A 115343-nucleotide genomic window follows, 5' to 3' on the forward strand; every position below is an offset into this window, starting at 1 on the left:
GTAAAACAAGTTTTAGGCGGTACTGACAAAAAACGCGCGACAATAATCTGAGACGCTCAAATACAATATTCCTTTTGAGAAAGACCCCGGCCGGATCGTGGCTTCCAGTGCTTGTCTCTTCTGCATGAATCAAAACACGTGACGCACTGCCTGGATGGACTGTATCAATTGCTTGCAGCAAACGTAATCCTCGACCTGATTTGATATTACCTACTATTCGAATAAATTTGTCTTCTTCTGATAAGAGGCTCATATCTATTTTTTCGATGTCATCAAGTTCTTTGCCTAATTGTTCCATGGCTTGTTCGAACTCTGGATTTCCATCCAAAGTCCAATCTTCTACACTCTCCATAAAGGTAATGACTCTATAAATCATAGGATCAATATATTCAAACCAATATTGAGCAGACGCTTCATGACTAAGATCAGGCATATTTTTACTCTTTCTTTACTGTATTTTTAGCGGATGGACGAAATCATTACTTACTACTATAGTATATTATGAAAGAGAAAAGAAAGAAGTAAAAAATATGAAAAAGCAGTCAAGAATTGGTAATCTGCTCAGAAGAATAATTAATGTTCGTAGGTGGTTTGATTGGGATCGAATGAAGGCCTTTACCCTGTATTTGGTAAATGGTTTTAAACGTTTATTTGTCCCACAGAAAAAAGTTCAGGGTGAGTCCTTCGACGATGCAGTGAAACATTTGAATCTGACCGACGAAAGTATACTTAGCAAACAAAAGTCTCTATTCCGATTGAGTATTATTATGGTATTTGCCGCTCTTTTGATTATGGGATATGCCGTATTTCAGCTTTTTTATGGTTCGTTAAAAGCGTTTCTAGTAAGCATTGTTGTAACTTTAATTGCATTGGTTTTAGCCTTTCGTTATCACTTTTGGTACTATCAAATAAAGAATCGTAAGTTAGGATGTACCTTTAATGAATGGTATCGAAAGGGGTTGTTGGGGGGAAAGAAATGAATAAGTTGTTGATAACGTTACTTCTCCTGGTGTTTCCTGGTCTGGTTTTAGCCGATGGTTCTTTAAGTTTTGCCCCTCCTGCGAGTGATTATTCTGTTGTCTTTCTCGGTAATTTATTTGGTGTTGTTGACGGAGTTTTAAGCGGTACTGGTAGCCAAATCATGGGAAGCATGTTTGCAGTATTTAATGCTGCAGTTTTGGCATTAGGGGGTATTATTATTATGTATACCCTCATAGTTTCCACCATGAATACTGCTCACGAAGGGCAGATGTTGGGCCAAAAATGGTCTTCAATCTGGATTCCAATCCGTTCCACGCTCGGTTTGGCTTTATTAATACCCAAAACATCTGGCTATTGCTTAATGCAAATTTTTGTCATGTGGATTGTTGTACAAGGAGTTGGTGCAGCAGATAAAGTATGGGATGCTGCATTAAGTTATTTGAATCGGGGTGGTGTTATAATTCAAGCCCAGCAAATAAATCCTACCGCATCCTTGACGGAGAATTCCAGCACATCGGGAATGGCAGGCATTGCTACGGGTGCGGTAAACATGCTTGCAGGACAAGTATGTATGCTCGGCATACAAAGACAACTGGAAAATACCCGCCAAGATCTTCTTGATGCTCAATCCAAACAATCAGGAGCCTGTTACTCTGCTGAACAGGGTAGCTCAATGCAGAAATTTTGTTCTACTGTAGTTCCAGATTTTTTAAGTTCAGTTAATGCAGTAGCTGTTCAAAATGCTTCGCCAACAAATTCGTCTTGGAATGTAAGCATGCCGAATTTTGACTCCAGTTCACCTTATAGTTTTTTAAACGGAATTTGTGGCAGCATCGCCTGGAATAATATTAGTACCCTGAACTCCAATTTTGGTAGTCAACAGTTTCAAGCCAAACCTAGTGCAGGGAATAATGTGAAGGTTGGAAATAACACCTTAACCCCAGCAGAGATTGCAGCGACGCAAATGTCAAGAGGCATTGCAGTCCAGCAAATGTATATGGACTTAACCTCAGTATCTCGCTCTATGGTCAGTAATGATCCACAACTCTCGACAACTACAAATACGAATACTACCAATCCTTTTTCTCCAGTCGCAATGCAACAATTTGGTGTCCCTTATAAGGAAAATGGCACAGTTTGTACTAGTTATAACAGCGGCACCTCCTCAAAAGATAAATGTGTGATTTGGGGACCGGTACAAGGTTCAACAGTCGGGGGGGTTCTATTTAACGGGGCCGAAATTATCAATGCGATTAATGATTATAATGGTATTATGATGCCCACGGTTAATCTTGCCCGTCTTATTTCTCAATCATCAGATAAGAATAAATCCACAGAGTTTATCAACAAAGCTACCACCCAAGGATGGATAATGGCCGGTGCTTACTTCTTTAATCTGGTACAAATTCAGGGAGCTTCCTCTATAGAAAATGCCGGGCAAGTCGATTCAAAGACAGGGCTGGATTCAAGTTCATTTGATCCCACCGCGATGGCTAGTCCATTTGTTATAAGCTCTGATGGTAAGAGCGTCACCTGTGGTCCAGGAAATATGAAAGATAAGGACTTTACTGCCTTGTGTACCTGGTTAGGTGCAAGCAGTGATGGACTACAAAAAATACAAAATGTACAGGCTTTAATTACAAGTACTTCTCCACCCAAAAAACCTTCATTGTCTTCCAATATGACCGCCGTAGGAAGTGTTCCTTCATCTACGACCTATGGGTATATAAACAATGCATTAATGATGCAAACTCCTGGTCAACCTGGAGTTAAGCCACTTACTTTTGCTAATTCAATTAATTTCGCGATAAATACTGATTTGTATCGTTTACAACGGCAAAATTTTTCTTGTGGTGAAGTTAAACCGTTCTTTTCAATTTGCTTAGGGCAAATTCTTGGAAATATATTTTATAACATCATTTTAGTGACTATATATAATCTGTTTCTTGACATATTTGGCCAGATTATCAATCAGGTGGTTATGGCATTTTTAATGATCCCATTACAGGGAATGGCAAATATCTTTCAACAGGGGGTGAAGATTCTTGCTGAACCTGGAGTTAATCCAATTGTTGCCTTGGCAAATATGGGGAATTATTACATTAATTTTGCCGGTAATTTATGGATGATGTTATTAAATATGGCAATTTCCAGCGCTTTAATACCAGTCTTTGGTGTCTTTATTTTTGCGATGATGTCCTTGGCGATGCCGCTAGTAATTGCATGGGTTGGCGTAATGGTCAGTGTCGGTTTTACTACAGCTTATTACATTCCGTTGCTGCCTTATGTGATTTTTACTTTTGGTGCTTTAGGTTGGTTGATTTCCGTTATCGAGGCGATGGTTGCAGCACCGATCGTCGCGTTGGGAGTAACCCATCCTGAAGGACATGATGCCTTTGGTAAAGGTGAGGCAGCAATCATGATTCTAGTGAATGTTTTTTTAAGACCTTCCATGATGATCATTGGTTATATTACTGCTATTGCACTCTCTTATGTGGGTGTTTGGATTTTAAATGCAGGTTACGATCAGGCTGTGTCTTTCATGCAACAGGAGCATACCGATAATTCTGTTCTTGTCGAAGGACTTTTGGGCTCATCTCCATCTTCTTCAGGTAGTGGAATCGGAGGAGTAAGTTATACAGATTGGGCCGGAATTTATGCCTTCTTCTTCTCAATTTTAACCTATACCACCCTCTATTTAACGATTATACAAAAAGCATTTACCCTAATAACCTATCTACCCGATAAAGTCTTACGATGGATAGGAGGCACTCCTGAAAGCATAGGCCAAGAAGCTTCTCAATGGGGTGAAGAAGTAAAAGGTAAGACTCAAGAAGCAGGAAAAGAAACCCAAACTGCACAGGGTCAAATCGATAAGACTTTGGGTGGATATGGTGTGAAAGGTGTTGGGATGGCCAAAGGACTTCTGGGCAAAGGCGGTGGTGGTGGTAGTTTTCATCTGGGAAGGAGTGCTACTCAGGATAAGAATGATGACTCAAAAAAAAAGAATGACGTGGGGAACACCGGCTCTGATATGCCAATAACTAAGTAAAGGGCGTATACCGGTGAGTATTTTTTGCTGTACATTGGGCAGAAAAATATTTGCCCGTATGTTATAATTGTATATTAAATAAACACTTAAATTAATTTTATCATGGTTGAATTATCTGCTCCTCAAAGTACTATAACGAGTCATTCAGATTTGGCTCAAGATAAGCTTAATGTTTTGCAAAAAGCAAAAATGGATGAAGAGCGATTCATGCAAGAATTGTTTCTTTTTCTGCAAAATAGACGTGGAACAATCTTAGAAACGCAATTTGACCAGAAAACTCCATTAAAAGAAATTGCCACGAATAGTGGCTATCCTGATCTTCCTACCGCTTTAAATAATGCAAAAAATGCCCGGGGACAGACCCCCCTAGTGCAAGCGCTGCAAGAACAAGATTTCACAGTAGTAAGATTTTTGCTCGATTCGGGTGCCGAATATGATGCTCAAGCACTCGAAGAATACGATAACGCCATACGTAGTAAACGGGGACAAGAAGCCCTTCAGCAACAGATAATTGCTCCTCCTGAGGGTTATGCTCCATCCGCTTCGGATAAGTTACATTCAGTTAAAGAATTTGGTCTGGTATTAGGTATAGTAATGACCAGCCAAGATGGTGTTTCCTCCCAGCGAGCTCATATTGGACCTACATACCAATTAATAACGGATACGGTCAAGGAATATAGTCAGAGCTGTAGTAAAGAACCTGCAAAAGGGGACTTCAAACAAATTGCAGATGCCTTTGCTTTTGCAAATAAAACTGCTAATTTTCAATATAGTACTCCCGAAGGAAGTCCCGAAGCCGGCAATGCACTTTCTAAACGAATACAATCAGGTGAAGTAACCAGTGTTCCTATAAATTGCAAAGGGCACGCCATGGGATTATCTTTTGTGCCAGTCGAAGGAAATCCAGACAAAACCTATTTAGTGTTTACCAACCGTGGTGAGGGTGCAGCAGGAAAACATGGAACCCAAATTTATGAAGTAGATACGAAGAAAATCACTCCTGATTTTATAAATCAGGTAATGAGTGGTCATGATAATGGAAAATCCCATGCTCAAATCATGGAACATATTAACCAGGTGACTCAAGGTAAAGACCCAGTTAGTATCATCAATCAAAAACCCCAGAAATATGATAATTGTACCATTGCAAATACGCGCGCTAATATTCATGGAGTCCTTCTCTGTCAAGAAGCCAATCGCAAAGGTGGTTTTGACCATGTTACACAAGAGGTACGTGATGAAGTGAAACAAACCTATAAAGAGTTCACTAGTGATATGAGAGATAAAAAAATTCAGCAATTAGAAAAAGCCATAGAAAAGGATCCTGACAATCCAGATTTAAAAGCTCTCGCCAAAGGGTATTTGGACAAACCCAATAGTAAATCTTCTGCTGCCTTGATCGCGGCGGTTGCTGAAGACCCTCAAGAATCAATCAATATGACCAATCCTTAGCCTAAACACTTGTGTAATCTGGGTATAAAATATGAGTTATATCGATACGCAATTATTTAGGTGCGTTCACAATCGATAGATCAGAAATTCCGCGAATAAATTCCGACATTTCAACAGGCTCTTGACCTATTTTTAAAGAGCTTCGGACAAAATTTGCTGCTTCTAAGATCCTATCTAGATTATATTTTTTTAATTGGATTGAATGTAAATAAGCAACAAAAAATTCTGTTTTTAAATTACCAATTCCTTTACCCATACCTGCGAGGGATGCATCGATAAAGCGAACTCCGGAACTCATTGCTGCCAGGGCGTTTGCTTGCGCAAGACCAAGATTGTCATGAGCATGAAAACCAAATTGAAAAGGATATTTATGAATATATCTATCGTAAATTTCTTGGGTGCGAGTGGGGAGTAAACTGCCGTTTGAATCAGCAAAATAAATAATATCAGGGGCATATTCGCTTATTTTTTTGAGGGAATCATCCAGTTCGTTATCTTTGTAAAATGAAATACACATCAAATTAACTGAAACTTCCAGGTTTGCCTCTTTTGCCATTTTTATCTTAGACAACGCAGATGCAGGTTCGTTTTTAGCAAAGCAAATTCTTAATAAATCGACGCCACATTCTTTGAGCTCTATCAGATCGGTTTGAGAGAGATTGTTTGGAAAAACCATTACGGCCATTTTTGCTGTTTGAATCAAAGAACGACATAGAAGCAGGTAATCTTTGGCGCACCAGCCCGCTCGACCTACTTGGAGAGGTGTAAAAGTGCCATTGCGATAGCCTATTTCAATATATTCAATGCCTGAATTATCAAGAGGGCGAAGGATTTCTTCGAGTTGAATGTCATCAAAATTAAAATTAGTTCGATGGCCTCCGTCTCTCAATGAGGCGTCTAAGAGTACAACAGGATCAAGCATATAATTCCTAGTGTTGGTAAAAAAAAATACCCTCACTTAAATTATAGCTAAAATAACACCTGATGGATAAAGTCAGTCAACATAATCGTTTTTACTTAAAGATTCTTATTGTTGGTATTCCTTAGCACCAGCAATAATTAATTTGTAAACTCGTTCACTGATAATACCTTGTTCGAATTTTGCTTTCGCATCCCAAGTCATAAGTTGGCCTTTTTGCCGAACTAATTTACGGGTAGCCGAAGTTACATCATTGGGATCACTTTCAAGTAAAATGTCGCGGACTTCTTCGTCAAAGACGAGATACTCCCGTAATGCTACCCTTTTTTCATCTACGGTAGGGACAAGTTTTTGCCAAATGCACAGTCTAATGGTTTCTAGAATATCAATAGTTCTTCCTAATCGCTCTTCACCAGAAAATGAAGTCACCAAGCGACGCATGGTCTCGGCAACCCCCGAAGTATGTAAGGTAGTATAGACGGGGTGTCCAGTAAGTGCTGCTTCTAATGCGGCACTGATTGTTTCTGCATCACGACACTCACCAACCATGATTAAACGAGGTTTGCGCCGCAAAGCATTTCGTACTCCATCAGCAAAGCTGGGTAAATGCCGAGGAATTTCTGATTGGCTTACTACAGCTGAAATGGTTTCAATTTCATCATAGACAAATTCGATGGGTGATTCATAGGTGAGTACTTTACGGTTAGAATCTTCTGTTTCGATCAATTCACGGATAATAGAAGCCAATAATGTTGATTTCCCCGAACCGGTTGCTCCGGTAATAAATACGATTCCTTCTTGGGGTGCGATTGCCTCAAGTATATTATCGGGCAGATTCATGGTTTCAAGCCGCGGGGGAGTTGTGGGGATGGTTCTTAAAGTAATTTGGATTGCATCATGTCCTTCTACAAGACACGCGGTTCCATTTACCCGATAACGGTAACGAACGCCCCGATTAGGACGAAATTCATAGTGGGTATCGATATCCTTACCCGAAAGAAGCTGAGTTGTGGCGTTGGGCCCATATATCGCATTAATTAAATCACCCAGTTCGGTATTTGATAAACGACGATTAGTAATTCGTAATAATTTTCCATAAACCTCTGCATAAATAGGTTCGCCAGTTTGGATTGTTATGTCCGAAGCATTGAGACGCTCTGTGTGTTCCAACATTTTATCCATGAAAAGCGGAGTAAAACGCGTTGGTTCATCGGGCATTAAATAAACATTATTATTCATACGTCGTATCAGTGGATTCTATTGTTATCGTTAATTGGAGCTATTGTAGGCTGCCAAGACTTATCAGTTATTATAATTTTAGAACGATTTGCCAATTTTTCCATATTTTTGAATTGCTCTAAAGCATTTTCATCTTTAGAAACGGCTGCCCGCCATTGGTCACTGTTTACATTGAGAGCTGGTAAGGCAGTAATTCTCAATACGCGATCATCGATATGGATTTCAGAGGCATCACCTGTAATTCCCAAATCAGTATGAGAGACATAAGGAGGAGTTACCATATTCATTGCTAATAATTTTCTATAAAGGATCATTCCACCAAAATCTTCTTTAATTCGCGCAATATTTTCTTCGAGGATGGTATTTGCTTGATCAATACCATTTTTCCAACCTTTGGCCGTGTAGATACACCATATTTTTTTCTCTACTTTGGTTTTAGGCAATAAGGTGTAGTGTGGATATTCTGGTTTAACATAATCGAGCCATAAATATTGGCGCCAAGTTGGTGGAGTGGTAACAAAATGGGCCTGCTTTGCAACTCGATAAGTACGGTCCGAAATGCGAATGGTTTGCGAATCCGCAAGATTGAGAGTATTTCTACCTTCCAAGAGTACAGGGGGAAGGATATTGTGTTCCAGAATTAGGGAATTGAAATCATAAATCGCATCGAGTCTTCGCGATTGTCTGATCAAGTGCTCATCAATAACCTTTGCTCGCCAGGCTAAACCTGCTTGTGCGCCAAGGCTTAGAGCTGTTTCTTTTAAAGCCATTTGGCGAATTTTACCGTTCTGTTTTTTATTCCTTTGCTTCACATTTACATTTGCCATAGCTTGTATTCCTGCTAAAGAGCCAGTATCACCCATATATTTTGAGGAGTGGCATGCAAGCAACGAAGCAGTTAATACAACAACTATTAAGCTAGGAATAAATTTTGGCATAGCGTAATTCAACAACCTGACTGTTAGGATAAACATGAATATAAGCTTTTCTACCCGCTTGATAATCTATATCACGCAGGATTTCAGCTAAACTTTGATCTTTAATATTAAGACTAATTAAAACAGGAATTGAAGGTGCTTTTCCTAATACACGTAGTCGGAAATGGGCTGATTTAGCAATACGGGCAGTTAACTCTTCAATTGGACCTGACCAATCCACACTTGCTCTGGCTTGTAAGTTGTATGCATTAGGTATCGTGAGCGTGTTGTCTTTATGTGGTGGTAAAATTTCTTTTTCGACACGCGCCATTTCATGCATGGAATCACTTACAGATACCGCTGCTTCTGCTAATTTAATTGTAGCATCGTCGCTAGGATTGTTAACTGGTGGTTTTTTGAAAAGTACTCCACCATGTTTACAACCCACAAGCAGGATTGAGGCAATAAATAGCATGAGAAGCTTATTGTTCATTCAATCTTCTTAAATGTCTGGAAATATTCGTTTGATTGAAACAGGAGCTAAGCTCCTTGTCAAGCCTATAAATGAGGAATTGTATGAATTTAAACGGAAATAATTTTGCAAAATTTTAATCCTTTATCTCCTCTTAGCCTAGACACAGCGAAGCTAAATTCATCATTTGTGTCTCGGACGCGTTAGATTTTTATTCGTCGCACGCAGACCACAAATTAATTCAGTTTTTCAAATAAAGCATAAACTACTTGTCCTGCTTTTTTGAGTTTTATTTGACGCCACTGCGTTTCATCCAAGTCAATAACCGTAGGAGATTCCAAGTAAACAAGCCCTCCACGTTTAAGAACATTACTTCGCGTTATATAGGAAATACATTGAGGTAGGAGATTGTGAGCAAAAGGAGGATCCAGAAAAATAATATCAAACTCTTCTTGATGGCCCTGAAGATATTGAAGAGCATCTGTTCTCAATGATTTAAGTTTTGGGCTGTTAAACTCAGTGATTACTTTTTGTAAATTGGTATACGCTTTGGGCGATTGCTCAAGAAAAACTACTCGGGCTGCTCCTCTAGAAAATGCCTCAAAACCTAAGGCACCACTTCCTGCAAATGGATCCAGACAGCGAGCATCTCGGATGTCATGCATGAGCCAATTAAATAAAGTCTCGCGAACACGATCTGGAGTAGGGCGGAGTCCTTCCACATCTGGAACATGTAATTTTTTTCCTCGATATAATCCGCCGATAATACGAATGATTTGTTTCACGATTTACCCACGGTAAGTAATAGTAATTTATCTGGATTAACTTGTTGTTGAAATGCCTGTTTTATTTGCTCTTTAGTCACTGCATTAATACGGGCAGTGTATGTATCGAGAAAATCTTCGGGTAAATGATAAAAATTCATCCGTAATAGAATATTTGCAATGCTGCGATTACCCGATAAGGAAAGGGGAAAACTGCCTGTGAGATATTGTTTTGCAGCATTGAGTTCTTCATCCGTGGGACCTTTATTAATATAAGTTCGCAACACGTTTTGAATGATCTCTAAGGCATTTTGAGTTTGATTATTTTTTGTCGATAAACTGATGAGGAAAAGACCTTTTCCGGACATGGGAACAAATTGACTATCAATACCGTAGGTCAGGCCTCTTTTTTCTCTAACTTCAATAGCAAGTTGAGACACTAATGCACCACCACCTAAAATATAATTTCCTACGATAAGAGGAAAGTAATTGGGTGCATGATGATCAATCCCTATCTGGCCAAGGCGGATCACAGTTTGAGTAGAAGGAAATGGAATTTTTACTGTATCGGCGTGGGTTAATTGAGTGGCTGGGGGAATAGGGGGGGCAGAATGTCCTTCAGGAAGTTCTTGAGTCAGTTGATCGGCAAGTTGATGGGCTGTTTCACTATTAATTGCGCCTACCATTACTAAAATAGCGTTTTTTGCAACATAATAACGTTTATTAAATTCAATTACTTGACTCATGTTAATGGCATTAACTGTCTCTGCAGTACCATTGACAGGATGCGCATAGGGATGTTGCTGATATAAGGTTTGGAAAAAATGAAGATTAGCTATTTCTTCAGGGGATTCTTGGCGTTGTTCAATGGTCATCAATAATTGTTTTTTTTCTCTTGCAAACGCTTCATCTGGAAAATCTGGATGGTTAATAATTTGTGCAAAAGTGGTCGCTGCTTTGGGAAACGCTTCTGGATCAACGAGTGTTCTGAGACTAAATATCACCATATCTCGGTTGATCTCTGCTTTGTATTGAGCTCCCACATCGGCCAGGGACTCAGCAATTTGGTTTGCATCTTGACCCGCATTGCCCTGGTTCATTACGCGACTGGTTAAGGCACTTAAGCCAAATTGGTTTTCATCGTATGCTGAACCTGCCGCGAAAGCGAGGCTGATATCAAGCATGGGCACTTCCATAGCAGGATAAAACACGACCTGAACGCCGTTTTTGGTAAGCCATTTTTCCGTTTTGAACGTGCTTGCTGTCGTTGTGTGTGACAGTCCGATCATCAATGCCATAATACATGCGCTAAAAATTCTCATGATGCTGCCCTTTGTGGTTGAGGTTCTAATATTGCTGTCGTCATGTTTTTTTCTTGAAAGTAATGCTGGGCGGTTTCCTGGACTTGTTGTGGGGTAATTGCATTGATCGCTTTAGTATAATCGTTTGCCTTTTGCCACCCGATCCCAATGGTTTCTAAGAGACCCAATTCGGAGGCCTGGCCAAAAATCGAATCCTTTTCAAAAGTTTTCTGTGCAATGATTTGATGTTTGATGCGTTGCAATTCTACCTCGTTCACCGGATTTTTTTTCAAATCATCCAATTCCTTAAGAAGCCCATTTTGCAAATCCGTTAAAGTATGATTTTGACTGGGAGAACCATATACAATAAATTGGGTTTGATATCTCGTGTATGGGTTATAATAGGTATCCGCACCTGTGGCGATATGCGTTCCACGAATCAAATTTTTGGAAAAACGAGCGCTTTCACCGGCATCTAAAATTCCAGCAATGACTTCCAAAGCATAGGGCTCGTATTCTTTTTTAGCAGTTTTTACACTTGGAACAGAGTAACCCATCATGAGCAACGGTAATTTGGCTGCGCCTTGAATATGAACAATCTTTTGACCTAAGGCGGGTGGTTCATTTTGCAATTTTCGCTCAGGAATGGGATGTTTGGGTATAGCACCAAAATAATGTTCTGCCAAAGTCCGAACTTGCTCTGGGTTAACATCTCCTGCAACCACTAAGGTTGCATTATTAGGCGCATAATATTTTTTATACCATTCTCGCAAATCTTCAACGGACATATGCCGAAGATCACTCATCCAGCCAATAACCGGATGGTGGTAGGGAGCACTAAGATGCGCCGTTGCCAGAAAGCGCTCAAAAGCCAGTGCTTGTGGATTATCATCTGTTCGAAGACGTCGCTCTTCCTGGATTACTTTAATTTCTTTGCCGAATTCATTGGTATCTAGAAGCAAATGATTCATGCGATCGGCTTCCAGCTCAAAACTGGTAGCAAGTTTTGAAGCATCTATTTTTTCGAAAAAAGCTGTGTAGTCATTATTGGTAAAAGCATTTGCTTGGCCACCAATTGCCGCTATAATTTTGGAAAATACCCCTAAAGGAAATTTTGGGGTTCCTTTAAACATCATGTGTTCCATCGCATGCGAGACCCCTGTAATACCACCGGGTTCATCCGCCGATCCTACGTTATACCAAATCATGGAAACAGCGATCGGCGCTCGATGATCTTCTTTTACCAATATTTTTAATCCATTATTCAATGTAAACTCTTGAACTTGGCTAAAGGTCTGGCAAGATAGTACCATGAGTAAAGTAAATAGTATTTTGCGCACAACTTAACCTCAAAGTAAAAAAGATGATAGAATTTCATATTTTTCAGGATTTGTACACTATATGATTAAATGGTTCAAACGCAGTCATGATTCTACCTCCGCGGAGGCCGATCCACAAAAGCCTGCTGACTCGTTGTCTCCAGCTCCTGTAGAAGTAACAGAACAGGAACAAGAGCCTATAAAGGAAGGTATTTTTGCACGTTTCAGAAAAGGATTAAGTAAAACTCGTCACCAGCTTGGTGACGGGATTGGCCGCTTGTTGTTAGGTAAAAAGGAAATTAGCCAAGACTTATTAGATGAGCTAGAGACTCTTTTAGTTAGTGCTGATCTGGGAGTAGAGACAACTCAAACTGTATTAAAACAGTTGACCGATAGTTTAGCTCGTAAACAGTTATCTGATGGTAATGCTGTTTATGAAGCCCTTAAATCTCATTTGCAAGCGATATTAACCCAAAATAATCAGCCCTTAACTGTAGAAACTGCCGATCATTCTCCTTTTGTTCTCTTAATGGTAGGGGTAAACGGTGCAGGTAAAACCACTACCATAGGAAAACTGGCTAAGCAATTCCAGCAGCAAGGTAAAAAAGTTATGTTGGCAGCCGGTGATACTTTTAGAGCGGCTGCAGTGGAGCAATTGCATGTTTGGGGAGAGCGAAATGATATCCCGGTAATTGCTCAACATACTGGAGCGGATAGTGCTTCGGTAATTTTTGATGCTCTGCAAGCCGCAAAAGCACGTAAGATAGATGTCTTAATCGCCGATACTGCAGGCCGGTTGCACACTCAAAGTAATCTGATGGAGGAATTAAAAAAAGTAAAACGTGTATTGCAGAAATTATGTCCTGAGGCTCCTCATGAAACAATGTTGATATTGGATGCAAGTATAGGACAGAATGCTTTAGTGCAAGCACGACAATTTCATGAAGCAATTGGATTGAGCGGAATTACCATGACTAAATTAGATGGTACAGCTAAAGGCGGTATTTTGTTTGCTATTGCTAATGAACTTAGATTACCCTTTCGTTACATAGGGATTGGTGAAGGGATAGAGGATTTACGCCCCTTTGATGCAGAGCAATTTGTTGGTGCACTATTTAATGATCACATTTGACCAAGTGACTAAACGCTATCCTGGTGGTTTCGAAGCGTTAAGCCAGGTGAATTTTTCCTTGCAGAAAGGAGAGATGGCTTTCCTTACTGGGCATTCAGGGGCGGGGAAAAGTACCCTGCTTAAATTGATTGCTCTTTTGGAATGGCCCACTTCCGGTCAATTAACAGTAAATGGTTTGCGTTTGAACCAATTAAAAAAACGTGACGTTGCAGCACATCGCAGTCAATTGGGCATCACTTTTCAATCACCCTATTTACTAAATGATCGCACTGTATTTGATAATGTAGCTTTACCTTTACAAATTCAAGGCATGGCTTATCCCATGATTGCCAAAAGAGTCCATGCAGCTCTGGATATGGTTGGTCTATTAAGCAAGGAAAAAATGCTTCCTATCCATTTATCAGGTGGTGAACAGCAACGCGTAGGAATTGCACGCGCCGTGGTACATAAACCTGCCTTATTATTGGCTGATGAACCTACCGGAAATCTTGACCCCAAACTTTCAACCGAGATCATGGCTATTTTTGAGCAATTTAATCAAGTGGGTGTCAGCATCCTTATTGCCACCCATGATTTGCCATTAATTGCAGGAATGAAACACCGTATTGTTATGCTTAAAGGGGGACGAATGTGTTAGGACGAGCACAATCAATCCTGGCCTACCATCTGCAGGCAGCGATACAGAGTTTAAATTCATTATGTCGTAAACCCTTGGCCACCATGATGACCTCCATCGTGATTGCCATTGCCTTGGCCTTACCCGCTCTTTTTTGGGTGTTTTCGGATAACGTGTCTCAACTAACCGCAAGTTGGCAGCGTGGCGGGCACATCTCTCTTTATTTAAAGCCAGGATTATCCGATTCAGAACAACAAGTGGTCTTGGAAAAAGTACGTAAAACTGATGGTGTAGCTCAAGTTTCCTTAAAAACCTCCTCTGAGGGTTTGTCTGAATTAATTCAGCAAGAAGGGATGCAGGATATTATGCGTTATCTTCCGGAAAATCCTCTACCCGCAGTAGTGGATGTGGTTCCGGCTTTAATCATTGATTCACCAGCAAAATTAGATTTACTGGCACGTCAATTACAGACCATAACTCAAGTAGACAATGCCAAAGTGGATATGGAGTGGATAAGTCGCTTGCATGCTCTTTTAGGTTTTGCGGCCAAGTTTGCCAATGCATTATTGGCTTTATTGGCAATGGCAGTTATTATGATTGTAGGCACTACACTGCGCTTGGCCCTTCATAGTCGACAAGAAGAAATTCAGGTTTTGAAGTTAATTGGAGCAAAAGATCCTTTTATTCTCAGGCCCTTTTTATATTCAGGGATTTGGTACGGTGCTTTAGGTGCTATTTTTGCGGTCTTTATGGTTAATATTTTTATTTTCAGCTTGGGAGCTGCGGTGAACCAGTTGGCCGTTGCTTATCAAATGCACTATCCATTAACAGGGCTGTCAATTCGCCAGATCTTGCTACTTGTTTTATTTGCAATTATACTAGGATGGATGGGGGCACGTTTATCGGTAAAACGACAATTGGCTTCCATTGAACCACAATTATGAGTTGTTCTTTTATCGTGTTTTTACAGAGAAATTTTTAAAGGAAGAAGCATGAGTCAGTATTTGCAACTTGCCGAAATGAATTTACCTGTGGGCAGTCTTGATTCGTACATTCACAGGGTCAATCAAATTCCTATGTTATCCTTAGAGGAAGAAATCGCTTACGCTGAGCGTTTTCATACTGAAGGAGATCTTGAGGCTGCACGCCAATTGGTTCTTGCGCATTTACGTTATGTGGTCCGAGTTGCCCGTGGTTATTTAGGATATGGATTACCTCTAAACGATTTAATTCAGGAAGGTAATATTGGTTTGATGAAGGCGGTAAAACGCTTCGATCCAAAGATGGGCGTACGGCTTGTTTCTTTTGCAGTGCATTGGATAAAAGCAGAAATCCATGAGTTTGTTTTACGCAACTGGCGTATTGTTAAAATTGCAACAACCAAAGCGCAGCGTAAATTATTTTTTAATCTTCGCCAAATGAAAAATCGTTTAGGCTGGATGAGCAATGAAGAGGTGAATGCTGTCGCAAATGATCTGGGTGTAAGCCGCGAAGACGTGTTAGTTATGGAACAACGCCTGAACGCGATGGATACACCTTATGATGCTCCTGACGCCGATGAGCAGGATGAGTTTTATACAGCTCCAGAGCGTTACTTATTTAATGCGAATGACGACCCCTCTGTGTTATTGGAAAAGGAAAATGCTGGGGATCACGGGCGTGAACAACTCATGTTTGCCCTGGATCAGTTAGATGAGCGTAGCCAGGATATTTTACAGCAACGTTGGTTAGCTGAAGAAAAGCTAACATTACACGACTTAGCTAAGAAATACGGCGTATCCGCTGAGCGGGTCCGACAGCTTGAAAAAAATGCCATGAAAAAGCTGCGACAATATATAGAAAGCGCATAACTTCTCAATTCTTAGAGCACCCTCATTGCATGCAGAATCGTCCTATATATCCTGAATACATACCATATTTGTAGCCTGAGTTAAGCTCAGGTTTTATCATAGATTTCTTGATTTTCGCTACGATTTACCACATCTACGTTATCCAAAAAATCACACACCAATGGCCCCACTCGTTCATCCAATAAAACACTTACATGGTTCGCGTCAGGAAGTAAGCAAAGCCTAGAATTTGGATATTTTTTACAAAACTCGATAGATTCTTTTGTGCTAATTGTATTATCTAACTCTCCATGAATGCATAGGAATGAGATATCAGGAGATTGAGCTATGAAATGATGTAAACGTATTAATTTAATATCAAATTGGGCTTGTTGTTTCATAACCTGACGTAACTGTAGATAACCATGACCGCTTAGTTTAAATTTTTTTGCCATCCGGTTAACAGGGCTGCGCATCTGCGTGGGTGATGCAATTAAAATTGCGCGTTCTGGTTTATGCTTTAATTGCCATTCAGGAAGTTGACCTGCTACATTGAGCGTGTTGAGTAGCATTGAGCCACCAAAAGAATGTCCAATAACGGCATAAAAAGGCCCATGTTGATTAATGGTGTCTTTCAGAATAGCAACCGCATCTGTCCACGGTAGTTGTAACCCCTTTGCCTCTCCATGTGCGGGAAAATCAAGTGCATATACTTCATAACCTTGCTGATGGAGCGCCTGGATTATGCGTGCCATATAGGCGGCACGGGATATCCATCCGTGAGTAATCAGTATTTTTTTCCCTTTTGAGTTCTTTTGGGGTACAAAACGATGCAACACATGGTGCCGAGGAAACTCCTGGTGAATTACTTCAGTACGTCTTCCCTCGATAAACTCACAAGCCAGTTTGGCAAAATCTCGGTACTCCTTTTCCAAAGGAAAAAAAATAGGAGTAATAAAGGCTTGGTAACACAATTGGGCATGTAAAATATCTCGTACACGGATTAATGATGAAGTGATCATAATTATATCCCCTTAAGAGTTTACTTTAATTGTAGCACCAAAAATAAAACATTTTGTCAACAGAATAGTTTAGTTTTTTGCTTTTGGCGGGCTGCTGGCTGTGAACTTTTACATTAAGAAAGAAAGGAGGGAAAATGGTAAATGCTGTTATGGAGACGCAATAGAACTTAATGTATTTCATCACTTTATCTCTTTAGCTCAATTTTATAAACTAGAGCTTTTAAACGTTAATTCGGGTTTATTTCGGGAGCTTGAGATGCATACTTCAAATTATATTTATCATGATGATGGACAGGAGCTCCATGGATTTGTTGCTTATGACAATTCTTCGGAAGGCCCACGTCCTGCTGTGCTGGTTGTCCATGATTGGTCTGGTCGCAATGAATTTGCGTGCGACAAGGCAAAATTATTAGCCAAGATGGGTTATGTGGGTTTCGCTGTAGATATGTATGGGAAGGGAAAACTGGGTTCCACTACAGAAGAGAAACAGGCGTTAATGACCCCTTTAGTTTCTGATCAGGCTCTATTACGACGTCGTGTTCAAGCTGGATTGACTGCTGTTTGCTCTATGTCTGAGGTTGATAGTAAGAAAGTTGCAATTATTGGTTTTTGTTTTGGAGGAATGTGTGCTCTTGAGTTGGCTAGATCGGGAGCAGCTGTCAAAGGTGTAGTTAGTTTTCATGGTTTGCTGCACAAACCTGGAACTATAAAATCTGAACCGATCAAAGCTAAAATTCTAGCGTTGCATGGTTATGATGATCCTATGGTTAAACCCGATACAGTTCATGTATTTTGCAAAGAAATGACAGATGCGCATGTAGATTGGCAAATGCATATGTATGGACATGTGCAACATGCGTTTACTAACCCCTTGGCACATGATACCCAATTAGGAACGATTTACAACTCAGTTGCTGCGCAACGTTCATGGCAAGCAATGAGCAATTTCTTGCAAGAGGTTTTGGGAAAATAATTTACTCTAAACGAAATAGAGGAGCCGGGGAAGCAATATAAACCCCGGAGTGCCACTTAAATTATTTTGCTTCACTTATTTCGAATGTTTTAGAGAGTTATGGAATAAATCATTAAAACTCGTAGCGAGGGGCTCGATTATTGAACAATAAAGAATTATAATGCCAAAAAAATAATCTTGCTTCTGTTTTCTGTGTTTTTTCCATAAGTCTTTTACTCTAGAGTTAAATATAATATATTGAGTGATGTAAGTTCTTACTCGCTTTTTTATTAAAAGTAGACGACAAAACAAATCAAGTTGTGGAAAATTTACCAATTATTAGGAGCCTATCCCAATTTGAGTTTCTCATCCGGTCATAACACTATGAAATTGCATCACTTCTTTGAGCAATCTGTTGATAATTGTTCAGACAATATTGCTTTGATTTGCGATAATTCATTTATTTCCTATCAGGAGTTAGAACATCGCGCTAATCAATTGGCCCATTATCTCCACGAAAATACAATCTCCAAGGGTAGCATTGTAGGCATTCTATTCGAGCGATCGATAGAATGCTATATTGCTATATTGGCGACATTAAAAACGGGTGCAGCTTATGTACCTATTGAAGTAGATTATCCCAACGAACGAATTAACTATATTTTTTCCGATCTACCCTTTGATGCAGTTTTAACTTCCTCGTTACAATTAGCCCAGAAAAATTTGGAATGGCCAACTTATTATGCAATAGATCAATTGGCCGAAGAAATTTCTCGATACCCAACAAAGCGATTAATTCTTCAAGAAGATTTAACGGCTAATGACTTGTGTTACATCATTTATACTTCAGGTTCAACTGGAAAACCTAAAGGAGTTGAAATTACTCAGCGTAGTATTTGTCACTATGTTGAAGTTGCGAGCAAACTATATGATATAAAGAGTAATGATAAGGTATATCAAGGTTTTTCTTTGGCATTTGATGCTTCTTTGGAAGAATTTTGGATGGCTTTTGCCAATGGTGCCACCCTGGTTGCTTGTACTGCTAAAGAAGTTCGCTCAGGCTTAGGTCTCGTTTCCTTCTTACAACAACATCGAGTTAGTGTTTTTTCAACCGTCCCTACGTTATTGTCTACTCTAGAAGGACAATTACCTGATCTCCGCATACTTATTTTAGGCGGAGAGTCTTGCCCCTCCAGTTTGGTGAAGCGTTGGAGTAGAGAAGGGCTACGGATAATTAATACTTACGGTCCCACGGAAGCAACCATTATTGCTACTTATGCAGAATGTAACCCTAAGGAAGAGGTTACCATTGGTAAACCCTTGCCCGGTTATGAAGTTCTCATTGTTGATGAACAATTACGAGAAGTAGCTGAAGGAGAAGAAGGCGAGTTGTGTATTGCTGGAGTTGCTTTGGCTCGTGGTTATGTCAATCGCCCCGAAGATACTGCAAAGAAATTTGTTTTTAATCCGTTAAATCACAAACAGCGCTTATATCGAACAGGGGATTTAGTTTCAAGAGCTCCTAATGGTGATCTTCTCTTCGCTGGACGAATAGACGATCAAATCAAGTTGCGTGGATTTCGTATTGAATTAAACGAAATTGAAACAGTAATCATGCAATATACTGGCATAAAACAAGCCGTGGTTTCTTTGCAAACCCTTGAGCAACCGACACTTGTAGCTTATTTAATCCTTGATATTAAAAATGCCTTTGATGTAAATGAATTTAAATCATTTTTGAGGTCGCGCTTACCTGATTATATGCTTCCATCGCTAATTGAAATTTTGGAAACGTTTCCAGTTTTAGCCAGCGGTAAAGTGAATCGCAAAGAGCTTCCTAAACCCGTGCAAAAATCAGAGAGAGTTTATATAGCACCTGAGTCTGAGCTTGCAAAAGAAATCGCTCGCGCCTGGGAAAAGGTATTTGATTGTAAAAATATTTCAATAAGTGCAGACTTTTTCTATGATTTGGGTGGACATTCCTTACATGCAGCAAAGGTCATATCTAATTTACGCAAAATACCGGTGTTAAAAAATATTTCCATTCTGGATTTATATAAAAATCCAACAATTCAACTATTAGAACAGAAGTTTAATGATCCTTGCCTTAATCCACAAACCGATGAGCAACAAGCACCCAAGAAAAAATACAAAGTGCCACAATGGAAATATTATTTATGCGGTGTAGGTCAATTTTTTGGGTGTTTATTGCAATATGCAGTGGGAACCTTACAACTATTGGCTGTTATTTTATGTTACAGCTGGGTTAGCTCTGAATATTCAATTATATCTAGAGAATTACAGCTTGCTTTCCTAGGCTTGTTTTTGTCCATGCCAATCATTTCGTTATTTATTACGATTGGTTTGAAGTGGATTTTACTGGGACGCATTAAACCTGGCGAATATCCACTTTGGGGATGGTTCTATTATCGTTGGTGGTTAGTGCAAAGGCTGCAAAAGAATTTATTTTTAGCTAAGTTTTTAGTGGGTTCGCCCTTAGCTGGTATTTATTATCGCTTACTAGGAGCTAAAATAGGTAAAAACTGTTATCTAGGGTCGATGCAGATCTCTGCTCATGATTTGTTAACCATAGGGGATAACACTTCGATTGGTGCGGACAGTAGACTTAATGGATATATCATTGAGGATGGTTGGTTAAAAATAGGTTCCATCAGTATAGGCAATAATTGTTATATTGGTTCACGTGCAGTAGTAGGGTTAAATGCACAAATTGAAGATTATGCTGTTTTGGATGAAATGTCCATGCTGCCTGATCAAGGCTTAATTCCGCAAGGATCTTATTTTGCAGGCTCCCCAGCAGTGCCAGGTACTATTCCCGCAGATCACATTACTCGGAAGAAAGTTGCGATTGAAGAATCTACCCTGTTGGAAAATACTCTTTTTGGTATTTTGCATTACTTAGGCGTTGTTTTTGTCATGGGGGTTTATTATTTATGCTTAATTCCCTCAATCTCATTGATTAGCTATTACTACGATCAGAGTCATTATTTCACCACAATGTTTTTTGCCATACCTTTAGGGGCAATCTTATTTTTAGGGCTATATTATTTATGCATTGTACTCAGTAAAAAAATTATTTTGGATAAGATAAAACCCGGCAATTATCCTTTAAAGAGCTTTTATTACTTCCGTCATTGGTTGATAGTGAAATTATTGGATGGGGATGAAATCTCGATTATGGCAGATACCTTGTTTATGCCTGCTTTTTTAAGATTACTCGGAGCAAAATTAGGTAAGGGCGTAGAAATGGGGGAAACCCCTCATATTATTCCTGATCTAGTCACTATAGATGAAGGTGGTTTTACAGCCAGTTCTGTCGCTCTAGCTTGGCCAGGTGTTTATAATGGTTTTATTTCTTTTGCCCCGGTTTCTATTGGACGTAGAGGCTTTGTAGGAAATGTTAGTTTATTATCTGCGGGCAAATCCATTGGCGAGGGTGCTCTTATAGGATGTTTGTCGGTGACCCCCTCTGACGGCAGGGCATCAGAACCTCATTCTGCTTGGCTTGGTTCACCTGCTGTGTTTTTACCGAAGCGCGAGCTCTTTGTGGGCTTTTCTGATAAAGAGACCTTTTATCCCTCCAAAAAACTCTATTTCATGCGCCTATTTATTGAGTTGATACGTGTTATTTTACCCTCGACATTTTCATTAATAGCATTATTTAATATGTTGTATGTCTTGGATTACATGTTAAGTGAATACTCCTGGCTTGTGACCGCATTGGTTCTCCCACCCGTAGAAATGTTTATTACGGTTTGTCTTGTTGGAGTATTGGTTGGCTTAAAATGGATAATGTTAGGTAAATTAAAACCTTTAACCAAGCCTATATGGGATCCTTTTATTTGGAAGAATGATGTGATCGAATATTCGTACAACTATTATACGAATCCGCATTGGACCAATAAAGTTTTAGGCACTCCTTTTGCACTTTGGGTGCATCGTTGTTTAGGAACTAAAGCGGGGAAGAGGGTTTTCACAGACAGTGCTGAATTTTCTGAATTTGATCTGATTACTATTGGTGATGATGTATGTATTAATGCAGAGACAATAATTCAAACTCATCTCTACGAGGATAGAATATTTAAAGTTTCAAATGTTACTATTGGCTCTGGGTGTAATGTGGGTGTTGGTTCAATTGTTCTCTATAACACCTTGATGGAAAATAATTCTTCTTTGGGTAGTCTCTCTTTATTAATGAAGGGTGAACGTTTACCTGAAAATACCCATTGGGCTGGTATTCCTGCCCAATCCACTGCACTTGGTAGGTCATACCCACAAGTGGCTCAGCAGCGTGCTCCTGAAGAAAGCCCAGAAGTGCTTCCGGAATTATTATAATAATTAGCCTGGGTTTCGCTTCGCTTTACCCAGGCGTTTATGATAGGGCTTACCTTAATAAATAATTATCAATCAAGCGTATGTTGTCGATTCGTACGGCAGCAAAACGTCGATCGTGATGTTCTTCCACATACTCTACCATAATCCCTTTTTGAGTTAGCTTTTCGATGATTTGCTCACATGTGAGCTCTTTGTACTGAAATATTTTGGCAAACTCTTCAGCTAGAGCTTTTTGATCTTGATTGAGACGGTTATTTCGTGAACTGTAAGCCAATCCACTCGGTTCACGGATCGTCGGACATGCTTTAATTTCAATATCCATAAAAAAAGCATGAACCATACCTTGAATCAATAAGTATTGTTGGTAATCTTTTTCACCGAAATAGGCCCGATGAGGTTTAGTCAAGTTCAAAAGTTTCATAACTACCGTTAATACCCCATTAAAATGTCCCGGTCTATGGGTCCCTTCCATGAGTTGACAAAGTTGGTGTTCACTCACTTGATAGTTGTATTCATCCGCATACACTGAATGTTCATCGGGAAGAATGCAAAAATCGACACCCGTATCTTCCATAATTTTAAGATCCGCTTCTAATGTTCGAGGGTAATTTTTAAAGTCGTCGGTTTGATTAAATTGGGTAGGATTTACAAATAAACTGGAAACAGTGTAGTGATTCTCTCTTTGACTGGCTAAAAACAAAGATGCATGACCTGCATGCAAATTACCCATTGTTGGGGCAAAGCCTAAAGTGGATTGAGTGGATAAAGTCCTACGAAAACTTATCCATTCTTTTAGATCGTGAAAAATTTTCATGAGTTACTCCTGAATAGGGTTACCATCTAAATAGGACCTGAATGAAGTGACGAATAAGGGTTTGCCATAGCTTTATCCAGATCCTATTCCTACAGTTTCATAGATGAGTCAGAACAATTCTTATTGATAAAAATTTTTAGGAAGAATTATTCTGCTCAATTTCAAATTAAAATGAATGTTCCGCTGTTGGAAAACTAACTTGTTGAACCTGTTGGGCGTAATCATTTAATGCAGTCAATAGAATTTCTTTACCCTGAAGGTATCGTTTGACAAACTTAGGGTTGAATTCTGTTTGTAAACCAAGCATATCATGCCAGACAAGCACTTGGCCGTCAGTATGAGAACCTGCTCCAATTCCAATAGTAGGTATAGTTATTGAATTAGTTATTGTCAGCGCGAGTTGTTGGGGAACACATTCGATGACTAGGGCAAAGCATCCAGCCGTCTCTAACTGACGAGCTTGCTCAATAAGTTGTTCTGCTTGCTCTTTATTTTTTCCCTGCACTTTATAACCCCCTAATTGATGGATGGATTGAGGGGTTAAACCGATATGTCCTATAACGGGCACACCCGCCTTCACAAGATAAGAAATCGTTTGACAGGTATCTGCATCCGCTCCTTCAATTTTCACGGCCTGCGCACCTGCCTGTAACAAGCTTCTTACATTGTTTACAGTGTGACTCAGAGAACCTTTATGGCATAAAAAGGGCAAATCACTAATCAAAAATTGTTGTTTCAGCCCCCGTGCTACAGCTTGGGTATGAAGTATCATCATCTCCATGGTCGCAGTAACGGTTGTTTCATGGCCATGAACTGCCATAGCTACAGAATCTCCGACGAGTACACAATCGATATTTGATTCAGCTACAATGCAGGCAGAAGGATAATCATAACAAGTGATCACTGAAATTTTTTGGTGTTCTTCTTTTTTACGTTTGAAATCATGAATTTTCATGCTTTTCTCCTCAATAAAAAAGAGTAAGCATTATAGTGGAACGCGAAACACATTATAGGTACCTGTCGCATGGATCAAGTCCTCCAAAAAAATTGAATAGGAAGTCGCTGCCAAGAGGTCAGCGCATTATGAGTCTGTAGATCTGCTCATAAGGTTATCATATTTGAAATTCGGATAGTTGAGAAGTGGGGATAGGCACATTATCATTTGGGTGTATCAAGTGGACTTCATCTTGAATTTTGTTACGCTGCATTCAAACTTACAATGGTTATTTTTATACGGGTAGTACTTCATTTTGTATTTGATGCATTTTATTCATCTATAATTCTGGGTTATCATTGATGTTTCGCGCCACGGACTAGTTTCATTGGAGATATTTAATACGTGGTGTGAAAAAGAGGTTTTTTATAATACGAGTTTTTTATGCAAATCACTGAAAAATTATCCCTCCCAGGCGAGCATCCTTTATTTTTGCAAGGAGCGATTGGGAAACTGGAGGCAGTTATAACTGTCCCAGAGCAGAACCATACCGACTATATTGCTTTTTTAGGCCATCCTCACTCCCTTCAGGGTGGCACTATGAATAATAAAGTAGTGACCACTTTAGCACGTGTCTTTAGAGAATTAGACATCCCTTCTGTACGTTTTAATTTTCGTGGAGTGGGTCAATCTGAAGGGTCTTATGATGCGGGAGTAGGTGAAAGCGAGGATATCCTGGTGTGGGTTCGTGAGTTGCAAGAAGAGCACCCCGAGAAGAAACTAATTTTTGCGGGCTTTTCTTTTGGTTCTTATGTGACTTATCGTGCTGCGGCCCAATCTGATTCCAAATTATTAATTTCCGTAGCTCCGGCAGTTAATCATTATAATTACCATGAATTTAATCCTATGCCATCTCCTTGGCTTATTGTTCAGGGCGATGAAGATGAAGTTGTTCCACCCGCTTTAGTTTTTGATTTTGCTGCCAAAGCCGCAATCCCGTTGATTCAGTTTGCAAACACCGGACATTTTTTTCATGGTAAATTAATTGAACTCAAAGCAAAGCTCCTGGAATATATTCGCTCTCAGGTTGTTTTATAATGAATTTGATTACTCAATATGAAGCCGCAATTCAGTGCGGTGACATTGATGATGACCCTCTGCAACGCGACATCTTGACGCATTTGGAGAGTCTTGCCTATCAGGTGAAAAAATCAAATTCGTCCTGGCTTTATCCCTTAATTAAACCTCGAATTAAAGGGGTATATCTTTATGGGCCTGTTGGTGTAGGAAAAACGTATTTAATTGATTTATTTTATGATTGCCTCGAAGAGAAAAAGAAGGCTCGCTTTCATTTCCATCATTTCATGCAACAGGTGGATGCTCAGTTAAGACGCTTACAAGGACAAAAAAATCCTCTTCGCCAAATTGCTAAGGAGTTGGCCAAAACGACTCGGGTACTGTGTTTTGATGAGTTTATGGTCCATGATGTCGCCTATGCCATGATTTTAGCGGAGTTATTGCAATCTTTAATTGCTTATGGGGTGATTTTGGTTATTTCTTCGAATATACCCCCCGATGAATTATATCGCAATGGAGTTCATCGGAAACGTTTTTTACCCGCGATTACCGCAATTAAAGAACATTGTGAGGTGCTCCATTTAAATGAGCAAAGAGATTATCGAGTGGGGAGAGCTCCACTGCTAGATGCTTATTTATTTCCTTTAAATGAGCATACAACCCAAGTGATGGAGCAACAATTCAAGCTTTTGGTGAGTGAATTTAAAGAAAATGGCACCATTACGATACAGAATCGCGAGATTCCTTATCTCAAACTTGCAGAACAATCGATTTGGTTTGACTTTGATATTCTTTGTAATTTGCCGCGTAGTCAATTGGATTATCTAGAGATTGCAGATAAATTTGATACCATTTTCTTAAGTGAAGTTCCTGCATTAACCGTCAATCATACCTTACAAACGATTATGTTCATTCATTTTATCGATGTGATGTATGATCGCGGGATTAATATTATCATTTCTGCAGAGGTAGCAGTTGAGGAGTTATATGTCGAAGGAGAAATGCAGGAGACTTTCAAGCGGACATTAAGCCGTTTGCTGGAAATGCAGTCGGTAGATTATCTGGCACGCCATCCCAAAAGAGAGCTTAAGGAGTTGATTTCAAAATAGTTCGGCGGGAATGGTTGTAAAAGTGAGCCTACCGGTTCTGTTTGCTTCCCTACATTTAAGAAATAATTAAGGATCTTCTCTTCTGCGGATTGGACTCCCGATCTAGTAATCAAACACATTACTCCATCTCGCGGACAAACCGAAGGACGTAGGATAAGCTAAGGGCTATTATTTAATAACTGTAATGCTGCCGTACTTAGGCAAAGGGTTTATCTGGAATTAGAATAATGTATAATTTTTCCCTAAATTGAGAATGATTCTCGATTTCATTTATGTTAATATGATTAAGTTATTTGACGAGTTGCTGTTAGGACATGATAAATATTACAGAATTAATACAAGGTGATAGAGTACGGTTAACCAGTTTTGGTGCTACTGGGGTGCAATACAGACGCAGACTTTTATCTTTGGGAGTTACTTGCGGCACTGAATTTTTAGTTGTGCGAATGGCCCCTTTAGGATGTCCTATCCAAATTGAAGTCAGAGGAACTTCCTTAACATTGCGCAAGGAAGAAGCGAGCCAACTGATTTTGGAGCGTATATGACTCATGTGTTATTGGTCGGCAATCCTAATTGTGGCAAGACCACTTTGTTTAATGCATTAACGGGTGATAATCAGCGCATAGGAAACTGGCCTGGCGTAACCGTCGAAAAGAAAACAGGGTCGTTTTTGGTCGCGCAACAACGGATTGAAGTAACTGATTTGCCAGGAATTTATTCTCTTATAGCTCATGCAGATGGCATCAGTCAGGATGAAGAAATTGCGGCTCAATCTGTTGTTACTATCGAAGCGGATTGCATCATTAATGTGATCGATGCGTGTCATCTTGAGCGGCATTTATATTTGACCACCCAGATTTTGGAATTAGGAAAACCCGTGCTGCTTGCGTTAAATATGATGGATATTGCTCAGCAAAGAGGAATCTCCATCGATCCAAAGGCTTTGTCACAACAATTAGGTTGTCCTGTTATTCCAATCCAAGCACATAAAAAAATAGGCATTGCACAATTGATGCAGGAAGTGACACGATTGCCTCAAGCAGCGACTCCCCTGCTATTTCCCCTAGCCACACCCATACAACAGACATTAATGACCTTGGAAAATACCTTAATTCATCAAGGTTATAGTAAATCGCGTGCTTATTATTATGCCCGTAGACTCGCAGAGGGAGATAAACTCTTATCTGATAAGACAATTGCTCAAGATTTAACTTTATTGAATGAAGTGGATCCTAATCTGGATGTATTATTGGCTGATGCGCGATATCAAAAAATACATGAAATAGTTACAGTCGTGCAAAAAAAGGGTAGTGATGCCAGCGAACATTTCACTGCAAAACTCGATAAGATAATGTTGCATCGTTTTTTTGCTCTCCCTATATTTTTTGCCATGATGTACTTAATGTTTTTATTTGCAATTAATGTAGGTGGTGCTTTTCAGGATTTTTTTGATATCAGTACCGATACAATATTTGTTCAAGGAACCTCCTGGTTATTGCATCAAATCGATGCACCGAATTGGGTCATCGCTTTATTGGCAAATGGTGTGGGCAAAGGAATTAATACCACATTAACGTTCATCCCCGTTATTGCAGCCATGTTTTTCTTCTTATCCTTGTTAGAAACATCAGGTTATATGGCAAGAGCTGCTTTTGTAGTGGATAAGGCGATGCGAAAGATGGGTTTACCAGGTAAGTCATTTGTACCGATGATTGTTGGTTTTGGATGCAACGTTCCTGCAATTATGGCCGCGCGTACTTTAGATTCAGAACGCGATCGCTTATTAACAGTAATGATGAGTCCTTTTATGTCGTGTAGTGCTCGTTTGGCTATTTATGCGGTATTTGTTGCTGCATTTTTTCCATCGGGTGGACAGAATATAGTATTTTCTTTGTACCTTATAGGAATCTTGATGGCAGTATTAACGGGATTCCTCTTGCGTAAAACTACTTTAAAGGGGCATGCATCCCCGTTAATTTTGGAATTACCGGCATATCATAAGCCCGCACTCAAACGTTTACTTAAAGAAACGCTTCTGCGTTTACGTTTTTTTGTAGTGCGTGCAGGGAAATTAATTGTACCAATCTGTGTTATTTTAGGTGGCTTAAATGCCATTACTATAGATGGTGGAATTAACTCTGGTGAAGCCAGTACTCAATCATTGCTCTCTTTAATGGGGCAATCAATAACTCCTTTATTTGCCCCCATGGGAATTCATCAAGATAATTGGCCTGCAACAGTAGGGTTACTGACGGGTATGTTGGCCAAAGAAGTGGTCGTGGGTACATTAAATTCACTTTACGCGCAAATGGGTCATGTGACTGAAATTGCTGCGGCACACTTTGATTTTTGGGATGGAATTAAAACAGCTTTTTGGACAATCCCACAAAATTTAGCACAATTGGGTTCTGCCTTGGTAAATCCTATATTGGCTAGTGCTGCAGATAATCCGGTATCACAGTCAGTATATGGAATAATGGCAGAGCGGTTTGATGGTAAAATAGGGGCTTATGCATATCTGCTGTTTGTCCTTCTTTATATCCCTTGTGTCTCTACGATGGCAGTAATACGTCAAGAAGCAAATAAGAAATATATGTGGATCTCTGTGATTTGGTCTTTTGTTGTTGCGTATGGTACAGCGGTTTCATTTTATCAAATTGCTAAATGGATGCAAAATTCAGAACAAAAGACGTTCGTAATTCTTGCATTAATTCTCATTTTTTTTATAGGAATGCGTCAATACACTAAACGCAGCACTAGGAGGCATAATGCTGTTGCAAATACGTGAGTACATTTGCCGTGAAGGTATCGTGAGCACCCAACAATTGACTCGAGAGTTTCGTTTGGATCTTCCAGCATTACAACCTATGCTTGATTTATGGATTGGGAAGGGCGTCATCCGTAAATGCCAGGAAAAGGCAAATTGTCAAAGTACATGCTTTAAATGTCGTTCGAGTGCCCCTGAATACTATCAATATCTTTTATAGTTTATCGTTTGCCTAGATTGCTATTTTTACAGGTATTTTACTTAAGCTGTTTTAACTTTCGTGCTCATTCATTAAATTTGGGCTAATATACTCATATAGGTTTGATTTACATGTGGTAAGCAAATGGCTGATGAACCAGATATTCCAACTGCTGACGAAAACTCAGAATTTATTGATAACATCGATAACAGCATGGACTTGCGCAAGTTGCAAATGGAAGAGGATTTAAATGATCCTGTGACTTTGGTAGAGCGGGTTTATCAAATCTGGTGGCATTGGGCTGATTTCCAATTGTATATTGTATCTCCCTCTATCGATCTTCTTGTACCTCCAGTACTGATCAAGGCGGAACTAATTCCCGGTACAAATGAGCTTGAATTTGTCTATCCTATTCTTGATTCGGGATCCAAATTATCTACTTCTAAAAGCGAAGAGCTAGTTTCTGCTGGAATGTCAATGTATAAGCTTTATATGACCATAGAAAAAATGATTTATATTTTGGTCGAGCGATTAAAAGAAGGCGGCATTGATAAGGAGACAGAGGTTCAGGTAGCTTTCGGTGGGCATTTGCTTCCTCAAAGAAAAGCGTTTGAGTCGATTATTAACTTACCCTATAACGTTGTAGTTACTAACTTCGATCCAGGCGCATGGGGTGAACGATACTTACAAATTGTGAAACAAAATGCAGAAAAGTTCGGATACCCTTCAGAATCGCCCAGAGAAACATTTAGACAACCACATAAAGCCTCTGGCTCTGGTCCAAAAAGATAAGAATATTCAGGCTACTCATCGTTAATGCTTTTACTGCCTATTTAATTATTTTTAGTTGAATTTTATTACTTCACTTTATATTCTTATTATTTTTTACATCTTTACAAAAGTTTCCTTAGCAATACAATAACTTGATCTTTTATTTTGCACATCGGATATAAGCACAACAAAAGATCGAAATGCACCAAAATCTAATTATTTGCATCAGAGAATGACAATTTGTAAAAATATTCTTTTTGATTTAAGTCAGCTATCGAAGTTCTGTCTAATAGTATTTACAAATTTATTTTGAATTAGATGGAGACAAATTAAAATTTGCTCGGAATACGCAGGAGCTTATCTTGCACGATAAAAACAGAGTGCTATACTTCGCATTTGTGCTATTTAATTAACTTTTTAATTAAGGAAGAAATTCACAGTGAACAAAAAAAGACCCGTTAATCTGGATTTGGGCAGTTTAAAATATCCCCCTATGGCTATAGCGTCCATCTTACATAGGATTTCAGGGGTAGTTTTATTTTTACTGTTACCCATTATGCTGTACATCTTTGGTCAGTCCGTGCAATCAGAAGAAACATTTGCGCAGGTGAAAAATTTGCTATCTCATCCCGCTTATAAAATGGTTATGTGGGCGTTTGGTGCCTCGATGATTTACCATTTACTTGCAGGGATTAGGCATCTTTTGATGGATATAGGGGTTGGTGAGCATCTTGATGCTGGTAGACGTTCTGCTGTGTTAGTCATTTTTCTTGCCATTATTTTGTCAATTTTTCTAGGAATCTGGATATGGTAAATAATGTCACCAGCTTAACAGGTAATGGGTTAAAGGATTGGTTGATTCAACGCGTTACAGCAGTTTATTTTGCTGCATATTCCTTTTTTATAATTGGTTTTTTGTTGTTGCACCCTGAACTGGGTTTTGCACAATGGCACGCTCTTTTTTCCAATATATTAGTTCGAATTGCATCACTTATCGCATTGTTTGCGCTTTCATTGCACGCATGGATAGGTATTTGGACTGTAACTACCGACTATATGAAGTGTACTGCTCTTCGTTTATCAGTACAAATGTTCGTACTTTTATGGCTCCTGATTCAATTCATCTGGGCCTTAATGATCCTTTGGGGGCAGTAGCATGGCAATTGCACGTAACACATTTGATGCAGTAATAATTGGAGCTGGTGGAGCTGGAATGCGTGCCGCATTGCAGATGGCAAATTCTGGCTTAAAGGTCGCACTTTTATCTAAAGTATTTCCAACTCGTTCACATACAGTATCTGCCCAAGGAGGTATTACTTGTGCATTGGGTAATGCGCACGATGATGATTGGCGTTGGCATATGTATGATACCGTGAAAGGGGCGGACTATATTGGCGATCAAGATTCAATTGAATACCTGTGTAAAACAGGTCCCGAAGCCGTATATGAACTTGAGCATATGGGATTGCCTTTTTCACGCATGGATAATGGCAGAATTTATCAACGCCAGTTTGGTGGTCAATCCAAGAATTTTGGTGGTGATCAAGCAGCACGTACTTGTGCTGCAGCGGATAGAACTGGACATGCTTTATTACATACCCTCTATCAACAAAATTTAAAAGCTAAAACACACGTATTTAGTGAATGGTATGCTCTTGATCTTGTTAAAGATTCGCATGGACATATATCTGGTGTTACTGCAATGTGTATCGAAACCGGTGAAGTCGTATTTTTCCAATCGCGAGTATGTATTTTGGCTACCGGTGGCGCAGGTCGTATTTATCAATCGACAACCAATGCCTTTATTAATACCGGGGATGGTTTTGGTATGGCATTAAGGGCAGGTATCCCCTTACAAGATATGGAAATGTGGCAATTCCATCCTACCGGAATTGCTGGAGCCGGTGTTTTGGTAACTGAAGGGTGTCGAGGTGAAGGCGGTTATCTGATTAACAAAGACGGTGAACGTTTTATGGAGCGTTATGCACCGAGAGTTAAAGATTTAGCTTCCCGGGATGTAGTTGCTCGCTCTATGGCTCTCGAGATCCGTGCAGGTAAAGGTTTTGATCCCAAAGGAGTGGATCACGTTAAATTAAAATTGGATCACTTAGGTTCCGATCTGATTAAGTCACGCTTACCTGGTATTCGTGAGTTATCTATGAAATTCGCCGGAGTTGATCCAATTGTTGAACCAATTCCAGTGGTTCCTACCTGCCACTACAGCATGGGTGGTATCCCTACAAATATGCATGGGCAAGTACTTACCAAAACCAACGGTGTAGAACATATCGTAGAAGGTTTATATGCCGTAGGTGAGTGCGCGTGCGTTTCGGTACATGGTGCAAACCGTTTAGGTGGTAATTCATTACTGGACTTAGTCGTTTTTGGTCGAGCAGCAGGATTGCATGTTGAAGAGTTATGGCAATCAAATCATTTACCTGAGATGACTTATATTAGTGAGGATGATATTGCTCCGTCTTTACAGCGATATAATCGATGGAACAATTCAACTGAGGGTGAAAGCCCAGCAGTGATTCATGATGAAATGCAACGTGTAATGCAAGAGGACTTTGGCGTCTTCAGAACCGGTGAAGTAATGGCTTCTGGCTTAAAACGTCTTCAGGCTCTGCGGGAACGTTTAGCACATGCAAAATTAGAAGACAAAAGCAAGATATTTAATACGGAGCGAGTCACTGCATTAGAGTTAGATAATTTAATGGCAACTGCATATGCTACAGCGCAGTCTGCAATTGTTCGTACGGAAAGTCGAGGTGCTCATAGTCGTGAAGATTATCCGAAACGTGATGATGCCAACTGGATTAAACATACGCTATATTTTGAGGAAGGTGAGAAGATTGACTTTCGTCCCGTGAATACATCACCCAAGCACGTCGAGCCTTTTGCGCCAAAAGAACGCGTTTACTAAAGAGGATACATTACATGGCAGCAGATAGTAGAACATTGACCCTATCAATATATCGCTATAATCCTGAGGTGGATGCTAAGCCTTATATGAAAGATTATGAATTGGAGGTTCCAGTTAAAAGTGATCCTATGTTACTTACGTTACTTGAACGTTTGAAAGCAGAGCAGGATCCCTCAATTACGTACAGACGTTCTTGTCGCGAAGGAGTATGCGGTTCAGATGGCATGAATATTAATGGGACAAATGGCTTGGCATGTATTACCCATGTGTCCCAGTTGAATACTGATAAAATTGTTATTCGTCCTTTACCGGGATTTCCAGTTATTCGTGATTTAGCAGTGGATATGACGCAGTTTTATCAGCAATACGAGCGTATCGAGCCTTATTTGCAAAATAATGAGATTCCACCAGCCCAAGAACGGTTGCAATCACCAGAGGAACGCGCTCAACTTGATGGATTATATGAATGTATTTTGTGCGCATGTTGTACCAGTTCGTGTCCTTCATTCTGGTGGAATCCTGAAAAATTTGTTGGTCCTGCTGGTTTATTACAGGCAAGACGATTTTTAGCAGACAGCCGTGATACCGCAACAGCTCATCGTTTGGATAAATTACAAGATCCATTCAGTGTGTTTCGGTGTCGAAGTATTATGAATTGTACTAATGTCTGCCCGAAAGGACTCAATCCGACGAAAGCAATTTCCGAGATTCGCCTACAAATGTTGACACAAGAAACCTAATAGTACTTTTCTTGTTTATTGGTACTGGTAAAAGCCATATATAGAAAAATATAATTCCTGTAAGACGGGGAACCTCTTAAATGTGCTCGAAACCAGTATAAGGATGATCCCCGCACTTGCGGGGATAGCTGTTTTATCCACGGGGATGAGTGGAATACCCAATTTACTGGTGGTAGTGATTAATACCCCTTTGGAGAAAAGAAAATGAGCAGTTCCGATCTGCAAAAAAAATGGGCTTCTTCCTATTTATCTGGCGGAAGTATGGCTTATGTTGATAGTCTGTATGAAGATTATCTTGCTGACCCCAGCTCGGTTTCATCCGATTGGCGAGCAGTATTTAGTGCTTTGCCTAAGGTGAATACCGAAAAGGAATTCTCACATAGAGATATTCGTGATTATTTTTTGCAGAATGCAGATAAAAAAACCATACCTGTAGCCCAAGCCTCAGACAGTCAGCAATTTAGGATTGCCGACTTGATCAACGCATATCGCTCATTGGGTCATCATGCGGCTAAACTTGATCCATTGGAAATGACGGAACGCACACCGGTCCCTGCACTGGAACTGGAGTATCACCACTTATCTAATGTAGATAGAAATCGTAAGTTTTTTGCAGGCACTACATTTGATGGTCCAGAAATGACTCTGGACGAAATATATCAAGCGCTGCGCGAAACGTATTGCAGCAGTATTGGTATTGAATACATGCATATTTCTAATACTGAAGAAATAGAATGGCTACAAGCACGAATGGAGTCGGTACGCGGTCGACTTAAATTAGATGCGGCAAAAAAAATGCAAATTTTAAAAGACTTAATTGCTGCAGACGGTTTAGAACGTTATTTAGGGACACGTTATGTAGGGCAAAAGCGATTCTCTCTTGAAGGGGGCGATTCATTAATTCCCATGATGAAAGAAATCATTGAGTGTGCCGGTAAAGGTAATGTTAAAGAGTTAGTTATCGGTATGGCACATCGAGGTCGTTTAAATGTGTTGGTGAATGTATTGGGTAAAGAACCCAATCAATTGTTCCAAGAGTTTGAAGGAAAAATAAAATATGAACGTACTGGGGATGTGAAATATCATTTAGGCTTTTCTTCAGATATAAGAACCAATTCAGGTTCAGTAGTACATTTGGCTTTGGCTTTTAACCCCTCACATTTAGAAATTATTGGACCTGTAGTAGAGGGGTCGGTACGTTCTCGTTTAGGTCGTCGTAGCGATCTGGGCAAAAAGGAAAAAGTTGTTCCTATTCTTATCCATGGGGATGCTGCATTTGCCGGTCAGGGCGTGGTGATGGAAACCTTTAATTTTTCTCAGGCACGTGGTTATAGCACGGGTGGTACAGTCCACATTGTTATTAATAACCAAATAGGCTTTACTACCAGTAATCCTTTGGATGCACGCTCTACTTTATATTGTACTGATGTGGCCAAAATGGTTCAGGCACCTGTTTTACATGTGAATGGTGATGATCCCGAAGCGGTCGTATTCGCAACGAAGCTTGCATTTGATTTCAGAATGAAATTTAAACGAGATGTCGTAGTGGATCTCGTATGTTATCGACGCCACGGGCACAATGAGGCAGATGAACCTGCGGTAACTCAACCTGCGATGTACCGTAAAATTAAATCCATGCGTCCTCTGCGTGAAATCTATGCCGAGCAATTGACCCAAGAAGGTTTACTAACCAGTAAAGATGCTGAACAATTAGTAGAAGCATATCGTGATACTCTGGATCAGGGTAAAGCGGTTGTCGATCTGGTTCATGGTGATTATGAAGGAAAGTATGCAGTAGATTGGACTCCCTATCTGAATGCAAAATGGACGGATAAAGTAGATACCACTATTAAAAAAGAAAACTTACAAAAATTAGCTAAAATCTTAAGCGAGTTACCGAAAGGCTTTACATTACATCCGGTGGTTCAACGCTTATTAAATGAGCGCGATAAAATGACGGCCGGTGATTTACCAATGAACTGGGGGTATGCTGAGATAATGGCATACGCTAGTTTAGTTCAAGAAGGTTATGGGGTTCGTTTATCTGGCCAGGATTCTGGAAGAGGAACTTTTGCTCATCGTCATGCTGTATTGCATGATGCTGAAACTGGAGAAACCTTTACACCTTTAGAACAAATAACTAATGAACTAGACCGCCCTTTTTCAGTAATCGATTCAGTGCTTTCTGAAGAAGCCGTATTGGCTTTCGAATATGGGTTCGCCGCCTCTGCACCTAATTTCTTGGTACTTTGGGAAGCTCAGTTCGGTGATTTCGCCAATGGGGCGCAAGTGGTTATCGATCAATTCATTAGTTCTGGTGAGCAAAAATGGGGTCGTCTATGTGGTTTAGTTATGCTCTTGCCTCATGGATATGAAGGACAAGGCCCTGAGCACTCTTCTGCCCGTCTAGAGCGTTACATGCAACTTTGCGCTCAGCACAATATGCAAGTTTGTACGCCAACTACCCCTGCTCAGATCTTCCATTTATTAAGAAGACAGGTTATCCGTAATTTCCGTAAGCCATTAATTGTTATGACTCCCAAGAGTCTGCTACGTCATAAACTAGCAGTTTCTCCTTTGGAGGATTTATTCAAAGGTAAGTTTCACACTATTATTCCGGAAATTGATGCGATAGATGCACAAAAAGTTACAAAAGTGGTACTGTGCTGTGGAAAAGTTTATTATGATTTGCTGCAAATGCGTCGTGATAAAGAATTAAACCATATTGCATTGGTGCGAATTGAGCAATTATATCCGTTCCCTAAAAAAGCACTTACTACGGAGCTCAATAAATATCCTCAAGCCAAGAAGATTATTTGGTGTCAGGAAGAGCCGCAGAATCAAGGGGTATGGTTCTCTTCTCAACATAATATAATAGATTGTTTGCGTCCTGAACAAACCTTGCATTATGCCGGAAGAGAATTTGCTGCGGCACCTGCAGCAGGAAGCCCTGCTCTGCATGCAAAAGAACAACAAGCTTTAGTAGAGCAAGCTTTATTGGACTGATTGTAAGTTTATCGTAGTCTGGATTACTGCTTTGCTTTTTACCCAGGTTACAATGTGTTAACGAATTTAATAAAATAAGAAGGTATAACCATGTCTATTGAAGTCAAAGTACCTGTTTTGCCTGAATCGGTGGCTGATGCAACTGTAGCTGCATGGCATAAAAAAGTAGGTGATAAAGTTACTCGTGATGAGAATTTACTCGATTTGGAAACGGACAAAGTCGTCTTGGAAGTCCCGGCTCCTGCTGATGGAATACTGGCTGAAATAATGTTTCAAACAGGCGACACAGTTCGTTCTGGCCAATTACTTGCAAAAATAAAAGCTGGCGCTGGATCTGAGGCTCAAGCCGAGAAGAAAGAAGATAAAGCTGAATCACTGAAGGAAAATGAACAGGCTGAACGTGAGGAAGTAAGTGCAAAAGAAGATAAGTCAACCAGTCCTGTAGTTCGACGCATAATGGCAGAACATGACCTTCAACCTGGGCAAATAAAAGGCAGTGGCAAAGAAGGTCGGATTACGAAAGAAGATGTTCTCGCTTACATAGAGTCGAGTAGAGAAAAAACATCCGGTAAAGAAAGTGGGAAAGAGCAACCCCCCAAAGCATCTATGGGTCTACGTGAAGAACGTCGAGTTCCAATGACACGGTTAAGGGCTAAAATTGCGGAGCGCTTATTAGAAGCACAACACAATGCAGCGATGTTGACGACTTTTAATGAAATAAATTTGAAAGCCGTTATGGATTTGCGTGCTCAATATAAAGACAGTTTTGAGAAAAAACATGGCGTAAAACTTGGATTTATGTCTTTTTTCACCAAAGCAGTCGTTGAGTCATTAAAGCGTTTTCCCGCAGTGAATGCTTCTATAGATGGTCAGGATGTGGTCTATCATGGCTTTTATGATATAGGTATTGCGGTATCTACAGAAAGAGGGCTGGTCGTACCGGTGATTCGTGATGCGGATCAGATGAGTATGGCTGATATTGAATTAGCAATCAACGATGCTGCAAAAAAGGCTAGAGAGGGTAAATTAGCCATGGAAGATATGCAAGGAGGTACCTTTACTATTACTAATGGTGGGGTATTTGGTTCTTTATTGGCAACTCCGATCATTAATCCACCCCAAACAGGAATTTTGGGAATGCACAAAATTGAAGATAGACCTGTAGTGGAAAAAGGACAAATAGTGATTCGTCCTATGATGTATGTGGCTTTATCTTATGATCATCGATTGATTGACGGTAAAGATTCAGTACAGTTTTTGGTAAGTGTGAAAGAGTTATTGGAAGATCCTGCTCGTCTTTTGCTTAATGTTTAATGAAATGTAACAGTGAAATTCGCATTGACGCATAAATGTATCTGGGGGAAGGCGTAGCTGGAACCCAGAGGTTTTAAGTTTATCTTAGTATATCCTGCAATTGATCTTATTATTCGTTCCAGGATATATGCATAAATGAACACTTATGCTAGTGACGGATTTTGCTTTTTAGAAAGGTAATCGCAATGAATTTACATGAATACCAGGCCAAACAATTATTTGCTAGTTATAATTTACCCGTACCAAACGGTGAAGTTGCTTACAGCGTTGATGATGCAATGCAAGTTGCCGGACAGTTATCTACTCCCCGTTGGGTTGTTAAAGCACAGGTCCACGCTGGGGGTAGGGGAAAAGCCGGTGGTGTGAAATTAGTAGCAAATAAAGATGAGTTAGCTGCAGCAGTTAAAGCATTATTAGGTACTCGTTTAGTTACTTATCAAACGGATGCTCATGGACAACCGGTTAATGCTGTTTTAATTGAAGAAACATGTGATATCGGCAGAGAATTATATCTTGGAGCGGTTGTTGATCGTGCTACACGTCGTGTCGTATTCATGGCTTCTACGGAAGGTGGTGTAGAAATAGAAAAAGTGGCTGAAGAAACGCCCGAAAAAATTTTTAAAGTAATTGTGGATCCATTAGTTGGTGTCATGCCATTTCAATGTCGCGAGGTGGCATTCAAATTAGGTCTTAAAGACGATCAAATAAAGCAATTTACACAGTTGATGATGGGCTTGGGTAAAATGTTTGTTGATTGTGATCTGAGCTTATTAGAAATCAATCCACTGGTAGTAACAAAACAAGAACAATTAATTTGTTTGGATGGAAAAATTAATATAGATGGCAACGCGTTATACCGTCAACCTAAATTAAAAAGCATGCGCGATACCAGTCAAGAAGATGAGCGAGAAAATCGTGCCAGCGATTGGGAGTTAAACTATATTCCTCTGGATGGAACGATTGGCTGCATGGTGAACGGTGCAGGTTTGGCGATGGCGACCATGGATGTGATTAAGCTTCACGGTGGTGAACCCGCTAACTTCCTTGATGTGGGTGGTGGCGCGACTAAAGAACGAGTAAGTGAGGCACTGAAAATTATTGTTTCTGATGATAAAGTCAAAGGCATTTTAGTCAATATTTTTGGCGGCATCGTTCGTTGTGACCTCATTGCCGATGGTATTTTAGCCGCAGTGAAAGAAGTCGATGTGAAAATTCCTGTGGTGGTACGTCTTGAGGGTAATAATGCACAACTAGGTGCTGATATTTTAAATAAAAGTGATTTGAATGTGATTGCTGCAACCAGTTTAACTGATGCTGCGAAAAAGATTGTGGCAGCTGTTGCTTAATTACTAAATTTCGAGGTTAACAATGAGTGTATTGGTTAATAAAAATACTAAGGTATTGTGTCAGGGGTTTACTGGAAAGCAAGGAACTTATCATTCAGAACAAGCGATTGCTTATGGCACACGTATGGTTGGTGGTGTGACCCCAGGCAAAGGCGGGCAGAAGCATTTAGATTTACCGGTATTTAATACCATGCGCGAAGCCGTGGAAGAAACCAAAGCGGAAGCGAGCGTGATCTACGTTCCGGCGCCCTTTTGTAAAGATTCTATTTTAGAAGCGGCTGATGCGGGCATTCAATTAATTGTTTGTATCACTGAGGGTGTTCCCGTACTGGATATGTTACAAGTTAAAGTGTATTTGGAAAATAATACTCAAGCTCGTTTGATTGGACCCAATTGTCCTGGAATTATTACCCCCGGCGAGTGCAAAATTGGAATTATGCCCGGTTCTATTCATTTACCTGGAAAAGTAGGTATTGTTTCACGTTCAGGAACATTAACGTATGAAGCAGTAAAACAAACTACAGATAAAGGTTTTGGACAAAGTACGTGTATCGGTATAGGCGGCGATCCCATTCCAGGAACCAGTTTTATTGATGCTTTAGCTTTATTTGAGCAGGATCCTAAAACTGAAGCCATTATTATGGTAGGGGAGATCGGTGGATCTGCAGAAGAAGAAGCTGCTGAATACATTAAATCGCATGTCAGCAAACCAGTAGTATCCTATATTGCAGGGGTAACAGCACCTGCTGGGAAACGTATGGGGCATGCTGGTGCAATCATTTCGGGTGGCAAAGGGACTGCAGCAGAAAAATATGCCGCTTTAGAAGCAGCAGGCGTGAGAACTGTACGTTCGCCTGCAGATCTAGGTGATGCAATTGCCGAAGTTACAGGCTGGTAATTTATCTGGATGTTGCCTGGGTTAAGATAAATTCCTAACCCAGGTGTACTCACTTCCTACCAGTAAGAATGCTGATATTTCATTAACCCTATTTTTATGGTACTTCATGACAAATTTTCGAAGCATTGCGGATATAAGACGAGAGTATGGAGAGCTCAATTTAGATGAGCAATCACTTCCAGAAGATCCAATTGTTCAATTTAAGCTTTGGTTTGAAGATGTTTTAAAAAATGAAAAAAATGATCCTACAGCTATGGTGCTCTCCACAGTAGATGATCAAGGTTTACCCGATTCTCGAGTCGTGTTATTAAAAGGTTTGGAAGGTGGGAGTTTTGTTTTTTATACAAATTATCAAAGTAAAAAAGCAAAACAGATTAAAAATAAGCCATACGTAGCACTTAATTTTTACTGGCCACAAATGGCTAGACAAGTACGTATTCGTGGACAAATCAAACCAATTGATAAAGAACAATCAGATCTTTATTTTTCAACAAGACCCATAAAAAGCCAATTCAGTGCTCTTGTTTCCCCACAAAGTCATGAGGTTGCGGGAAGAGAAGTTTTGGAGAACGCTCTAAATGAGTTAATTCAAAAGCATGGGCAAGAACCTGTGTTACGACCCACATTTTGGGGAGGTTACAAGGTTATTCCTGATGAAATCGAATTTTGGCAAGGACGAGATAATCGTTTGCACGATAGAATTCATTATTCTCTAAAAAATGGACACTGGACGTTTCATCGTTTAGCACCATAGTAATAACATGTACTAGCGGCAAAATTTGCCGGCAAAAAGGTAAGTTCTGCCACAAATTTACATTTTATCCTTCTTTTTGTACTTACTCTATTTTTTCTGTTTTTTAAAGATACAAAAAAAACTTGGCCTGATTATTGCTTAATATAATATAGCATTATAAAACTCAAATTGATTCTGAAGTTATTTTTTTCATGCTAAAAGAAAATTTGTCAAGAATTAGTAAATGTTTTTATTTGGTAAATAAGCGTTAATAGAAAGTCGTAAAATTGTCTTAAGTGTAGAAATTATTAACAGTATTATAGGAAATACTGTGCGAATAAATAGAGGGTATAACCATGAACGACATAACAGCCTTACTACCACATATTAAATTACGTTTTAATGTTGAACATCCAAGCTATGAAGACAGTTACGCATTTGGATACGAATGTGCGCTGGCAGATGTAGCTGAAGAGGATAATCCATTTCGTGAAGGAACCCAACAAGCAGAACACTGGTTAGAAGGATGGTGGGATGCAATGGAGGGCGAAGAACCTTTATTTGAGTTGAATGCCTTAGAAAATGAAGAGCTGACCGTAAACGAAGAAGTAGCTGCGAATGATAAAGAGTATGGTCATAAGCATGGCTTTTTATCATTAGTGATTGAAATTAGCGGTGCAATAGCGGCTTCTGCAATCGTTGGATATCAATTGTTTGAGTTGGTTGCATAAATTATATATATATATATGAGGGATCTTCTCTGACTGCCGAGCAAGACAGAAGATCTCTCGTCGTTACCACCTTTGGATGAAGTGGTTGTCCAAGTTAGATCTAATTTTTGAAAAGTTTGAGAACCATTGATCGCATTCGTGCGATTTCAGATGGATTAAATTCCTTATAAAATTCAGTACCTATGTTCAGACATAGGGTCACCTGATCACCAAGCCCCTTAAGCAAGTCGACGCCAGATAATTTTAGCAAATGGATTTCATGTGCAATATCTACTGCCCACGCATCAAGATAGCTCATATCCGTGAACACAGGAAGGAAGATATGGCCTTGCTCTTGTAGAAATAAAACCCTGGGCTGCTCGTCATTTAAACTTTGTTCTACAGGGATGATGAAGTTAGCCTTGATAAATTCAAGATAAGCTTTATTTGCTTCTTTAGTAGTTCCAGCTGCATCAAGAGCTTCTTTAATTGCAAGGTTAAGAGCGTTCATTTTTAGCCTTAGTAGTGAATGTTGAGCGATATGATAGCATTTTGGTTTAAAAATAACCCAAAGTAATGTACATATAGCAATATCAGGTATATTTTATACCTTAAAATTAAACAACCTAATTATAACCATTTTCTGTACCTATGAAAATGAAATCAAACTATGTGTTGAAATAAATGACAACAGCAGTATAATGTAGGTTTTGTTTTACAGATTTATTGCTCATTTTTTGGATAAATATTTTTAGTTTTTTTCATTTTTATACTCCTAGCAATATAAAATTGAGTCGATCAATGAAATGCTGACAATCTTTATCCTGGGATTGTTTTTTGATGTGTGCGTTGTAACCCTTCAAAGCCAATTAGGATCTTATTAGCGTAGAGAGTTTATGAACAAAATACATGAGTCAAGAGTAGAAATTTATACCGGTAAAAATTATTTAGGATTTGCCTGGTTAGTATGGGGATTAGCTGCTGCATTCTATTTTTCTGATTATATGGCTCGTGTTGCCCCTGGAGTAATGCATCGCTACTTACAAATTGATTTCGGAATCAATGAAGCAGGATTTGGTATTTTAACTGCCTCATTTTATATTCCTTACATCCTCATGCAGATTCCAGTAGGACTTACTGTAGATCGTTTAAGTATACGTTGGCTACTCACTGTGATGTCATTGGTTACCGCTTTTGGATGTTGTGTGTTTGGTCTTGCGGATAGCCTATTCATGGGCTCAATAGGTAGGATGCTTATAGGGTTTAGTGCCGCTTTTGCTTTTGTTTGTTCTCTCAGATTGGCAACATCTTGGTTTCCTCCCACAATGCTGGGGTTGCTTGCAGGTTTAACCCAGGCTTTAGGAATGCTGGGTGCAGCAGCTGGAGAGGCTCCAGTTTCATTTTTAGTCACTAATGTGGGATGGCGCCACAGTATGTTGATTATTGCTTTTCTGTTCATTGCTCTAGCAGCTTTATTGTATCAATTTGTACAAGATAAACCGGGTGAACATCGAAGTGAGGTTCGCTCTATAAATCAGCTTAGTATTCTTCAAAGTTTAAAAATTATATTGTCATGCAGACAAACTTGGCTGAATGCGTTATATGCTGGATTTTTATTTGGCCCAACTGCTGTTATTGGCGAGGCAATCGGTCCTGCCTATCTACAATTTGGTAGGGGATTAGGTGCACATGCCGCTGCTTTTGCTACAGGATTAATTTTTATCGGATGGGGTATTAGTGGTCCTTTATCAGGTTGGCTTTCCGATAAGATGGGACGTCGTAAACCATTAATGATCCTCTCTGCATTATTCGGTGTTATTTTTACTTCCTTATATGTATTCAGCCCAACTTTAAGTCAAAACTCAGCTTATTTACTCTTCTTTCTTTTCGGATTGACCAATACAGGTGTCGCTATTGCCTACGCCGTTTCCACCGAAATCCATGATAGAAACGTGATAGGAACTTCTATTGCATTTACTAACATGATATCCATTTTTGTTGGGGCGTCATTACAGCCTTTAGTGGGCCGATTGGTCGATATGGTATCTGGTGCTCGTTCTTATAATGTCGAAACGCTATTACTTTCTGATTTCCAAGCAGGTTTGAAGTTGCTACCGCTTTGCTCCATAATCGCACTCGTGTTGGCATTTACCGTGAAGGAAACGTATTGTAAGCCAACAAGTCATTCCTAAGTGCCTGAAATTTTTATTGATTAAGCAGAAAATAGTTAACACTGTTTTTTTATAAGCTTATCGCACTCTGATGTTATTTGCTGTTATACTTTCAGCTGCAGTTTTTGCATGCGAATTAATAACATGGAGAAGAGAATGAAAAAATTTACAGGATTAGTCATTATCCTGGCCGTTCTAATTCTAGGCGGGTATTATGGTATGGGCGTTCTTACTGAACGAACAATCAGAAAGAATATACAAGTAATTGACCAATCTAATGGATTATATGCTGAAATCCAACAGTACAATAAAGGATTATTTAGCTCTGAAGCCCAAATTAAATGGCGTCTGCATATTCCCGAGCGTGTAGTTCAAGATGAAAATGGACAATCTAAAACTCTTCCTGCTCAAGACTATAATATGGAGATGCCATTAACCATCCACCATGGCCCATTTATTTTTTCCAATAAACGCTTACGTTTTGGATTAGGTTATGGTGAGGCAATTTTTCCATTTCCTGCAGAATACAATAAACAATTCGAAGCTCAATTTACTCCAAACTCTGTAAAACCACAGTTAGATTTAAGTATTTTTGTTAATTACCTTAATGAAAGTACTGTGGAATTCAATGTTCCTAATTTTAAATTAATTGCAAAAGATGGTTCAGGTACTCTTGAATGGTTAGGAATGGATTCAAAAACCACCATGTCTTCAGGAATGAGTAAAGTTGCGGGTAAAATTGTCTTAGAGGGTTTAAATGCAATTAAAGACGATACCCGAATTAGTTTAAATCAAGTATCCAGTGATTATGATTTACATGAAACACCTGCCGGCTTGTATTTGGGGGATGCAAATTTCTCTCTTCCTTCATTTAATGTTTTTGTAAAAGATCAAAAAATGTTTGCTTTGAACGATCTTATCATCAAGTCAGATAGCGATATTGAACAACATCTGTTTAATACTCATTTTAACTTGGCTATAAAATCAGTATTAGCAAACGGACAAAATTATGGTCCCGGAGAATTGGATGTTGCTTTAAGAAATCTTGACGCAGATGTGTTGGCTAAAATTAACCAACAAACTACCGCTATGCAAAATGGTAATGATATTCAACGCCAACAAGCCATGCTTGCTCTTCTTCCCGAGCTGCCCAAATTATTTAACAAGGGTGCCGAGTTTGAAATTTCTAAGCTTAGCCTTAAGATTCCTCAAGGACAGATTGAAGGCAATCTTTATGTAACTTTGCCTAAAGGTGAAAATGCTAATCCATTTGAAATGATGCAAAAGATTCAAGGTAAAGCGAAGTTGCAAATCCCTTCAGAGGCTGTAAAAGCAGTTATGAAGCAATCGGTAATGCAACAAATTTCCAAAAAACCTGATCTACAACAAACCTTAACCCAGCAACTCCAAGCAAATCAAGCTGGAGGCCAAACAGCTCAGCCCGCTCTAACCCCTGAGCAATTAGCTGAAATGCAAACGAATAAACAACTAACCGCATTGCAGCAAACTGGGCTCATTACAGTTCAAGGTACTGATTATGTAATTGAAGTGAGTTTGGACCAAGGTAAATTCACAATAAATGGCAAACCTTACGATCCTTCGATGATGAAATTCTAGGATTCGACTGAAGTAATTTTGTAAGGAGTAGATCGTATAAAACAACCTACTCCTTATAAGAACTTTTTGAGTTTAAATTGAACATTATACATTGATTTTTAATACAGTTTTTTCTGTTCTGCCCTTGTCTCCATGGGCTTGTTTCGGTAATATACTGTTTTTAAAAGGAGGAGCTAATAATAATGACAACAATCAGTAATGAAGTAGTGGATAACACCGCTTCTCTAGCCGAAAGCGTAACTCTTTCAGTGCAAAAATATTTTTCAGAGCTTAAGGGAACTGATCCTGTTGACTTATACCAATTTGTACTTGAAGAGATTGAAACACCATTGTTCCGTGCCGTAATGGAACATTGTAAATACAATCAGTCTCGAGCAGCAATTATGCTGGGGATTAGTCGTGGAACTTTGAGAACTAAACTACGTCGATATTTCGATGATAAATATGTTGGTACGCGCGACTAACTCAAATATGTAGTAAAAGGGGAGCTGGGAGCTCCTTTTTTATAATCTAAATGTTAACAAGTTATTCTAATTAGCGACAGTGCAAGTATGTTCCATTTGGACGTTGCGAAGAGTCGTTAATGTCGTTCCTGACTGCTAGCAGTTGAATTTCGTAAGTGTTAAGCCCTTAGACTGAGCGTTATTCTGGCGTATCTTGAATGAAAAGCAGTTCGGAGCTTGGGTGCTGATGTAGGGCTACGTTGCTCAAAAAACCCTCTCAGGTTCAAACGTTCATCAGTCTTCTAAGAGCGCTGAAACGAATCCAGCCCTCCTTGCAGCAGGGTTCTAAAAGATAATCAATCCTCCTATTTCCGCGGCTTGTCCGCGGGATCAATAATTTCTATCCTAAAATGAATTTCGCGGGAAATCGGTGAAGAAATGCCAAAAGGAACCACAATCTGCAGCTAAGATTGATGCGGAGTTGAGAGAACCTGTTTGCAAGCAAACAGGTTAGACCGGTATAGGCCTTAGGAATATTTTATGTTTATTCAGCGAACATGGAACTTACGGACTCTTCGATGTTGACTCGTTTAATTGCCTGAGCCAGCATATCAGATAAACTTACAACCCGAATTTTTTTACATTGACGTGCTTCGTCAGACAAAGGAATAGTATCCGTTACTACAATTTCATCAAGTCCGGAATTTTTAATATTATTGACTGCAGGGCCAGATAAAACAGGGTGAGTAATATAGGCTCTTACGCTATGGGCGCCATTTTTCTTAAGTTCATGTGCTGCGGAGCAAAGAGTTCCTGCGGTATCTACAATGTCATCAACAATAATGCAGTTTTTATTTTTTGGCTCGCCAATGATGTGCATTACCTCGGATTTATTGGGACCACTACGACGTTTATCGATGATACATAAGTCCGCATGGTCAAGTCGTTTTGCAACCGCACGGGCTCTAACAACACCCCCAACATCAGGAGAGACAACCATCATATTTTCTAGATTCTGGTCTTGTATATCTTCGAGAAGTATCGGAGTCGCATAAACGTTGTCGACTGGCATATAGAAAAAGCCCTGTATTTGATCTGCGTGGAGATCTACAGTAAGAACTCTACAGATACCTACTGATGCCATCATATCAGCAACAACTTTAGCTGTAATCGGCACGCGTGCAGAGCGAACCCTGCGATCTTGACGTGCGTAACCGAAATAAGGAACTACTGCCGTGATACGGGACGCAGAAGATCTTCTTAGCGCATCAGCCATTGTAAGGAGTTCCATCAGATTATTATTTGCTGGAGCACAGGTTGATTGGATTATAAAAACGTCTCTTCCTCGGACATTTTCTAGAATCTCGATCATGGTTTCCCCATCGCTAAACGTACCGACAGTCGCTTTGCCAATAGGTATTTTCAAATGAGAAGAAATTTGTTGAGCTAATTCCGGATTTGCATTTCCGGCAAAAATCATCATTGTGGACATGTGTAAAAAGCCTTAGATTTAGGTTAATCACTTAACTTAAACACATAGCAGAAGACAGCCAAAAAGATATTATTATTATTTGAGCATTACAAGACGCATCCTTCCAGGTTATCTTCTGCTGTCTGTTTACTTGAATCAACAAGAATGTGGCAGGGGTGCTAGGATTCGAACCTAGGTATGCAGGGATCAAAACCCTGTGCCTTACCGCTTGGCGACACCCCTAAAATTTGCAGATTCTTACAATCATCCGTTATAAAATTGCGCTCATCCCTGCAAATGTGTTGCGTATTTTGCAGTGGTTTTGGGAACATGTCAACTTTGAAAGCAATAATTTTTTCTATTTTTAAGTGAGTGTAAGAGTTGACATTGCTGCTAGATTGTCATATGTACTTGAACAAGTAAAGCGAAATTTAGGAAGAAAATCCCTAAACTTCGCTCGGCAAAAATTCAAACATGCAGACTGGATTTATACGGTCCAGTTCTGAATCACTACTTTGATCATTACTCCGTTGCCTTCAAGGCGAATCATGCTTGGCAGATCAACTCCTTTAACCGAAGTGTATTTGGTGAAATTAATCGTATAGCCATTTTGTTTTAATTCGACCAGGTGATTGTAGTCATCACGATGCTCCGCCTGGACTGGGCCTGGAGCTGGAAGCCCTCTTACCCAATAATAAAGATTATTTACCGGAAGCCTAATTCCAGTTTGTTCAACTAATAGTTCATCGGCATTGTGTGACGTTATTTTTTTAGGTCCATCTTGGAATGTGACGGTATCACCTTTTTTATCAATAAGAACCGTTCCCCCACCTAAAGGACCCATGAGACGAATTTGGTAAGCACTAGGGCCGCTTTGTTTCCAATTCATAGTAGCGGACCAACCTTTGCTTTTACTCTTTGCAGCCATAGCACCACGAATTTCCCAGGAGGAGACCGTTTCTGTTTTAGCTTTACGTTGTTCTACAGGCATCGTTTTGTTTTCAGGCAATTCTGCAGCAGGTCTGGGAGGAGCACAGGCAGTTAGCAAGAAGAAGGGTATTATTATAAATAGTTTCACATTGTTCATTTTTCACCTCAAGTCCATTTTTGTAGTTTTTCAATTAACAATACGCTAGACTTATCGCATATGCAATCAGTCTTAATTAATATGAAATTAAAAGCAATTTATCCTGGTACGTTTGATCCAGTTACCAATGGGCATGTGGATATTATTCGTAGAGCTACTAAGATTTTCCCTGACACGATTGTTGCTGTGGCAAGCAATAAAGCAAAACGGCCTTTTTTACCATTGGAAACGAGGATACAGCTCGTAGAAGAAGCGGTTGCAGATTTACCCGGAGTTCATGTAGTTGGATTTGATAATCTTTTAATTGATTTTGTATTAGAACAGAAGGCTGGAATTATTTTACGCGGTTTACGGGCAGTTTCTGATTTTGAATATGAGTTCCAATTGGCCGGCATGAATCGAAAATTATCCAAGCAAATAGAAACAATCTTTTTAACACCCTCAGAAAATTTTATGTATATTTCTTCTACTCTGGTTCGTGAAATTGCGATTTTAAATGGAGATATCTCTCAGTTCGTTCCTTCTTGTGTCGTAAGGGAACTCCAAAAGAGACAGGATGAGCATGGAACGTCAGCTAGTATTTAAAATATTTTCCCTAATTACAATTAGCATTAATTTATTGATTTTTTTTTCAAATACTTTTGCCAAACCAAATAATATTCTTCCACCAGGATATGCAATCGCCAGTGCAAATCCATTGGCAACTAATGCAGGACTTGAGATTTTAGCCAGTGGTGGAAATGCTTTTGATGCAGCTGTTGCCGTTTCTGCGGTATTAGCCGTCGTTGAACCCTATCATTCTGGTCTTGGGGGAGGGGGCTTTTGGCTTCTACATCAAGAAGATCAGCATAAAAACATCTTTATTGATGGACGAGAAACTGCACCACTGGCTGCGAAAAAAGACATGTATTTAGCACCGGATGGTAGTGTAATCCCGGGATTATCCTTAAATGGAGGTTTAGCAGCCGCAATTCCAGGAGAACCAGCTGCATTGATCTATATTGCAAAAAAATATGGGCGATTACCCTTAGCAAAATCATTGGCGCCGGCCATTAGAATAGCACAAGAAGGTTTTTTGGTTGATAAACAATTAAGTTCGTTTTTAAGCAATGAAGATCGATTAGCACAAATCAAAAAATATCCATCCACTGCTAAGATTTTCTTGAATAAGGGGCGTCCCTATCGCATTGGAGAACGGTTAATTCAAACCGATTTGGCGAATACCTTAAAACTCATTGCAGAAAAAGGAGAGCAAGGATTTTATGCTGGAGAAGTCGCAGATCGATTGGTGAGGGGGGTGAATGCTGCGGGAGGTATCTGGACGCTCGAGGATTTGTCTAAATATCGTATTAAGGTCAGAGAGCCTTTGATAGGAGCCTATCATAATATGCTCATTGTTACTGCCCCCCCACCTTCAGCAGGAGGAGTAGCACTATTGACTATGTTGAATATATTGTCTCACTATTCCCTCGCATCATTTTCAAAAGTTCAATGGGTTCATTACCTAGTAGAGTCTATGCGTCTTGCCTATTGGCAACGTGAACGGTTTCTAGGGGATCCTGACTTTGTCACTATTCCTGTCGAAAAGTTACTTTCTGCAGAAAACGCCAAGCAGTTGAGTACATTAATTCCACCTAATAAGGCAATACCTAGTTCTATTTTGCAAGGACAAACCAAAAATCATCAAGGAGAACAAAAAAGTCTTACACACACAACTCATTTCTCCATTATTGATACTGAAGGCAATCGTGTTGCAGCGACTCTGTCCATAAATTTTATTTTTGGTTCCAGTGTTGTCGCTGAGGGCACGGGGGTTTTATTGAATGACGAGATGGATGATTTCTCAAGCAAAGTGGGCCAAGAAAATGTTTTTGGTATTGTTGGAGCAGATCAAAATGCGATCGCACCTGGAAAAAGGCCCTTATCCAGTATGACGCCCACTTTTCTTGAACTACCCGATCGTGTGGCAATTTTAGGAACTCCGGGCGGTAGTCGTATTCCTACCATGGTGTTAATCGCATCATTGGTATTTTATGACACGTACGGGGCAATTAGTATGGTATCAGCAATGCGTTTTCATCATCAGTATTTGCCCGATGTGGTACAGATTGAACCCGATGCTTTGCCTCCATCAATTCAACAAGCTTTAAAAGCTATGGGGTATAATCTGATGCAGTTAGGCCGAAATTATGGTGATATGCAAGCAATTACTTGGGATAAACAAACCAATATCTTAACTGCGGCATCGGATCCGAGGGCAATAGGATTGGCAGCATCCATAGTCAATACACCGAGTGGATATGGAGTAAGGTTCTAGTTTGTGTGGCAATTAAGGAGACGTATTTTCTCCCACCAGTTCTTTGATGACTTCAAAAGTCTGATGAATTAGTTTTTCTTTGTTCTCAAGTGTAAATTGTGATGCATCAATTGCCTTGCCTATATGGATTTCTGCTTTTTGTTTTAGATGAAAATTAAACGTACGTGCGGGTAAAATATTATTAGCACCCCGTATCCCTATAGGAATAATGGTTGCCTTGGACTGAATTGCGGTGATAAATCCTCCCTTTTTAAATGAACCGAGTGTTCCATCTTTGGAGCGAGTTCCTTCCGGAGCTATCCACATAACAATTCCACTTTCCATTAATTGCTTAGCAAATGCTAAGTCCTTTATGGCTTGATATCTATTTTTTCGATCAATAAAGGGAAACTCTGCCGCTTTCATTGCTTGTCCCATTAAAGGAATTTTTGCGAGTTCTTTTTTGGATAGCATGCGAATGGAGTTATTTGGAAAAGCTTTAAATGCGAGAGGAATATCATAAGCACTGGAATGATTGCACATAATAATGGTCGCCTTTCCTGCTTGGGGATGAGTATTAAAAGGGTTAATCACTTTATACTCTACTTGTACTGCATTCAGCAGTTGATCAATCCAATGGTGTAATGCTTTATCCGTCCACTTTCGGTTGAGAGTGCTAAAAAAATATTTAGAAAGACAGCGTGTGCTGGTTACTGCTGTGTAAAATATGATCTTACAAAGAATCCAAGCAGTTCGGAATTGATTTATTTTCATTAGCGTTAGGGTTAAGTAAATTCGCGGTAATATAGCGCAAGTTGGTACAATTGCCCAGAGAGTTTTTGGTAAGAATATAATCTCGGCATGTATCCCTGGTCGCGATCTAATTTAGAAAAATCCTATTGCCCTTCCTAAAGAGTTGAAAAAGGATTCGTTTGGGGGAACCATATGTATGTCAAAACCAGAGGACATGATTTTGTCCTCACCCCAACGTTCGAGCATGTAATTACGGTAATGCACTTCATGTAAATGACCAATAGCTCCTATTTTTTCTCTTGCTTCATGCTTTCGTTCGTCTTCAATGATCTCAAGGTAACGGAGGTTATAATAGAGATTTTCAGGCATAAATTCCTTCGCTTTCTTAAAGTAAGGAATCGCCTCTTGTTTCTTTTCCTCGAAATAAACAAGGACATCAGCCAATAAATAATACATTTTTGCCAGAGTTTGGCGCATCTCTTTTGATTTGGACTCATTAAAAGCAATGAAAGCTCGAAGCTCCTTTTTCAATTCTTCTACTTCGTCGATGTGTTCTTTAAGGAATAGGGTTCGAGTGCTTAAATGATCGTTATAATCAATGGGAACTGCAAGTCGTGCAATCAAACAATCAATCTTACGCAGTAATAATTTATTATAAAGTTGAGTTAACGCACTATTGCTATTAAGGAATAAGTATTCATTAAGTTGATATTGTGCTTTATTCAATTGAGCTCGATCGGCGTCTTTAGCCGAGTGTATGAGTTCATCAATTATCAAAATAGTCGATGCATAAGTCATGCTTGCCTCCATGAGAAGAAAATCATGAGGTTTGATACGTACTATCTTTGACGCGAGGATGATTTGCTCTGCAGCAATTTGTGCTGCTTCAGTTTTTTGACTGAGCAAGAGTTCTTTTACTCGAGATTCATTGGCATTAAATTGAGTGCAATAATGTTCTCGTAAGCGCTCAAGCCCGTGTTTATTAAATTTGAAATTAGGATGACTTGTATACAAAGTATCTGCGTCTTGAAACCGTTTGTTTTCAATGGCAGAGTCAAATTGATGTAAAATCCATTCTTCTTTTATTGTGATATCCTGCATTGAATCCTCTTGATCAAGAATCTGGGGTTCAAGTCGGACGGCTTGGGCTAAACACTCGAGAGTTTGATTACCAATAAGTAGTTTGGTTATCCCCCATTTACTTTTTTCCCTTTTAGCATCGTTTATATAAGATTTAGCGACTTGGATGCGTAATTGGGGATAGGGTATCAAATAAACTGCTTGTTCTTCGTTGTCAAAATTAGCTTTGATGTAATCAACAGCTTGTTCCTGATCGCTCATATTGAGTGATAAAAATAATGCAGCGATAAGCTCAACTGCAAGTTTTAAGGCTTGGGGATCAAATTGCTCCTGAGTTAAATAATAATCGATAAAAGGTTTTTTAAACTTATGTTTGACTTCGGGAGACCATGCTAATGCTTCGTGGTATTGTTGTTGGGCAGCCAAATGTTGGGCATAGGCTTCAGCAAAGAGACTGGATTGAAAACAATTTGCTTTGTTGACGGATTGTCCGTAGTAATGAATTTGGCTGATTGCATCTTTTATTATTTGGTAGTCTTGAGGATCGATGGAGGGAACTAAATAAGCCAAATATTCTTGTATTAAGGTTTGTCCAAAAGGGTACCCTACACGAATGGATGCATTGAATTCTGGAAAACTATGGGAGTGAGTGAGAAAATGACTCATTAATATTCGTTGCAGTTCTTTAGAGGTGTGATTGGTTCTGGGTGAGTGGGTTAATTTTATGAAACGTTTAGAGATTGGGAATCCATCGCTGCTTTTATTCAACTCCTTAGCTTTAAAACCTTTTATATAGCCAGTATAGGCGATTTTGGCTAAAGTCATTTCTATTCGATTAGGATGGCAATGATTTTCAAAGCCTAACCAACCTTTAAATGATTCAAAAATTGTACGAAACCAACTAACACGAAAAATATCGATTCCATCGGTGTATAATCTTTGCCGCGGATACAATGTAACTTCTCGCCAAAACGTCTGGTATTCATCTTCATCGAAATCGTAGATAACGAAGTCAGGAAGGTGAATTCTCCCGTTTTCTTGGTATTTTCGGACGATATGTCTTGCTAATTTTAAACGCAACATACAAAACCTTAATAAAATTAAGCAATTGTATGTTAATTTAAAATCAAGTATTGAGCAATTGAGTTATAAGATGAGCAGGGTAAAGACGTATTTTAGATGCATTGTTGTCTTTGTTGCTGCGTAACTGCTGAAATTAATTTTGGCAATTGGGGCAAAAAAAAGAATTACGGCCAGCAATCAAGAGGGACTTGATAGGGTGTTGACAAAGCAAGCAAGGTTGATTTTTTCGACCATACACTTTGAGGGACATACTGAAGTAACCTGGTTTGCCATCAAAAGCATAAAAGTCACGCAGCGTAGTTCCACCGCATAATATTGCCTGTTTGAGTACTTCTTTAATCTGTTTTGTAAGTACCTGACATCTTAATTCAGAGAGCATTTTCGCTGGAGTAGCTGGATGAATATTAGCTAAAAATAGACTTTCAGTAGCATAAATATTTCCGACACCTACTACAATTTCATTATCCATAATCAATGATTTGATGGGTTTATTTTTATTTTTTGCCCTTTGAACTAAGTAATGCCCATTAAATTCATTAGAAAGAGGTTCAGGGCCTAAATGAGCAAATAGTGGATGTTGGTACGGATTTTCATCAATATAAAGAAACAAACCAAAACGCCTAGGATCACAGAAGCGAAGCATACAGCCATTGGTCAACGTTAACAGGATGTGATCGTGTTTTTCTGGTTCACTCTTAGCCTCGACTATGCGTAAATGTCCTGACATTCCGAGATGGATTAATAGATATCCTTTTGAGAGCTGGATCAGAATGTATTTTGCCCTACGAAAAACTGCGACTATTTTTTTGCCAGCACACAATTGATCCAAATTAGGAGGAACAGGGATGCGAAGTTTAGAATTACGCACCGTAACCTCTTGGATTGTTTGTCCTTCGAGATGGGATTTTATTCCTTCTTTTGTAGTTTCAACCTCAGGTAACTCAGGCATTATTTTTGATCGTCATGGTCAATGACTCGGCCCTGATTTTTTGTAGTTATTTCTGTTTTAGCCGGGTTGTTTGGAAATAGATACTGTTTTATGGTTGCGATTATCCAGAGAATGCCCCCAATAAGAAGACCCCAAATCAAAACATAGGAAAACATAAACAGCAGTCCAAAGAATAGTGCAATAGCAACCCCTGCAATTAAGAAGGGCACTATATTCTCAAAAATTTTTCCTAAGGAAAATTTATCATTCATAACATAATTCCTATATTATTATCTATTAATTATCGGCTACATAATGAAATGTTGCAACGTAAAGAGTAAAATTGTGTTATCCTTAATATGATATAAGGATTTTCTGGAATTCTTATTTGGGTACCCAAACTAAAGGATGAGTTTTTTCTTAATTTGCATTTTGCATTTTGCATTTAAAGTGGAGCTATTATGGTTTTTGGTTATTTAAACCTGTCTTTTTGGGGATATGTGATTGCAACGTTGGTTATGACGCAAATTACTATCGCAGCAGTAACGCTATATCTTCATCGAAATCAAACGCATCGGGCGATGACATTGCATCCTATTGTCAGTCATTTTTTCCGTTTATGGTTGTGGTTAACAACTGGAATGGTTACCGCAGATTGGGTTGCTATTCATCGTAAACATCACGCCTCATCAGATGTTGAGGGAGATCCTCATAGCCCTGTAGTTTTTGGCATTAAAAAAGTATTTTGGCAAGGAGCTGAACTTTATAAAACAGCTCGTAAAGATAAAGAAATGGTAGCTAAGTACTCTCATGGTACTCCCACAGATTGGCTTGAGCGAAAAGTTTATTCTCCTCATTCTGCCAAGGGAATTTTGCTCATGTTACTCATCGATCTCTTCTTATTTGGTGTGCCTGGCATTACGGTCTGGGCAATTCAAATGATGTGGATACCTGTTCACGCCGCTGGGGTCATTAATGGAATTGGTCACCATTGGGGATATAGAAATTTTGAATGTCCAGATGCTGCAAGAAATATTTTCCCCTGGGGTTTTTGGATAGGTGGAGAAGAATTACATAATAACCATCATACTTTTGCTTCTTCTGCAAAGTTCTCGGTTAAATGGTGGGAATTTGATATTGGCTGGATGTACATTCGTATTCTTTCCTTTTTAGGCCTTGCCAAAGTTAAAAAATTACCACCAAAACTGGCTATGGAAAAAGGTAAGCTGCAAGTCGATTTAGATACGGTTAAAGCCGTGATCTCGAATCGTTTTCAAGTGATGTCTAATTATTATAAAATTGTGATTAGACCCATACTGAAACAAGAAAAATATAACAACCTAGAGAGCAAAGAAGAAAAGAAACTTTTTGCGCGTGCTGGAAGTCTATTACGACGTGAAAATTGTCTTTTAAGTAATAAAGCAAAAATCCGTTTGTCTCATTTGTTAGAAGCTCGTGAACAATTGCGTATTGTTTATGCTTACAAGCAATCATTGCAAGGTATTTGGTTGAAGACGGCCTCTACCCAAAAAGAACTTATTGAGGCACTACAGCAATGGTGTCGTCAAGCTGAAGAATCAGGTCTTGATGTATTGAGACAATTTGCGCAACAGATCAAAGGATATGTTCCTGTATATAGATAATTTTTATATATTTCTCCCCTGTCTTTTCATGAAAGTGAAAGGACAGGGTGAGAAATGGTAATTCTATTTGTTTTTTCATTTTGATTGTCTATAGTAGTATTTTAATCTCGTAATAACAGGGAGTGGTTATGATGAAAGGTGTAGCATTAGTTACTGGTGGTACGGGTGGTATAGGGACAGCCATTTGTCAACGTTTAGCTGCCGATTTTCAGGTTGTTGCGTGTTATTTCAAACATGGAAAGCATGAAGAAGCGAAACAATGGCAAGAGGAACAAAAAAAGCTCGGTTATGATATAGATATCGTTTACGGTGATATCGCACAATTTGCAGATTGTGAAAAAATATTGGCTTTAGTCATGGAGCGTTATGGCCGAGTTGACGTTCTAGTTAATAATGCCGGGGTTACTCAAGATTGTAGTTTACGAAAAATGACTCCCGAGCAATGGCAATGTGTGATTGATGCCAATCTAACCAGCGTATTTAATATGACTCGCAATACAATCCCTGTAATGCTCGATAAAGGTTATGGTCGGATTATTAGCATTTCTTCAATTAATGGACGAAAAGGTCAATTTGGCCAATGTAATTATGCTTCGACCAAGTCTGCGCTCTATGGGTTTACTAAAAGTCTTGCCTTGGAAGTAGCGAATAAAGGCATCACTGTGAATACGGTTTCTCCTGGTTATATCGAAACTCCTATGCTTGCTTCTGTGAAAGAAGAAGTACTTAAATCAATTATCTCAAATATTCCTGTTGGCCGTTTAGGGTATCCAAAAGAGATCGCTGATGCGGTGGCTTTTTTAGCATCTTCGGAAAGTGGATTTATTACTGGTGCGAACTTAGATATTAATGGCGGACAGTATATGTAAAGTTTAGCCCAGGAGGGTGACTCTTGGGCAGTAAAGTCATTTTTTCATTAATTCTCACAACTTTCTAACTCATAGAGAACCATATGCAACATAATAATATTGTATTGATTACTGGTGGTACTGGCGATATCGGCACTGCAATCGCGAAAGAATTGAACTCCTCTTACAAACATATTTTTGCTCTTGATTTAATTTCTGAGGATGAAGGAAAAGCATGGAAAAAAGAACGAGTAGATGAAGGTCATAAGAATATCTATTTTCGTCATATGGACGTAACCGATTATGAGCAATGCGGAAAGGTTATTTCTTCCATTATTGAAGAGTACGGTAATATTGATGCGTTAATTAATAATGCAGGAATTACTCGGGATGCTGTATTTACAAAAATGACCAAGCAGCAATGGGATGAAGTATTAACTGTGAACCTCGATGGTATGTTTAATGTAACTCGCCATGTAGTGGAAAACATGAAAGAGCATGAGTCCGGTCGGATCGTGAATGTTTCTTCGGTGAATGCTCAAAAAGGACAATTTTCGCAAGTAAACTATGCCGCATCCAAAGCAGGAGTTTATGGTTTTACTAAGAGTTTGGCGCAAGAGCTAATGAGTAAAAACATCACTGTGAACAGTCTTTCTCCAGGTTATGTAGATACTCGATTAATGAAAGGTATTCGTCCAGATATTTTAGAAGGAATCATTGCGCAAATTCCTGCTAAACGTTTAGCACAAACTCAAGAAATTGCTTGGGCTGTAGAATTTCTAATTAGTGAAAAGAGTCGATATATTACCGGAGCTAATCTGAGCGTCAACGGTGGTCTCCACATGTATTAAATGCTATCTTCCTTATAATAAAGACTTCTTCCTGTTTCAGGAGAAGTAATAGGTTCATCTCTATTCAGTTAAGGAATTATTGTTGTTTGTATCCAACGGTCTATCCGCAGGAACCCTCAGGCTGAACCTTAAACTTAAATGGCGATGAAGAATAGGGTGATATTTTTACCCTCACCTAATATAAAGAGAAAACTATGACTCGATTAATAAAAAAATACAAAAATCGTCGGCTTTATGATACTGAAACAAGTCAGTATATAACCCTAGAAGAGTTACAGCGCTATGTTGTAGAGGGAAAGCAATTTAAAGTGGAAGATTCCTTAACCGGAAATGACATCACCAACTCTATTTTATTACAAATTATTGTTGAGATGGAGGCAGGTTCAACCCAATTTTTATCTTCAGAGATATTACGGCAAATCATTGCTCTCGCAAATCATCCAATGCATGCTTCTTTAAAACAGATGATAGAGCAAATGTTCCAAGCGATGGAAAAACCTTTACAAAATAATCCCTACCGCCAGGCTACTGAAACATGGAATCAACAAATGCAAACCATGATGCAACAATGGCAAAATTTATTTAAAGGTTAAGCGGGAAAGTGTTCTTTAAATAGAAAGGGAAACCCACGTATTCATTTTTATGCTGCATTGCAAAAAATATTTGCCTAACCCATTGACATATGTGGACTCTATGGACTAATATTAAATTGTGCAATGCAACATAGAGGAGAATATCATGACTCAACAAAATTTTGAAAGATGGACTGAAATGGCAAAAAAACTTCAAGAGCCTTTTCAAGCCATGGCTGAATTAAATGTAAAAACCTTACAAGGTATGAATTATCTCAAACCTGAAGAGATCGCGGGTATTAAAAAACCTGAAGAACTATTGGAAAAGCAAATTAATGTAGCTGTTGAAAATGGCCACAAAGCTTTAGATTATATGCAAAAATCTTTTCAAATTGTTGAAAAGGCTATGTTAGGTTTCGTACAAGAAGCTAAAAAAGCATCTGAAGCTAAACATTAGTTATATCTTTTAAAAGCAGCGCTAACATTCAGTTTGTGCTGCTTTTAAGTTTCCTAATCATCTAATCCTTTAATCTTCCATCCATGCAATTAATCTTGATGCTGTTTCTTATAAATCCATTCTCACTCATCTATTTGGATACTTTCAACTCTCATTATTTCACAGTAGATGAATTTCAATTAATCCTTATGTCTTAATACACCCACTAACAGTTGATTAAACTTTAACAAAACTAGTCAAATAATAGATTGTTTCTGGGTGGGGGTAGAAAAGTGCTTTTTTAGTTCTCCACAAGAGGATACAATGTTCAAGATGAGAATGATTCTATGAATAAGACTACTAAAATGGGGGCATTGATTGAGTGATCATTTTTCGTTATTTAGCTAAAGAAGTGTTTCTCACTTTGATCGCGCTAACCTCCATACTGGTATTAATTTTTCTGAGCAACCAATTCATACAATATCTAAATCGGGCAGCCTCCGGAAATATTCCTGGTGTCATTATTATGAAGTTAATGGTACTTGAATTGCCTACTTTACTCAGCTTGTTGATACCATTGGGTTTTTATATTGCCATGTTACTCGCTTACGGGCGTTTATATGCGGAAAGTGAGATGACTGTATTACGTGCCTGTGGATATGGGCCCAATCAATTACTAAAACATAGTTTTATCATGGCTACAGTAGTGGCAATTATTGTGGCAATAGTAATGATTTGGGTGAGTCCTTTGATTTATATTGAACGTTCTAAGCTGTTACGCACCACAGGGATTCAAACCTTGGTACAAACAATCATGCCCGGACGCTTTCATGCGATTAATGGAGGCCGGGAAGTATTTTATGTCCAGTCTATGAGCAGGGATCATGCTAAAGCGGAACAGGTATTTCTGGCAAAACGGAGTGTTATCGATAAACAAATACGATGGGATGTATTATGGGCAGACCAAGCCTTTGCCGAAACAGATGCAAAAACAGGTGAGGACTATATCATTCTGCAAAATGGTAAAGAATATCAGGGAATTCCAGGCCATGCTGATTATCAAGTTGTGGAATTTGGTGAATATAAAGCGCGATTACCCCATCCTGTAATGAAGGCATCTGAAGATCTCCGTACAATGAGTACCGCAAGCTTATTACCTTATAATAATGAAAGTCCTGCTAAAGCAGCTGAGTTACAATGGCGTATATCTGTACCCGTCATGGTCTTTACTTTAACTTTGATTGCAGTTCCTTTGAGCCGAATAAATCCACGTTCTGGTAAATACGCCAAGTTACTACCCGCAATCATTGTTTACATTCTCTATGCTAATTTTTTGTTTATCGGACGTGATGCAATGATTTCCGGAAAAACACCTCAGTGGATGGGTTTATGGTGGGTGCATCTTATTATTGGTCTCTTTGGGCTATTCCTAATCTGGCGTGATCGGGTGAAGCTAGCATGAGTATGAAAATACTAGATCGCTATATTGCGAAAACTGTTCTTAGCTCCATTGCTTTAGTCACGCTGATGTTAGTAGGTTTAGAGATTTTTATTTTATTCGTAGGCGAAATTAGTGACTTGGGCCGAGTTGACTACGGTATCGTACAAGCAACGTTTTTTATCTTGTTACAAATGCCTTATCAAGTGTATTTATTTTTCCCCATGGCAAGCCTTTTAGGCTCTTTGATTGGCCTGGGTATTTTGGCCAATAATAGCGAGTTAGTAGTGATGCGGGCCTCAGGTATGTCAATAGGACAAATAACCTGGGCCGTTTTAAAAGCATCTTTATTACTTATTGTGATAGTTACTGCACTTGGCGAAACCGTAGTACCTTACTTAGCCCATTATGGCAATGACTATAAATCTGCGGCAGTCAGTGGAGGTCAAACATTAAGAACCTCAAAAGGTTTCTGGTTGCGTCATGGCAATGATTTTATTTCTGTGGGTTTGATACGCTCTAATAATACCCTAAACAACATTTATCAGTTTCATTTTGATGCCCATCATCATTTAAGAATGTCGCGTTTTATTCGCGAAGCGAAATATACCCCAACAGGCTGGGTGGCCTATAATGTGCAACAATCCGATTTTGGTGCGGATAAAATCACAGCTCGAACGATTCCTTCTCTTCCTTGGGAGATATCTGTAAAGCCCAAAATCTTGATGATTAGCAGTAGCGATCCAGATGAGATGACTCTGAAAGAACTAAATCGTTATATACGTGAGCAAAAGCGAAATCATCAAAATGTGCATAACTATCAATTCGCTTTTTTACAACGAATTATTCAACCCTTTACGACCATGGTAATGATGATTCTCTCTATTCCCTTTATCTTTGGGCCACTGCGCTCAAGCACGATGGGATCAAAATTGTTAGTGGGGGCTGCGGTCGGTTTTAGCTTTCATATTGTAAGCCGTTTTTTTGGTCCTCTAAGCACAGTTTTTCAATTGCCATCTGAATTAGCAGCTTTAGGTCCCACTTTTATTTTTGCTCTTTTGGGTTTGTATTTGATGCGAAGAGTTAGGTAAATGACCTGAACAGGCGTTGATGACCTATTTGAGCTTCTACTCATATTCTTATTGTGGTAAAATATTGTACACCCCGTGTGAAATCCTAAAAATATGAAAATTCAGTGCAAGTTTTGTCGACAGCGCATGGAACCCACTGTTTGTTGCGAAAAAAGATTAGTTACTACGGATCAAGCAGTATATTATTGCAGTTTATGCAAAAAACAATTATTTGTTTTAGGTGGTTTTTTGGATAAACCATTTTGGCAGAGACCCATATATTTATGGTTTTGTGGTTCATACATCATCGATTTGATTGATTATTGGGAAAAGGCAAAAAATCTTTTAAGTGAGATGCATCTTGGTAAATTAGCTTACCTTGTTTTATCCATAATTTTGACACTAATTGCTTATTTCTTTTTGAAGTAAAGAGCCTGTGACGATGCGAGATTTTTGTAGCTTGATTCCGCTTTGCTGCATCAAGGATTATACCACTTGTCCAGCGGCCCATCCCGATGACCAAGCCCATTGAAAATTATATCCTCCTAACCAACCAGTAACGTCTAAGGCTTCGCCAATGAAATAAAGGCCAGGGGTATCTTGAGCTTCCATTGTTTTAGAAGAAATGGCATGGCAATCTACACCGCCAAGAGTTACTTCAGCAGTACGATATCCTTCAGTCCCATTTGGTTTTACAATCCAGGAGTTGAGTTGTTTTGCTATAGATTCGAAATCACGATTTGATAAATCTGCAAGTTTCTTATCAGCAAGTTCTGGAGAAATAAATAATTCAATAACTCGTTTGGGCAAATGAGTGGACAAGATTGAGTTTAATTGTTTTTGTGGTTTTTCTAGACGGACTTTTTTTAAGTACTCCAATACCTTGATTTCAGGTAATAAATTAATACAAATGCATTCTCCAGGATGCCAGTAGGAAGACAATTGCAAAATGGCAGGGCCACTCAAACCGCGGTGGGTGAATAATGTATTTTCACGAAATTCTATGCGGGCATTGCTAACTAAGCTATCAATACCAATCCCAGAAAGCAGAGCGGCTCGTTCTTTTTCCAATACATCCAAAGTAAGAGGAACCAGCCCGGCACGAGTGGGCCATACTTTTATCCCAAATTGTTCTGCAACTTTATAGGCAAATGGACTTGCTCCCATTGTAGGGATGGATAAACCACCACTGGCAATGATCAAAGACTCACAGCTCAATATCCCCTTGGTGGTTTGTAGTTTAAATTGGTATGATTTTTCAATCTGTTCTATGCGGGTATTAAGTTGAATAGCTACACCTACAGCAGCACATTCTTTAAGCAGCATATCAACAATATCTTTCGATTTATTATCACAAAATAATTGACCTAAAGTTTTTTCATGGAAAGGAATTTTATGTTTTTTAACGAGTTCGATAAAGTTCCATTGCGTGTAGCGTGTTAAGGCAGATTTTAAAAAATGGGGATTATTTGAGGTGTATTTTTCAGGTTCAATATAATAGTTAGTAAAATTACACCGGCCCCCGCCTGACATTAAAATTTTTTTTCCAACTTTATTCGCATGATCTAATACTAGAACTTTACGATGGCGTTTTCCTGCTTCAATCGCACACATTAAACCTGCGGCGCCTGCACCAATAATAATGACATCAACTGCTTCCATCTCGGTTCGACTTGTTTTAAAACTTAAACATGCAAGATTAACACGCGTTAAGCGGGATTCAAAGATTTCTTATTGCCCTACGTGAGATTCTTTTATACAATCACTTAACCTACTAATTTTTAATACATTTTATGTATATTCTTAAGCACCTATTAGCTATCTTATTGGGTATAACCATCTTACCTTTGCGCATATTTGCATACAATACGTTATTTGCAATCTTTGCGTCGCTTATTGGGGTGGGAGCTGTAGTACACCTTCCTCTAGCCTTTGCCTATATGTTTAAAAATAAGGGTATGTCGCCCACAATGAATTTTCTGCTTACTATGTTGGTTGTAGTGCCAATGACAGTAGCAACTATTTCAATCGTTTTTGCAATGACTGCGACTTATTTAATATACGATACGGTACTTAGAATGCTCGAATCGTTTTGGCTGGGTTTTAGAAGTGGTTTGCTTTATGAAATGGAGGGTTTTGGAAATGCATATCGTACCCAAACTTTGAATTCAGATTTATTTGTACAGCTAAGAGCTTTTATTGATTGGGTCAATGAAGAAGAATCAATTGATGAGGTCGATTTTGATGGATTTCAACGTATTAGAGGAGAATTACAAGACGTTGTCGTAGTGCATGAAGATTTAGAGGTTCCGAATCTCGAACAGAAAACCCCTAAGAAACTTTCCAAATTATTAGATAAAACCCAGTTACAACAAATTGAAAAACTTATAAATGTTTTGGCCCAGCCCCAAAAACCTTTATCACATCAAGAAAAACAACAGTTAGAATCTTTAAAAAAGTTGTATATGCAATATAACGATTTGTCGAAGAAACTGGAGGAGGTACGTGTTGCTTTAGAACAAAATGATAAAACTCAAATTAAGGATGAAATAATTGTTTATAATGAAGTGGAAACCCCCATTTTATTGGTAAAACAATATAAAAATGACCAGGATGACAAATGGTATAATGTCCCTGCGAACAGTTATGTAACAGATAAAGAAAGTTTATTACAGTGGTTAAAACTGAAGCCGCGCCATCCTCTCAATAAAGATTTGTTGAAAAAACCAGACTTTTATAACGGCATGACTACCCGGTATATTTGGTATGTTCTTACCTTAGAAGATTGCACTTCGCAAGAGCTAGATGAGGCGGCTGCACAAATGTCTGTTCTAGTTGAGGTTTTGCAGCCTTTAGTATCGGATACGCAAAAAATAGAATTGGGGCTGGGTTCCTCTTCACAATCATTTTTTAGTTCCGGAAAGAGTCATTCTGATCTTCAAATACCTCCATCCGATCCTGGCCCTGCACTTAAACCCTTTAAAATTGGCGAAGTATAAGGCAAGTTTCTTTTGCAAAGAATTATTTTCTTTTTTTTCTGGATTATAATCACAATATTAATTTAAGCTTATACTGTAAGTATTCAGCGATCTATTTAAGGACAATCATCATGAATGAACTTGATATTTTACAATTATTTTATGATGAGATGAAAAATCGTAGTGCCACTCGAGATCAAGTCTTTTTGAACATGGAAGAGGATGCTGCGGCAATACTTTCCCAAAAGTTAGGACAGTCGGTATCCGTTGCAAATCTACAAAAATTAACGGATATATGTATTGCTAATGAATGGCTGGAGCGAACGACTGCAGATCCTAATTATAAATATTTATCGTTAACGGAAGCAGGATTACAAACTATTTTAGCTAATCAGTACAGTTAATTGTGCATTAAGGGTATAAACTTTAAGCAAAAGTAGGTAAAATACGTCAATTTTATTCTTTTTTGTTGTTAACATGCCAAAACGAACCGATATTAAATCCATTCTCATCCTGGGAGCAGGCCCTATTGTAATAGGACAAGCTTGTGAATTTGACTACTCAGGTACCCAAGCGGTGCGTGCCCTCCGGGAGGAAGGGTATCGGGTGATCTTGGTGAACTCCAATCCTGCCACCATTATGACCGATCCAGAACTTGCAGATGCCACCTATGTGGAACCAGTGTCCTGGAAAGAGGTCGCTCGTATCATTGAAATTGAACGTCCAGATGCGCTGTTACCTACAATGGGGGGGCAAACAGCTCTAAACTGTGCTTTGGATTTAGTACGCGAAGGAATCTTAGCAAAATATAATGTTGAAATGATTGGCGCAACCCGAGAAGCGATTGATCGGGCTGAAGATAGAGAAAAATTCCGTCAATTAATGATCAAAATTGGTTTGGATATGCCTCGCTCAGCGATTGCTCATAGTCTGGAGGAAGCTATTCAGGTACAAGCGCAGCTCGGTTATCCAGCAATTATTCGCCCATCATTTACCATGGGGGGTAGTGGGGGTGGTATTGCCTACAATCGTGAAGAATTTGAAGAAATTTGTACGCGAGGGTTGGAGTTGTCACCTACCCATGAGTTATTGATTGATGAGTCAGTGCTTGGGTGGAAAGAGTTCGAAATGGAAGTAGTCCGCGACAAAAATGATAATTGTATTATTGTCTGTACCATTGAAAATTTTGATCCTATGGGTGTCCATACTGGAGATTCGATTACAGTAGCTCCGGCGCAAACGCTCACTGACAAAGAATATCAGCGAATGCGGGATGCGGCTATTAAAGTATTAAGAGCAGTAGGAGTGGATACCGGCGGTTCGAATGTACAATTTGCCGTTAATCCTGAAGATGGAAGAATGCTGGTGGTTGAAATGAACCCCAGGGTTTCTCGAAGTTCTGCGTTAGCATCTAAGGCAACTGGATTTCCTATTGCGAAGGTCGCAGCCAAACTGGCTGTAGGTTATACTCTCGATGAGTTAAAAAATGAAATTACCGGTGGGAAAACTCCTGCATCATTTGAACCCAGTATTGATTATGTAGTGACTAAGGTCCCTCGCTTTAATTTCGATAAATTTCCCCAGACTTCAACCACATTGACCACCCAGATGAAATCTGTGGGCGAGGTTATGGCCATTGGATCCAATTTTCAGGAATCATTACAAAAGGCAATTCGTGGTTTAGAAATAGGGCGCTGTGGTCTGCATTCTTTATTTCCAAAAGGTGATTTAGCCCGTTTACGAGGACATTTGCGAGAACCAACCCCTGATAGACTTTGGTATATCGCTGATGCATTTAGAAATAATATGTCTCTTGAAGAAGTTCATCAGGAAAGCCGGGTTGATCCCTGGTTTTTAGCGCAAGTCGAGGAACTGATTGCTTTAGAACGTTCTGTAACAGGCAAGGCTTTGGCAGATATCGATACTTTTACGTTACGCTTGTTGAAGCGAAAGGGTTTTGCCGATGCGTACCTAGCCCAAATATGGGCCTGCCCTGAAGAGCAGGTTCGCACACGACGCAAAGAGCTAGGCATTGTTCCTGTTTATAAGCGCATTGATTCATGTGCTGGTGAATTCCCAAGTGATACGGCCTATATGTATTCCTGTTATGAAACTCGTTGTGAGTCTCGGCCTGATACAGACAAGAAAAAGATCATGATTCTTGGTGGGGGTCCTAACCGTATTGGTCAGGGAATAGAATTTGATTATTGTTGTGTGCATGCAGCGATGGCGCTTAGAGAAGCCGGGTGCCAGACGATTATGGTCAATTGCAATCCCGAAACAGTTTCTACAGATTTTGATACCTCGGATCGGTTGTATTTTGAACCAGTAACCCTAGAAGATGTTTTAGGAATTGTCGATGTAGAAAAACCAGACGGAGTGATTGTTCATTACGGTGGGCAAACCCCTTTAAAATTAGCACGCGCTTTAGAAGCTAACGGTGTTAAAATTATTGGAACCTCCCCGGACGCTATTGATAGAGCGGAAGATAGAGACCGGTTTCAAAAATTAGTTACTGAATTAAAATTACATCAACCTGATAATGGCACGGTGCGGAGTGAGGCAGAAGCCATAGCTTTAGCAAATAAAATTGGTTATCCGTTGGTTGTTAGACCTTCCTATGTTCTCGGTGGTCGAGCTATGGAAGTTGTCTATCAAGAAGATGATTTACGACATTATCTATCGCATGCAGTTGCGGTATCTAATGACTCTCCCGTTTTATTGGATAAATTTTTAAATGATGCAATTGAAGTAGATATTGATGCGGTTTGTGATGGTAAAGAAGTATTGATTGGTGCTGTAATGGAGCATATAGAACAAGCGGGTATTCATTCAGGAGATTCTGCTTGTACGTTACCTCCATTTAGCTTAAGTGTTGTGGTGCAACAAGACCTAATGGAACAAATGCGGCAAATGGCTTTGAATTTAGGTGTTGTCGGTTTGATTAATGCACAATTTGCAATTCAAGCGGATGACATTTATGTCTTGGAAGTCAATCCAAGGGCCTCAAGAACAGTTCCTTTTGTTTCCAAAGCGACAGGATTGCCTTTGGCTAAAATCGCTGCTCTTTGTAAATTGGGTGTTAGTTTGAAAGAACAAGGATTAAGCAGCCAAAATCACCATATGCCATCGTTTTATTCCATTAAACTTCCGGTATTTCCTTTCATCAAATTCTCTGGAGTAGATTCTATTCTGGGGCCAGAAATGAAATCTACGGGTGAAGTGATGGGTATTGCCAGACGTTTCGGACAAGCTTATGCTAAAGCACAATTGGGTGCTGGTTGCAACATAGCTAAACGACGTCGCGCTTTTGTCTCTGTTCGAGATGCAGATAAAACACGAGTGGGTGAAATTGCTAAACGGTTAATTGAATTAGGTTTTGAAATAATTGCAACGCGCGGTACTGCATTGGCCTTGCAAGCAGCAGGTGTCGATTGCCGTAGAGTATTTAAAGTGAACGAAGGGCGTCCCCACGTTTTAGATTTTATAAAAAATAATGAAATTGATTTTATTGTAAATACAACTGAGGGTAAGCAAGCTATTGCCGATTCATTTGCAATCAGGCGCAATGCATTGCAACACAAGGTTAGCTATACTACAACTTTGTCAGGAGCTGAGGCAGCTTGCTTGGCTATGAAATATGAAGATAGAGAAACTGTGACCCGATTGCAGGATTTACATTAAAAAATCGTAGGGGTAAAGCACAGCGTAATCGGGTTGCTTTTTACAAGTAACCCGTTATGGCTGATGTCCTCATCCCTGCTACGATCTAACAATGGTTTAACTTAATGTGAAAAGCTCTTTTTCTTGTTGTTTTGGAGAAAAAGTAGAATTACCAGGGAATTATTATTTTGAGGTAGATATGAGTAAACACCCCATGACATTACAAGGTGCCCAAGCACTGAAAGAAGAATTACATCGTTTAAAATTTATTGATAGACCTCGTATAGTTGAGGCGATAGCGACAGCACGAGCTCACGGTGATTTGAAAGAAAATGCCGAATATCATGCGGCTCGAGAACAGCAAAGCTTTAATGAGGGCCGTATTCAGGAGCTGGAAGCTAAATTATCTCATGCACAAATTATTGATATCAGCAAGCTCCCCAATAATGGTAAGGTGGTTTTTGGCGCTACAGTGACTGTGTGTCATGTCTCATCAGATGCTACCCTCACCTACAAAATTGTGGGTGAAGATGAGGCGGATATTAAACAAAATAAAATTTCTTATAGTTCTCCAATCGGTCGTGCTCTAATTGGTAAGGAATTGGACGATGCAGTAACAGTAAATACACCCGGCGGAATGGTGGATTATGAAATTATTGATGTACAATACGTCTAATGACGCCTAAAAATTAGATCTCCCAAAATGGAACCTGGGCATCCCTCAAAGCCCAGGTTTTGAATCGTTATGTTCACTAAATCGATAACCAAGTTTTATACAATAGATTTCACATTCTTCCTTAGTGATTTGTTCTGCATTTTTCTTCCATTTTTGCTTACTTGCTCCCAAAATATAAAAAGAATCTTCTTAATCCAACAAAAGGTCTATAATTAAATATAGCTTTTTGAACCGATGCTAAAAACAAATATAATCTGGATGTTTACTATTACAGGAAGTAATAATGAGCGTATTATCTGAATGGTTTCAAACAACACCAATTCCAGCTAATGTCATTACTGGTTATTATGATTTTAAACTCGTAACCTTATCCTATGTAATTGCGGTTCTTGCATCGTATGTTGCCTTAACTTTTGTGGGAAGGCTTCGCGCTACAAAAAATACGTATCGCCGAATTTATTGGCTCGCAGGTGGTGCTTTTGCAATGGGAGCAGGAATTTGGTCTATGCATTTTGTGGGAATGCTCGCCTTTATTATGCCTATGCCCATGGAGTATGACATAAATTGGACTGCTGCTTCGTTAATCATTGCCATACTTGCTTCCGCTTTAGCCTTATTTATTTTACAGAGAAAAGATTATTCGATTGTTCATCTGGCTCTGGGTGGTTTAATCGTGGGTCTTGCGATATCCACCATGCACTATATGGGCATGGAAGGGATGAAAGTGCATGTAAATATTCATTATTTACCCGGGTTATTTTTTCTTTCTATTGGTATAGGGATTGCTGCGGCAGAAACTGCGCTCTGGCTAGCGTTGGAGAGTAACTATGGTTCGAGTAAAAGACAATTTAATCTGAAAATTATTAGTTCTTTATTAATGGGGTTTGCCATATGCGGGATGCATTACACAGGAATGTCAGCCGCTGTATTTACAACCAGTCTAACCCACGTTATGACCGACGAGAATGTGGCAATTCAACAAAATTATTTAGCCTATTTTGTGGCTGGAATCAGCGGCTTAATTTTTATTATTGCCCTCACTGCATCGGGTTATTACAAGAAAATGCTCACCGCGATAGATAATGAGAAAGAATTTCTTAATGCGATGCTTGATAATTTAGAGGATGGCATTATAGCCTGCAATGCAGAAGGGCGAATTACCGTATTAAACCATACAATTCAAAAATACATTAATTCAGATAAGACAGATAAGAACATTGATAATATATTGGATTATTTTAGTCTTCACACCATGCAAAATACGCCCCTCGCCCCAGATGATTTTCCACTTAAACGGGCCTTAAATGGTGAGCGTTTGCGCGACATTGAGCTCTTTATGCATGTTAAAAAAAATGGAGTTCGCAATGTGGTGATTGATGGACAAAAGATCATTAACTCTGAAGGAAAGAACTTAGGTGCGGTTATCGTCATCCATGATATAACTGATTTAAAACAAACTGAGAAATTAAAAAATGAATTTGTTTCTATAGTGAGTCATGAATTACGTACCCCACTTACTTCAATACGAGGTTCTTTGGGGCTATTGGTCAGCGGTGTTTTAGGGAAATTTCCTGAAAAGGTAATGAAATTGCTTGAGATCGCGAACAATAATTGCGAACGCTTACTTTTATTAATCAATGACATTTTGGATATTGAAAAAATTGAAGCAGGGAAAATGGATTTTGAGTTAAAAGTAACGAACTTAAATAAACTAGTAAGCGAGTCTATAGATGTTAACAAAATGTATGCGGACAAATTTAAAGTTAAAATTAAATTACTCCCACCTGAACATGAGTATTTAGTGACGGTTGATCCTGACCGGTTAATGCAAGTTTTAGCAAATTTGGTTTCTAATGCATGTAAATTTTCTTATGAAAATGAGACGGTCACGATACAAATTAAACAATTGAACTCAGTAGTCCGCGTATCGGTTGTAAATAAAGGGAAGGGAATTTCTCCTGAATTTCAGTCACGTATTTTTCAAAAATTTTCTCAAGGAGATTCATCAACTACCCGTGGGAAAGGGGGAACTGGTTTAGGATTAAATATTAGCAAAATGATTATTGAAAAATTGGGTGGTACGTTACATTTTGAGAGTAAGCCTGATGAGCTCACCACATTTTATTTTGAATTGCCATTAGCACAAAAATCCCTTCTCGTGACAGCAGAAAAAAATCAAATAATTATTCCGGAAACCAAAAAGCGCTTACTTATTTGTGACGATGATGAGGATCAATCTAATTATATTAAGTTACTTTTAGAGTCAGCCGGTTTTATTGCTGAGATTGCTTCTTCCGCGGCTGAAGCGCGACGCTTATTACAACATCAGCAATACCATGCACTTTTATTGGATCTAATATTACCTGACCAGGATGGGATCTCATTCATTAGAGAATTACGTATGGATAAAAAAACTATGAATTTGCCCATTATTGTACTTTCTGTAATTGCTCAAACAGGAAAAGAGTTATCCAATGGTGATGCTGTTTCAATTATAGACTGGCTGGATAAGCCCATTGATTTTAAAAAACTACTTCAGTCAATTAATAAAGTACAAAAAAGTGATTTTCAAAAAAAACCTCATATATTGCATATCGAAGACAATAAGGATACGCAAGAAATTGTAGAAACGCTTCTTGAAAAACATGCAAATATCTCAACAGCAAATAACCTACAGGAAGCAAAACAAATGCTTGAAAAAGACAAGTATAGTTTGGTTATTTTAGATTTATTGTTACCCGATGGGAATGGAGCAGAAATTTTACCTTTGATCTCAAAATATCATGCACCGGTGGTTGTATTTTCTGATACCAAGTTAAATGAAGATTTCTCAAAGTTTGTTAGCCAGGCTTTACTTAAATCGAATTCTTCAAATGAAATTTTGTTAAATACTATTAAAAACCTTCTTTAAGTCCTATTAAAGGAGAACACTATGGCGAATAAAGAGCTTAAAAGAATTTTATATGCTGAGGATGAAGAGGATATAAGAGCTATTGCCCAAATTGCTTTAGAAGATATTGGCGGGTTTTCGGTAATGTATTGCTCTAATGGGAAAAAAATTCTTGAGGCAGCGAAAGAATACACACCTGATTTGCTTTTATTGGATGTAATGATGCCTGAAATGGATGGGCCCACTACCCTACGCGAATTACGTAAGAATCCAGATTTTATAAAAATACCCGCTATATTTATGACTGCTAAAATACAAAATAATGAGATAGCAGATTATAAGTCAATCGGAGCAATTGATGTAATTAAAAAACCTTTTGATCCGTTGACTCTCGCAACATCAATAAAAAATGCATGGTTGAAATATAATGGATGAAAATACACAAAAAAAATTGCATAATCTTTTCGTTCTCTATAGTAAGAGTCTTCCGGAGAAAATTCACAATATAGAGATGCAGTGGCATGCCCAACTTAAAGAATGGAATTTAACAGGCTTTCAGAATTTTCATCGTGATGTCCACAGTTTGTGTGGCTCAGCGGGCACCTACGGTTATACAGAATTAAGTAAGACCGCGCGTAAGATGGAAATATTATTAAAGGATATTCTCACTAAGGGTAAATTAACTCAGGATGATCAAGAGAAAATCACTCCCTTTTTTAACCAGTTGAAAAGTGTATTGGCTCAAGAAATTCCTAAGAAGCCGATTTTCGCAGAGGAGACTCAACCTACCGATAATAAGTTAGTGTATATATTGGAGCAGGAAAAGGAATTAGTTAATGAACTTATTGAAAATTTAAAGCAAGCAGGCTATTGCGCGCAATCAATAAAAAATATGCCTTCATTATTGAGTTCAATACAAGAAAACCAACCTATTGCAATTATTATCAATACGGATTATCTGAAAAAATCGGCCCTAGAACAGCTGATCGACATACAAAAACAACAAAAAACGCCCAGCCAATTGTTTTGTATTATCCCTAATGCTGATTTATTACCTCGACTTACTGCCATCCGGGCGGGTTGTGTGGCGTATTTTCAAAAGCCTCTTGATGTGTCTTATTTGGTGCAGGAATTAAATATAAATTGCAGTTCGTCTGTTAATGAAGCTTATAGAATCTTAATTTTGGATGACTCGAAATCTTTGACGGAATATTACTCTCTGATTTTGAAACAAGCAGATATGATTACTCGTGCCATTACTAATCCATTGAACTTATTAAAAGAGCTGGAAGCATTTCATCCTGATTTACTTTTAATGGATGTTTATATGCCTGGATGTTCTGGTTTAGAACTTGCCGCTTTACTGCGTAAGGACAGAAGATATACAAAAATCCCAATTATTTTTCTGTCTACAGAAGATGATAAAAATAAAAAATTAGCTGCAATCAGTTTAGGTGGAGATGATTTTCTTACTAAGCCTATTTCACCCCATGATTTAGTTTCAGCAGTACGATCACGATCAAACCGCGCCAGTATTTTAAATTATTACATGACCACCGACAGCCTAACGGGGTTATTAAACCACTCAAGTATTTTGAATCGTTTAAACATTGAAATTGCGCGAGCAAAACAACAAAACAGCTCTCTTTCATTTGTAATGATTGATATTGATCATTTTAAATCGATAAATGACTCTTACGGTCATCCATTTGGGGATCTGGTAATTAAAAAGTTATCTTCTTTACTTATGGTGAGTTTACGAAATCGAGACATCATTGGACGGTATGGAGGTGAGGAGTTTGCAATCATCTTGCCCGGTGCAAGTCTTGAATGCAGCCAAAAAATCTGCAATGACTTGCGACTGCAATTTTCTCAAAATTATTTCACAGTGAATGGACAAAAGGTTCATGTAACCATTAGTGTGGGCATTTCTTATTTTGATGGGAATTATGATATTAATAACTTAGTAAATCAAGCAGATAAAGCATTATATAAAGCTAAAGAAAATGGAAGAAACCAAGTAGTTATTTTTGACGAAACCTTGGTTTTAAATTAGTTGCCAAACATGTAATTTAAGTGAAAATCAAATATTACCTGGGTTTCAAAGAATGAGTACCCAGGTTTTAGCCTTAGAATTAAGGTTGGAATACTTCCTGCTGAATACCGCCGACAACCCATTGAGAACTATTAGAAAATTGACGGAAATGCCAAATTTCACACAGTGGACTTATGGGTTCATTATCCTCTTTTATTGAACCGGTAAAGCGGACACTCGCGATGAGTGAATTTGACTGTTTAGAAACATCCAATAACTCAGCATCTAAAGTAATTACCTCTGTTTCATTCGCTGCACTTCCCCGCTCATCTAATTGCATCTTGATTTCTGCAAATACCTCTGGTGCGGTGAACTCACTTAAATCTTGGAGATTTTTTTGGTCATAAGCAGCTTGTAAGCGGTTAAATGTCACTTTGGCTTCCCGTAAAAAGGTTTCAGGTACAAAACCTATGGGATATTCAGAATAATTACTCCCAGCGCTACTTCCTGAGCTGTTATTAAAGGGTTGGGTAAAATTATTAAAAGGACTTTGGCTAGAACGGGTTTGTCCTTGATTAGTTTGAAAACCAGGTTGCATTCTTTTACGGAAAAAGCCAACAATAAAAAAGAGAACTGCACCCATAATTAACCAGGACAAGATTCCATTAGCAAAACCATGTCCCATAAACAAACTGGTGAGCAAACCGCCAATCAGTAGACCACTGAGCATTCCTCCCCATCGGCTGGTATTTTTGGTGCTTTGACCAAAAGCACTGGACTTTTGCACCTTATTAGGTGAAAACAAAGCACTGTGTGAACGTTGAATGCCAAAACTTCTGCCAGCACCAAAACGTTTTGCTGAGGCTTCGTTGACTAATAGTCCAAAGCTTAATAATGCAATAAGTAAATACGAAACAAGCGTACGCATAGTATCAGACCTTTCTTTTTTAAATGAAGACCTAAGTATAAAGTAATTCGAATGAAACTGCATCTTTGTGGTTGAATTTTGCACTATAATTAAAAACTGTAGGAATTTTCAAAATTCAGTAATGGATAGAAATCAAATAAAATATGACTAGGTATGCGTTAAATACATAAGGAGTATGTTATGTCTGAATATCAAAAAGGAGATTTGGGGACTGAGCGTAGTCATTTTTTTCCAAAAGCCATGCATCACTCGGCGGAGTCGGAAACAGTATTGATACGATTACAGGCTCTATTAAGTCGTATTGAAGAAGGGATTGCTTATTGTAAGCAACAAACGGATCTGTATCCGAGGATGCAACAATATGCTGACAAAATATCGGTTTTAAATGCCATCAAAAACTATATTTGTGGCAATATAGGTCTTGATCTTTTAGAAGAATATATGATGATGTATCCCAAATGGGATAAAAATCCTGATGGTATAGATATTAATAAGTTGCTTCAGGAAGCTCTCACTTTTAAAGGTGAGCCTCAATAAACGTCATTTGTGACTAAGAAAGTTCATCTCTTAAACAACTATACTATAGACTCCTTTAATGTAAATCCGTTCAATATTCCTGGAGTGAAAGGGTTTACTTGATTGTTTGTTTTTAATAGGTAACGTCCTGAGTTACTATTGATTTCAAAGAGAATTTGCAAGCTAGAACTGTCTTGTTCATCAATTAGCACATTCACTTTCTCGAGTAGCTTAAATAAGGCCCAAGTTCCTTGCTCTGCCAATTCATAATGATTGCCTTCAATTGAATCGAGGGCGAGTTTTGCATGAGATTGAGGCCAGCTAAAACGAATAACGGATTCAGTGCTTTGATTATCGATTAATTTGGTTCTGCCAATTTCAAGCTCTAGATGCGCAACAACAGGATCTAAGCTAATTTTTTGTAAACTAAAATCAATTTTACTCTCTTCCCCATGATCAGGGAAAAACATATTAGTTATAATATTTGCACGTATCAGCGCATCTAATGTCTCTGAGGCAATAGGTAATACGGAATCATTTACTGCTTTAGGCTTCCATTCTGCACTAGAAATATCCAGAAATGGCTTAACATAGTTTTCAGTAAACGTGTTTAAAGCGCCCCGAGTAGAAAAGAAATGGTTAAAGTCTGTAATTGTGATTTCTTCTTGTTGGGACGCGTCGAACGGATAACGTCTGGCAATAGTCGTTTGAAATTCCCTGTAAACGGTTTGTTGCCATTGTTGGTTAATATACTGGCGACTGTCTTTGATCAAAATACCCCATGCGTCACTCGCTAATTGTTTGGTCCATGTACTTAAAGGTTCAGGTAATTGTCGTGCTTGATTATAAAGCAGACTTACTGGATCAGAAGCACTTTCACTGGAAAAGCGAGTTTTAGTAATGTTAAATGCGGTTCTACCCCCATCATTTATCATGGATAATGTTGAAATAAAGCGTTCTAAATCCACGATTTTTTGACTAAGTTCTTTTGTACTGGAATGACTCATTAAATTTAGATCAGTAAATTGATTGGCAATTGCCTGATTAAAAGGGGACGAAGTGTTGGTCAAGTCCGCTTTGGTTTCTTGTTGAATCAGGGAAATTATCTTTCGTAATGAATGAGATTGCTCTAAATTTTTAACAATTTGTCGTCCTGTTTGATAATCTTGATAATGCAATGGTTGCGACTTACGCATAAACGTTTGCCACCAGGTCACATAGTCAAAACAATAAGCCTGGGTGATCATTTCTGGCAATTGATTTAAGTCATTGCGTGCAAGTACCCAGTTTTCTTTCTGCAGGCTGTAGCTAATGTCAGGAATTTTTTGCATGATTTCGTTAAAGCCTGCACGAGTAAAGTAACTTGGCAATTCATTAGTTGCCAATACAAACCCTTCAATGGCGATTTTTTGTTTCGTACCAGGAAAAAATTCTTTGGCAATGGAATAATAAAGGTAGCTGGTGGGTAATGCATTTAAATAATTTCTCGCATCACTAATTACCTGCGGTTTTACAATTATATTGCGGGGTGGTTTACTTAATAAAAGTTTTAATAGTGCCAGTTGTTTATTTAAAGCACTTTCTGGTTGACTTTTCCATTGACTCGCAAACCAATCTTGTACTTGCATCGCAGAAAAATGTTCCGGCTGGCTTAACATGAGGTAAATTTTCAATGCATTATAACGAACAATAGGAGTATTCCCTGGATTATTGATTACATCTTCCAATTCACTGGTTAAGGAGGGTAAGAATTCACCGTGGAGACGATTTTGAGCATTATGGTGTAAATTATATTTTAATTGATGTACTGTTGGTAGCGATAAGGAGTTACTGGGAATGTGGCTCATTGTTTTGGCTGCATTAGATAAATGATAAAGAGCCTGCTTTTCTTTATTTTTTTGACTATTGAGCACATCATAGGCCAATAATTCTTTACTTGTTTCATCGAGTAAATGGGCGGTTTTGTAATGGTTATAACTTAAAATCAATAAACTCATACCAGCAATACTTGCGGTTATCGCAATAATAGGTTTTTGTGAGAATTTTCTAACTTGTGGAATTTGGCTACAATGTTCCTGAATAGTGCTTAATGCACCCTCAACAAAATAAGCTCTGAAATTGGTCGCTTGCGGAAAAGTATCTTGTACTACCAAAGCATATTCATGCTGAATTTTCTTGTTCAAGCGATCAATGCTCACCCCGCCTTGTTCCGCACTACAAAAATAAATGGAATGTAAATTAAAGAGTCTGGGCGAAATTCCTTGAATTAATGCTTGAATAGGGGAGCGAAGGCTTGCGACCTGTAGTGGAAACTCCCGAATTAAACTGCGACGCATTGTGGAGCGAGCAGGATGCATTTTGTGAATGACTTGTTGGCCAATTTGTTCGGTGAGTTGATTGAATTGTAATGAATAGGCTTCTACTTTTTTCTTTAATTCATTTCTACAATCGAGCGAAAATCCTAAAGGTTTTAATAATTCAGTTGCATGTTCTGATTGATAAAATTCGGTGAACCCTGCGAGGGTATCCATCTTGGTGAACATCAGCGCCAGATTGACAGGGTAGCCTAGATTTGTTCCAAATCGTTCTAATAATTGTAAATGTGCTTTTTTTTGTTCAGCAAACTGTCCTGGATCGGCTATGAGCAAGTCGTTTACATCAATACATAAAACCAAGCCGGTTATTTTAAGATAGGTGTTGCATCGATTTAATTGCTTTAACGTCGTTAGCAACAAGGTTTTACTGTTAGTAAGCCAATTTTCACCAAGCTCAATAATGATCCCTTTCTGATTATAGTAAATTTTTGCATGTTGCTCGCTGAAAACGGGTATTTCTTCCATATTGCTTTGTTTTAATACGGCCGATTTTCCTTGAGCATTTCTGCCCGTAATCACTATAAATGATAGCTGATTGCTTTGAGGCTTTAGTTGTGAAAGTATTTTTTTTATGGCATCACATAATGCCCGTAAAGAATTGTCCATTAGCTATCCAGAAGAGCAAGTTGGGTGTGTCCAAATAAAACGGTTTTTGCTTTATTTTCCAATAAATATTGGCTGGTTAAAAAAGCAAGTGTTACCACAGTAACTGCAGTAACCAAGGTTATGATAACCGCTTTGTAATTCTTTTTAACAATTTTAGGTATAGGATTTTCATTGAATAAGCGGCGCGGCTGATTGAACCGATTTTGCTGAATTATTTGATAAAGATCTTCAATGTAATTATCCAATACCTGCCGTCCATCTGCTTTGAGATGGTAATGGCCCTCAAAACCAATAATCAGAAAAAAATAGACTAACTCAATGAGATCAAGATATTGATTTGGGCGTTCTTTAATGTAATTTAGGATTTCAAAAAAACGTTCTTGTGGTTGAGCATTATCATTAGTGAGCGGAGTGAATGCCTTAAATTCAGCGGTAATTTGGTATACGCGCATGTAATTTTTACCAATGATTTCATCTATAGTTGCGGCCATTAAATAATAAGCGATTGCTGCAAAATCTCCTGGGTATTTAGAAGCATCCATTTTACTTTGAAAAGCGAGTAATTCATGCTCGATATTGTCTCTGATATTCTCAATAGGGGGTAATGAAGGGCTAAGACAGAGTCGCTCTAGTAGTGATAAAAGAGGGCCTGCGGCTGCAACTAAAGCATTAGTAGAAAAGGGAGCAATGAATAATTTAGAGCGATAGTAACCTTGCGGGACGATCATAGTTCCCGAATTAACAAGGTGGCTGCTGACCAGTGAGGCTGGATAATGCGCAACTGTCATGGTCTTGCTCCTAATAGGTCTTGATTCAAGCATGAAATCGTATTGCAAACACTCTAAAGTAAAAAAGAGATGATACGTTATATAACGCGCATTGTTCAAGTGAGTCAAGCTTTATGATTTGGTATTACGGTAGAATGCGGCTGGGGGCTGGGTGTTTACTTCGTTGTTTATACTTTTATGCTTGTTGTAACGATTGCCATCCTATCTAAGGGGGCAAATACCCCCAGATTTCTCGTTAAACATTTTTATATGCAATCAATAACCCGTTCTCCATTTTTTGACACCTTCGTTCCTTGTATTTACCTATTAACCTCTGCATAAAAATTTGAATTGTAGGTCTATGAATTGACACTCAAATTAGTTTTGATTTCAAGGTGTTCATCCTGATTAAAGTCGCGAATCAACCCTATAATTTCAGTATGGCGGCTTAATTGTTCTTTATCTGTTTGCCAGTAACAGGCCACCTCTGTTGGTAAACATCCTTCCTTATCCAGTGCGTATTTATTAGCATTATGATTTAACAACATTAATACAGTCGTTTTATTATTAACATAAGCTGCTTGATGCAAAGCGGTCCATCCAGTTTTTGTTGCCTTTATATTAACATCAGCACCGGCCTCAATAAGTGCCTGCAAACATTCCCCATCCTTATCATAATTTGCGAGTTCAATAATAGGATAGCTTCCACCACATTTCGTAATGCATTCTTTCGCGATCAACTCCGGATTTTTATCCACGAGAGCCTTAATAACCTCTTTACCACATTTCGTATACATAGACGCATAATGTAAAGCAGTGCCATAGTCTCCTTCAACTGTAAGATCTGAATACTGAATATAAAGTTCAATAATTTTTTTTAATCGAGGAGTATTGTGAAATGCAGTTTTCATGAGAGCAAGTTGCAGCGGCGTCATTTTTTGCTCATCAAAAAACCTATAATTAGAAAATTTTGTTGAATTAATTTCACGTTGACTAGGGCTCTTTTTTTGATCTTCTATCAAAAGTTGTTCTAATTCATCTAATGATTTTTCTGAGATATTTGTTTTCGAAGATTCTACATAATCATGAAATTTATTAAGCATCTTATATCCTTTACAGTTAATTTGGGGCAATAGTAATCTCTTAGTCCTATTTTTTTATCAGTAATAATGGGACGGCCAGATGGTACCGGATAGGCGACATATGCACAATGTGGTTTTTTTTTAAAAATTACCTGTAATATCATTATGCTTATGGTGCTCATCAACCAAGATTAACTTTGAATATATTTCTGGAGCATATTGCATCGTTCCTTAACAATAAGGTACTATTCTTGTTTGCCAAATATAGAACTATTTTGGTACTATATTTATAATAGGGATAGAAGATAAAATAAGTGAGTTTTTGTTTCTAATTAAGACTTATTTAGTACTAGATTATTCGAGTTTGAGGTGTTATGCTTCGCATCAGCAAGTTGGCCGATTATGGAACAGTAGTGATGGTTTATCTCGCAAGGCACGCGAAAGGATTGTGTAATGCGCGCGATATCGCGTTACATACTCATCTGACTGTACCTACGGTAAGTAAAATTTTAAAACGTTTAACCAGTGCGGGTTTGTTAACTTCAGTGCGTGGAGTGACTGGGGGATACCGATTGCGACGACCTGCAACTGAGATTTCTGTGTCGCAAATAATTTTTGCATTGGAAGAACATCGTGGTTTCACAGAATGCAGTTTGCAACCAAATGATTGTTCATTACAAGGTGTTTGTACTATTCAGGGCAATTGGCGCTTAATTAGCCAAGCAATTGAAACCGCCCTAGATAGTGTGAGTTTGGCTACTTTGGCGAAACCCACTTTGCAAGCATACGATGTGGACCGAGTTCGACAATTGGCAAGTGGAGTTAATCGTGGCTAAAAGCAGTGAGCAAATTAATTCTCTGCTCGATAGAGAATACCAACATGGGTTTACCACCGACATTGAAGTAGATACTTTCGAACCTGGCTTGGATGAGGATGTTATTCGACGTTTATCAGCAGTTAAAGGCGAGCCTGAATTTTTGCTGGAATGGCGTTTAAAGGCTTACAGGTATTGGTTAACCATGACCCCTCCTCAATGGTCCAGTGTGCACTACCCGCCCGTGGATTACCAGGCTCTTTCTTATTACTCAGCGCCTAAACAGAAAAAAGATGCTCCTAAAAGCCTGGATGAAGTTGATCCCGAATTGCTAAGAACCTATGAGAAATTAGGTATACCCTTAAGGGAACAAGAGATGTTGGCTGGTGTTGCTGTCGATGCGGTATTTGATAGCGTTTCGGTAGCAACTACATTTAAAGAAAAATTAGCTGAAAAAGGGGTAATTTTTTGTCCTATCTCTGAAGCGGTACACAAATATCCCGAATTACTCATGCAATATTTGGGTTCCGTAGTGCCTTATCGCGATAATTTCTATGCCGCACTGAATTCGGCAGTTTTTAGTGATGGCTCTTTTGTTTATGTCCCTAAAGGGGTACGTTGTCCCATGGAATTATCCACTTATTTCAGGATTAATGCGGCATCTACCGGACAATTTGAACGTACCTTAATTATTGCCGATGCCGACAGTTATGTTTCATATCTAGAAGGTTGTACAGCGCCTATGCGTGATGAGAATCAATTACACGCCGCTGTGGTTGAGCTAGTTGCTATGGATGGAGCACAAATTAAATATTCCACCGTCCAAAACTGGTATCCAGGGGATAAGGAAGGAAAAGGTGGAATTTATAACTTTGTGACCAAGCGAGGAGCATGCAGAGGCAAGCGCTCTAAAATTTCTTGGACCCAAATTGAAACCGGTTCAGCAATTACCTGGAAATATCCCAGCGTAATTTTGCAAGGGGATGATTCCGTCGGAGAATTTTATTCAGTTGCCTTAACCAATAATTATCAACAAGCCGATACAGGCACTAAAATGATTCATATTGGTAAGAACACGCGCTCAACCATTATTTCCAAAGGAATTAGTGCGGGGCGTGCACATAATGCGTATCGTGGTTTGGTTCGTATTGCACCAACAGCAACTAATGCACGTAATTATACTCAGTGTGACTCCATGTTGATGGGGTCTGAATGCTCTGCGCATACTTTTCCTTATATTGAAGTCAAAAACCCTACGGCACAGGTAGAACATGAAGCAACCACTTCAAAGATTAGTGAAGAGCAACTGTTTTATTGTCAACAACGAGGAATTGATACCGAGGATGCTGTTTCGATGATTGTAAATGGTTTTTGTAAGCAGGTATTAAAAGAATTACCTATGGAATTTGCGGTGGAAGCGACTAAATTGCTAGGTCTAAGTTTAGAAGGGGCAGTGGGCTAATATGTTAAAAATCAAAGACTTAAATGTTGAGGTAAATGGGCAATCCATTTTGAAGGGCATTGATCTTGAGGTCAATGCGGGTGAAATTCATGCCATCATGGGACCTAATGGTTCAGGTAAAAGCACCCTGTCTAAAGTATTAGCTGGCCATCCTTCGTATCAAGTGACTGGCGGAGAAATAAATTATCTAGGGCAGGATTTGACCCCTTTATCTCCCGAAGAAAGAGCACGTGCTGGTATTTTTTTATCATTTCAATACCCAGTGGAGATACCTGGGGTCACCAATGTTAATTTTCTCAAAGCCTCGGTTAATGCAGTGCGTAAAGGTCAGGGAAAAAATACTCTTGATGCAATTGAGTTTCTCTCATTCATTCGCGAAAAATGTAAGTTACTCGAAATGGACGAAAGCTTTTTATATCGCAGCATTAATGAGGGATTTTCCGGAGGTGAGAAAAAACGGAATGAAATTTTACAAATGGCCGCTCTAGAGCCTAAACTGTCTATTCTCGACGAAACAGATTCGGGCTTGGATATTGATGCATTGCGTATTATTTCGCATGGTGTTAACGCCATGCGGTCGCCTGAGCGTGCGATTATTTTAGTAACGCATTATCAGCGCTTATTGGATTATATTGAGCCAGATTTCATCCATGTGCTGGTAAATGGTCGTATTATTATGTCAGGTGATAAATCATTAGCGCTTGAATTAGAGAAAAAAGGATACAGCTGGCTCGAGGAAACGGTGTAATGATATGAGTGAAATTTTGGATTTTTACCATCAACGAGCAAAAGCCAGTTTATCTACTTTGCCTTGGCTTGCCCAATTGCAAACTAAAGCATTGAGAGATTTGAATCGAAATGGCTTTCCAACACGTCATGATGAGGACTGGAAATATACCAGTGTTGATGCTCTATTGAGCCAGCCATTTATGCTTTCTGATAATGAAAGAACCCCTCAAGAGTCTGCGGTCACAGCACACGATGGAAAAATAAATTCTGATTTACCAGTAAATCAGAACATATCGATCCAAAATGGACTCATTTTGGGGATGGAACAAGTTATCAAAATGGTTCCTAAAGGAGTATTAGTCCTTCCTTTAGCGGATGCATTAACGAAACATCCGGAACTACTTAAACCGTATCTAGGAACTATTCTAAAGCAAGAGCATGGTTTTCATTATTTAAATACGGCTATGATTCATTGCGGCCTATTGATTTACATTCCAGCCGGTGTGGTGATTGAAGAACCTATCACTCTAACCCACATACAGACCCAAATGAATCAGGCAGTTTATTTGCGACATCTCATTATTGCTGAGGCAAACACGCAGGCTACAATCATTGAAGATTATCAAGGTTTGGCTAATTGTTATTATCTGACGAATACAGTAACTGAAGTTGTAGTTGGTGCTAACGCCAAATTAACGCATTATACAATTCAAAGAGAGAGTAAATCTGCTTTTCATCTAGGTCATTTATCGGTAAGACAATTGGCAGGTAGTGAATTTGCCAACCACTCCTTAAGCCTAGGCGGACAATGGGTGCGGTCCGATATCAGTTTGTATTTGCAAGAAGAAAAAGCTCATTCTTTGATGAATGGAATTTATGCTCCTGCTGAAGGCCAGCATGTGGATCATCATACCACAGTGCACCACTTGGTTCCTAACTGCAGTAGTGAGCAGGATTATAAGGGAATTCTCACTGGACGTTCGCGTGCGGTATTTAATGGAAAGGTAGTGGTTGCTAAAAATGCCCAGCACACCGACGCCAAACAACAAAATAAAAATTTATTACTTTCCGCAAACGCAGAAGTTGATACGAAACCACAATTAGAAATTTTTGCTGATGATGTTTTGTGCTCTCATGGCGCAACAGTGGGACAATTGGATGAGGAGGCCTTATTTTATTTGGCGACTCGTGGAATTGACCGACTTGAAGCATCGCACTACTTAATTCATGCTTTTGCCAGTGATAATTTGCGCCTTATTCCCCATCGTCAATTGGCGGATTATATGGGACATTTATTAACACAACAGTTGGGGTAAGCTAATGGACGCTTTGGATATTCAGGCAATTCGGAGAGATTTCCCTACACTTCATCAAAAAGTAAATGATTCTGATTTAATTTATTTTGATAACGCCGCAACATCACAAAAGCCTAAAGCGGTGATTGAGGCTATTTCTCGTTATTATGAGCATGACAATTCGAATGTGCATCGCGGTGTACACACTTTAAGTGTTAGAGCCACTGAGTGCTATGAAGCAGCACGTTCCAAAGTGAAACGATTTATAAATGCAAACTCGCCCCGAGAATGTATTTACGTACGCGGAACAACTGAAGCAATTAATTTAGTAGCCCAAAGTTTAGTTGCTCCACGTATTTTACCTGATGAAGAAATATTAATCACCCACATGGAACATCATTCCAATATTGTTCCATGGCAAATGGTATGCAAAAAAACGGGTGCCAAGCTGCAAGTTGCACCTATTTCTCTAGATGGCGAGATTTTGTTGGAAGAGTTTGCTAAAAAATTAAATAAAAATACCAAATTTGTTGCTATCTCTCATGCTTCTAATGCTTTAGGTACTATTAATCCGGTTAAAGAAATGATTAAGATGGCCCATGATTTTGGTGCCGAAGTATTATTAGATGGAGCCCAAGCAGCCCCTCATTTTCCAGTAGACGTACAAGATTTAGGGTGTGATTTTTATGCGTTCTCCGGACATAAGCTCTATGGTCCTACGGGTATTGGTATTCTATGGGCCAAAGAAGAACTTTTAGAGGCGATGTCACCCTATCAAGGGGGGGGCGAAATGATTAATTACGTTACCTTTGACGCCACAGAATATGCCGCACCACCTTATAAATTTGAGGCAGGTACTCCTAATATTGCTGGAGCAATTGGCTTAGGTGCTGCAATCGATTATTTAGAGTCGCTAGATAAAGAAGCACTCTTTGCATATGAACAAGAACTACTCGAATATGCAACTGCTGGGGTTCGCTCTGTAAGTGGATTTAACCTCATTGGAACTGCCAAACAAAAAGTTCCTGTGGTCGCTTTTGTACATGGAACCATTCACGCGCATGATATTGGCACTATTTTAGACAGTGAAGGAATTGCAATACGCAGTGGGCATCATTGTGCTATGCCCTTGATGGATTTTTATAATGTGGCTGCTACTTCACGTATTTCCTTGGCATTTTATAATACTAAAGAGGAAATTGATGTATGTATACAAGCATTACATCGAGTTAAAGAGGTATTTGCATGAGCGCTGAATTACGAGAACTTTATCAAGAAATCATTATCGATCACAACCGCAACCCGCGTCATCACTATGAAATGAAGGATGCGACAGTGCAGGCGAATGGTTTTAACCCTTTGTGCGGGGATAAGTTAACCGTTTATGTCAAAATCGAAGCGAATTTGATTACCGAATTGAGTTTTTTAGGATGTGGTTGTGCTATATCACAAGCCTCGGCTTCTTTGATGACTGACTCCATAAAAGGCAAAACCATAGAAGAAGCCCATGAGATGTTTCATCGTTTTCACCATATGCTGACGCAAAATGAGGAAAGTCAGTTACGGTATATGGATAAGTTGACAGTTCTTGCAGGAGTGAAAGCTTATCCTGCACGGGTAAAATGTGCTACTTTGGCTTGGCATACTCTTGAAGCAGCATTGAATAAAGACAATAACGTGGTGAAAACCGAGTAATGGTTTATTAAAAGCCGCAACCTAGGGTGCAGTTACCAAAAAAACGCAGGTACTTTATGTTTGGTTTTAAGAAAAAACAGGATCCGGAATTATTGAAAGAGGCTATTATTAATGCGCTTAGGGAGATCTATGATCCTGAAATTCCCGTCAATATTTATGATTTGGGTTTAATTTACGATATTTTGATCGATGATGAAGCCCATGTCGTTATACACATGACTTTAACTACCCCAGGTTGTCCTGTTGCCCAAACTTTTCCAGGAACAGTAGAACAAGCCGTCAATAAAGTTGAAGGGGTTCGCGATTGTTCGGTAGAGTTAGTTTGGGAGCCGCCTTGGTCTCAAGACAGAATGACTGAAGCAGCTCGACTGGAATTGGGAATATTTTACTAATGTGGCAACCTTCCGCACCGATCGAGCATTTGCGTCAACGGGCGAAATTATTAGTAAAGATCCGCTCTTTTTTTACTGAGCGCGACTATTTGGAAGTTGAAACTCCAATTATGGCGCGTTATGGCACAACCGATGTGTACCTTAGCAACATAAAGGCCACTTTTCGTGGCAAATCCTACTGTTTACAAACCTCTCCTGAATATCATATGAAGCGATTGCTTGCTGCTGGTAGCGGCTCTATTTTCCAAATCGCCCGTGTCTTTCGTGATGATGAGCTGGGGCGATGGCATAATCCAGAGTTTACTTTGTTAGAGTGGTACCGACTGGGCATAGATCATCATGCCCTCATGGATGAGATGGATGATTTCCTGCAAATAGTGATGCAATCTAAACCTCTAATCAGAAAAACCTATCAACAGGCTTTTATTGAAGCATGTGATGTGGATCCATTCTCTGCTCCAATTACACAATTTAAGCAAATATTGAGACGTTATGAGTTGGATAATGTATTAGCTCCTCAAGAAGAAGATAGAGATCAATATTTATTTCTGCTGATGAGTCATGTTGTAGAACCTTTTTTGAGTAAAGAAACTGCTCCCGTTGCGGTCTATAATTTTCCGGAATCACAAGCAGCTTTAGCAAAAATTAATCAGGGAGTAGCCGAACGTTTTGAAGTCTATTACCAAGGTGTGGAGTTAGCGAATGGCTTTCATGAGTTGACGGATGCTACCGCCCAGGAAAATCGTTTCACTCAAGACCAAAAGCTAAGAAGGGAAAAGGGTTTTCCCTCTGTGGAGGCGGATCAATACCTATTGCAAGCTTTAAAACATGGCTTGCCTTCTTGCAGCGGAGTGGCCTTAGGTATTGACCGTTTATTGGCTTTAGCCTTAGCACAATTTGAGATTTCACAAATTATTTCTTTCGATTTTAACAGAGCATAAATTTCCATTTTCTTCCCTCAAAATCATTCATAATCAATCTACAATGAATCCAAAGATGGTCTAATATTAATCATATAGGGCTTTTTTGTAGTTTCTAATTATGATACGGGCTGAAGAGGTTTTTAAACCTGATTTTAAAGGCAAACCAGATTTTAAAGGTCCAATAGTATTACACATGATCGATCAAAATGGTTATGGTGATGTATCTTTAGGAATTAAAATTGCTAAGTTTCTCTCCAAAAAATATCCAGATGCTCCAGTTTACGTTTTGGCAAGATCAGATTCAATAAAAAAAATAATCGAGATTGAGCCTGACTTTTTAGAGCAAGTCACTCATCCTAAAATTAAAACGGTTAACACACAAATGACGAGTCATTATTCACTCCGTGAGTTATGTGAGAGTGCGCAACTTGCCGTAGAAACAGCTATTTATGATGACTCATTGAACAAATATTATAAAAAAAATACCTGTCCCAAAATCTTTATTGGGGAATATGGACTTTATGAGAAAAAAGACTATCAGGATCCCATAATTAATTTAAGTGGTAATGTGGGTGTGGGAGAAGATTATCCTGGAATTTTAATTGAACCTAATTTAAAAGAATTTTCACATTTGAATCCGGCCGCAAAATTAGAAGCTCGAGCAAAAATCCTTAACGGATTGGATCCGATGTTAAAAAAACAAGTGTTAGGTAGTGAAAGTGATGACGCTTCAGTATTTCTTAAAAAGAACAGTTTTGCTTTTTCCTATTATAACTTCCCCTATTCTTATAAAAGAGCAGCCACTGTATTTGCGGCAAGTAATGAGGAAGGAAAACACGCAAACTATTTTGTAAGTGCTTCGGATAAAAACGACAAGGATCAAGTGGTATTAGAGGCTTTAGAAGACAAAGATTTTCAAGATAAGTTAAAACAACTGGGATATAGCAAGCTTGTTTTTTATACTGAAGACTCAGATAAGCCACATAAAGAGATTATTTTAGATAAAACAAATGCGGAGGGTAGGGAGTTTAGAGTATTCCAAAGAAATCGCTTTACTCACGATACCACACTTGATTTGATGCGTTTGTCTGATGTCTGCGGAGTTGCAGGCGACCAATCACTTACAGAAGCATTTTCCCTTGGTGCTTATCCTGTTCCAGAGGAATGGCATTGTCAAATAAAAATAATAAATCAAATTGCAAATACCTATTACGCTAATAATGGGGTCATGTCACATATACATGGGAATACATGGGAAAGTAAAAGCTCAGTTAACGAATGGGCCTATGCTGGTGAAATATTGCGTAAATTCCGTCCTACCGTAGATAATGTTCTTACCAAATTCCAAAATGAGGCAAATCTTTACAATGCACTAGACTATCGGCTTAATATGGAACTTGAAAAGCCAAAACAAGAAGAAATAGACAAATATAATAAAGCCTTTATTGAGGCACTTGAGGTGAATCAAAGGAGTCTAAAAACAGACAAGGATAAAGCTTTTCATATAGCTACAGAGATAGCGCGTTATTATGCTAAGTACGAACCCAGTGAACCCCTGACACTTGGTAAAATACTCGATACAATGAGTACGCATGTCGGTCAATCAATTTCCCATATTGATAAAATTGCTAATGTTGTTGTTCAACAAAAAGATTGTGACTTTATAAAAAGTGAGCGCAGTACTAGTTTTATAAAAAGGAACATTACCCACACCTCCTCACGAAATACAGAATTATTTTCCAAACTCCAATCGTTGCAACGACACCATTTTCCCTCCTCAATGGAAGGAAATACCCAAGATAAAAGCAATTCGTTTAAAGATAAATTTTCTGAAATGCGTCAATCGGAAGTTACAGAAGGCGATCTCGATTTGGCAGTAAAGTATTTAGCGGGATTAAGTATACAAACACTCAGTGAGGAGATAGGTTTTGGTCATACCCACAATTTTGGCAAATCCTTGCATGACGGATATCACTTGGTTGAAAAAATAACCCCTTACGAACCGGATAAGCCGGTAAATGAAAATAAAAAATTTACGTTTATTATTGAGACTAATTACCATTCGGATGAAAAATATCAAATTACGATTTCTAAAGAGCAATTGCGAGAATTTTCAGAGCGACAACAGATGAAAGAGGCGCAATCTGCATACAATTGCTGAGCATACCTTGGGATTCTGTAGGCGTGAGATCAGATGGTAGCTGCCTTCTCTACGTTCTCTTGAGCGTTGCTTCTGGGGCTTAGCTCTTTTCCTTCATAAATTCTCTGCTTTCCTTGTTTCATCCCAAGCTTTGCATCACCCCACCAGGGGTTTAATTACAGCATATTGATTTGCTTTCGGCGAAGATAGAGTACACTTCATTGTCACCAATGATTAAATGATCAAGTAAGCGAGCATCAACTAATTCAAGAGCCTCTTTGATACGTTCGGTGACGACAATATCTTGATGACTTGCATCAGATAGACCTGATGGATGGTTGTGAGCAAGGATGATGGCGGCAGCATTATGTTGTAAGACACGTTCTATGATGGGTCTTGGATGAATCGTTGCGGTATTGATTGTGCCAGAAAAAAGTTCTTCATAAGCTATGATGCGATGTTGATTATCCAGAAAAAGAGCTGCAAAAGTTTCATTTTTATAATCGCGCATCCGCTTTTTTAAATAAGCATAGGTTTGTTTGCTGTTGGTGATTTGGGTGTCTTTTTGCAATTGAATGTAATCACTGCGACGGCACATTTCTTTGACTGCTTGTAATTGGGCATAGCGTACGTCTCCCAAACCATGTATCTGCTTGAAACTCTGTTTATCTGCATTAAGAATGGCGCGTAAATCCCCCAAATGCTTGAGGAGATCAAATGCTAATTGAACACAGGATTTTTTATTACTACCCGAACTGATAAAAATTGCGAGTAACTCTGGGTCTGAAAGACTTTGTGCACCATGGGTAAGCAATTTTTCACGCAGATCTAACTGCCGTGTTGATTGGACGATCGTCATTTTTCTATTCCTTTATTGCGAAGTTTATGCTTTGATCGAGGCTATTCTTATCAAAAATGTTGAACCATGCAAGATTTTATTGGGAAAAAAGTACTTCTTGGGATTTGTGGTGGGGTCGCCGCATATAAATCAGCTTACCTGATTCGAGAGTTAACTCGAGCCGGTGCCGAGGTTAAAGTGGTGATGACCCAATCGGCCCAGGAATTTGTTAGTCCCTTACTCATGCAAGCTTTATCAGGAAATGAGGTACGTACGAATTTATTTGATGCCCAGGCAGAGCGGGCTATGGGACATATTGAATTGGCGCGTTGGGCCGATTATTTGGTAATTGCACCCGCTTCTGCCAATTGTCTTGCCAAAATAGCACAAGGTATCGCTGATGATTTGCTCTCTACTTTATATCTTGTAGCCGAAGTTCCCGTACTGGTTTGTCCCGCTATGAATCGCAGTATGTGGGCTCATCCCGCGACCCAAGCCAATTGTAAGCTGTTACAGACACGCGGTGTTATTTTTGTGGGGCCTGAAGAAGGTTCTCAAGCGTGTGGTGAACAAGGTTTTGGGCGGGTAAGTGAAGTGGAACAAATCATGAGTGCTTTACGTTTACATGAGGTCCATCAGTTGTTAGTAGGAAAAAAAGTACTGGTAACTGCTGGACCCACCCGTGAATCCATAGATCCAGTGCGCTATATCAGCAATTACAGCTCTGGAAAAATGGGCTATGCGCTAGCAGAAGCTGCTGCAATGGCTGGAGCACAAGTTACTTTGATTAGTGGGCCAAGTTCTTTACAGGCATCGGCGAGCATAAAGCGGATTCAAGTGGAGTCTGCACAGGAAATGCTGGATGCTGTAATGCGGGAAATGCCAGCAGATGGTATATATATAGGAACAGCTGCTGTTGCCGATTATCGGGTTGAGTCACCAGCTTCTGAGAAAATAAAGAAAAAAAATCAAGATGAAATGACACTAAAATTGATAAAGAATCCTGATATTTTAAGTGGTGTTGTGGATTCAGCTAAGGCCTCTTATGTAGTTGGATTTGCTGCAGAAACAACGGATGTTTTACATTATGCCACCGAAAAATTACAGCATAAAAAACTGGATATGATCGTGGCTAACGCAGTAGGCAAAGGACTAGGATTTGAAAGTGAGGTGAATCAAGTTTCCTTGATTACAAAAAGCAAGCAAATCGAGCTGCCCTTAACCCATAAAACGCGATTGGCAGGACAAATCATTGCAATCATTGCTGCAACTCTGCAAAATGATGCGCATTAATGTTAATAGGAAAGATTATGACGCAAGCGATTCAATTAAAAATTCTTGATGCTCGAATAGGAGACACAATTCCCTTGCCTGCTTATGCGACCGATGGTTCAGCCGGGCTCGATTTGCGTGTTTGTATTAATGAGCCGATTCAAATTGCACCACAAGAGACGGTGCTGTTGCCAACCGGTCTGTCCATTTATATTGCTGATCCCAAATTAGCGGCTGTCATTTTACCCCGTTCGGGTTTAGGACATAAAAATGGTATCGTTTTGGGTAATTTAGTTGGACTGATTGATTCTGATTACCAAGGGGAACTTAAGATTTCGTGTTGGAACAGAGGAATGGAGCATTTCACTGTGAACCCTGGAGAGCGTATTGCGCAATTGGTTTTTATTCCAGTTGTACAAGCAGCTTTTGAATTAGTTGCTGAATTTACTGAAACCTCTAGAGGGGATGGTGGGTTTGGTAGTTCGGGGAGGCATTAAAATGAACTATCAGCAAAAGCAAGTTTCTCGCTCTGTATTTAGGGCTTATGATATTAGAGGCATAATTGGCCAGGAATTGGATGAAAATGCGTTCTACAGTATTGGATTGGCGTTAGCCTGTTATTTACGTGAGTTACAACGTCAGCAAATTTTTTTGGCACGAGATGGTCGCCTTACCAGTTTGGCTATGTCTTCAGCTTTAAAACAAGGATTACTCGATAGCGGAATTGAAGTACTTGATTTAGGGGCCGTTCCTACCCCGGTGATGTATTTTGCGGTTCATACTCAAAGTATCGATTGTGGATTGATGGTAACCGGAAGTCACAATCCGGCGAATTACAATGGCATCAAAATGGTGTTGTTGGGTAAGACTTTAATGCAAGAAGATATTGATGTCTTGTATCGGATGGTTCATGAAGGAAAACGCATCACTGGCCAAGGTAAAGATGTCGCATTCGATATATTGCCTACTTACAAAGAACGGATTATAAGTGATATAAAAATTAAACGCCCTTTAAAAGTCGTAGTTGATTGCGGGAACGGTATCGCTGGTCCTGTTGTACCTCAAGTGCTTCGTGAATTAGGTTGTGAGGTGGTTGAGCTTTATTGCGATGTGGATGGGCACTTTCCTAATCATCATCCTGATCCCACTGTCGAGGCTAATTTAGCTGATCTGAAAGCTGCGGTAGCAATACATAAAGCAGATTTGGGTTTAGCTTTTGATGGTGATGCCGATCGAGTCGGGTTGGTCACGAACAAAGGGGAAATGATTTGGCCTGATCGTTTGATGATGCTTTATGCTCGGGAATTATTAACACGCCGTCCCGGAGCTACTATAGTGTTTGATGTGAAATGCTCCAGTCATTTAGAATCGGTAATCAAAGAGGCGGGCGGTGTAGCAAAAATGTGTCCTACTGGTCATTCCATTGTGAAGCACATCATGAAACAAGAAGGAGCCGCCTTGGCTGGGGAAATGAGTGGCCATTTGTTTTTTAAAGATCGTTGGTATGGATTTGATGATGCACTCTACAGTGCTTGTCGGTTGCTCGAAATTTTTAGTGCTTCGAATAAGACCGTAAGTGAACAATTTGAAGTAATTCCTAATAGTGTTAATACTCCGGAATTAAAAATTGCCATTGCGGATGATGAAAAATTCCAGTTTATGAAACGATTTAATGAAATGGCAGAATTTCCGCCTCAAGCACGTGTTATTGCCATTGATGGGTTACGTGTGGAATTTGATAAGGGTTGGGGGCTATTGCGTGCCTCGAATACCACCCCTTGTCTCGTTGCTCGTTTTGAAGCGGAAGATGAACATAATTTGGAACAAATTCAGGAGTTGTTCAAAAAACAGATGCATTTATTGGATGCCAAACTTGAGTTGCCATTCTAGTTATGAGGCTGACCTAGGTGAAGAGATATATCCCACCTAGGTTTCTTAAAGCCTCGTTCAAAATAAAGTATTAAGTTTTTATTGAAAAGTATTCCAAAAAAGAACACACTAAGTTCAATTCATGATGAATTTTATGAGAAATGGAGTTAAGCTTGGAACATTTAAAGTTACTTGATCCTTCCAACATATCTACAGCGAACACGAGTGAAAAAGAACTATCTCTTGTCACGATTGGCCAGGGTTGTCGCTTGACCATTGCTTCTTCGCAAGCAGTGTCACATTATTCATCTGCGGTTGCTTTACCACCCCAGGCTACTGAGGTCATCGAAGCTTCATATCAATTTTTGAAAATTCATGTTGATTCGAGAATTCCCATTTATGGTGTTAATACAAATTTTGGGGATCAGGTTCGCTATATCGACGCCGCTATAAAAGATACTGAAGAACTGGATTACTATGAATCAATTAATGAGCGACAAGAAAACATTATTCGCTCCCTTTCTTGCGGCTTGGGAGCAATTGTCGCACCTCATATCGTTCGTGTGACGATGATGCTGCGCGCCCATTGTCTGGCGCAAGGCTATTCAGGGGTGCATCCCGCCCTGATTAACTCGTTGTTAGATTTTCTAAATGCGGGTATTACTCCTGTGGTTCGGTGTTATGGTTCTATTGGCGCCAGTGGTGATCTGATTCCTCTTTCCATGATTGCTGCAGCGCTTATTGGAGAACCCGTTGCGGTAATTTATCAAAATAAAGTAATGCGGGCACCGGAGGCAATTCAATTAGCTGGACTTAAGGCTTATAAACCTGTCATGCGCGATGGTCTTGCTCTCATTAATGGTACATCCTTTATGACTGCAATCGCGAGTTTGGCAGTTTATGACTTACATCGGTTATTCAAACAAATGTTAGCGGCAATTGCGATGACCTTAGAGTCTTTACTGGTAATAAGTAGTGCTTATCATCCAATGGTGCATCAACTGAAAAATCAAAAAGGCGAAACGGCCATTAATCAATTTTTTATTGATTTCTGGGAAGGAAGTCAGTTATTGACCGATTTAGATGAATTGCGCACAACCGATTATACCTATAAACCAGTGCAAGATTATTATTCTATTCGTTCGGTTCCTCAAGGATTTGGCCCATTTCAAGAAAACTTAGAACGTGCGATTCGATGGATAGAAAATGAAATGAACTCTGTTAATGATAATCCTGTCATTGATGTTGCTGCGAATAATATTCATCATAGTGCAAATTTTATGGGCTATTATATCACTGATGCGTGTGATATTTTAAAAATGAATATTGCCCAGGCTTCTACATGGATGCATGCACTACTTGCAAACTTAGTTCATCCCCGCAAGAATCATAATTTACCAGTGAATTTAGTACCCAATCCAGAAACGCATAATGGCTTTCGTTCCATGCAGTTGTTGTCAGCAGCACTTGCAGTACAAAATCGTAAATTTGCCCAATCACATCAGTCCTTTACTTTACCTACTGAGGGTGATAATCAGGATGTGAATAGTTTAGGAACTCATGCTGCTTTTGATTTTCAAGAATCAGTTGCTAATTTGGAACGTCTCACCGCAATTTTGTTTCTCGCTGCAACCCAGGCCCTTGAGTTACGGGGTATTGAAAAAGCAAGTAAAAAAGCTCAATCTATCTATCACACGGTTCGTCAGTATTCTCCAAGAATAGAACACTGTAGGCCGATGACAGAAGAAATAGAGCTAATTATCAATTTACTAAGGGATAGTAAAATTTAAAGGAGTAAAACGTGCGTCGGTCTCATTTATACCTAACGCTTTCTTCATTCTTCATGGCTTCACCAGTATTAGCGACGTCCGATTTTAATCTGCCTTTTGTTAACACGGCAGGATTAGGGGTGGCTTATGCCGATTGGGCTACTGCAGCCAGTGATGCGAGTACGGCGTATACAAATCCGGCGGGGCTAGTTAAACTGACTCATCAACAAATAGTCGGTAATGCATTGGGTATAATAGGCACGGCTCGATTCACAGGAACTGCAACGACCCCAACATTTCCCTTTCCATTCCCTGTCGTTCAATCTGGTGAAGCAAAGAGCCAAATTAAGGCTTTTCTGCCATCATTTTATTATTCTGCCCCTTTAAACCAGCGCCTATCTTTTGGTTTTAATTTAACGACTCCATTTGGATTGGGTACGAATTATGGTTCTACACGTTCCGCTATAGCGCGTTATGCTACTACGCGTGCTCAAGTTGTGGGAATTGATGCAGGTCCAAGCTTAGGGGTAAAAATAACCGATCGTTTTTCTCTTGGAGCGGGATTCGATGCGCTGCATCTATCATTCACCCTAAATAATATGTATGGCCCTCCTGTTTCTTTTCCTTTTGATTCAAGACTAGAAAATCATTTAAGTGGCTGGGGGTATGGCTGGCATGGGGGGGCTTTATTTGATTTTTCACCCGAAACCCGGATTGGTTTAAGCTATTATTCTAGAATCTCACTTACTACAACGGGACATAGTACGGTTCATGCACCTGCAGTCGGACCCGAAGTTGTCGTTTTCAGTACCAATCAACAAAAAACAAAAGCGGCTTTACCCGCCCGAGGCGAATTGAGTTTGCAACATGATTTCACAAAACGTTGGACAGGAATGGCCACTGTCTTTTACACCCATTGGAGTACCTTTAAACAAATAACCATGGAAAATACGCAAACGCCGATGGGAATAACACTTCCAGTTACAATTCCTTTTAATTATCACAATTGTTTTGATTATGCAGTTGGGGCTACATATAAGGCAACTGAAAAAATATTATTCCGTGGCGGGCTTCAATTTATGAGCACTCCCTCAAATGATAGAGACAGGGGTATTGCTGATCCTGTGGGGAGCGCTACCATTTTGGCTGTAGGGGCTCATTATCAACAAGATGAGCACTTAGGATATGATGTTGGGGTGGGACATTCGTTCTTTAACCCGATGTCAGTGAACCTTATCACTCCGTTGACTGCTCTTAAAGGACATACCCATACCCAAACAACTGCAATAGGTGGACAAATTACCTGGGCATTTGCATAGTTTTTATCATCTTAGGAGAAGCAAAGTAGAGGTCCTAATAATTGGATTGAAACTTTGGATCGAAAGATTTCAGATAAATTCTGAATTTAGCTTAAAAAGTGTGGAAAATGGAATTATTTTGAACTAATTTTAATGGATAGGATACCACAAATAAGTTGTCCAACCCCTAAGTAATGCGATTAATCATGGAGGATTATCAGCATGAAAAAAATAACCAATTATGATCAATTCAAGAATATTCTTCCTTATTCGAGTGAAATGTTTGGAGTATATCAACCATTAATTGGCTGGAAATCAAAAAGAATATTGAAGCGTATAGAGAAATTTGCCCAGTTACAAAATGAATTTTTGCTGGATCAGCTGACGAAACATTTTGTAAGTGAAACATCCATAGCAGACGTTGATTTACGGAGTTGCCTGTTAGAAAATCCTCATTTTGATTTGGGGGAGTTCTCACCTTCGGGTAAATTGTTTAATCAACGCTCCATTTTATTACAAGAGCTGCGTAGAAGATTACAAAAAAAAATAGTTAAAAATGTTGATGAATGGCGTCAGTTTATTGCGGATAATGATTTAAAACGTATCCTTCATGAACATGTTTTCAACCATTATAAGGAAGAATTCCATGACAAATGTGAGCGGGTTGGTACTTTAAGATCGAATCCCGGCGAGACGAATGACGGACAATTTCAACGGGTTATGCAACGTAAGGAAGATCTTTATCAGCAACTTGTTACTCAATTGAAAATTGAATCGATTATTGCAAGAGTTATTATGGAATTGGTTAATAATCAATCTGTTGCTCCATTGAATAAAATATTTTATTCCAATGCCAAATACAACAGCAAGGAAGCATTTTGGGCCATTGTAAAGAACTATTCTGAGGATTACAAAGACCCCTACCTGACGTTTGATCCTAAAAAAGATATCGATAATGTCTCTTTATCACCGTTAGGTATCGTACACTTATTTCGACAGTATTTTTTTGAATTTGATACGTTTCTTGGCTCACCGACAGGTCATGTTTGGTTAGCCCCAGGATCCACAGTAGAGCTCATTGAAATCAGTACACGGAAAACAATTACTGAAAAAACATATGAAACTGAATATGAATCGATTACAAAGACGGAAAAAAGCACCACTGATCAAGATGAAATCAGCGAAGCTGTAAAACAGGAGAATAAAAACGATTTAAAATTAGGTTTTTCAACTACTGTTAACCAATCATGGGGAACAGGCAGTGCTTCTGCTACGGGTAGTTTAAATATGGATAGAACGCAACAGACAGCACGAGAAACAACGCATATAAAAATGCGTGAACAAACGCAAAAACTTTCTTCAGAAATTCGGGAAAATTTCAAATCTACCTTTAAAACCATCACTGAAGAAATGAATACTTCTAGCAAACGTTATGTTCTATCCAATAATACCCCTGATTTGATTAATTATGAATTACGTAGAAAAATGCGTCAGGTGGGGGTTCAGGTTCAGGATATTGGTAGTTTTTTATGTTGGGAAACTTTTGTTGATGAACCCGGGGAGGATTTAGGATTGTCTACATTAGTGCATATTGCCAAGCCTGCTGATTTAATTCCTAAACCAGTCATAACAGAAACTGTACCTCCTCCGGATACATCAACTAATTTTACTGCGCAAGCTGTTTGGGATTTTGGTGATAACAGAAAGAATAATAAAGATTTTCCTGAATTAGGATTTGTTCCCTTGACTACTTTTCCAGTTCCACCTCCTCCTGATGGTTTTGAACTGCAAAAATCAAATTATCCTGATCGTTATATTAATATTAAATATGTCTCACATAGTGGTGAAGATTCTGAAAATGCGATTTGGGCTTTTAATGGCAAATTTACTCCAGATTTTTCACAAATTGAAATAGGGGTTATCACTGCACCAGACGGATTGGAATGGGATGAGCGAATTGATTTTGTTGTAGGAGGGACACTGCATTACACTACCTCAGCAGCAAAACTTGCTGAAATTGCTGCAAGTAATGCGTCCAAAAAGGCTGCAGCCGTTGATATTGATATTGCTAATGCTGAGAAAACGCGACAAGCTTTTCTGGCCGCTGCTAAAGAACGAATCGAGATGGCCAGCAATATTACCAAACGTAAATATGAAGATTTACGAGAAGAAGAACGTATTATTGTTTATCGTCGTTTGATTAAATCCTTGATGACCGATATTCATTATCAGGTAAAAACAGAACCTAAAACCTTACATGTATTATCCGAATTAATTAATTCTATTTTTGATGTCAATAAAATGCTTTATTTTGTTGCTCCTGAATGGTGGAAACCACGTAAAAAATTCAGTCAATATTTGGGAGTAGGTGATTTTCAAAGTTTGACGGCGGACTCGGTAAATTGGTCAGATAATGTGGCAAGAGAAGATAATTATTTAATTACTGATAAGTCACAACCCGCGCCAATGGGAAGTTCTCTTGGATGGTTATTGCAATTGGATGGAGATAATTTGCGAAATGCATTTCTCAATGCGCCTTGGGTCAAGGCAGTTATCCCGATTCGTCCCGGCAAAGAACGTGCAGCGATAAATTGGTTAAAAAATGTCAATGTGGAAGGGGCTGATGGTTTGGATGCTGCATATGCCGCACCACAATCTGAATTGGACGAAATCAAAGCTAAATTATTGGCCATTGATCCGGCGGATGAAGTAGGATCCCATACCCAAGTAACTATTAATGATGCCATTCGCTTTTTGTGTACTCAAGTTGCACAAAAACATGAAGAATCCAATAAAACGGATCATTATCCTAAAGGGGCAGAAATTCATGATGATGATAAAGTTTCAGCAACCCCGATTGATAAAGTCTATGAATATGGCTTTTATCCTCTGCAAGGAAGCTTTCGTTATGATCCCGGGAATCCTGATCCCAATAATCCTGATAGAAATTTTCAGGTGTTTGATCAATGGATAGAAATACTGCCTACGGATCAGGTAGTACCCGTTAAGGTCACTTATAATCCTCTTACGGGAAGACAGGAACCTCCGGTATAAACAAGTTATTTATTTTTTGAAAGTTTTATAGAGCACAATTGAGTCGTGATTTAAGTTGATTTAAAAGAGGGGAATTCGATTATGGTCGGCCCAGTAGCACCTGCTGTTCGTCAAATGGATAATTATGGCGAGGAAGTCAGCAATGCTTTTGATGATGCTGAAAATGAGTTTTTTTCCTCGGGGAAGCATTTTATGAAAGATGATGTAATTAATCTGATTTCAAAATCAGGATATTTTAGAGTGGATTCCTATGAAAATACGTCAGCAATTGATCGCCACTATGTTGTTTTTTTCTTTAATAAGAAAAATTATGATATGACCAAAAATCCGGAAGTATTTGAAGTTCATGGTACTCTTGCTCAACGGTATATCGAACTTCATAGAAATCAGCCTAATATCACGGACTTTCCAATTGATAACGATCGTCCATTAAAAGTAGATAGCAATTATGTTATTTCAGTAGAAAGTGAATCAGCACTGGTATGGAGTAATGCCACCAATAAGGTAACGCAAAGAAAATATTCTGAATATAAACCGGCTAATGAAAATACATTGGTTGCTTTTACTGAAGAATATCCCATTACTGATACGAATATTAATTTTAAAAATTGGAAAAATTCTAACTTACAAAGCTTATCTACCAGAGGAGCCGGCAGACCTACGCAAATTCTTTTACACGAAACAGCCGGTATGAACATGGATGCTTCAGCTGCTTTCAATGTGCCCGCACACTTTTTGATTGGGAATATTAAGGATAACAAAGGTACTATCTTTCAAATGGTTGATATCGCGGCCAATGTTCCTCATGGGGAAATTACTAATAGCAGAGCCATTGGCATTGAATTTGTTAATGCGCCATTTGATATTTGGGAACAAGTTCAAGATCCGAATAATCCTCAAAGATCCATTGATAAAATACCCCGTGTTAAGTCCAATTTCGGTTTAACCAGCAGTACCCAGGGTATTTATCTTCATGTGGAGAAGATTAATATTAAAGATGTGACCATTAACAAACCGGTTCAATTTATTCCATTAGAGTTTTCTGATGTCGAGGAAAATGGGTTCTTTGAAGTTAAAATTCCTGAAGATAAGTTATTGAACAAAACAGCCTTATTGGCGTTCAAAATAAACGGCAAGGAGATCGCGATTGAGAAAGATAAAATTGTGACGATTCAATACTGCAAGCCTGGTAAATTTGAACATTTAAAATACCTGGTTGAACTCTTGTATGGTAATGACTTAATTAAAGATGCTGATTTTGAAGAGGGAGAATTTTGGAAAGGTGTTTATTATGACCCTGAACAAGACAAGACCTTTTATATTTACCAAAAACTTTTTACAGAAACGATAACCACGACAGTAAATCCGGCAGGAAAAATGATCAAAAAAATGATCATGCATTTTACGATCAGTCTGGTAGAGCCTTGTATTTTTTGTCACGCCCAAATTGGTCACCATGTTGACGGATATTTACAAGGTTTATACTTGTATTTAAGAATTTATGAAGAATTATCGATTAAAGCAACCTTACAATACATGATATTTTTTTTAACTTCAGAAAAAACAAGTGCAGAGAAGATCCCTTTGGAACTAAGCGAAGAAACTACAGTAACTAGAACTTCAGAAATCAATTCAGCAACTAATGCAGAAACTAATATTGATATTCAGTTTTCAAAGCCTGTAAGTCCAGCAATAATTAAAATTAATAATTTTCTAGAAATCGACATTGACGCTGCGAAAGCCAAGTTTCCATAGATAAGAATTAATGATATATCTAAGGAAATTCAATGTCGTATTCTCATTAGGTTATGAGGGAAAATAGTATGAGAAAGATAGTTGTTTTATCATTTATAACTCTTGACGGAGTCATGCAGGCTCCTGGCGGCCCAGAAGAAGATCCCACGGGAGGATTTAAACATGGAGGCTGGGTCTTTCCTTATTTTGAGGAGTTCCTTGGCAAAGTGATGGACAAACAAATGGGACACCCCTTTGATTTATTGCTTGGCAGAAAAACCTATGAGATATTCGCTGCTTATTGGCCCTATATAAAAGATGACCCGATCGCAGATAAATTCAATCGTGTAAAAAAATACGTTGTCTCGACAACGCTTGGGACTCTTAGTTGGCCGAATTCTGTTCTTATCAATGAAAACATTAATGAAGAAATTAGAAGGCTTAAAGCGGAGGACGGGCCTGAATTGCAAATTTATGGTAGCGGTATTCTTATTCAAACACTTCTGGAGCAGGACCTCATCGATGAATTTTGGCTAAAAATATTTCCTATCACGCTTGGAGGTGGCAAACGTCTATTTGATAAAGGTACGCTCCCGGCTGGGTTCAAATTGTTGGAAAGTGGAGTCTCCCCAAGTGGGGTTATTGTTGCCTCTTATGCGCGAGCAGGAGAGGTTAGGGTAGGGTCTTTCGCACAGGATAAACCCTCAGAAGCAGAACTTATTCGTCGTAAAAAACTTAAAGACGAAACAAAGTAACTTGAGCATAAGAAAACAAATTGCTACGTATCAAATCGAGACAATTTGGTTGTTTTCTTCAGTCAGCGAATTTTAGATCAAAGGTGTTTTAGACCTCAGATTCAGCCGTATTAAAATGCAGAAGCTTTGCTGTAATTTTTTGAATTACTTGTGTTCTTATTTCTTTTTCTCTAATAAACAAATGTCCGCTATCAAATTGTTGAAACTCACAACCTCCTAATGAATGCTCCGCCCACCCTAAATGGTCTTCAGGAGAGACCCAAGTGTCCTTTTTACCTAAGAATACCGTAGTCCCTAAGGTTAAGGGTGCTTCATTACGGTAAGAATAACTTTTCACAATGTTCATATCGCCGATAAAAATGGGTAATAACACTTTAATAATACTCTTATTCATTCGCTCATCGCTGTAATCAACAATACCATTTTCCTTAAACACTATGGATAAGGCGGTTAATTGTGCATCATCTAAGGCGCTGATTCGTTCTGAGTTTAAATCAAATAAATTAATGTTCATTTGTTGCAGTTTATTGAGCAGATTATCCAGACTTTTGGAGGGGATGCGTGGATCTGGATAAGCCGATGCAAAAAGATGCGCAGGTTGAGCGAGATGATGACGACGTAAATATCGACTTAGTTCAAATCCAATCAGTGAACCAAAACTATGGCCAAAAAAAGCAAAGGGTAAACTAAGTTGAGGTTTGAGCTGATGGGCTAACAAAGAAACCAAGGTATGGAGATTATCAAGTGGTTGCTCTTCCAATCGATTTTCTCTGCCTGGCAATTGGATTGGACATACTTCTATGAAATCAGGGAATTCCTGTTGCCATTCGCGATAAATTGAAGCACCACCTCCACCATAAGGAAAACAAAATAAGCGTACTTGTGCATTTGTTTGTATTTTTCGATAGGCAATCCAGGCGTTATCAAAAGGGGGTTGAGATTCAGTAGTTTCTTCTTTGGAACCTATCCACTGACTCGCTAATACATACTCAGCAATCTCGCTTATGGAAGGGCCTTGCATTATCAATGGTAAAGAATAGTTGATCCCAATGCTTGTTTCTATGACGCGAATCACCGCCAAAGCCATTAGCGAGTCCATTCCTAATTCATGTAAAGACTGCAAGGGACTAATGTCAATTTCAGGCATTGAAAAAATCAAGGCAAATTGCTTTGTTAAGTACTGGATCAATTCTTTTTTACATTGTTCATAGGGCAGGGATAAGTCCAGCTGGAATTCGGATTGAATTTCCATGATTTGATTGATTTGAATGGTATCATTGAGGACTGTCATACGTAGATCATGGCAGGCGGCAATCAAGCAGTGGTCTTTATCCAATAAGTACCAATCTGCAATGATGTATTCTCCTTTTGGATGCAGCTCTTTTAATTGGGTGTATACATATTTTTGGTCCTCCAGGGAACCATAAAATTCAAGAGTCCCCATATGGGATGCAATATAGGGTTTGGAGAATTGCTGCGGCAGCAATAAAAAGAGTGTCTGAATGCAGGCATCAATAATTCCGGGGTGCATTTGCGTTACAAATTGTTTCCCACGTTCTGCGGGTTTAGGCTCGCGTAACTCACAAAATAGTTCATCACTATTCGTCCAGTATTGATGGGCCCAACGAATCGTATTACCGGCAGGCATGCCCATGCTTGTTATTCGGTTATAAAACAGTTCCATAGTTCCACAGACCGGAAGTCGTTGCATGAGTTCGGTTTTGGTTTCAATTTTTTTGTAAGAATGGGTGGTATTTAGGACTAACGTACCGGTTGCATGCTCTATCCAGTTTTCTTTGCCATCATTGCTATAAAAGCGAAATGATGAATTGTCGCTTTTTTCATTGGGTTCTATGATGAGATGTACTACAACCGTTTTTTCATCTAAGACCAATATGGGTGATAAATAATTTAGGTTTTGAACCTTAAACGAAATGTGTTGCTGCAATTGTTTTGCTGCATACGCTAACATTTCCAGATAATAGCCGGCATGCAAAACATAAAAGGTATCTTGTACTTCAGGCATTACTTTAGTATCAAACACAAATTCAAATTGTCGTGCTGATAAAGGAGAGGAAAGAGATTTGCCACGCATTGGATAGGCAGTATTTTTTTCATTGAAACCTTGGTCTAGGCTGGGCCAGTAAATTTTGCGTTGCCATGGATAAAACGGCATATCTAAAGGCGCATAAACCCGTCTCTCTTCATATTTTTTCCAATCGATGGGTACTTGTTCAACATAGTTTTTTGCTAAAGTGATTTCATCCATGTCGGAAAATTCAGATATTGGAGTGGAATAATTGGATTTCTTTGGTTCGTTATTAATAAAAACCCCCTCAATAGGCGCAACCGGATTTTTGCATAATTGAGCTAATTTTTGATAAAGATCAGCAATTGAATCAGTAATTATTACCAAGCGTTGAGTAAAGTGAGAGCGTCTGATATGGAGGTTATAACAAAGCTGTGCCAAATTGGTTTCGGGATGATTTTTTAAATATCCACACCAGCGGTCGATTAAATCGGTTAATGCAGCAGGTTCTTTTGTTGAAAGCGTAAATAACTCTTTATCCTTAGTAAGAGTGTTGGTACACGTGGGTTGTTCTTCAACAGAAGATTCACGTAACACCAGATGCGCATTAGCACCACCGAAACCAAAACCACTTACCCCAGCAATACTGACCTCCCCGTATCTGGGTAATGGTTCTGCTTTACAGGGAATACTCAAAGAATAGCGGTCAAATGGGATATGTGGGTTCGCATTAGCAAAGTTAAGATGAGGTGGAATTAAACGATTTTTTAGAGCTAAAGCTACTTTAATGACGCTCACAATTCCTGCGGCAGGTTCCAAATGCCCTACATTGGTTTTTACTGAGCCAATCCAACAGGGGTTTTCAACCGCACGATTTTTACCAAGTACTTCGCCTAATGCTTGAATTTCAATTGGATCTCCCAGAAATGTACCTGTTCCATGGCATTCAACATAGGAAACATGAGCTGGATCTGTTTTCGCCATTCGATAAGCAGATCGCAATAATTGTTCTTGTTGTAAACCATTCGGTGCGGTTAAACCATTCGTTTTACCATCTTGATTCATCGCGCTCCCAGTGATTACTGCATAGATCCTATCTTTATCCTGTAATGCTTTGGCAAGCGGCTTTAAAACAATAGAGCCTGCGCCTTCTCCTTGGACATAACCATCCGCCTTGGCATCAAAGGTATGGCATTGCCCGGAAGGAGAAAGCATGGTCGCTTTAGCCAAAACAGAATGGATCGACGGTAATAAATTGATATTTACAGCACTGACTAATGCAGTATCACAAAGCTTGGCTTGTAAGTTTAAGCAAGCTAATTGAATGGCAATAAGCGAAGAAGAACATGCAGTATCTAATACTAAGCTTGGTCCGCGTAAATCGAACAAATAGGATAAACGATTGGCTGCCATGCTGATGGCGCTTCCAGTTGGAATAAACAAAGCATCCATATCTGAGTCTAATTTTTGCAGATGGCTAAACTGACTTGCATATAAACTGGAGAAAACACCCATATTGGAGCCTGCTAAGGCATCAACCGTTAAACCTGCATCTTCCAGGGATTCATAGGCTACTTCCAATAAGATACGTTGTTGTGGATCCATCCGCATTGCTTCACGAGGACTAATACCGAAGAAATAAGCGTCAAATGCTTCAATTTGACGCAGATACCCTCCCCAATAAGGCAAATTAGGATCACGCTGAATGACTTCTCGGGTGCCTTGTAAAAGCTCCCAACGTTCCTCTGGAATTGGCGAAATAATGTTTTTGCTCTGACATAATAACTCCCAAAACTCTTGGGGATTATTGGCTTCAGGTAAACGACAACTCATGCCAATAATTGCAACTGGATCAAATAATTTGTCGTTTTGTTCTTGCAAAAGCTTTTTGAGCTTTTGGATCATTAATAATGATTTTTTTAAAGTCGTTGTCTCATTCATAAGCCTGCTCTAATTCTTTTAATTCCAATTCCAGTAATTCATTCAGTTGTGCTTCGTTTAATTGATCCAAATCAAGAGGTTCCTCTATTTTGAAAAGAGGGACAGGAGAAGGCTCAATATTAATTTGCACACGTTGCATGATGTAATCAGTAAGTTGTTTTAATGTCGGGTAGCGATATAAGTCCATGGGGGCGACTACATCAGGGAAATGCTTACCCAGTTGCTCGGTATAATCGATGCCAGTAATGGAGTCCATTCCATAGTGTTGAAAGGGAGATTCTCTATCAATTTCAGTCACTTCCAATCCGAGTACTGACGCAAAGAGATTCAGGACTAATGTGGTAATTTCCTCCGGGGTTAACGAAGAAACCACCGTTGTTGGCATATTAGAGGCATATTCAGCAACTAAATGTATAAAGAAATCGAGTTGCTTGGCAGTGGTATTAACCTGTAAAAACTTCTTCCATTGTATCTTACATACGGTAATTTCAGCAGGATTTATTCTGAGAAGATTATGAAACACGGCAATGCCTTCTTTAATACTTAAAGAAGCCATCCCTACAGCATCTAAAAATGCATCATGATTGTGTCTGTGGCTCATTCCTTTTTCTGACCAGGCGACCCAGTTAATACTTGATGCAGGTAAGTTCAAACTACGACGATATAAGGATAGGCCATTCATAAATTCATTAGCTGCTGCATAAGCACTGAGGCCTGCCATGCCAAAATGAGGAACCGCCGCAATGGAAGAAAACAGCACGAAGCATGATAATGGAGCCTGCAAAAAGAGTTCATGCAATACCAAGGAACCGTGTACCTTTACCCGTAACACATCCCTCCATAATGTTTCATCCATCTCGGCAATGGTGACATTATCGGTAGTGACGCCCGCTAAATGAAAAACACCATCAATGGAGTGTTGCCATGCTTTTTCGGCCTCCATAATGACCTGACGCATCTGTTCTTGATTGGCTACGTCCACTGCAGCATATCTAACTTGTGCCCCTTTAGCTTTTAACTGCTTGATCCAGTTATTTTTTTCAACTGTGTTAGAGCATAACTCTTTGGTTCCGGTAAGCAAAACAAAACGAGTTCCTTGTGTGACAATAAATTCTGCAACTTCATAACCTAAGGCTCCCAAACCTCCCGTAACCAATGCAGCAACAGGAGCCTTCCAGGCAGGAGGGATTTCATGATTTTGTGGCTCACTATGAGGAAGGAAACGAATGGTGTAACGTTCAGCGGCACGATAAGCAATATGGTTTTCTTTGGCTTGATAACGTCCAATTTCCTTGACTAGGATTTTGATATTATGTTCCATCCCTTCATTTACATCCAAATCAAGCAGTAATGCTTGGTATTTTGCTTGTTCGGCGGCAAAAATACGGGTCATGGACCAGAGATAATGCTGCCAAATATTGATGCTATCTAAAGAGCTAACCTGTTGTGATGATTGCGATGCGAGACAAAAGGATAATTGCTGCGGCCATGAATGCTGCACAATGGCCTGCAACAGATACAGTAACGCATGAGCAGGATCCTTTGAATCGTATACAGAACATAACTGCTTGTTGCTGTCTATGTCCAGCAGCTTGTCGGCCGAATCTAACGATAATATGAGACCTGTGGATTCCGCGGACAAGCTACGGGGCGTAGTTTGTCGATGTGTAGCTATTTCAGGACATAAATAGATAACGCCTTTTAAATTGTCTTTATGCTGGGCGTGAATTGTGGCAAAGAGTTGTTCGTAATCGGATTTTTGTGACGCATTGACGGTGAATTTATTCTTCTCAATCATGGAGAATTGATCGCCAATAAAACAATAAATCCCTACATTAGTACCCAGTTCTTGTTCTAAGAAAGGTACTGACCCTGGTTCACAGAAAATAAGCCATGTTCCTTCTGTGTCGATTACCCCAAGATGGCATGTTGGTGGGTTTTTTTCCCACTTTGTATGGTAAAGCCAATCTTGAATATCAATCAGTACAGGGTTGTCATCAACAGGTTCAACTACTGGTTGTATTATAGACTGTGCCACCGGTAGGGGTTCTACTTCCTTTGTAGGTATCCAGCAGCGTCGTTTCGTAAATGGATACGTGGGTAAAGAGATAATATGCGGCAATTGTTGTGGGTATAATTGTTCCCAATCTATTTTTGTTCCATTAACCCAATGCTGGACCAACTCTTCATAGCGTGCATCACGGATTAATTGAGTCACCGATTGTGAATTACTTTGAGCATGATAATTCATCCAGGTGTTTGTACCCAGGTGATGAGGATAGTTTGCTAGAGCTACAAGTAATTCATCGGTGTTGGCTGCAATCACTGCAAATCGTGCCCCCATATGCTCACGTCCTGTTTGTAACGTAAAGCATGCATCTCTTAGCCAATTTTCATGTTCTAGATGTTTGTTTTGTTGTAGATAACTGTGCATTTGCTGTACTTGTGCTGTCAAACGGTCTTCATTTAATGCCGATAATAAAAAGATATATGGAATAGGTACCGTGTAGTGGTGTTTTATGGGGGGTATGTATTCTTCAACAATCATATGGACGTTCGCACCACCCGCACCAAAAGAACTCACCCCTGCACGGCGAGGTACATTATTAGCAGGTTTCCAATCAGTGCATTCTTGTTGGACATAAAATGGGGAGTTTTTAAAATCAATAAATGGATTTAATTGTGTACTATGTAGTGTAGGCGCTAATTTTTTGTGGCGCATCTGTAAGAGTACTTTTGCCAATTGGGATACGCCGGCTGCAGATTCCAGATGACCAATATTGGATTTGACTGAACCCACGGCACAAAATTGTTTGTCTTCCGTATAGTATTCAAAGGCATCTTGCAAACCCCGAATCTCTATCGGATCTCCTAAGGCAGTACCGGTGCCATGCGCTTCAATATAAGAAATGGTTCGCGCATCAATATTGGCATTTTTTAAGGCTTGTAAAATCACCGCTGCTTGGGCATTGGGATTGGGAACAGTATAACCACTGGTTTTGCCTCCATGGTTCATGCTGCTGCCTTTTATAATTCCATAAATCATATCATTATCGGCAATTGCAGCCGCTAAAGGTTTCAATAAGACTGACCCTACTCCTTCTGAAGGTACGTAACCGGTACCCCCGTCAGCAAAACTCGCGCAACGCCCTTGTTCGGACATAAAATTAAAACTACCCAGGAAGTGATACTTACTTGGATGTAATGACAAGTTAACACCGCCGGCGATTGCCATGGCACAATCACCACGCACGAGGCTTTCACACGCCAGATGAATTGCTGCCAGGGAGGAAGAACACGCTGTATCGACCACAAAACTTGGGCCGTTTACATCAAGGAAGTAAGAAATTCGGTTTGCTACTGAGAATGATTGAATATCCAAAGGCACCCGATTCCCTTTTTGCCACTCCTCGGCGATAAATAAAGGGTAAAAATTATAAGTCACTCCCGCAAAAACACCGACTGAGTTTTTGGCTTTTCGTTTTAATTTGTCGCGGGTATAACCTGCATCTTCTAGCGTGGACCATACAGATTGCATAAACAAACGTTCTTGGGGATCCATTAGTCCTGCATCGCGTGGTGAAATATTAAAAAAGAGCGGATCAAACTTATCGACATCAGGAATAAAGCCTCCATGTGGGAAATAATGTTCTTCACCTCCAACCAGGACAGGATAATCTCGATAATCCCAACGATCTGCTGGAACCTCACCCACACAATCTTGTCCAGAGCTTAAGTTGTGCCAAAATTCATCCATCGAGTTGGCCATAGGAAATGTGCCACTTAAGCCAATAATGGCAATATCCTGAGATGAAGGACTTGCGGGTTTGAAAGTAGATGTTATGGGTTTAACCGCTTCCACCTCAAGAGAGGATGGCGCCGGCATAACGTCGTTCGTACCTAAGAGCGTCGACAACTTGTCTTTATAATTTTTTATAAAGTATTTAGCTAAATCATTTAATCGATTACGTTCATAGAGTAATGTTTTGGGTAAAGTACCAAAGTCTTTTTCCAGACGGTTAGTAATTTCCAAACCAATTAATGAATCAACGCCATAAACTTCATAGGTCTCATCTTCTTGGATAAGTTCTGCTGAGGTATGTAATTTTTCTGCGAATATCTGTTGTAAATAAGCTAAAGTCTGACCCGAGAAATCCATTACTCCTTTAGTATTCACTGGAGCTAAGGATTGGGGACTTGCCAGAACATTGGTTTCCTGATCATACCAATAGCGTTGTCTTATGAATGGGTAGGCGGGTAAGGAACCTACACGCTGTATTTTTTCCCCGAGATACACCTGTTGCCAGTCAATGACATAATGTTTCGTATATAAATCAGCCAGAATAAATAACTTATGACGGTATTGATCGGAGTTTTCTGGTTGATGCAAGCCGTGGATTGCAGCCTGATACACTTCATCAAATACTGGTCCCTGGATCGTGCAGGTTTGGCCTTCATTCATCATGCAATAATCAGGTATTTCATGGTTACTTAATAAGTTTAAGGCATGACATAAAGCATCAACAGAACTCACCACCAATCCACAGCGGTACATAAAATGTGCTCGGCCCACATTTAAGGTAAAACTAAGTGAGGGTAAGGAAATCGTATCTTTATTCTGATTAAGCCATTGGTGCAGATCGACAATTTTTTGGTATAAACTTTGCTGTTGCTTCGCAGAAAGGGTAATTAAATAATAGGGTTTAGCCTGATGGTTCTCCGCTATTCTTTGATGGGGGCGTCCCTCCTCAAGTACGACATGAGCATTCGTGCCACCAAATCCAAAAGAGCTGATTCCAGCGCGGAGCGGGATGTCTACCCCGGCCTCATTTTTGATACGTTTCCAGGCTTGAGTTTCTTTGATAATAGTGAAGGGTGTATCGTTTAAATTGATGTACGGGTTTAATTCTTGTAAATGCAAAATACCTGGGAGCGTTTCGTGGCTCATGGCCAAAAGCAGCTTGATGATTCCTGCAATTCCGGATGCAGGTTCTAAATGACCGATATTTGTTTTTACAGATCCTAACCCAATCCAATTTTGCTTTGTTCTCGATGTACGTAACGAGGAAAATGCCAGTTTTAAGCCTTCAACCTCAACAGGGTCACCTAAAGCGGTTCCTGTTCCATGAGTTTCAATATAGGATACAGTATCTGGATCGAAATTGGCTTGGGTGTAGGCACGTATTAATAACTCACTCTGCGCTTTAGCATTCGGTGCCGTCAAAGATTGGGCTTTGCCCCCATGATTTACTGTTGAGGCTTTAATGACTCCGTAAATATGATCCCCAGCTTCTTGAGCCTGTTTTAAAGGTTTGAGTAAAAGACTGGCGACCCCTTCTCCTTTAACATAGCCATTTGCGCTTTTATCAAAAGTCTTGCAGCGACCATCAGAAGATAAGGCGCCTAATTGGCCAGTAACTACTATGGTATCTGGACTCAAAATGAGGCTAACGCCGCCTGCAATGGCTAAATCGCATTCGCCCTGGCGGATTGCTTGTACTGCGCGATGAATGGCCACCAATGAACTTGAGCATGCGCTATCGATGGCTTCACTCGGCCCTTGAAAATTGAAAAAGTAGGAAACACGATTAGCAATCATGCTGTGTGAGTTTCCGGTAGCAATAAATCCATGATGTTCTTTTTGCTGTTTGGCAATTAAAGTTTGATATTCACTAAATTCAACACCGGCAAAAACACCCACATTTTGTGAGGGAAGTGCAAAAGGGTCGTAGCCTGCATCTTCAATGGTTTTCCATACCGTTTCTAAAAAAAGTCGTTGTTGTGGATCCATAAGATTCGCTTCGCGGGCCGAAATATTAAAAAATCCGGCATCGAATTGATCGAAATTGTTGATGAAAGCACCCCATTTGGAATTGCTTTGATGTGCTTCATTGCCATAATAATCCCGCCAGTCCCAACGTTCTTTGGGAATTTCAGTCACTAAATCATGGCCTACCACTAAATGCTGCCAAAATGTGGCCAGGTCATCGGATTGGGGAAAAAGGCCTTGCATACCAATAATAGCGACTGCTTCAGTTTCGCTTGGGACAATACGTCTGGTTTTTATCGTAGGAATATTTATAGGCAGATAAGCTACTTCCTGATGTGCCTGTGCTACTGCTTGAGGGAATTGATTAATTAGGTATTCGCTAATCGAAAGTACACTACTGTGGGTAAAAAACACGGCAGGAGTGAACTCGATTTGGTAATACTCCGTAATTTTTTTTGCCAATTCAATAAAATGCACGGAATCCATCCCATATTCACCAAGATTTTTTTCCAGTGCAATTTTATGTTGGGTAATTTTTAGTATCTTGACTACTTGCCGAATAAGATAAGAATGAAGTTTATCAAGAAGTGCATTTTGAGTTAATGCCAGATTTGTTTGTTTATTATCGATAGAGGCGGGTTGTCCTTCATCAGAATACCAATAGCATTCCTTAGCGAAAGCATAAGTAGGTAGTGAGATTTTTTTCCTGGATTCACCTGCGTGAATTTGCTGCCAATTCAGATTTTGCCCTTCTACATAGAGTTTTGCCAACGAAAGTAATGTCTCTTTATATTGAGAAGGATTTGACAATTGCTGCATTATTACAGGTAAAACGCTAGAATGAATCAGCGTGTTTGCAGCATTTTGTCCTGCATTCATTTGCACGAACAATAGTGGAGAATGTTGGTGTGCTTTAAATTGTTGGATTATTTGTATTGCTTCATCAAGCGTGCTGACCACCATAGCGCAACGGCAATCAAAATGACTCCTGCCTGCATTTAAGGTGTAACTCACTTGTTCTAGTTCAGCAAAAGGGTTTTGGCCTAACCAACTTAATAAATCATCGAGCCGTTGATTTAAGGCCAATTCTGTTTTGGCAGATACGGTGAGTAAATAATGCGATTTATTCCTGGTCGGGGTAGATTGTATTTCCGGTGATTCGGATAAAATCAAATGGGCATTAGACCCTCCCGCACCAAAAGAACTGATCCCCGCAATTCTTGGTATATTGGGTCCAGGTTTTAGCCATTCACTCACATTTTGCTGCACGCGAAATGGTGTCTTAGACCAATCGATATTGGTATTTAAAATTTCTGAAAATAGGGAAGGTACTAGGGTACGATGTTGTAATTGCAACACCACTTTGGTTACTGCAGCAATTCCTGCTGCAGACTCACAATGTCCAATATTAGATTTTACTGAGCCAAGGGCACAAGGAGATGGTCTTTGACTAAATACTTTATTTAACCCCGCAATTTCAATGGGATCGCCTAGTGCCGTTCCGGTTCCATGTGCCTCGAGATAACTCACTTCATTTGGATTAATATGAGCTTTTTGGTAGGTTTCAACAAGCAATTCTGCTTGAGCGTTAGGGCTAGGTACCGTGTAACCGTTTGTTTTTCCCCCATGATTAAGCTGGCTTCCTTTAATCACTGCATAAATGAGATCCCCATCGTCTAAAGCTTTATCTAAGGGTTTTAATAGGATTGCCCCCACTGCTTCACCGGGTACATAACCATCGCCGCCCTCACCAAAGCTGCGGCAATGTCCATCCCGTGCCAAAAATTTCCCATGACTTAGCAACAGATATTTATTGGGATGCACAGAAAGATTCACGCCACCTGCAAGCGCCATATCACATTCCCCTTCGCGAATACTCTGGCAAGCTAAATGAATTGCGGTAAGCGAGGAGGAGCACATGGTATCCAGTGCCATGCTTGGACCATGAAAATCAAAAAAATAGGAAACTCGATTGGCGATGGAAGCAAATATTGAATTGGTTGGCACAAATGAATGAGCATCAGTCAATTCATTACCAAATAGCTGATATTGCCCATACATTACGCCGACGTAGACGCCTACTTTTTTTCCAGCTAAAGCTTCATGGGGATATCCGGCATCTTCTATCGTTTTCCAGGCTGTTTCTAAAAATAATCGTTCCTGGGGGTCCATCAATGCAGCTTCGCGTGGGGAAATATTAAAAAACAGGGGATCGAACTGTTCCACATCGGTTAAAAAACCACCCCATTTACTGTATGTTTTTCCCTGATTATTTTGATCCCCATCAAAATAATCTTCCAAAGGCCATCGCTCCTTAGGAATTTCGCGAATACAATCTTTTGCCGTATAGAGATTATGCCAAAATGTGCTTAAATCCTTAGCTTCTGGATAACGACCGTTGATCCCAATAATGGCGATATCTTGCGATAGGGCAGTTTTTTTGGGCATCCTGGGTGAGATGACCAATGGGTGAACGGTATTTATCATTGGAGTGCCAATATCAGATGAATAGGACATTAATTGATGGGCATAATGCTCCATGAAATATTCCGCTAAATCGGCTAAGTTTCGGTATTCAAAAAATAATGTTTTAGGTAATTCACTAAATTCGCGTGCTAAGCGCTGATTGAGTTGCATGATCATCAAGGAATCAACCCCATAACTTTCGAAAGGGGATTGGGGATCAATATGTTCTGACGAACATTTTAAGGTTTCTGCCAGTATGTTCCTTAAAAAATTTTCCGTGTGATTGCGAAAATTTGCGTTTACCACAGGGCGCTGATTAGTTGTTGATTGGTTCAGCATTGCGTTATTTTGCAAGGCAATCATGAGTTTTTGTTGATAACCCGGGAGTACAATACAATTGGGGGTATTGTGCTGGAATGCCTGCAAAAATGCAGTGAATCCCTGTTGCGACGATAAACTGATAATGCCTAAGTTTTGCTCAAGCGCCTGTTGGTATTCAGGAGCAATGTGCAACCCTCCTTCTTCCCATAGTGGCCAGTTAATCGAAAGAGTATGTCCAAAACAATGACCGAGTGCTCTTTGTTGTTCTCGTTCCCAGGCAAACTCATCCAGGAAACAATTAGCATAAGCATAATCACTTTGTCCGGCATTCCCGAACACGGCAGCGACAGAGGAGAACAGTACCAAGAAATCTAAAGGTTCATTAAGGGTCGCTGCATGTAAATTGCACGTCCCATAAATTTTAGGAGCTAATACCTTGGCTACTTCGGAAATGGTTTTATGAACGATAAATCCATCATGGGTAAGGCCGGCAGCATGAATAATGCCATTAATTCCCCCGAAACGTTCTTTAGTACTTTGAATGAGGGCTTGGACCTCTTCGTAGGATGCTACATCCGCAGCCAGATAAACGACAGAGGCATTCTTCTTTTCTAATGCTGCAATTCGTTTTTGATGTTGCTCCGATAGGGTTGAACGACCGGTTAATACGATTTTGGCCTGATAATGCTCTGCCAAATAGGTGGCGAACAAATAACCAAGTTCTCCCATACCTCCAGTAATCAAATATACCCCTGACTCCTTGAGAGCAGGAAACATTGTTATGGGAGAAGGAAGCGGTTCATATC

The 115343-nt window shown here is 39.3% G+C and carries 89 protein-coding genes and 1 tRNA gene (2 of these 90 only partly in view); 63 read left to right on the plus strand and 27 right to left on the minus strand.

Features of this window, described 5'->3' with window-relative positions; all coding sequences use genetic code 11:
• Positions 1-433, minus strand: the 5' portion of a protein-coding gene (gene icmW / locus HBNCFIEN_RS01590; RefSeq protein WP_182392406.1) for a type IVB secretion system protein IcmW. It extends 23 nt beyond the left edge of the window; the window shows 433 of its 456 coding nt (coding positions 1-433); its start codon is at positions 431-433; the stop codon falls past the left edge of the window.
• 97 nt (positions 434-530) lie between these two features.
• Here icmW and icmV point away from each other — a divergent pair, with 97 nt between their 5' ends.
• The 3 genes from icmV to ankD all read left to right on the plus strand — a co-directional run bounded on the left by icmV (position 531) and on the right by ankD (position 5485).
• The gene (gene icmV / locus HBNCFIEN_RS01595; RefSeq protein WP_182392407.1) at positions 531-980 is read left to right on the plus strand and encodes a type IVB secretion system protein IcmV; all 450 of its coding nucleotides are present in this window, start codon (positions 531-533) and stop codon (positions 978-980) included.
• Positions 977-4033: a type IVB secretion system protein DotA gene (gene dotA / locus HBNCFIEN_RS01600; RefSeq protein ID WP_182392408.1), complete on the plus strand. Its 3057-nt coding sequence runs from the start codon at positions 977-979 to the stop codon at positions 4031-4033. The genes icmV and dotA overlap by 4 nt, the downstream gene beginning before the upstream one ends.
• Before the next feature lie 102 nt (positions 4034-4135).
• A complete protein-coding gene (ankD, locus tag HBNCFIEN_RS01605) occupies positions 4136-5485 on the plus strand; it encodes a Dot/Icm T4SS effector AnkD/LegA15 (RefSeq protein ID WP_182392409.1) in 1350 nt (449 codons plus the stop codon).
• A 52-nt stretch (positions 5486-5537) separates the two neighbouring features.
• On the opposite strand, the gene HBNCFIEN_RS01610 is transcribed toward ankD, so the two are convergent.
• The 7 genes from HBNCFIEN_RS01610 to HBNCFIEN_RS01640 all read right to left on the minus strand — a co-directional run bounded on the left by HBNCFIEN_RS01610 (position 5538) and on the right by HBNCFIEN_RS01640 (position 12410).
• Positions 5538-6407 carry a 4-hydroxy-2-oxovalerate aldolase gene (locus HBNCFIEN_RS01610; RefSeq protein ID WP_182392410.1) on the minus strand — a complete coding sequence of 290 codons (870 nt, stop codon included), beginning with the start codon at positions 6405-6407 and terminating at the stop codon, positions 5538-5540.
• A 105-nt stretch (positions 6408-6512) separates the two neighbouring features.
• Positions 6513-7643, minus strand: coding sequence for a Dot/Icm type IV secretion system ATPase DotB (gene dotB / locus HBNCFIEN_RS01615; RefSeq protein ID WP_255464295.1), 1131 nt, complete (start codon positions 7641-7643; stop codon positions 6513-6515).
• Positions 7644-7651: 8 nt separating this feature from the next.
• The gene (locus HBNCFIEN_RS01620) at positions 7652-8581 is read right to left on the minus strand and encodes a type IV secretion system DotC family protein (protein ID WP_182392411.1); all 930 of its coding nucleotides are present in this window, start codon (positions 8579-8581) and stop codon (positions 7652-7654) included.
• Complete coding sequence (dotD, locus tag HBNCFIEN_RS01625; protein ID WP_182392412.1) at positions 8562-9053, minus strand: type IVB secretion system lipoprotein DotD; 492 nt, start codon at positions 9051-9053, stop codon at positions 8562-8564. The genes HBNCFIEN_RS01620 and dotD overlap by 20 nt, the downstream gene beginning before the upstream one ends.
• A gap of 215 nt (positions 9054-9268) precedes the next feature.
• Positions 9269-9817 carry a 16S rRNA (guanine(966)-N(2))-methyltransferase RsmD gene (gene rsmD / locus HBNCFIEN_RS01630; protein WP_182392413.1) on the minus strand — a complete coding sequence of 183 codons (549 nt, stop codon included), beginning with the start codon at positions 9815-9817 and terminating at the stop codon, positions 9269-9271.
• Positions 9814-11118, minus strand: coding sequence for a pitrilysin family protein (locus tag HBNCFIEN_RS01635; protein WP_182392414.1), 1305 nt, complete (start codon positions 11116-11118; stop codon positions 9814-9816). The genes rsmD and HBNCFIEN_RS01635 overlap by 4 nt, the downstream gene beginning before the upstream one ends.
• On the minus strand, positions 11115-12410 hold the full coding sequence (locus tag HBNCFIEN_RS01640) for a M16 family metallopeptidase (RefSeq protein ID WP_370530116.1): 1296 nt from the start codon (positions 12408-12410) through the stop codon (positions 11115-11117). Before HBNCFIEN_RS01640 ends, HBNCFIEN_RS01635 begins: the two co-directional genes overlap by 4 nt.
• A gap of 88 nt (positions 12411-12498) precedes the next feature.
• On the opposite strand from HBNCFIEN_RS01640, the gene ftsY reads away from it, so the two are divergent.
• Genes ftsY through rpoH form a run of 4 tightly spaced genes read left to right on the plus strand, consistent with a single transcriptional unit; the run spans position 12499 to position 16014 of the window.
• Positions 12499-13548, plus strand: a complete 1050-nt coding sequence (ftsY, locus tag HBNCFIEN_RS01645; protein ID WP_182392416.1) for a signal recognition particle-docking protein FtsY — start codon at positions 12499-12501, stop codon at positions 13546-13548.
• A complete protein-coding gene (ftsE, locus tag HBNCFIEN_RS01650; protein ID WP_182392417.1) occupies positions 13535-14185 on the plus strand; it encodes a cell division ATP-binding protein FtsE in 651 nt (216 codons plus the stop codon). The genes ftsY and ftsE overlap by 14 nt, the downstream gene beginning before the upstream one ends.
• Positions 14179-15108 carry a permease-like cell division protein FtsX gene (ftsX, locus tag HBNCFIEN_RS01655; RefSeq protein WP_182392418.1) on the plus strand — a complete coding sequence of 310 codons (930 nt, stop codon included), beginning with the start codon at positions 14179-14181 and terminating at the stop codon, positions 15106-15108. Before ftsE ends, ftsX begins: the two co-directional genes overlap by 7 nt.
• A gap of 48 nt (positions 15109-15156) precedes the next feature.
• Positions 15157-16014: an RNA polymerase sigma factor RpoH gene (gene rpoH / locus HBNCFIEN_RS01660; protein ID WP_182392419.1), complete on the plus strand. Its 858-nt coding sequence runs from the start codon at positions 15157-15159 to the stop codon at positions 16012-16014.
• 86 nt (positions 16015-16100) lie between these two features.
• Here the strand turns inward: rpoH and HBNCFIEN_RS01665 are convergent, their stop codons facing one another.
• On the minus strand, positions 16101-17015 hold the full coding sequence (locus HBNCFIEN_RS01665) for an alpha/beta hydrolase (RefSeq protein ID WP_182392420.1): 915 nt from the start codon (positions 17013-17015) through the stop codon (positions 16101-16103).
• Between the two features lie 256 nt (positions 17016-17271).
• Here HBNCFIEN_RS01665 and HBNCFIEN_RS01670 point away from each other — a divergent pair, with 256 nt between their 5' ends.
• Positions 17272-17988: a dienelactone hydrolase family protein gene (locus HBNCFIEN_RS01670; RefSeq protein WP_182392421.1), complete on the plus strand. Its 717-nt coding sequence runs from the start codon at positions 17272-17274 to the stop codon at positions 17986-17988.
• A 363-nt stretch (positions 17989-18351) separates the two neighbouring features.
• A complete protein-coding gene (locus tag HBNCFIEN_RS01675) occupies positions 18352-22323 on the plus strand; it encodes a Pls/PosA family non-ribosomal peptide synthetase (RefSeq protein WP_182392422.1) in 3972 nt (1323 codons plus the stop codon).
• 49 nt (positions 22324-22372) lie between these two features.
• Here the strand turns inward: HBNCFIEN_RS01675 and panC are convergent, their stop codons facing one another.
• Positions 22373-23137, minus strand: a complete 765-nt coding sequence (panC, locus tag HBNCFIEN_RS01680; RefSeq protein ID WP_182392423.1) for a pantoate--beta-alanine ligase — start codon at positions 23135-23137, stop codon at positions 22373-22375.
• A 166-nt stretch (positions 23138-23303) separates the two neighbouring features.
• Positions 23304-24092: a 3-methyl-2-oxobutanoate hydroxymethyltransferase gene (gene panB / locus HBNCFIEN_RS01685; RefSeq protein ID WP_182392424.1), complete on the minus strand. Its 789-nt coding sequence runs from the start codon at positions 24090-24092 to the stop codon at positions 23304-23306.
• Between the two features lie 423 nt (positions 24093-24515).
• Between panB and HBNCFIEN_RS01690 the strand changes: the two genes are divergently transcribed.
• The 16 genes from HBNCFIEN_RS01690 (at position 24516) to HBNCFIEN_RS01765 (ending at position 41688) form a co-directional block, all read left to right on the plus strand.
• Complete coding sequence (locus HBNCFIEN_RS01690) at positions 24516-25169, plus strand: alpha/beta hydrolase (protein ID WP_182392425.1); 654 nt, start codon at positions 24516-24518, stop codon at positions 25167-25169.
• Entirely contained in the window at positions 25169-26257 is a 1089-nt protein-coding gene (gene zapE / locus HBNCFIEN_RS01695; protein ID WP_182392426.1) for a cell division protein ZapE, read from the plus strand. The genes HBNCFIEN_RS01690 and zapE overlap by 1 nt, the downstream gene beginning before the upstream one ends.
• 314 nt (positions 26258-26571) lie before the next feature.
• Positions 26572-26802: a FeoA family protein gene (locus HBNCFIEN_RS01700; RefSeq protein ID WP_182392427.1), complete on the plus strand. Its 231-nt coding sequence runs from the start codon at positions 26572-26574 to the stop codon at positions 26800-26802.
• The gene (gene feoB, locus HBNCFIEN_RS01705; RefSeq protein WP_182392428.1) at positions 26799-29045 is read left to right on the plus strand and encodes a Fe(2+) transporter permease subunit FeoB; all 2247 of its coding nucleotides are present in this window, start codon (positions 26799-26801) and stop codon (positions 29043-29045) included. The genes HBNCFIEN_RS01700 and feoB overlap by 4 nt, the downstream gene beginning before the upstream one ends.
• Positions 29026-29244, plus strand: coding sequence for a FeoC-like transcriptional regulator (locus HBNCFIEN_RS01710; protein WP_182392429.1), 219 nt, complete (start codon positions 29026-29028; stop codon positions 29242-29244). The genes feoB and HBNCFIEN_RS01710 overlap by 20 nt, the downstream gene beginning before the upstream one ends.
• Positions 29245-29367: 123 nt before the next feature.
• Complete coding sequence (locus tag HBNCFIEN_RS01715) at positions 29368-30015, plus strand: virulence factor (protein ID WP_182392430.1); 648 nt, start codon at positions 29368-29370, stop codon at positions 30013-30015.
• 418 nt (positions 30016-30433) lie between these two features.
• Positions 30434-30808, plus strand: a complete 375-nt coding sequence (sdhC, locus tag HBNCFIEN_RS01720; protein ID WP_182392431.1) for a succinate dehydrogenase, cytochrome b556 subunit — start codon at positions 30434-30436, stop codon at positions 30806-30808.
• Positions 30802-31149, plus strand: coding sequence for a succinate dehydrogenase, hydrophobic membrane anchor protein (gene sdhD / locus HBNCFIEN_RS01725; RefSeq protein ID WP_182392432.1), 348 nt, complete (start codon positions 30802-30804; stop codon positions 31147-31149). The genes sdhC and sdhD overlap by 7 nt, the downstream gene beginning before the upstream one ends.
• A 1-nt stretch (position 31150) precedes the next feature.
• Entirely contained in the window at positions 31151-32920 is a 1770-nt protein-coding gene (gene sdhA / locus HBNCFIEN_RS01730; RefSeq protein ID WP_182392433.1) for a succinate dehydrogenase flavoprotein subunit, read from the plus strand.
• Between the two features lie 14 nt (positions 32921-32934).
• On the plus strand, positions 32935-33660 hold the full coding sequence (locus HBNCFIEN_RS01735) for a succinate dehydrogenase iron-sulfur subunit (RefSeq protein ID WP_182392434.1): 726 nt from the start codon (positions 32935-32937) through the stop codon (positions 33658-33660).
• 204 nt (positions 33661-33864) lie between these two features.
• Entirely contained in the window at positions 33865-36666 is a 2802-nt protein-coding gene (locus HBNCFIEN_RS01740) for a 2-oxoglutarate dehydrogenase E1 component (protein ID WP_182392435.1), read from the plus strand.
• 90 nt (positions 36667-36756) lie between these two features.
• Positions 36757-37980, plus strand: coding sequence for a 2-oxoglutarate dehydrogenase complex dihydrolipoyllysine-residue succinyltransferase (odhB, locus tag HBNCFIEN_RS01745; protein ID WP_182392436.1), 1224 nt, complete (start codon positions 36757-36759; stop codon positions 37978-37980).
• Positions 37981-38165: 185 nt separating this feature from the next.
• The gene (gene sucC / locus HBNCFIEN_RS01750; RefSeq protein ID WP_182392437.1) at positions 38166-39326 is read left to right on the plus strand and encodes an ADP-forming succinate--CoA ligase subunit beta; all 1161 of its coding nucleotides are present in this window, start codon (positions 38166-38168) and stop codon (positions 39324-39326) included.
• 22 nt (positions 39327-39348) lie between these two features.
• Entirely contained in the window at positions 39349-40224 is an 876-nt protein-coding gene (sucD, locus tag HBNCFIEN_RS01755; protein ID WP_182392438.1) for a succinate--CoA ligase subunit alpha, read from the plus strand.
• A 106-nt stretch (positions 40225-40330) separates the two neighbouring features.
• A complete protein-coding gene (pdxH, locus tag HBNCFIEN_RS01760; RefSeq protein WP_182392439.1) occupies positions 40331-40978 on the plus strand; it encodes a pyridoxamine 5'-phosphate oxidase in 648 nt (215 codons plus the stop codon).
• Between the two features lie 335 nt (positions 40979-41313).
• Complete coding sequence (locus HBNCFIEN_RS01765) at positions 41314-41688, plus strand: transmission trait enhancer LetE (RefSeq protein ID WP_182392440.1); 375 nt, start codon at positions 41314-41316, stop codon at positions 41686-41688.
• Between the two features lie 100 nt (positions 41689-41788).
• Here HBNCFIEN_RS01765 and HBNCFIEN_RS01770 read toward each other — a convergent pair whose 3' ends face one another.
• Positions 41789-42178: an SseB family protein gene (locus HBNCFIEN_RS01770; protein ID WP_182392441.1), complete on the minus strand. Its 390-nt coding sequence runs from the start codon at positions 42176-42178 to the stop codon at positions 41789-41791.
• A gap of 385 nt (positions 42179-42563) precedes the next feature.
• Here HBNCFIEN_RS01770 and HBNCFIEN_RS01775 point away from each other — a divergent pair, with 385 nt between their 5' ends.
• The 3 genes from HBNCFIEN_RS01775 to HBNCFIEN_RS01785 all read left to right on the plus strand — a co-directional run bounded on the left by HBNCFIEN_RS01775 (position 42564) and on the right by HBNCFIEN_RS01785 (position 45919).
• Positions 42564-43859, plus strand: coding sequence for an MFS transporter (locus HBNCFIEN_RS01775; protein WP_182392442.1), 1296 nt, complete (start codon positions 42564-42566; stop codon positions 43857-43859).
• Between the two features lie 135 nt (positions 43860-43994).
• A complete protein-coding gene (locus HBNCFIEN_RS01780) occupies positions 43995-45455 on the plus strand; it encodes a YdgA family protein (RefSeq protein ID WP_182392443.1) in 1461 nt (486 codons plus the stop codon).
• Positions 45456-45637: 182 nt separating this feature from the next.
• On the plus strand, positions 45638-45919 hold the full coding sequence (locus HBNCFIEN_RS01785) for a helix-turn-helix domain-containing protein (RefSeq protein ID WP_003633193.1): 282 nt from the start codon (positions 45638-45640) through the stop codon (positions 45917-45919).
• 523 nt (positions 45920-46442) lie between these two features.
• Here HBNCFIEN_RS01785 and HBNCFIEN_RS01790 read toward each other — a convergent pair.
• The 3 genes from HBNCFIEN_RS01790 to lolB form a co-directional block, all read right to left on the minus strand.
• Positions 46443-47390 carry a ribose-phosphate pyrophosphokinase gene (locus HBNCFIEN_RS01790; RefSeq protein WP_182392444.1) on the minus strand — a complete coding sequence of 316 codons (948 nt, stop codon included), beginning with the start codon at positions 47388-47390 and terminating at the stop codon, positions 46443-46445.
• 147 nt (positions 47391-47537) lie between these two features.
• A tRNA-Gln gene (locus HBNCFIEN_RS01795) sits at positions 47538-47612 on the minus strand.
• Between the two features lie 244 nt (positions 47613-47856).
• On the minus strand, positions 47857-48456 hold the full coding sequence (gene lolB, locus HBNCFIEN_RS01800; protein ID WP_182392445.1) for a lipoprotein insertase outer membrane protein LolB: 600 nt from the start codon (positions 48454-48456) through the stop codon (positions 47857-47859).
• Between the two features lie 60 nt (positions 48457-48516).
• Here lolB and coaD point away from each other — a divergent pair, with 60 nt between their 5' ends.
• Both coaD and ggt read left to right on the plus strand, forming a co-directional pair.
• The gene (coaD, locus tag HBNCFIEN_RS01805; protein WP_182392446.1) at positions 48517-49041 is read left to right on the plus strand and encodes a pantetheine-phosphate adenylyltransferase; all 525 of its coding nucleotides are present in this window, start codon (positions 48517-48519) and stop codon (positions 49039-49041) included.
• On the plus strand, positions 49019-50773 hold the full coding sequence (gene ggt, locus HBNCFIEN_RS01810; RefSeq protein ID WP_182392447.1) for a gamma-glutamyltransferase: 1755 nt from the start codon (positions 49019-49021) through the stop codon (positions 50771-50773). Before coaD ends, ggt begins: the two co-directional genes overlap by 23 nt.
• A 12-nt stretch (positions 50774-50785) precedes the next feature.
• On the opposite strand, the gene HBNCFIEN_RS01815 is transcribed toward ggt, so the two are convergent.
• The 4 genes from HBNCFIEN_RS01815 to HBNCFIEN_RS01830 form a co-directional block, all read right to left on the minus strand.
• A complete protein-coding gene (locus HBNCFIEN_RS01815; RefSeq protein WP_182392448.1) occupies positions 50786-51526 on the minus strand; it encodes a 1-acyl-sn-glycerol-3-phosphate acyltransferase in 741 nt (246 codons plus the stop codon).
• Positions 51527-51637: 111 nt separating this feature from the next.
• Positions 51638-53668 carry a hypothetical protein gene (locus HBNCFIEN_RS01820; RefSeq protein WP_182392449.1) on the minus strand — a complete coding sequence of 677 codons (2031 nt, stop codon included), beginning with the start codon at positions 53666-53668 and terminating at the stop codon, positions 51638-51640.
• Between the two features lie 133 nt (positions 53669-53801).
• The gene (gene mutM, locus HBNCFIEN_RS01825) at positions 53802-54617 is read right to left on the minus strand and encodes a bifunctional DNA-formamidopyrimidine glycosylase/DNA-(apurinic or apyrimidinic site) lyase (RefSeq protein ID WP_182392450.1); all 816 of its coding nucleotides are present in this window, start codon (positions 54615-54617) and stop codon (positions 53802-53804) included.
• Positions 54617-54868, minus strand: a complete 252-nt coding sequence (locus tag HBNCFIEN_RS01830) for a hypothetical protein (protein ID WP_182392451.1) — start codon at positions 54866-54868, stop codon at positions 54617-54619. The genes mutM and HBNCFIEN_RS01830 overlap by 1 nt, the downstream gene beginning before the upstream one ends.
• 189 nt (positions 54869-55057) lie before the next feature.
• On the opposite strand from HBNCFIEN_RS01830, the gene HBNCFIEN_RS01835 reads away from it, so the two are divergent.
• The 8 genes from HBNCFIEN_RS01835 (at position 55058) to HBNCFIEN_RS01870 (ending at position 61883) form a co-directional block, all read left to right on the plus strand.
• Complete coding sequence (locus HBNCFIEN_RS01835; RefSeq protein WP_182392452.1) at positions 55058-56239, plus strand: fatty acid desaturase; 1182 nt, start codon at positions 55058-55060, stop codon at positions 56237-56239.
• 128 nt (positions 56240-56367) lie between these two features.
• Positions 56368-57108 (plus strand): acetoacetyl-CoA reductase, encoded by a 741-nt coding sequence (gene phbB, locus HBNCFIEN_RS01840; protein WP_182392453.1) that lies wholly within the window; start codon positions 56368-56370, stop codon positions 57106-57108.
• Positions 57109-57191: 83 nt separating this feature from the next.
• Positions 57192-57938 carry an acetoacetyl-CoA reductase gene (gene phbB, locus HBNCFIEN_RS01845; RefSeq protein ID WP_182392454.1) on the plus strand — a complete coding sequence of 249 codons (747 nt, stop codon included), beginning with the start codon at positions 57192-57194 and terminating at the stop codon, positions 57936-57938.
• 194 nt (positions 57939-58132) lie between these two features.
• Positions 58133-58531, plus strand: coding sequence for a polyhydroxyalkanoate synthesis regulator DNA-binding domain-containing protein (locus tag HBNCFIEN_RS01850; protein ID WP_182392455.1), 399 nt, complete (start codon positions 58133-58135; stop codon positions 58529-58531).
• 145 nt (positions 58532-58676) lie between these two features.
• On the plus strand, positions 58677-58967 hold the full coding sequence (locus HBNCFIEN_RS01855; RefSeq protein WP_182392456.1) for a phasin family protein: 291 nt from the start codon (positions 58677-58679) through the stop codon (positions 58965-58967).
• Positions 58968-59328: 361 nt separating this feature from the next.
• On the plus strand, positions 59329-60408 hold the full coding sequence (gene lptF, locus HBNCFIEN_RS01860; RefSeq protein WP_182392457.1) for an LPS export ABC transporter permease LptF: 1080 nt from the start codon (positions 59329-59331) through the stop codon (positions 60406-60408).
• Positions 60405-61475 (plus strand): LPS export ABC transporter permease LptG, encoded by a 1071-nt coding sequence (gene lptG, locus HBNCFIEN_RS01865; RefSeq protein ID WP_182392458.1) that lies wholly within the window; start codon positions 60405-60407, stop codon positions 61473-61475. Before lptF ends, lptG begins: the two co-directional genes overlap by 4 nt.
• 126 nt (positions 61476-61601) lie before the next feature.
• Entirely contained in the window at positions 61602-61883 is a 282-nt protein-coding gene (locus HBNCFIEN_RS01870; RefSeq protein ID WP_182392459.1) for a hypothetical protein, read from the plus strand.
• A gap of 57 nt (positions 61884-61940) precedes the next feature.
• On the opposite strand, the gene HBNCFIEN_RS01875 is transcribed toward HBNCFIEN_RS01870, so the two are convergent.
• Positions 61941-63116, minus strand: a complete 1176-nt coding sequence (locus HBNCFIEN_RS01875) for an NAD(P)/FAD-dependent oxidoreductase (RefSeq protein ID WP_182392460.1) — start codon at positions 63114-63116, stop codon at positions 61941-61943.
• Between the two features lie 131 nt (positions 63117-63247).
• On the opposite strand from HBNCFIEN_RS01875, the gene HBNCFIEN_RS01880 reads away from it, so the two are divergent.
• The 7 genes from HBNCFIEN_RS01880 (at position 63248) to HBNCFIEN_RS01910 (ending at position 73717) form a co-directional block, all read left to right on the plus strand.
• Positions 63248-64453, plus strand: coding sequence for a coiled coil protein (locus HBNCFIEN_RS01880; protein WP_182392461.1), 1206 nt, complete (start codon positions 63248-63250; stop codon positions 64451-64453).
• A 110-nt stretch (positions 64454-64563) separates the two neighbouring features.
• A complete protein-coding gene (locus HBNCFIEN_RS01885; RefSeq protein WP_182392462.1) occupies positions 64564-64836 on the plus strand; it encodes a hypothetical protein in 273 nt (90 codons plus the stop codon).
• Positions 64837-64909: 73 nt separating this feature from the next.
• Entirely contained in the window at positions 64910-68116 is a 3207-nt protein-coding gene (gene carB / locus HBNCFIEN_RS01890) for a carbamoyl-phosphate synthase large subunit (protein WP_182392463.1), read from the plus strand.
• Positions 68117-68294: 178 nt separating this feature from the next.
• Positions 68295-68771, plus strand: coding sequence for a transcription elongation factor GreA (greA, locus tag HBNCFIEN_RS01895; RefSeq protein ID WP_182392464.1), 477 nt, complete (start codon positions 68295-68297; stop codon positions 68769-68771).
• 283 nt (positions 68772-69054) lie between these two features.
• Positions 69055-71682 carry an MHYT domain-containing protein gene (locus HBNCFIEN_RS01900; RefSeq protein ID WP_182392465.1) on the plus strand — a complete coding sequence of 876 codons (2628 nt, stop codon included), beginning with the start codon at positions 69055-69057 and terminating at the stop codon, positions 71680-71682.
• A gap of 21 nt (positions 71683-71703) precedes the next feature.
• A complete protein-coding gene (locus tag HBNCFIEN_RS01905) occupies positions 71704-72096 on the plus strand; it encodes a response regulator (RefSeq protein ID WP_182392466.1) in 393 nt (130 codons plus the stop codon).
• Positions 72089-73717, plus strand: coding sequence for a diguanylate cyclase (locus tag HBNCFIEN_RS01910; RefSeq protein ID WP_182392467.1), 1629 nt, complete (start codon positions 72089-72091; stop codon positions 73715-73717). Before HBNCFIEN_RS01905 ends, HBNCFIEN_RS01910 begins: the two co-directional genes overlap by 8 nt.
• A 79-nt stretch (positions 73718-73796) precedes the next feature.
• Here the strand turns inward: HBNCFIEN_RS01910 and HBNCFIEN_RS01915 are convergent, their stop codons facing one another.
• Complete coding sequence (locus tag HBNCFIEN_RS01915; protein WP_182392468.1) at positions 73797-74624, minus strand: Tim44 domain-containing protein; 828 nt, start codon at positions 74622-74624, stop codon at positions 73797-73799.
• 180 nt (positions 74625-74804) lie between these two features.
• On the opposite strand from HBNCFIEN_RS01915, the gene HBNCFIEN_RS01920 reads away from it, so the two are divergent.
• Positions 74805-75161, plus strand: a complete 357-nt coding sequence (locus tag HBNCFIEN_RS01920) for a hypothetical protein (protein WP_182392469.1) — start codon at positions 74805-74807, stop codon at positions 75159-75161.
• A 38-nt stretch (positions 75162-75199) separates the two neighbouring features.
• Here HBNCFIEN_RS01920 and icmF read toward each other — a convergent pair whose 3' ends face one another.
• The 3 genes from icmF to HBNCFIEN_RS01935 all read right to left on the minus strand — a co-directional run bounded on the left by icmF (position 75200) and on the right by HBNCFIEN_RS01935 (position 79991).
• Positions 75200-78121, minus strand: a complete 2922-nt coding sequence (gene icmF, locus HBNCFIEN_RS01925; protein ID WP_182392470.1) for a type IVB secretion system protein IcmF — start codon at positions 78119-78121, stop codon at positions 75200-75202.
• Positions 78121-78909, minus strand: coding sequence for a type IVB secretion system protein IcmH/DotU (gene icmH / locus HBNCFIEN_RS01930; RefSeq protein ID WP_182392471.1), 789 nt, complete (start codon positions 78907-78909; stop codon positions 78121-78123). Before icmH ends, icmF begins: the two co-directional genes overlap by 1 nt.
• A 338-nt stretch (positions 78910-79247) precedes the next feature.
• Entirely contained in the window at positions 79248-79991 is a 744-nt protein-coding gene (locus tag HBNCFIEN_RS01935; protein ID WP_182392472.1) for an ankyrin repeat domain-containing protein, read from the minus strand.
• A 353-nt stretch (positions 79992-80344) separates the two neighbouring features.
• Here HBNCFIEN_RS01935 and HBNCFIEN_RS01940 point away from each other — a divergent pair, with 353 nt between their 5' ends.
• The 9 genes from HBNCFIEN_RS01940 to HBNCFIEN_RS01980 all read left to right on the plus strand — a co-directional run bounded on the left by HBNCFIEN_RS01940 (position 80345) and on the right by HBNCFIEN_RS01980 (position 89442).
• Positions 80345-80806, plus strand: coding sequence for an SUF system Fe-S cluster assembly regulator (locus HBNCFIEN_RS01940; protein WP_182392473.1), 462 nt, complete (start codon positions 80345-80347; stop codon positions 80804-80806).
• The gene (sufB, locus tag HBNCFIEN_RS01945) at positions 80799-82247 is read left to right on the plus strand and encodes a Fe-S cluster assembly protein SufB (protein ID WP_370530104.1); all 1449 of its coding nucleotides are present in this window, start codon (positions 80799-80801) and stop codon (positions 82245-82247) included. Before HBNCFIEN_RS01940 ends, sufB begins: the two co-directional genes overlap by 8 nt.
• A 1-nt stretch (position 82248) precedes the next feature.
• Positions 82249-82995 (plus strand): Fe-S cluster assembly ATPase SufC, encoded by a 747-nt coding sequence (gene sufC, locus HBNCFIEN_RS01950; RefSeq protein WP_182392475.1) that lies wholly within the window; start codon positions 82249-82251, stop codon positions 82993-82995.
• 4 nt (positions 82996-82999) lie between these two features.
• Positions 83000-84292, plus strand: coding sequence for a Fe-S cluster assembly protein SufD (gene sufD, locus HBNCFIEN_RS01955; RefSeq protein WP_182392476.1), 1293 nt, complete (start codon positions 83000-83002; stop codon positions 84290-84292).
• A 4-nt stretch (positions 84293-84296) separates the two neighbouring features.
• Complete coding sequence (locus HBNCFIEN_RS01960) at positions 84297-85520, plus strand: cysteine desulfurase (protein ID WP_304599266.1); 1224 nt, start codon at positions 84297-84299, stop codon at positions 85518-85520.
• Positions 85517-85966 (plus strand): Fe-S cluster assembly sulfur transfer protein SufU, encoded by a 450-nt coding sequence (sufU, locus tag HBNCFIEN_RS01965; RefSeq protein WP_182392477.1) that lies wholly within the window; start codon positions 85517-85519, stop codon positions 85964-85966. Before HBNCFIEN_RS01960 ends, sufU begins: the two co-directional genes overlap by 4 nt.
• Before the next feature lie 56 nt (positions 85967-86022).
• Positions 86023-86358 (plus strand): SUF system Fe-S cluster assembly protein, encoded by a 336-nt coding sequence (locus HBNCFIEN_RS01970; protein ID WP_182392478.1) that lies wholly within the window; start codon positions 86023-86025, stop codon positions 86356-86358.
• Positions 86358-87299: an elongation factor P--(R)-beta-lysine ligase gene (gene epmA / locus HBNCFIEN_RS01975; protein ID WP_182392479.1), complete on the plus strand. Its 942-nt coding sequence runs from the start codon at positions 86358-86360 to the stop codon at positions 87297-87299. Before HBNCFIEN_RS01970 ends, epmA begins: the two co-directional genes overlap by 1 nt.
• Before the next feature lie 100 nt (positions 87300-87399).
• Positions 87400-89442 (plus strand): hypothetical protein, encoded by a 2043-nt coding sequence (locus HBNCFIEN_RS01980; RefSeq protein WP_182392480.1) that lies wholly within the window; start codon positions 87400-87402, stop codon positions 89440-89442.
• A gap of 151 nt (positions 89443-89593) precedes the next feature.
• Here HBNCFIEN_RS01980 and radC read toward each other — a convergent pair whose 3' ends face one another.
• Positions 89594-90280 (minus strand): DNA repair protein RadC, encoded by a 687-nt coding sequence (gene radC, locus HBNCFIEN_RS01985; RefSeq protein WP_182392481.1) that lies wholly within the window; start codon positions 90278-90280, stop codon positions 89594-89596.
• A gap of 66 nt (positions 90281-90346) precedes the next feature.
• On the opposite strand from radC, the gene coaBC reads away from it, so the two are divergent.
• From coaBC to HBNCFIEN_RS02025, 8 genes are all read left to right on the plus strand, one after another.
• The gene (coaBC, locus tag HBNCFIEN_RS01990; protein ID WP_182392482.1) at positions 90347-91552 is read left to right on the plus strand and encodes a bifunctional phosphopantothenoylcysteine decarboxylase/phosphopantothenate--cysteine ligase CoaBC; all 1206 of its coding nucleotides are present in this window, start codon (positions 90347-90349) and stop codon (positions 91550-91552) included.
• A gap of 17 nt (positions 91553-91569) precedes the next feature.
• Positions 91570-92028: a dUTP diphosphatase gene (gene dut / locus HBNCFIEN_RS01995; protein ID WP_182392483.1), complete on the plus strand. Its 459-nt coding sequence runs from the start codon at positions 91570-91572 to the stop codon at positions 92026-92028.
• Between the two features lies 1 nt (position 92029).
• Positions 92030-93421 (plus strand): phosphomannomutase/phosphoglucomutase, encoded by a 1392-nt coding sequence (locus HBNCFIEN_RS02000; protein ID WP_182392484.1) that lies wholly within the window; start codon positions 92030-92032, stop codon positions 93419-93421.
• A gap of 152 nt (positions 93422-93573) precedes the next feature.
• Positions 93574-95190, plus strand: a complete 1617-nt coding sequence (gene hutH, locus HBNCFIEN_RS02005) for a histidine ammonia-lyase (RefSeq protein ID WP_255464302.1) — start codon at positions 93574-93576, stop codon at positions 95188-95190.
• A gap of 11 nt (positions 95191-95201) precedes the next feature.
• On the plus strand, positions 95202-96488 hold the full coding sequence (locus HBNCFIEN_RS02010; RefSeq protein ID WP_182392486.1) for an OmpP1/FadL family transporter: 1287 nt from the start codon (positions 95202-95204) through the stop codon (positions 96486-96488).
• A gap of 201 nt (positions 96489-96689) precedes the next feature.
• Positions 96690-99521 carry a peptidoglycan-binding protein gene (locus tag HBNCFIEN_RS02015; RefSeq protein WP_182392487.1) on the plus strand — a complete coding sequence of 944 codons (2832 nt, stop codon included), beginning with the start codon at positions 96690-96692 and terminating at the stop codon, positions 99519-99521.
• 81 nt (positions 99522-99602) lie between these two features.
• On the plus strand, positions 99603-101276 hold the full coding sequence (locus HBNCFIEN_RS02020) for an N-acetylmuramoyl-L-alanine amidase (RefSeq protein WP_182392488.1): 1674 nt from the start codon (positions 99603-99605) through the stop codon (positions 101274-101276).
• 68 nt (positions 101277-101344) lie between these two features.
• The gene (locus HBNCFIEN_RS02025; RefSeq protein ID WP_182392489.1) at positions 101345-102010 is read left to right on the plus strand and encodes a dihydrofolate reductase family protein; all 666 of its coding nucleotides are present in this window, start codon (positions 101345-101347) and stop codon (positions 102008-102010) included.
• An 88-nt stretch (positions 102011-102098) separates the two neighbouring features.
• Here HBNCFIEN_RS02025 and HBNCFIEN_RS02030 read toward each other — a convergent pair whose 3' ends face one another.
• Together HBNCFIEN_RS02030 and HBNCFIEN_RS02035 are read right to left on the minus strand one after the other, a co-directional pair.
• Positions 102099-105980 (minus strand): beta-ketoacyl synthase N-terminal-like domain-containing protein, encoded by a 3882-nt coding sequence (locus HBNCFIEN_RS02030; RefSeq protein ID WP_182392490.1) that lies wholly within the window; start codon positions 105978-105980, stop codon positions 102099-102101.
• A protein-coding gene (locus HBNCFIEN_RS02035) for an SDR family NAD(P)-dependent oxidoreductase (protein WP_182392491.1) crosses the window boundary here: on the minus strand, positions 105973-115343 show its 3' portion. It continues 5071 nt past the right edge of the window; only the last 9371 of its 14442 coding nucleotides appear in the window; its start codon lies beyond the right edge, outside the window; the stop codon is at positions 105973-105975. The genes HBNCFIEN_RS02030 and HBNCFIEN_RS02035 overlap by 8 nt, the downstream gene beginning before the upstream one ends.

It is taken from the genome of Legionella sp. PC997 (genome assembly GCF_014109825.1).
Taxonomy (GTDB): domain Bacteria; phylum Pseudomonadota; class Gammaproteobacteria; order Legionellales; family Legionellaceae; genus Legionella.

What these genes read in the sequence shown, in the direction of transcription:
- HBNCFIEN_RS01775 (WP_182392442.1), top strand. Translation starts at nt 42,564, where the DNA reads ATGAACAAAATACATGAGTCAAGAGTAGAAATTTATACCGGTAAAAAT.
- sufU (WP_182392477.1), top strand. Translation starts at nt 85,517, where the DNA reads ATGAGCGCTGAATTACGAGAACTTTATCAAGAAATCATTATCGATCAC.
- HBNCFIEN_RS01910 (WP_182392467.1), top strand. Translation starts at nt 72,089, where the DNA reads ATGGATGAAAATACACAAAAAAAATTGCATAATCTTTTCGTTCTCTAT.
- dotA (WP_182392408.1), top strand. Translation starts at nt 977, where the DNA reads ATGAATAAGTTGTTGATAACGTTACTTCTCCTGGTGTTTCCTGGTCTG.
- sufC (WP_182392475.1), top strand. Translation starts at nt 82,249, where the DNA reads ATGTTAAAAATCAAAGACTTAAATGTTGAGGTAAATGGGCAATCCATT.
- epmA (WP_182392479.1), top strand. Translation starts at nt 86,358, where the DNA reads ATGTGGCAACCTTCCGCACCGATCGAGCATTTGCGTCAACGGGCGAAA.
- greA (WP_182392464.1), top strand. Translation starts at nt 68,295, where the DNA reads ATGAGTAAACACCCCATGACATTACAAGGTGCCCAAGCACTGAAAGAA.
- phbB (WP_182392453.1), top strand. Translation starts at nt 56,368, where the DNA reads ATGATGAAAGGTGTAGCATTAGTTACTGGTGGTACGGGTGGTATAGGG.
- HBNCFIEN_RS02030 (WP_182392490.1), bottom strand. Translation starts at nt 105,980, where the DNA reads ATGAATGAGACAACGACTTTAAAAAAATCATTATTAATGATCCAAAAG.
- HBNCFIEN_RS01665 (WP_182392420.1), bottom strand. Translation starts at nt 17,015, where the DNA reads ATGATCACTTCATCATTAATCCGTGTACGAGATATTTTACATGCCCAA.
- HBNCFIEN_RS01830 (WP_182392451.1), bottom strand. Translation starts at nt 54,868, where the DNA reads ATGAATGATAAATTTTCCTTAGGAAAAATTTTTGAGAATATAGTGCCC.
- HBNCFIEN_RS01690 (WP_182392425.1), top strand. Translation starts at nt 24,516, where the DNA reads ATGCAAATCACTGAAAAATTATCCCTCCCAGGCGAGCATCCTTTATTT.
- HBNCFIEN_RS01700 (WP_182392427.1), top strand. Translation starts at nt 26,572, where the DNA reads ATGATAAATATTACAGAATTAATACAAGGTGATAGAGTACGGTTAACC.
- HBNCFIEN_RS01970 (WP_182392478.1), top strand. Translation starts at nt 86,023, where the DNA reads ATGTTTGGTTTTAAGAAAAAACAGGATCCGGAATTATTGAAAGAGGCT.
- dotB (WP_255464295.1), bottom strand. Translation starts at nt 7,643, where the DNA reads ATGAATAATAATGTTTATTTAATGCCCGATGAACCAACGCGTTTTACT.
- HBNCFIEN_RS02000 (WP_182392484.1), top strand. Translation starts at nt 92,030, where the DNA reads ATGAACTATCAGCAAAAGCAAGTTTCTCGCTCTGTATTTAGGGCTTAT.
- panC (WP_182392423.1), bottom strand. Translation starts at nt 23,137, where the DNA reads ATGAAAATTTTTCACGATCTAAAAGAATGGATAAGTTTTCGTAGGACT.
- feoB (WP_182392428.1), top strand. Translation starts at nt 26,799, where the DNA reads ATGACTCATGTGTTATTGGTCGGCAATCCTAATTGTGGCAAGACCACT.
- HBNCFIEN_RS02020 (WP_182392488.1), top strand. Translation starts at nt 99,603, where the DNA reads ATGGTCGGCCCAGTAGCACCTGCTGTTCGTCAAATGGATAATTATGGC.
- ftsY (WP_182392416.1), top strand. Translation starts at nt 12,499, where the DNA reads ATGATTAAATGGTTCAAACGCAGTCATGATTCTACCTCCGCGGAGGCC.
- HBNCFIEN_RS02025 (WP_182392489.1), top strand. Translation starts at nt 101,345, where the DNA reads ATGAGAAAGATAGTTGTTTTATCATTTATAACTCTTGACGGAGTCATG.
- HBNCFIEN_RS01675 (WP_182392422.1), top strand. Translation starts at nt 18,352, where the DNA reads ATGAAATTGCATCACTTCTTTGAGCAATCTGTTGATAATTGTTCAGAC.
- HBNCFIEN_RS01855 (WP_182392456.1), top strand. Translation starts at nt 58,677, where the DNA reads ATGACTCAACAAAATTTTGAAAGATGGACTGAAATGGCAAAAAAACTT.
- HBNCFIEN_RS01935 (WP_182392472.1), bottom strand. Translation starts at nt 79,991, where the DNA reads ATGCTTAATAAATTTCATGATTATGTAGAATCTTCGAAAACAAATATC.
- HBNCFIEN_RS01765 (WP_182392440.1), top strand. Translation starts at nt 41,314, where the DNA reads ATGAACGACATAACAGCCTTACTACCACATATTAAATTACGTTTTAAT.
- sucD (WP_182392438.1), top strand. Translation starts at nt 39,349, where the DNA reads ATGAGTGTATTGGTTAATAAAAATACTAAGGTATTGTGTCAGGGGTTT.
- ggt (WP_182392447.1), top strand. Translation starts at nt 49,019, where the DNA reads ATGGAACGTCAGCTAGTATTTAAAATATTTTCCCTAATTACAATTAGC.
- radC (WP_182392481.1), bottom strand. Translation starts at nt 90,280, where the DNA reads ATGACGATCGTCCAATCAACACGGCAGTTAGATCTGCGTGAAAAATTG.
- HBNCFIEN_RS01785 (WP_003633193.1), top strand. Translation starts at nt 45,638, where the DNA reads ATGACAACAATCAGTAATGAAGTAGTGGATAACACCGCTTCTCTAGCC.
- HBNCFIEN_RS01960 (WP_304599266.1), top strand. Translation starts at nt 84,297, where the DNA reads ATGGACGCTTTGGATATTCAGGCAATTCGGAGAGATTTCCCTACACTT.
- HBNCFIEN_RS01610 (WP_182392410.1), bottom strand. Translation starts at nt 6,407, where the DNA reads ATGCTTGATCCTGTTGTACTCTTAGACGCCTCATTGAGAGACGGAGGC.
- HBNCFIEN_RS01670 (WP_182392421.1), top strand. Translation starts at nt 17,272, where the DNA reads ATGCATACTTCAAATTATATTTATCATGATGATGGACAGGAGCTCCAT.
- rpoH (WP_182392419.1), top strand. Translation starts at nt 15,157, where the DNA reads ATGAGTCAGTATTTGCAACTTGCCGAAATGAATTTACCTGTGGGCAGT.
- HBNCFIEN_RS01885 (WP_182392462.1), top strand. Translation starts at nt 64,564, where the DNA reads ATGAATGAACTTGATATTTTACAATTATTTTATGATGAGATGAAAAAT.
- ftsE (WP_182392417.1), top strand. Translation starts at nt 13,535, where the DNA reads ATGATCACATTTGACCAAGTGACTAAACGCTATCCTGGTGGTTTCGAA.
- ankD (WP_182392409.1), top strand. Translation starts at nt 4,136, where the DNA reads ATGGTTGAATTATCTGCTCCTCAAAGTACTATAACGAGTCATTCAGAT.
- HBNCFIEN_RS01635 (WP_182392414.1), bottom strand. Translation starts at nt 11,118, where the DNA reads ATGAGAATTTTTAGCGCATGTATTATGGCATTGATGATCGGACTGTCA.
- odhB (WP_182392436.1), top strand. Translation starts at nt 36,757, where the DNA reads ATGTCTATTGAAGTCAAAGTACCTGTTTTGCCTGAATCGGTGGCTGAT.
- HBNCFIEN_RS01640 (WP_370530116.1), bottom strand. Translation starts at nt 12,410, where the DNA reads ATGGTACTATCTTGCCAGACCTTTAGCCAAGTTCAAGAGTTTACATTG.
- HBNCFIEN_RS01880 (WP_182392461.1), top strand. Translation starts at nt 63,248, where the DNA reads ATGTATATTCTTAAGCACCTATTAGCTATCTTATTGGGTATAACCATC.
- sdhD (WP_182392432.1), top strand. Translation starts at nt 30,802, where the DNA reads ATGGTAAATAATGTCACCAGCTTAACAGGTAATGGGTTAAAGGATTGG.
- HBNCFIEN_RS01850 (WP_182392455.1), top strand. Translation starts at nt 58,133, where the DNA reads ATGACTCGATTAATAAAAAAATACAAAAATCGTCGGCTTTATGATACT.
- sucC (WP_182392437.1), top strand. Translation starts at nt 38,166, where the DNA reads ATGAATTTACATGAATACCAGGCCAAACAATTATTTGCTAGTTATAAT.
- lolB (WP_182392445.1), bottom strand. Translation starts at nt 48,456, where the DNA reads ATGAACAATGTGAAACTATTTATAATAATACCCTTCTTCTTGCTAACT.
- sdhA (WP_182392433.1), top strand. Translation starts at nt 31,151, where the DNA reads ATGGCAATTGCACGTAACACATTTGATGCAGTAATAATTGGAGCTGGT.
- HBNCFIEN_RS01920 (WP_182392469.1), top strand. Translation starts at nt 74,805, where the DNA reads ATGTCTGAATATCAAAAAGGAGATTTGGGGACTGAGCGTAGTCATTTT.
- HBNCFIEN_RS01820 (WP_182392449.1), bottom strand. Translation starts at nt 53,668, where the DNA reads ATGTTGCGTTTAAAATTAGCAAGACATATCGTCCGAAAATACCAAGAA.
- HBNCFIEN_RS01735 (WP_182392434.1), top strand. Translation starts at nt 32,935, where the DNA reads ATGGCAGCAGATAGTAGAACATTGACCCTATCAATATATCGCTATAAT.
- dotD (WP_182392412.1), bottom strand. Translation starts at nt 9,053, where the DNA reads ATGAACAATAAGCTTCTCATGCTATTTATTGCCTCAATCCTGCTTGTG.
- coaBC (WP_182392482.1), top strand. Translation starts at nt 90,347, where the DNA reads ATGCAAGATTTTATTGGGAAAAAAGTACTTCTTGGGATTTGTGGTGGG.
- HBNCFIEN_RS01620 (WP_182392411.1), bottom strand. Translation starts at nt 8,581, where the DNA reads ATGCCAAAATTTATTCCTAGCTTAATAGTTGTTGTATTAACTGCTTCG.
- HBNCFIEN_RS01915 (WP_182392468.1), bottom strand. Translation starts at nt 74,624, where the DNA reads ATGCGTACGCTTGTTTCGTATTTACTTATTGCATTATTAAGCTTTGGA.
- panB (WP_182392424.1), bottom strand. Translation starts at nt 24,092, where the DNA reads ATGAAAATTCATGATTTCAAACGTAAAAAAGAAGAACACCAAAAAATT.
- dut (WP_182392483.1), top strand. Translation starts at nt 91,570, where the DNA reads ATGACGCAAGCGATTCAATTAAAAATTCTTGATGCTCGAATAGGAGAC.
- carB (WP_182392463.1), top strand. Translation starts at nt 64,910, where the DNA reads ATGCCAAAACGAACCGATATTAAATCCATTCTCATCCTGGGAGCAGGC.
- icmH (WP_182392471.1), bottom strand. Translation starts at nt 78,909, where the DNA reads ATGACAGTTGCGCATTATCCAGCCTCACTGGTCAGCAGCCACCTTGTT.
- HBNCFIEN_RS01980 (WP_182392480.1), top strand. Translation starts at nt 87,400, where the DNA reads ATGATACGGGCTGAAGAGGTTTTTAAACCTGATTTTAAAGGCAAACCA.
- coaD (WP_182392446.1), top strand. Translation starts at nt 48,517, where the DNA reads ATGCAATCAGTCTTAATTAATATGAAATTAAAAGCAATTTATCCTGGT.
- HBNCFIEN_RS01905 (WP_182392466.1), top strand. Translation starts at nt 71,704, where the DNA reads ATGGCGAATAAAGAGCTTAAAAGAATTTTATATGCTGAGGATGAAGAG.
- sufD (WP_182392476.1), top strand. Translation starts at nt 83,000, where the DNA reads ATGAGTGAAATTTTGGATTTTTACCATCAACGAGCAAAAGCCAGTTTA.
- HBNCFIEN_RS01715 (WP_182392430.1), top strand. Translation starts at nt 29,368, where the DNA reads ATGGCTGATGAACCAGATATTCCAACTGCTGACGAAAACTCAGAATTT.
- lptG (WP_182392458.1), top strand. Translation starts at nt 60,405, where the DNA reads ATGAGTATGAAAATACTAGATCGCTATATTGCGAAAACTGTTCTTAGC.
- HBNCFIEN_RS01875 (WP_182392460.1), bottom strand. Translation starts at nt 63,116, where the DNA reads ATGGAAGCAGTTGATGTCATTATTATTGGTGCAGGCGCCGCAGGTTTA.
- HBNCFIEN_RS01940 (WP_182392473.1), top strand. Translation starts at nt 80,345, where the DNA reads ATGCTTCGCATCAGCAAGTTGGCCGATTATGGAACAGTAGTGATGGTT.
- HBNCFIEN_RS01815 (WP_182392448.1), bottom strand. Translation starts at nt 51,526, where the DNA reads ATGAAAATAAATCAATTCCGAACTGCTTGGATTCTTTGTAAGATCATA.
- icmV (WP_182392407.1), top strand. Translation starts at nt 531, where the DNA reads ATGAAAAAGCAGTCAAGAATTGGTAATCTGCTCAGAAGAATAATTAAT.
- HBNCFIEN_RS01900 (WP_182392465.1), top strand. Translation starts at nt 69,055, where the DNA reads ATGAGCGTATTATCTGAATGGTTTCAAACAACACCAATTCCAGCTAAT.
- mutM (WP_182392450.1), bottom strand. Translation starts at nt 54,617, where the DNA reads ATGCCTGAGTTACCTGAGGTTGAAACTACAAAAGAAGGAATAAAATCC.
- HBNCFIEN_RS01770 (WP_182392441.1), bottom strand. Translation starts at nt 42,178, where the DNA reads ATGAACGCTCTTAACCTTGCAATTAAAGAAGCTCTTGATGCAGCTGGA.
- HBNCFIEN_RS02015 (WP_182392487.1), top strand. Translation starts at nt 96,690, where the DNA reads ATGAAAAAAATAACCAATTATGATCAATTCAAGAATATTCTTCCTTAT.
- zapE (WP_182392426.1), top strand. Translation starts at nt 25,169, where the DNA reads ATGAATTTGATTACTCAATATGAAGCCGCAATTCAGTGCGGTGACATT.
- HBNCFIEN_RS01740 (WP_182392435.1), top strand. Translation starts at nt 33,865, where the DNA reads ATGAGCAGTTCCGATCTGCAAAAAAAATGGGCTTCTTCCTATTTATCT.
- HBNCFIEN_RS01790 (WP_182392444.1), bottom strand. Translation starts at nt 47,390, where the DNA reads ATGTCCACAATGATGATTTTTGCCGGAAATGCAAATCCGGAATTAGCT.
- HBNCFIEN_RS01710 (WP_182392429.1), top strand. Translation starts at nt 29,026, where the DNA reads ATGCTGTTGCAAATACGTGAGTACATTTGCCGTGAAGGTATCGTGAGC.
- phbB (WP_182392454.1), top strand. Translation starts at nt 57,192, where the DNA reads ATGCAACATAATAATATTGTATTGATTACTGGTGGTACTGGCGATATC.
- HBNCFIEN_RS01870 (WP_182392459.1), top strand. Translation starts at nt 61,602, where the DNA reads ATGGAACCCACTGTTTGTTGCGAAAAAAGATTAGTTACTACGGATCAA.
- pdxH (WP_182392439.1), top strand. Translation starts at nt 40,331, where the DNA reads ATGACAAATTTTCGAAGCATTGCGGATATAAGACGAGAGTATGGAGAG.
- HBNCFIEN_RS01780 (WP_182392443.1), top strand. Translation starts at nt 43,995, where the DNA reads ATGAAAAAATTTACAGGATTAGTCATTATCCTGGCCGTTCTAATTCTA.
- HBNCFIEN_RS01835 (WP_182392452.1), top strand. Translation starts at nt 55,058, where the DNA reads ATGGTTTTTGGTTATTTAAACCTGTCTTTTTGGGGATATGTGATTGCA.
- icmF (WP_182392470.1), bottom strand. Translation starts at nt 78,121, where the DNA reads ATGGACAATTCTTTACGGGCATTATGTGATGCCATAAAAAAAATACTT.